Genomic DNA, 115,343 nt, shown 5'->3' on the forward strand with positions numbered 1-115,343 from the left:
GAATCTCGGTATTTTTAAGTTTCTTATCTATCAGTAAATTACTTAGTGCTCCTCCTGGAAGCTTTGTTCGCTCACCGTCAGCAAGGCTATGGGCTGCATCTAGTAAGACTCGAACATCGTAGGTTGAGTTATACACTTCGGGGATTCCTCGTTCTATCCCCAGGAGGGCATATACAGACTCCATAGCAGTTCGCACCGAATACTCGGTAGTGAAGATACAGTCTCGAGTAGCAGATTGCGCGAACTGACCGATAAAGGCGAAATTCTGGGAACCTTCCGGAACTACAGCTGGACGGTCTGTGTGCTTACGCGGCATAAAGAACGAAGTGACATACGGCATCATAACTGGGACGCACTTAGCTCCCGTAGCGGCCAGCTCCTCAATTTCATCAGTAGGAACACCGAGGTGATAGAGCCATTCCTGGACTATTTCCTCCCCGGTGCATTCCTGCAAAGATTTCTTAACATAGTCTCCGGGTACATCGCTAAATAGACCATAGACCCATACAACCACCTGATCCTTAGGCTGTTTTTTGAAATGTGGTTGACGGTTGACTGTCCAGGACATTAACCAGCTTGAATCTTGTGCAGTGACGATTCCACCCGTTACTACACGGCCACTCAGAGGGTTACGGTGAGAAATCTGCTCAATATAACGCGGGATACGCTCATCCAATGTGGTAACGGTAGCAGACTCCCATTTAGTTTCCTCAATATTGGAGCAAAAAACTTCTGGTTTACCGAAAGCCGGATCCTTCTTCGCAATTTTTTTCCACAAGTCCCAGGCTGGAGCAGGACCTTCATTGAGTTGTGCCGCAGTATGATGATCGCCCTCATCAGAATTATCCACGAGGGAACCGATAGTTATGAAGAGCAAATCATTGTCGGTAAGGGGAATATTTTCTTCTTTCCCCTCCCGAATTACATGGATAGCCGTGGCGCGCTTAATCCCTTGGGGTCGATTATCCTCAAAATCTATATCTGTAACTTCAGAATCATAGGAAAATTGAACGCCGTGATCTTGCAACCATTTGACGAGAGGTAGAGTCAGCGATTCATACTGGTTATACTTGGTAAACTTAAGGGCAGAGAAATCCGGTAAGCCATCAATGTGGTGAACAAATCGATGCAGATATAGCTTCATCTCAAGAGCAGAGTGCCATTCTTCAAAGGCGAACATCGTGCGCCAATACATCCAGAAATTGCTCTTTAGAAATTCATCAGAAAAAACTTCATTGATTCGTACATCTTGAAGCGAATCGGCGTCTCGGAAGAAAAGGCTCATCAATTCTTTCTGCGCCTTTTTGCTGAGGGTAAATTTGCCGTTAGTTGGCCATTCCTTACCCTGTTGGTAAGTAGCGCGGCACAAGGAGTAGTTAGGGTCGTCTTTATTGAGCCAGTAAAACTCATCAAGCACGCTAGCATCTTCGATTTCAAGCGAAGGTACGGATCGAAAGAGATCCCATAGAGTTTCAAAATGATTTTCCATTTCGCGACCGCCGCGTATTACGAACCCTTTGTCAGGTTCTTCAATTCCGTCTAGAGCACCGCCCGCAATCATGGACTTTTCGTAGATGGTGATTTTGGAGCCATCCATATGCCCATCTCTTATAAGGAACCCCGCAACAGCTAAACCTGCTAATCCGCCACCCACAATATGAGCGGTTTTATGGTCGATGTCCTTAGGCTTCCGCGACCTTGCGAAAGCTTCGTAGTTCCCTGCAGTATACTGCACGGTAATCATCTTCTTTCAATCTACTCTTATTTGATTATGAGCTTGATTACTTTAATGATAGTACCCCTTGGAAGCGCAAGAGACAGTAATAGTTGCATATTACGGTTTATGAAAATCGTAAGAAATCTCCACTCTTAGCAACTAAAGTTATTTGATGAAGTTAGTAATTCTCATGGTGCACAGACGCGCGCCGTCGTCATTGTGGGTAATAACTACTTCGTGGGTAGTGAGGGAACGCCCTAGGTGGATTGCCGAGGATGTCGCCGTCACACTTCCATCTTTCGAAGATTTATGATGCGTGGCGTTTACATCTACACCCACGGCAAGCTTCCCCATCGAAGAAGCATGGATGACCGCGCCCCAAGAACCTACCGCCTCCCCCAGCGCCAGCATTGCCCCACCATGAAGCAGCCCCAGCGACTGGCGGTTTCCTGCAACCGGCATGGTTGCCACTACACGTGTAGCAGATTCTTCCAGTACTTTTACGCCTAATTTTTCATCTAGCTCACCCAGTGTAATTTTCCAGAGTTCGCGCTGGGTAGATGATTCTTGTGCTTCGTTCATGAAAACCCTTCAGAGGAATAAGTGACGTGCGTTATAGTAAGAATAATAACTGAACGAACGGTCGGAAAGTTTGTTTTGTTCAATCTTCGGAAGGATACTCATGACTAGCCCCGCGCTCATTCCTAGCTTCATCAAAGGCAACTGGTGGACGCCGTCCAACCCGCAGAAGCTCTCAGAAATCCAAGATACCTCAACCGAAGAAGTCATCTTCACCGCCAGTACCGAGGGAATCGATACTGCGGGAGCAATCGAGTACGCGCGCACCGTCGGGCAGAAGAATCTGGGTGAGCTCACCATTCACGAGCGCGCTTTGAAGCTCAAAGAGTTGGCTATTTACCTCAACGAACATAAGCAAGAACTCTACGATATTTCGTTCGCCAGCGGTTCCACCCAGCGCGATCACTATATCGATATTGATGGTGGCATCGGCACCCTCTTCACCTTTTCCTCCAAAGGACGGCGCGAGCTCCCCAACTCGAACGTGATTATTGACGGCGCAACCGAGCCGCTTTCAAAGGACGGCAGCTTTGCCGGTGAGCACATTTACACCCGACTGCCCGGAGTCGCAGTAGAGATTAATGCCTTTAATTTTCCAGTTTGGGGCATGCTGGAAAAGTTTGCACCGGCGTTTATTGCGGGCATGCCTTCGATTGTGAAACCAGCAACGGCAACCGGTTACGTGACCGAGGCATGTGTACGCCTCATGCTAGAATCAGGCGTTTTACCCGAAGGCTCCATTCAGCTCATTTCCGGCTCTGCCCGCGACCTCCTGGATTACCTGGATTACCGAGACCATGTGGCGTTCACAGGCTCCGCTAGCACCGCACAAACCCTGCGCGCCCATCCCAATGTACAAACCAAAGGTGTACGTTTTACCGCAGAAACCGACTCTCTCAACGCAGCAATTCTTGGTCCCGATGCTGAAGTTGGCACACCTGAATTTAATGCTTTCGTCAAGTCTGTATTTGTGGAGATTACCGCCAAGGCAGGCCAAAAATGTACTGCAATTCGCCGCGTCATTGTGCCGGCGGGTCGCCGTGACGACGTCATCAAGGCGCTGACAGAAACAATCTCCAGCAAGGTGAAGATAGGGGACCCTCGGACAGAGGGAAGCACCACTGGTGCTTTGGCATCTTCGGAACAAAAGGGCGAAGTGTCCTCCTCAGTTGAAAAACTCACCGCTGCCGGAGGCACTATCGCTTTCCAGAGCGAAGCTCCCAGCGAAGGCGCCTTTTACCCCGTCACAATTTTGACCTTTGATGACCCCCGCAATGAGGCCGTCCATTCGATTGAAGCATTCGGGCCAGTAACCTCGGTCATTGAATACAGCGACTTTGGAGAGGCTATTGAACTGGCGAACCTCGGCGAAGGCTCACTAGTAGCTACCGTGTGCACTAACGACCGCGAAATTGCCCAGCAGGCAGTTTTAGGTATCGCTGCTCATCACGGTCGCGTTCTGGTCTTGAATAGGGAAGACGCAAAAACTTCCACCGGACACGGCTCCCCGGTTCCGCATCTAGTGCACGGTGGCCCCGGACGCGCAGGCGGCGGCGAAGAACTTGGCGGTGTGCGCGCTGTCAAGCACTATATGCAACGCACTGCCATTCAAGGTTCCCCCAATATGCTTACCGCCATTACCGGCGTGTGGCATCAAGGAGCTGATGCGCGCACCGTAACGCGCGAATCGGTAGATACCGGCGAAGACGTCCACCCCTTCCGGAAGTCACTGGCTGAGCTAAAGATTGGTGACCAGTTCGTCTCTCCCCTGCGTAAAGTAACCTTAGAGGACATCACCGCTTTCGCAGATTCCACAGGAGATCAGTTCTACGCCCATACCGATGAAGAGGCCGCCGCCGCCAACCCATTCTTCCCCCGTCGGGTTGCCCACGGTTACCTGCTGGTCTCTTGGGCTGCAGGTCTGTTTGTGGATGCCGCCCCTGGGCCAGTACTTGCAAACTATGGATTAGAGAATCTGCGATTCATCACTCCGGTAACCTACGACGATTCGATTCGAGTCACCCTCACCGCAAAGAAGATTACCCCGCGCGTAACCGATGAATACGGTGAAGTCGCTTGGGACGCCGTACTACATAACCAGAACGACGAAATTGTGGCGACGTACGACGTTCTGACTCTAGTAGAAAAGAAGTAAGCGGCTGCCTCACCCCAAGTTTGTATCAGATTTCGCGCTCTATGCCACGAGGCACCCAGTAAAGAACGCAAAGTTTGATACAAACTGGCCGGGGGGGTATTTCGTGACGATAGGCTACATTGAAAGTGCATTTTTCCAGGAGTTGCCATGGTTCACTATAACGAGTTTGACCAGCCTATTGGCGATGAGGTTTCCGGATGGACGCCGCGCCCACGCCCCGAACGAGTTACGCTCAACGGGCGTTTTTGCACTATTAAACCGCTCTCTACCGAAAAACACGGAGCTGATCTCATCGAAACGCTTTTGCAGCGTTCTGAGAACAGTATCTGGACATACATGGCCGCCGGCCCTTTTGAGACCATAGAAGACTTTATAGATTTTCTTTGCGTTCAAGAAAGTTCAGCAGATCCTCTGCATTTCACGATTATTGACCACGAACTAGGCAAAGCAGTCGGCACTTTCTCGCTCATGCATATGACTCCTGAGCATGGCACTATTGAAGTAGGTTGGGTCATATATTCACAGCTTCTCAAACGCACTGCAACCGCCACCGAAGCGCAGTATCTCCTCATGAAATACGCCCTGGAAGATTTGGGGTATCGCCGTTATGAATGGAAGTGCGATGCTCTCAATGAGCCTTCCCGACGTGCTGCACGTCGCCTGGGCTTCCGGTTTGAAGGAATTTTCCGCAACGCTCTCATCTACAAAAATCGCTCCCGTGATACCGCCTGGTTCGCTCTCACCGACGAGGATTGGCCGCATCAAAAGCAAGCTTTCGAGAAATGGCTGCGCCCAGAGAATTTTGATCAGCGGGGGCAGCAAAAAGAAGCTCTAGAGCGACCTAACGAGCTGTAGTTGAAGTAGCCGTCGAATCGGCCATACCATCAAAAGCCATTTGAACAACGGCATCGGCGAGCTTTTCAACGTTCTCCCCGCGTTCTGGGCGATACCAGGTTGCGAGTGAGTTAATCATGCCGAAAATCAGTCGAGCGATAGTTCTGTCTGAAATATCTTGACGGATTTCTTTTGCCTCCTGCGCCGTTTTGACCAGCGCGGATAACCTGTTGGTAAGCTCCCGACGTCGTTCTAACGCCTCGGTTTCTACCTGCGAGTTACCCCTGAGCCGCAAGAGGAGGGTTACATTATCAAACTGTTCTACCAGCGCATAGACAGTCTGGCGAGTCACGAATTCCACCGCTTCAGCAGGGTTAGAATCCTCTAGGGATTCAGCGGCATCAAAGACTTCTTCAAGGGACACCAGCGCCCGGTTAAGGGCATATTCCAGAATTTCCTCTTTGGACTTTACGTGATGATAGATTGCCGATTTAGTAATTCCGAGGGCATCTGCCAGCACCCCCATTGAAGTGGCTTCATACCCATATTCATTAAAAGCACGAACGCAGATACTGAGAAGTTCTTCTCTCTCGTAGCCCGGTCTGCCACGCTTAGTAGAGGCGGTATGTGATTGATTAGCCATGAGATCCTCAGAAAATGGTTCGCAATAAAATGAGCTGAGATACCCTGTCGTTGGGGCATCTCAGCTCATTTTATGCTGTCTGCGCATGCAGAAGCTGGTTTATCACAACGTGAGACTCAACGCGATGTCTTAACTCTCGGTATTCTTGGGGCGGTTATCGTAAATACGGCGAATCTTGCCCATAGAACGTGGCAGAACATCAGGGTCAAGTACCTCAATACGGCAGGAAGAGCCAATCTTAGTTTTAATGTCGTGTTGCAAACGCTTAGCTGCATCCTCAGCCTGTTCGAGAGTGACGTCCTCTCGACGTTCGATGCGAACGGTCATTTCATCCATACGATGGGGGCGGGTAATCTCCAGGGCAAAGTGCGGAGAGAGTTCGGGGTGACGAAGTGCAAGTTCTTCCACCTGGGTGGGGAAGAGATTGACGCCTCGCAAGATAATCATGTCATCGCTTCGACCGGTAATTTTACCCATGCGGCGGTGCCCTGGACGCGCGGTACCCGGTAGAAGACGGGTGAGGTCATGCGTGCGGTAGCGAATAATGGGTAGTGCCTCTTTGGTAAGCGCCGTGAAGACAAGTTCACCGGGGTGGCCTAAAGGCATAATCGAATCGTCAAAGGGGTCAATGATTTCGGGGCGGAAGTGGTCTTCCCAAATATGCGAGCCATCCTGCGATTCAAACGATTCGCCTGCCACACCGGGACCCATTACTTCGGACAGTCCGTAAATATCACAGGCTTTGAGGGTGCCAAACGTCTGTTCAATTTCGTGGCGCATTTCAGCCGTCCACGGTTCTGCACCCAGAATTGCGGTGCGCAGCGAGGTCTCTTTGGGATCCACGCCCAGCTTGCGGAACCCATCTGCAATGGTGAGCAGGTAAGTGGGAGTAGAGAGAATTGCCTGAGGTTCAAAATCTTTAATCATCTGAACCTGCTTTTCGGTTTGCCCGCCGGACATCGGAATGACGGCGCAACCGAGACGTTCAGCGCCGTAGTGCGCGCCCAGTCCGCCGGTAAAGAGACCGTAACCGTAGGCGTTGTGCACCTTATCACCGGGCTTAATGCCGGAGAAGCGGAAGCAACGAGCCACCAAGGTTGCCCAGGTCTGCAAATCGTTTTCTGTATAAGTCACCACGGTGGGTTGACCGGTGGTACCAGAAGAGGCGTGGATTCGGCGTATCTCGCTCATCGGTACTGCATCCGCTTTGAAAGGGTACGCCTTACGGAGAAATTCTTTATCGGTATAAGGGAAAACCTTCAGGTCGTCGAGCTCTTTGAAGTCACCAGGATGTACCCCCGCCTCATCGTAGAGCTCTTTATAGGCAGGTACATTTTCATAGGCGTAATGGAGGGTCCAGCGCAGTCGCTCGAACTGGAGCGATTCGATTTGATCACGGCTCATCAGCTCTTCTGGGTCCGGCTGGGAGCGGTCTGCGGCGACAGGAGCCACGCTGTAGGGATTTTTTACACTGCAAGAAGTACTACTCTGTACTGTCATTTTTCTTCCTTTGGTTAGTGCAAATGTTTATTTACTGGGCAGTTGGACGGGCGATGGTGCGGGAGCGACCGCGAAATTCTGCGATAGTGCGCCCGTCCTCGCCAGTGACTTTGATGTCGTAGAGACCGCTACGGCCATACTGTTCACGAACCTCTGCGGTGGCTGTTAGTTTTTCGCCTGCTTGCCCCGAGGAGACAAAGTTGATGTCTACACCCGATGCCACGGTGATGGTTTCAGGGTCACCTTCTGGCTTATTGCAGGCGAGCGCGAAGGCAGTATCGGCAAAGGCAAAAATCATGCCACCGTGGGCTATTCCGAAGCCGTTGAGCATTTCTTCACGCAGTCTCATGGTGATGATTGCGTACCCGTATTCCGCATGAAGAATTTTGATTCCCATCCATTCGGTGGCGGGGTCGTTTTTAAGAATGACGTGAGCTAATGTCATAATTCCCCTCACGATTTACTGACCGAATGTTCGGTCAAACTATGCAGTCACAGCCACTTTGCCACAAATTTTGTGAACTGCGCAACATCTTGACTGAAATTTAGGTACAATCTTATACTGAACGAACGGTCAGTAAATCATGCATCGGTTTCTCATCCCTACCGGCTTCACGCAAGGAAATTCTCATGAACGCACCTCAAGCAGACCATCTGAAAGCAGTATCAGATGCCGCGCTCGGCGAGGACGAGCAGGCAGCCCAAAACTACTTTGACCAGCTCATTAGCGAAGACTCCCGCGTGGAGCCTCGCGACTGGATGCCCGAAGGCTACCGCAAGACCCTCACCCGCCAGGTGTCTCAGCACGCTCACTCTGAAATTATCGGCATGCAACCCGAGGCCAACTGGATTACTCGTGCCCCTTCTCTCAAGCGCAAAGCAATCCTCATGGCAAAGGTTCAAGACGAAGCAGGTCACGGCCTCTACCTCTACTCCGCCGCCGAAACCCTCGGCACCCCCCGCGACGTCCTCAACCAGCAGTTGCTCGATGGCAAGGCAAAATACTCCTCCATCTTCAACTACCCAGCACGCACCTGGGCAGACATTGGTGCCATCGGCTGGCTGGTCGACGGCGCAGCTATCTGCAACCAGGTTCCGCTATGCCGCGCATCCTATGGTCCCTATGGTCGGGCTATGGTTCGTATTTGTAAAGAAGAATCATTCCACCAGCGCCAGGGTTGGGAAATTCTCTATGAGCTCTCCCACGGAACACCCGAGCAGAAGCAGATGGCACAAGACGCCGTCAACCGCTTCTACGGTCCCGCGCTACAGATGTTTGGTCCGCCCGATGAAGACTCCCCCAACTCCAAGCAGTCGATGGCGTGGAACATCAAACGGTTCTCCAACGACGAGTTGCGCCAGCGTTTCGTTGACATGATGGTTCCCCAGGCAGAAGCACTCGGGCTCACCCTGCCTGATCCTGATTTGAAGTGGAACGAAGAACGCGGCCACTACGACTACGGCAAACTCGACTGGAACGAATTCAAGTCCGTCATTTCCGGTCACGGCCCCTGCAACGTCCAGCGTATGCAACGCCGTCGCGCCGCCCACTCCGAAGGTGCCTGGGTTCGCGAAGCCGCCGCAGAATACGCCCGCAAGATGGAAGCCCACAACGCAGAACTCATTGGAGCATAAACATGTCTGACACCACCCAAAACACCCGCGAATGGCCCCTCTGGGAAGTTTTCGTACGCTCATCCCGCGGGCTCTCCCATGTACACGCTGGATCACTTCATGCGCCCGATGCCACCATGGCTCTGCGCAACGCACGCGACCTCTACACCCGCCGCAACGAAGGAACCAGCGTGTGGGTAGTGCCCTCCGATGCCATCCTCTCTTCTGACCCCGACCATAAAGGCGGGTTTTTCGAATCGGCGCAGGGCAAGAGCTTTCGCCACGCAACCTACTACACCAAGAGTGAAGGGGTGAAGCACCTATGAGTTTTGCATCCAACGACTCCGCCACCAAGCAGAGCGCCGGCATCGCCATTACCGCCGAAGAAATCGCCGAACAAGGCATCACAGCGAGCGAAGACGTAGCCCGCTACGCCCTCTACCTCGGCGACGATGCCCTCATGCTCGGCCAACGACTCTCCCACTGGATTTCCCGTGCGCCCGAGCTAGAAGAAGATATCGCGTTGGGCAACATCGCCCTCGATTTGGTCGGACACGCACGATTCTTCCTCACCTACGCAGGAACCGCCTGGGGCAAAACCGAGGACGACCTCGCCTACTTCCGCGACGAAGAAGAATTCCGCTCCTGCCGCCTCGTCGAACAGGAAAACGGTGACTTCGGGCAAACCATCGCCCGTCAACTCATCTTCTCCTACTACCAGCACGAACTCTACTCAAAGCTCGTGGAATCGCAGGACGAAACCCTGGCAGCCATCGCCGCCAAAGCGCTCAAAGAAGTCCAATACCACCAGGACCACGCCGCCCAGTGGCTACTGCGCTTAGGCATCGGCACCGAAGAATCCCACCGCCGCATCCAAGAAGGGCTCTACTACATGTGGCCCTACATCGACGACCTCTTTCACGACGACGACGTCACCGCCGCTCTACCCGGCATCGCCGTCCAACCCTCCAGCTTGCGCGAAAACTTCGACCGCCGCATCGCTGAGATTATCTCCGAAGCAACCCTCGAACTACCCCAGGTAGATCAAGCCTGGGGAGGGGACCGCTCCGGCGAATTCTCCGAAGCCCGCGGGCATATTCTCGCGGAAATGCAGGTTCTGGCGCGGCAGTTCCCCGGAGCCACCTGGTAAAAACACCTTTTCTCATAATCAGCCCTTACAGGCCAAGGAGGTGACCCATGAAATTCGGGTTCGATGACATGCAGCGCGAAATGCTCAAAGACATGCCTGAGCAGAAGTTTCAGCGTCTCAGCGCTGAAGAACTCGCCGAGCAGGCTCCGCCTGCCCCCAAGGGTTCTGATATTGCCATGTGGCAGGTCGCCTCCACGGTCTGTGATCCGGAAATTCCCGTATTGACCGTAGCTGACCTAGGGGTTCTTCGAACGGTAGAAAATGTGAACGGCACCCCCGTCGTCACGATTACACCCACCTATTCGGGATGCCCTGCAATGGAAACTATTACTGCTGACCTGCGCACAGCGTTTGTAGAGGCAGGCTACCCCGAGCCGCGCGTCGATCTGGTGCTCACCCCGGCGTGGAGCACCGACTGGATGAGCGAGATTGGCAAACAGAAACTGGACGAATACGGCATCGCCCCGCCCACCGGCAAAGCAGCCGCCGGCCCGGTAAGCGTGGGGTTAGCCGTCAAATGCCCTCACTGCCACTCTCTCAAGACTCAAGAGATGACCCGGTTCGGTTCCACCTCCTGTAAAGCTCTGTACCAGTGCAAAAACTGCAAAGAACCCTTTGACTACTTCAAAGTTCATTAGATTTTTAGACACAGACCCACGAGATTCAAGGTTTAATCATGACTGAAGCAACAACAAACCGCCGTCGCGCGACCTTCAACACCTTGAAGGTCAAACAGGTTCGCAAACTCACCGCCGATTCGGTAGAGGTAGTCTTTGAGGTCCCCACTGATCTCGTGGATGACTACAACTACGTGCCGGGACAGTACGTTGCCCTCCGCGCAACTATCGATGGGCAAGAAGTTCGCCGCTCTTACTCCATCTGTTCTGAACCTATCCCCGGTGAAGTTCATGTCGCTATCAAAAAAGACTTCGGCGGCCTGTTCTCTACCTGGGCGAATACAGAGCTTAAAGAGGGTGACGAAGTTGACGTCATGAACCCCCAGGGTGCTTTCGTTTCCAAAAAGAACATCACCTCCATGAACAACCCGGACGAGGTAGCAAAGGACGCTGTCGCTGAAGGCAACCTTAACCTGGTGGCCTTCGCCGCCGGCTCGGGCATTACCCCCATCATGTCGATTGCACGGTCAGTTTTGCGCCAGTCTACCGATTCCACTTTCGATTTGGTCTATGCCAACAAGTCGGCCATGGACGTCATGTTTGCCGAAGAAATTGGCGACCTCAAAGACAAGTACCCGCAGCGCTTTGCCGTCCACCATGTGCTCTCTCGTGAACAGCGTGTTTCCCCGCTCATGAGCGGTCGTATTGACGAAGAAAAACTCAACGAGCTCTTGGATCGCGTAATTCGAACCGAAGCCACCGATGAGTGGTTCCTGTGTGGCCCCTTCGAGCTGGTTCAGCTGTGCCGCGACACCCTCAAGGAACGCGGTGTCGCTGAAGACGACGTCCGCTTCGAACTCTTTACCACCGGTAAGCCTGAACGCCCTGCTGGTCAGCAAGGGCGCGCAATCGAGGTTGATCCCAGTGGGAACAATTTCGTTATCTCCTTCAACCTAGACGGCACCTCATCCCGGGTTGAGTCCCCCGCCTCTGCCTATGAGACGCTCCTCAACGCGGCTCTGCGTGTACGCTCAGATGTCCCCTTTGCCTGCGCCGGTGGAGTGTGCGGAACCTGCCGTGCCAAGGTGATTGAGGGCGATACCGAAATGGATGAAAACTATGCACTAGAGAAGGAAGAAGTCGACGCCGGCTACGTGCTGACCTGCCAGACCCGCCCGTGCTCTGAAAACGTCAAGATCGATTTTGACGCCTAGTCTGTTAGAGAGAACCTCATGATTGAACTATCTATTAATCAGGGCGTAGCTGAGATCGTTTTGAACGCCCCTCAGAAGATGAATGCTCTCAACGAAGAAGCTCTTGCTGAGTTATCGGCCGCTTACGATGAGGCGGCTCAGGCGGGAGTGCGCGCACTTATTATTCGTGGAGAGGGTCGTGGTTTCTGTGCCGGTCGAGATATCGCTGGTCTGACGCCTTCCACTGATGATGCTTACGCCTACCTTGCAGAAAAAGTTACCCCACTGTTGAAGAAGATGGCAGCTTTCCCTGCTCCTACTTTTGCAGCGGTGCAGGGGCCTTGCTTGGGCGTGGGGCTGGGCTTGGCCATTGCAACTGACGTAGTTTATGTTGCCGAAAATGCAAAGATTGGCTCGCCTTTTGCGAACCTTGGGGCAACCCTCGACTCGGGTGGTCACTCGCTGTTTGTAGAGCGGCTGGGCACGCATCGCACGCTCGATTTGATTTACACTGCCGACCTCATCAGCGGTGAAGAGGCGGTGCGGGCGGGGCTTTTCTCGCGGTCTGTGCCCGCCGACGAGTTGCTAGACTTCACGCGCGCGACGGCGTCCCGCGTGGCGTCCGGGGCAACGGGCGCGTTTAGGGCATCCAAGGAGCTCGTGCAGAGGATTCGCGACGAGCGTTTAGGCTTGTGGGAGTCCGTTGAGTTGGAGAATAAGGCACAGGGGGCGCTATGCTCTTCGGAGGATTACGCCGAAGGATTTGCCGCGTTCACGGAGAAGCGTAAGCCCGAGTTCAAGGGGCGGTAGCAGAAGTTACTCGTCCTCGAATTGTGGTCAAACTAAAACAACCCAGCGTAGTTGCTGGGTTGATTTAGTTTATTTAGATTCGCAAAGAATCATTAGCAGCGGTTGACGCCACCTGATGCTGAAGAATCACAAAGATATTTACTGGGCTGGTACATAGTCAGGGTCTTGCTGATCCCATTCACGGTATAAGTAATGTAAGCAGTTCGATCCACATAGATGGTGCGTTCTGTATTTGCTGACTGCAGAACGTTAGCGTAAGAAACATAGAACTGAGGTGTATTCAGAGTAGGCAAATCTAGGCAGCCGGTAGTTGCATTTTTAGTGAGCTGCGCGGTGGCAAGCTTAGGATCGCCGATGAACTGGAACTGCCAAGCTTTTGCAGTAACAGTTGATCCATTAAGTTTAGCGAAACTGTGATTTACCCAGTTAGAAGTAACGGCAGCTTTTGACGTGCCTGAGGTAAACGTTGAGCTAGCAGGACGAGCAGCAAGGCTGCTAAGCGGAGTAGTAGTACCTTTGTAAGAGCAACCCGTTATCGTGCTGTAGCTTGTAGTACAGGTTCCCGCAGTTTTAGTAGAAGCATGTGAATTACCAGGATCATAAACACCTGGTCCATGACTACCGGATGAACCATCGGGGTTAGTGATTCCATCATCACGACTCTGAATCCAGTACTCAAAGCGAATATCGGTGATTACAGCCCCTACCGGCAATTGGCTAGCTGATATTTGAGCGCTGATACTCAAGCTTTGAGTAGTGGTGGCGGTAGTTTTGGGGTTTGTGGGTACAACTCCCCAATCGTAGTTCATGTATCCGCCACCTGCGATAGTGGGGTTACATTGAGAAGCTGCGTAAGCAGGAATAGCTGAAGATGCGATAACAACGGGGGTAGCCCACGCAGCGCCTTTAACAAGGCGACGTCGTGAAATCTGTGACATGAAATTTTCCCTAATTTGCGAACGGGGGTGGTATTGGGTTATACCGTTTTCCACTCTAGGTAAGGGAATTACCTCTTACAATGTGCAAAAGAATCCATATATGTCGCTTTTGGGATAAGAAATATTTATCTGTCGTCTTTCAAATGTGAAATATCCAACTCTTGTTTAAAATTCTAGAGTTCAGTCGCGCTCATTTCTTTATTGAGCTTGCCCCCGAATCAGACGGCCTCGCGGTGCAACCGCTACAGGTACTCGCTCACACCTATACTGAACGCATGAAACCTGCACCCGCCCCCGTCCCGTCAACCTTTTCTTCCGCAACCCGCCTCGCCGTCGTTGGTGACAGCATCGCCTACGGTCGCTCCGACCCCTCAGGCGGTTGGGCTCAATATCTTGCCGCCGCGCACATTAGTCGCGACGAACTCAACAACCGCTTCTACAACCTCGCTATACCCGGCAAAACCTTGGCTGGTCTGCATAAATACACCCCGGCGGAGGTCGCCACGCGCAAAGTAGACACCGTCATCATCAGCGCGGGAATCAATGACCTCGCAGGCGTCGATGGCAGCACACCCGTCACTGCCAAAGAACTCCTAGAGCACCTCAAGAATCTCAGCAAGCTACTGGAAGCCGACGTACGCCGTGTCATCGTCCTTACTCCCCTCTGGCTCGACCACATCGCTGCCCGCCAACAGATGGGCTTCAACGTGGTCCCCGCCCAGGTGAAAAAGTACCGCAATCTCCTCGTGACCTGGGCAGACGAAACCCAGCACACAGTTATTGACCTCTATCCGGTTCTAGAAAACAGACCGGAGAGATTGGTCGATGGAGTCCACCCCGACCCTGAAGGTCACCGCCTTCTCTGGGAAAGTATGATTGCCGCCAACGACTAACTAGCCAGCTGATCCCTTAACCTGGAGGTAACCTAGAAGGAAAGAGATCATCAAGCGAAGGAGACGAGCATGCCGGCGAGTATTGCCATTGTGGGAGTTGGGCCGCGCGGAGTTTCGGTCATCGACCGAATCGGTGCGTTGGTATCTGAACAGTTCAGAGCCGAGCAACAGCTTAACCTTCACTTGATTGACGATTCTCAGCTAGGCGCTGGTCGTATCTGGAACACGTCCCAGACTAGAACCTTATGCATGAACACACTGGCAGGAGCTGTAACGCTCTTTACCGAACCGAATTCTACGGTGACGGCGCCGGTGCGGCCAGGCCCTACCATGTTTGAGTGGATTCAGCTCACCCTAGGCAATGAAATCGAAGAACAACCCACTCGTCGTGAAAAAACTGCCCTGTTCAAGAAGCATCCCCAAGAACCGCTCCCTGATTTTGAAGAAGAGATGCGCGCTACCGTGCTGCATTCGAACCCCTCACGCGCACTCTACGGCGAGTACATTAACTGGTGCTACCGTGTGGCGCTGGCGGAGCTTCCAGAGAACGTCGTGGTGACCGAGCATCGCGCAAAAGCGGTGGGGGTGACGGCGTCCTCCGACGATGCTTTCGACATCATCGAGCTCTCCGACGGCACCATCTGCCGTGCCGATTCAACCATTATTGCTAGTGGCTGGACTATTCCCGCGCTCAACCCCCAGGAGCAGGAGTTCGCAGCGGCGGAAGCAGTATGGGTTCGCCCCAATTCCCCTGCCGAACAGGATTTTTCGGTGCTCCCCGCAGGCGAGGACGTGCTGGTGCGCGGTTTGGGCATGAGCTTCTACGACCTCATGGCGCTGGTAACGATTGACCGCGGTGGCCGTTTCGTGGAGGATCCCACCACCCGTGCAGGTATGCGGTATGAGGCGTCGGGGCAAGAACCGCATCTTCTTGTATCATCAGGGCGCGGCTATCCCTTCCTACCCAAGTCAGATTACGGTTCACTACCACCGAAGCCAGTAAATCACCGGCTCATGGCAACCATCGAGAAGCTCAAAGATGCAGAACGTATCGATTTCGGCATCGAGGTTCGCCCCGCTATCATCAAGGACGCCTACGAGGCTTACTACTGCAAACTTGCCAAGCTTCAGCCCGAAGCCATTACCGCGTCCATCGAAGAAATCCTGGACATCATCAAAAAAGCTACCCCCGAATCCATTGCCGAAGACATGGCAGATGTTGTGCCCAACCCCGAAAACCGCTTCAATATTGAGCGATGGCGCCAGCCGCTAGCCGGGGTGGAAGGAAGCATCGAGGAAGTAACCGAGCATATCGCCCAGTATCTTGAACAGGATATTGAGGACGCCGCAGCAGGGCACGATAGCGCCTTCAAAGCGGGCATGTGGTCGGTGTCCTCTGCTCGTACGCCCGCTTCAATCTTGGGTTCGATGGGGCGTTACACCTGGGAGTCGCGGCAAACCGACTACAAGAATTTTGACGGATTAGGGCAGATGGTCGGTTCGGGGCCGCCGCTGTTCCGTTGTCGCCAGCTTTTGGCGGTGATTGATGCGGGCATTGTTCAGTTCATTGGCCAGCGCCCCAAGGTCCGGGTTGACGGAGATGAATTTGTTGCGATGTCGCCCTCCACTCAGCAGGAAATTCGCGCTAAGTATCTTGCCGATGCTTTTTTGCATTACCCCGACATTCGCCACGTGGCGGAGCCTATCTATGCTTCGCTCTCTCAGCGGGTGCGACCGTTCTGCGAGATAGATGAAGAGGGCCGCAAGATTGAAACTGCCTCCCCGGAGGTACACCCGGTAACTCGCGCCGTTATTAACCCGGACGGTTCGCAGGACCCTCGCGTGCACGTCATCGGCATACCGACCTTCGCGCAGATGGCTGATACGACTATTTCCCCTCTGCCTGGAACGGATGCGCTAATGCTCCAGGAAACTGATAAAGCGGCGGTTCACGCGGTCCAGGTGGCGTTTGGCTCCTAAGGTAAATCTTTAGGCTTTTGAGCCGGCGCCGTCGTAGTACGAAGCACCGAAGGTACGTACTGCCGTGTAGTAGGTCTGTGCTACCCCGCGGCAGGTGCTACGCATCAGCCCTGCCGAATATGCCCGCTCGCATTCGCGTAAAAGCGATGCCCAAAAGACGTTGTCGCAGTCTAAACGATTGGTGGTACTACCGACGGAATAGCAGATGTCATGGGTATCGCAGGTGGGCTTGAAATTCGCCTTGCCCCAGGAATCTGGCGACATAGTGCAACCGTTCGTTTCTACGGCAGCGGCGAACGTGAGCGGGCTTGCGGTGCGCAATGTGGGGCGGTCAAACGGATCCTTGCCGTTGAGAATTTTCACCATCTGGTCGACGTCCTGTTCAGAGGAAATCTGGTCCAGCATCTTGATTTCTTGGGGAGTAAATTTCTTTGAGAGGGTCTTATAGTCGGTGGAGCTAATTTTGGCTGAGTGAGCCGGGTGGGGTTTCGCCTGCGAAAAACTTTCTGCGCGAGTATGGAGATAATCCAACCCAGCAGACCGCCGATGATGAGCAACCCACCGCCGAATACCATCCATATCGGACCAAAGTTCACTCCGATGGGCTCGAAAAACGTCACGTCGAGCCATATCCACAGAAATCCACCGAGAATCAGCACGATTCCGCAGGCCACAGACCCCAATGATAATTTGTGTTTACGCAGGTGTTCCATGGCCTTCACCCTAACCGTTATCTATGCTTACCGTCGTTGCGCGAAAGTTCCAGGAGCTGCCGCAGAATAACGGCGCTAGCCGACGGGTCCTCCGTGTAGTCTCGTAAGGCATTGTCGCCGTGAACTGACTTGTGCAACCGTTCCATCCGCTGATCGAGCTGGTCTGCAACAACTGCCGCGTTGAACAGTTCTTCGGTCAGATGCTCGGGAACCTCGCGGTCGTACTTATAAAAGATTTTATGTTCCAACGCCGCCCAAAAATCCATGGCGATAGTACGAATCTGCAGTTCTACCGGGATTTTCTTAGCGCCGGTAGAGAGAAAAATGGGGATTCGCACAATCACGTGCAGGCTCTTATACCCATTCTTTTTGGGGTGTTTGATGTAGTCCTTGACTTCAACCACTTCAATGTCGTCCTGAGAAGTCAGCGCGCTCATCACACGGTAGCAGTCACCAATGAAACTGCAGGTAATGCGCACTCCAGCGACGTCATAGATATTGTTCGCCACCGATTCTGAACTCATTTTCACGCCCTTACGTACCAGCTTTTGTGCTAGTGATTCAGGGGTTTTTACGCGGGACGAAACGTGCTCAATCGGGTTGTAGCGGTAAAGGTGAGTGAATTCCTGGCGCAGAATTTCCACCTTGGTGAGCACCTCGTTAATAGCAAACTGGTACTCCATGAGCATACGAGAAAAGTCCTGCCCAAATTCACGCATGGTAGCGATGGCGGGCAGAATGGTTTTCTCGAAGTCCTCCGCTGAGTGGCTCTGCGGTTCCACGATTTATGCCTTGTACCAAGTGTCAAAAATTGTGACGGGCGTGGTGCGTTTGTGCCGACTGCGCAGAAATTTTCCTTCGAGATTTTCGGCGGCTTCGGCAGGGATTTCTTTCCCTTCGAGGTAGTCGTCAATCTGATCGTAGGTAAGACCCAGCTCGTCTTCGTCCGTGCGCAGAGGCTTACCGTCAAGTAGGTCGGCAGTGGGTACCTTCTTCCATAGGCGCTCCTCGGCACCTAGAACCTTCAGCAGTTCGCGATTTTGTCGTTTATTCAACCCGTAGAGGGGCAAAACGTCGGCGCCGCCATCGCCAAATTTGGTAAAGAATCCGGTGACCGATTCTGCGGCGTGGTCGGTTCCAATCACCAGTAAGTTCTTCTCCCCCGCCAGCGCGTATTGAGCAATCATGCGAGCGCGCGCCTTCACGTTGCCCTTGTTGAAGTCTGCGATGGGGCGCCCTACGGCGTCTTGGAATGCCGATTCGAAACCGTCTACGGCTGGTGCAACGTTATAGGTTACCGTCTGATCAGGTTGGATGAAGCGTAGCGCAGCTTGGGCGTCGTCCTCGTCTTTTTGCACCTGATAGGGCAGTCGGACGGCGATGAATTCAGCGGTGATGCCTTCGTCGGCAAGCTGTTCGACGGCGAGCTGGCACAGGCGGCCAGCGAGGGTGGAATCGAGTCCGCCAGAGATGCCCAGAACAAAGCCGTTAGTGTGCGTAATTTTGAGGTAGTCGCAGAGAAATTGCACGCGTTTGCGTACTTCTTCTGCGGGGTCAATGGTGGGGTGTACGCCCAGTTCGTCAATGATTTTTACCTGTAATTCACGCATGTGTTTATTCTACTCCGGCGTGGGCAAACCCCGATGAAGAAAATCGTGGGAGCTTGCTGGGAGCTAGAGGCGCGCCAGTAAATCTTTGACTAATCGGTCGATATCGTCGCGTAGCAGATCCATGCGTTCTTCGCCCTCAATACCGCGCGTGGAGGGCTCGTCGGGGTTCCAGCGTTCTACTTTGGCGGCGTTCTCTGGCGAGAGAGTACCCAGGTCTGCTCCACCGACGACGACGATGCGGTCGGCTTCTGCGAGTAGTTCGGGCGACATGGGTTTTGAGTAACCGCTACTCATATCGGCACCAATTTTTGCCAGCGATGCGGCGGCTTCAGCATTCACAGATTTGCCTTCTTCAGCTTTCACTCCAGCGGAGGTAGAGCGGATTGCCCCCGCAGAACGCAAGTCCATGAGCGCCGCAGCCATCTGGGACTTTCCGCGATTGCTGTTACATACAAAGAGAATGGTGGGCTGATTAGTCATCGTTCTATCTTTCAAAAGTAGGTGCGTTGTTAAAAAGTTTAGGTCCCAACCAGCGCAGAACATAGACCAAAGCAATCAGTACAGGAACCTCAATAAGTGGCCCAATAGTACCTGCCAATGCTTGCCCCGAATGCGCACCAAATGTACCGATGCATACCGCTATGGCAAGTTCAAAATTATTACCGGCGGCGGTAAACGCCACGGTGGTTGATTGGGCGTATCCCATATGGAGTGCTCGGCTCGTAAGAAGCCCCAGGAAGAACATCAACACGAAATAAGCTAGAAGTGGTAGTGCCACGCGTGCCACTGCCGAGGGTTGTTCCACTATTCGCGCTCCTTGAAGGGCAAAGAGCAACACAATGGTGTATAGCAAGCCGATAAGAGCGAGTGGGGAAATTTTTGGTAGGTATTTTTGCTCGTACCAGGTACGCGATTTGAAGTGTTCACCCAGCACCCGGGATAGGAAGCCTAGGAGCAAGGGTATGCCCAAGAAGACCAGTACGGAACTAACAATTGCCCAGAAAGAGAACTCAGCGGACGTCGTGGGTAAGCCCAGCCAGCTAGGAAGTATTTGCAAATAAAACCAGCCGAGTACTCCGAACATGATTACTTGAAACAAAGAATTAATGGCAACCAAGGTGGCGGCGGCATCGCGGTCCCCGCAGGCTAAATCGTTCCAAATCAGCACCATGGCGATACAGCGAGCAAGGCCCACAATGATTAAACCGGTACGAAATTCAGGAAGATCTGGGACAAAGATCCATGCCAGCGCGAACATGAGCGCCGGTCCCAAAATCCAATTCAGTACCACAGAAACAATCATGAGGCGTTGATCGGCAAGTAGCTGGGCGCTCTTGTCATAGCGAACTTTTGCCAGGGGCGGATACATCATCACGAGTAAACCGATGGCAATGGGTACAGATACTTGGCCGACTTTCCATGCTTCCAACGCGTTACTCAGACCGGGAACAAGGTTGCTCAGCAACAATCCTGCCGCCATCGCTAGAAGAATCCAGAGAGCCAGCCAGCGGTCCAAAAAACTCAGACGCGAAGACGGCGGGGTTGCAGGCGGGTTCTCAACGGGTGTACGTAGGGGGTTTGGCACAAGCTTCCTTAATATATCGAAGATTATCAATATATAAAGAGTATTTCGAATTTGAGGCATCTGTCAAGGTATCGTAGATGCATGGATTTGAATCTGCCTCTTGCCGAAGTTTCTGTCACTTCAGATTGTTGCTCCCTAGCCACCGAAGTGCTCTCTACTCACGATGCTCTGCGCTACGCCGAAATTTTTAAGCTCCTAGGCGACGCCGGCCGCCTCCGTATCCTCTCACTCATCGCCCGCGAAGGATGCGCACCTATCACCACTACCGATCTAGTGAGCGAACTTGACCTTTCGCAGCCCACTATCAGCCATCACCTTAAAAAGCTGACCGAAGCGGGACTGCTCACCCGCCAACAATCCGGTCGCAAAGCGTACTACACGATAGTTCCCAATCTTTTTGCCCAGCTACGCACCGTATTAGAGCTTGGATAGCCCTCCTCCGGCAGGGGGATATTTTATGTAATTTCAAAAGTTTTAATGAAGTCGCAGCGGCGTCCTCTATACAGTAGAAGAAACACTCACCCGCTGAATCAAGGACGGCAATGTCTCAATATCCCGATACCCCCAACAACGACTTCAACAACCAAAACCCCCAGCAGCCATCTGGCTACCCCCAACAGCAGCCGCACCAGCAGTACGGTCAGCAATACGGCAACCAGCAGGGTTTTCAACAAGGCTTCCAACAACCTCATGATTTTGATGCCTACGGCAACCCCATTGCCCCCGATGCCAAAACGATGTCATTGCTTTCCCACCTGTCATCGCTCATTCTGAACATCGTCACCGCCAGCACGCTGAGCTTTCTTGGACCCCTCGTCTTCTGGTTCATTTTCAAAGACAAACCCGGTCATAAGTTCACCGCAGCGAACTCAGCACGCGCATTCAACTTCAATTTCACTCTCTGGCTGGCGAACCTCGTCGGATGGGCAATCCTGATTTTCACGCTGACTCTAGGCGCTCCCATTTCCCTGTTGATTTGGGGCGCAACGACCGTCCTCATGTTTATTTTCCACATCATCGGCGCGGTGCGTGCCAATCGTGGCGAGGTTTACGACTACCCCATGCAGATTAGAATCCTCAAAGACTAAAACAAGTTCAAAAAGTTTGGTCAATTTTTAGGCGTTTTGGGCTTCAAAACGATTCAAAATTGACCAAAGTTCAGAACTCTCGCATGAAAAACCCGCGGCCCCGAAGATGATTCGGGGCCGCGGGTTTCTTGCCAGTGAAATATTTAGCTCAACTTAGTGCTGAACATTCTTGTCATAACGATAGATGAACGCAGCCATCGCATCGCGGTGAATAGGAGAAACCGGACGGAACGTGCCGTCCTCCCAACCGTTGGTCACACCGACCGACGCCAGCCAAGAAACTTCTTTATAGAACTGGCTGTTGACGGGGACGTCGGAGAATCGTGCCTTACTCGGAGCGGTGTACTCTGGTGAGCCAGCCATGCGGTAGAAGAACGCCGCCATAGCATCACGGTTCACGTCATCTTGCGGACGGAACGTGCCATCGGCAAAGCCGGTAGTGATTCCTTGTTCCTTCATCCACGCGATTTCTTTGTAGAACGGGTGGGTGGTAGGAACATCCTTGAAAGGAGAGACAGCCGGCGCGGTGTAAGCAGGTGAACCAGCTAGGCGGTAGAAGAACGCCGCCATGGCTCCACGCTGAACATTCTCCTGGGGGCGGAACGTACCATCGGGGTATCCGGTAGTAATTCCCTTGGTAGCCAACCAGGCGATTTCGTTGTAGAACGGGTAGTCCGCAGGTACATCGGTGAAGCGCGGGTTGGTAACCGGCTTGGTGGGCTGCGAAGGAGTAGCTGCCGCTAGTTCAGCAACCTGAGCCCTGCCGCCGTCTTCGCCCTTCTTGATTCCAGCAAGGTCGCCGGTGCCGTTGTGCATATGCAGGAACAGCGCAGCAGCGTCCTTGGAGGAGTCACGGTGAATCTTGAGCTTGGTTGCCGCTGAATCCTTATACAGGACGTCGGTGGCAGGCTCAGCGCCGTCAAACCAGACAGCGGGCTTGAGGGGGTTGTACTTAATCCAGTCGGTGGAGTCGGTTGCGCCGTCCACGTACCAAGAGTAAGTGTCTACCTTGTAGCTGACCTTATCCGCGTTATCAGCGGTGATACCCAAGTCAGCAAGCAACACCGGCAGCACCATGGTGTTGGAGTCCATGAGGTTGGTATCGATATCTCCCAGCGCACCATTGATGGGTTGCATAGATAGCACGGTAGGTTCACCGTTGACGAATCCACGCAGAACCGCCAAAGGCATATCGAAGCCCTTCACACGGTCTACGGTGAGGAAAAAGTCGGGGCGCTGGTTGGCGTCGACGTCAATAGAAACCTCGGTGGCATAAGCCCAGCTCAACACATCCCAGTTAGCCCAGGTGGAGATGCCGAAGCCGAGCATGGCATCAGAAGTATCTTTCCCTGCGGCAGCAAGTATCGGTGCGTCAGAGCTTGCACCAACATACTGCAAGTCAATTTGCTGCAGTGAAGGGATGGGTAGCGAGGTGCTCTTCATGCGATCACTCTTAGCACCCAGTTCAAAAGCACCGAGCATACCGGTATAACCGCCCTGGTTGAGTTCGGTTCCGCTGAGAGTTACCGGCGCGGTAGTACCGTTCTTTGCCAGTTCAGCGGCATCAACCTTGGCGCTCATATCGGAAACAGGCTTAGGCGCAATCTGCACAGGAACTCGCAGTTCGGTTTTAGCCTCAGTCAGCTTGATGCGTCCAGATTCCTGAGCGATAAACTGGCGCGCCTGATTCAGCTGTATAAGCTCCAGGGCGGGGTCTGCAGTCTTTTGAAGGGCCGAAGGGTCAACGGTGGCGGTAACGGTAAATTCAGTCTTCTTACCGACTCCCACAGAAACCGTGGGGTCAACGGTAATGCTCACACCGGGCATCATGACCGACGAATCGTAGGAAAGATTATAGGTGTGCGCCGCTGAATCGAAGTTATCCACGGTGAACTTGCGCTTGAGCACGAGCTGAGGATCGCCAGGCTTTGCTTCTACAACGCCGAAGGAGTCAGAAACCTCATTGGGGTTATCGGTGTTGTACACCAAAACATTGGTATTAACAGCAGCCTGTGCATCGATGCGGCCGGTGCCCACACGGTCCACAGCATAGGTTGCACCATCTGCAGTTTTAACGTCGTGGGTTGCGGTATTCATAATCGCTGCCTTGATATTGGCAGGTGAGTAGTTCTGATGCGCCTGCAAAACCAGAGCGGCAACGCCAGCTACGTGAGGGGTAGACATAGAGGTACCGGTCATTACGGTTCCTCCGTTGCCCTTGCCTACACCAGCGGACATGATGTTCGTGCCGGGGGCAGCGACGTCGGGCTTAACAAAGCCGTTGGAGCCGTGCTGACCGCGAGCGGATGACGAATTGAGGGTATCCAAAGCGTTAGTGGGCTTGGAGACTGATTCAATCCATTCGTTCTTCAAGGTAATGTCGAAAGTTCCACCGTTTTCGGTCGCTTTGCGAACCTTGGCGGAGTCTTCGGCGTTGAGGCGAGTACCGGGGATGGTCTCATTACCGGCAATGCCGCCGTCTTCCATCATCACGTTAGAGGTAAGGACGACGCCCTTGCCGCCCGCTGCTTCAATGTTGTCGAAACGCTTTTTGGAACCGCAGGGGAAGGATCCGGGGCCGTCATACCAGTCAATCAGAACCCATTTGCCGCCGAAATCAGTGCCAGTGGGGAATGCTTCACAGGCGTACTTGTTTTCTTCAGGAGCCGCCACCACAGTACCCGAAAGCTGTTTGTCTGATGCTGCCGCGTAGTTGAAGTCGCGGGAATAATCACCGGTGACCCTACCCTTGATGGATTCGGGAGCGGTAATCTCTGCCTGGTCAACAAAGTAGTTTGAGCCAATCGAGTTAGCCACGGTTAGAGCCGAGACAGTATTCGCCGGGTTACCCAGGTTGGAGTAAGTATCTCCCACACCGCCGTAGCCGTTGGCGTTACCTGCAGCGATAACCGAGAGAATGCCCTGACGGTTCAGCGCGTTGACAATGTCATTTTCAGGGTCATCAATCGGTCCGAAATCAGAACCCAGCGAAAGGTTCACGATGTTCGCGCGGTCTGAAAAATCGCCGTCGCCATTAGGATCCAGCGTGCGGTCTAGTGCTTCGCCGGTCACGTTGGTGGTGCCTTCGCAGCCGAAGACGCGCATGCTGATGAGCTCTGCTTGCGGTGCCGAACCGGGGCCGATCTTCATTTTCTTGACGTCTTCAGCAGAGAGCTTGGTGTAATCGCCACGGAATGTTTTTCCGTTTTCGTCCACACCAAAACCTGCAGCAGAACCAGCCACGTGCGTACCGTGACCACCTTCGCGACAATCAAGGGGGTTAGAGTCAGGCTGAGGAATCTCGCTTCCGAACTCGCCGCCTGCGTCATAATTATCGCCAGCGAAATCGTAGCCACCTACAAATTTAGCGGGGTCATAAAGGCCTGATTCCTTGGAAGGAATATCAGTAGAAGACTTGGCTTTCTCGTAACCTTCTTGAGTGCCGGGACCACCAAAATCAGCGTGCGTGTAATCCAAGCCAGAATCCACCACAGCGATGCGAACGCCCTTGCCAGTTTTACCCGCATTGGTCCAGCTGGCAAGAGCAGCGGTATCAACATCGGTAGCAGCGTTAAAGCGTTCTTTAGGTACGATCCGCGAAATTTTGACGACGTCCGAGCGCTTCGCCAGATTACGCAATGCCTCGGCGTCGGCAGTCAGTGCCACACCGCGCAATGCATTATGGGCAGTGTAAAGAACCCGCCCGTTGGTCTCCGAAGCAACTGAAGCAGCCTTACCCTCAACATCTGCCTGAACAGCTTTAACCGCAGCCACAGACTTAACCGGATCCTGCTGCCCAGTGCGCACGCCCGATGGCTGAGTCGCCTCAAAGGCACCGGGGCCCTTGAACTGGACGAACGCAGAAACAGTGCCTTCTGCATTGCGCATTGACGCTGTCAGCGTTTTATCGCGATGCGCCGACGAGCCCTGATACATATCAGGGTCAGTCGCAGCATACACAGGTGCGCCCAGCGAAAAAGCTAGCGCAATACCGAGCGAGCCAGCCAAAACAGCCTTGCCCGCCCGGTGCGAAAAATAATGAAATTTTGTCATAAAGGGTTCCTTGTACAGTGTGAAAACCGTGGAGTGTGTAACCACAGAACCTTCCACAAATGCGAGTGCTCTAACGATTTCTGGGGGAGAAATCAGAATAAGGATTTGCTTCCAAAGGAGGAGTTAGCTTTGTGTCGCCAGAACGCTCCAGCTCAAACATTGCTCGCTTCGCTTGGCAAAACTTGCAAGTCGTGTTCGACGGCACACGCTATACCCCAGCCCTGGGATAATCCCCAAGTTCGGCATTCACAACCCATCAAAAATGTATCTGACTAGTGTAAATACCGACTTTCATGCCACATACTACGTTTTACTGGGGCAATGCGTGAAACTATTACACCCCACAATCCCCAAAAATGTGTCTTGAGACACAACTAATTTCTAATATTTCCGCTTATTATCCTTGCCGACGCCGCGCCGGGCAGGAGCGCACAAAGGCAATCAGTCAAACGAGCCATTCGAGAACCAACAAGGTTTGGCGCCGTCCAGTATTTTGAATAGCACTGTGCCACACCTAACCAGACAAGGTATTCTTGAACTTGGTGTTTTTTGCCTAAATTAGCCAAAACCCACCGCACCTCCGTGAAATCCGGCGGGTGTACGCGCTCATAAGGAGTAAATTTTCATGCCAGCGATTGTGATTGTCGGAGCCCAGTGGGGCGACGAAGGAAAAGGAAAAGCAACTGACCTCCTCGGCGGTCGAGTTGACTACGTCGTCAAACCTAACGGTGGCAACAACGCCGGTCACACCGTCGTCGTCAACGGTCAGAAGTTCGAGCTCAAGCTACTTCCCGCTGGCATCCTCTCCCCTAACGCGGTGCCCGTTATTGGCAACGGCGTGGTAGTGAACCCCGAGGCCCTCTTTGAAGAAATTGACGGCTTGGAAGCGCGCGGGGCGGATACCTCAAAACTTAAAATTTCAGCAAATGCTCACCTGGTGGCCCCTTACCACCAGACCATGGATAAGGTCACCGAACGCTTTCTCGGCAAGCGCGCCATCGGCACTACCGGGCGCGGCATCGGCCCCACTTACCAGGACAAGGTAGCGCGTCTGGGTATTCGTGTTCAGGACATTCTGGATGAGTCCATCCTGCGCCAAAAAGTCGAAGGTTCATTGCGCCAAAAGAACGAACTTTTGGTGAAGGTCTACAACCGCCGCCACGTTGAAGTAGAAGAAATCGTTGAATACTTCATGGGCTTCGCCGAGCGTCTCAAGCCCATGATTGTTGAATCAACCCAGCTTCTCAACAACGCGCTGGACGAGGGTAAAACCTTGTTGATGGAGGGTGGTCAGGCGACCTTCCTCGACGTCGACCACGGCACTTACCCCTTCGTGACGTCGTCGAACCCGACGGCAGGTGGCGCATCCGTTGGTTCGGGTGTTGGTCCGACCCGTATTTCGCGTGTAATCGGTATTCAGAAGGCATACACCACCCGCGTGGGTGCTGGCCCCTTCCCTACTGAGCTCTTTGACGAGATGGGCGATTTTCTGCAGAAGACAGGTGGCGAGTTCGGTGTGAATACCGGGCGTCCGCGCCGTTGCGGTTGGTACGACGCCGTGCTGGCGCGCCAGGCTGTACGCATCAACGGTTTTACCGACTTGTTCATTACCAAGCTAGACGTTCTCACCGGACTGGAGAAGATTCCCGTGTGCGTTGCTTACGATGTGGACGGGGTACGTCAGGACGAAATGCCCATGACTCAGACCGAGTTCCACCACGCCAAGCCTATCTTTGAGTACTTTGACGGGTGGACCGAGGACATCACCGAGGCAAAGTCGCTGGATGATTTGCCTCAGAACGCGCGTCTCTACGTGGAGAAGCTCGAGGAGCTGTCCGGTTGCCGTATTTCAGCAATCGGTGTGGGCCCCGGTCGTGAGCAGACCATCGTGGTACGCGACCTGATCGAAGACTAGACGCGGCATCCCGGCGTCCCGGCGTCCCGGACAAAAATGTGCCTCAAAGGCAAAATTTATACACCCTAGGGTTCATAAATTTTGCTTTGAGGCACAAAACTTTTAAGGACAGAAAGATGACGGCGCCACCGGCGAATAGCTACTTGTTGGTGCGGAAGGTAACAAGCAGGCTCATCGCCGGACCGATAATCGGTACTAACAGTGAAATAATCAGCAGGAAGATTTTGTGTTCGGGAGCGAGCCATTTGTCGAACCCCACCCGAAAAATTACCGCAAGCAAAAGGACCACATGGATAATTCCGACCACAGTGATGAAGAGTTCCCAGCCCGTAGGTAGTAGAGGATTCATAGTTTCAGTCTAGCCAAAACTATGGGCTGGGTCCGCCCCCTTACCCCTTCCTTCGGATAGGTCAGGTAAAATCACCCGAAGAGCTCATCATGTCACTACTTTGGGGGGAATTTTCACTTGCCACGCATCCTCGTTCTCGCAGATTTAGGCAGAGAAAATTACCATGTAGGCGACGAAGCCATGGGCATCACCGCAGCCACCCAGCTCGTCGACCGCGGTTTTGAGGTCCATATAGGAACCACGAACCTAAAACACTCTGAACACAATATTGGGGTGGCTCACGGCTATATCCACACCCTAGAATTTCCCAGCTCCCCTGCCGAACGAGAACAATATCTAGAAGAAGTCCGCCAACACCTACTAGGACAACCAGCCCGCCCTGAAATAGAAGAATTCACCCAGGCGATGACTGAAATAGATGGCATTCTCATTGCTGGCGGCGGAAACATGAATTCAACCTACGGGTGGTTACTTTACGAGCGAGCCGCCTATGGGCTCATTGCTCAAACCTTCGAGATCCCCCTCGTTATCTCTGGGCAATCGCTTGGCCCTGTGCTCACAGATAAAGACTCCGAGATTCTTCAGGAGTTACTTTCGGCATCCCGCCTGGTAGGCGTAAGAGAAATTAGCTCCTACCAGTGGACTCAAGACCATAATGTTCCTGCTCATCACATGATTGATGACGCCACTTTCTACGTCTCCGAACACAGGCAGCTACCCGGAGAAACAGTCCCGGACCTCCCCGATCAATATATTTGCGCTACCTTCGTGGGGTTAGATAACGAGCAGATTCAACACTTGGCGAAGGCACTCGATGAAGCCTACAAGGTTCATCATCTTCATACGGTTTTTGTTCCCCACAAGGGCACCCCTGGCAGGAAAGATGAAGACTACCTCGTCCATGCGGCTATCGCCCGCCAGATGAATTCAAAACCAATCGTGCTCCCCATCCTCCATGCTGATGCGGCTGTTTCGATTCACCGCAACGCTTATGTTGCGATAGCTAACAGATACCACCCCGGCGTATTTTCTCTCTCATCAGGCGTCCCATTTATAGGGCTGATTCCAGATGCCTTTACCGATATGCGCCTGAGAGGAATGATGTCCCACTACGGGGCGGAAAACTACACAATCCCTCTCGATTCTGCTGATGCTACCGTCTATTCCTCTGCGCTGGCCGAAATAATTCGCTGGCACGACGACATTTCTTCGACCCTTTTTCAGCGAACCTCTCAGCTGCGTTCTTTCTCTGAAGCATGGTGGAACGCCGTAGAACAAGCCCTGACAGGTTCTGCCGACCTACAAAACAAGCTGCCAGTCCTCGCGCCAGCTGTTTCTCTGACGCCGCAGAGCTGGACCCCCGTTGCTGCGGAACAGCGGAATCGCATCTACCGCCGTTCTTTAGAAATTGCACAAGGCTACGCCGACCAAGACCGCGAGCAGTCATGGGAAAGGGACTATCAGAACCGCCGCGACAGGATGGAGCCCATCAGCGATGAAATCCGCCGGGCGGTCAAACAGAACCTCACCGATGCTCCCTTGGCGAGCGTCGTCATACCTACCCTCAACGCCGCCGACGTCATAGGGCACCAGCTAGAATGCCTGAGCCGTCAGGTAAATGCCCCCGCTTTTGAAGTCATCATCAGCGATAACGGAAGTACCGATGCGCTGGGTGCGGTAGTTGATGGATTCAGGGACCGGCTCAATGTGCGTATAGTAGATTCCTCAGAAATTCAGAATGTCTCCTACGCCCGCAACGTAGGTATCGAGGACGCGCAAACCGACTTTATTCTTATTTGCGATGCCGACGATTTCGTCTGTGAAGATTGGGTTCGCTCGCTCTACACCACACTCAAAAATCACCCGAATTCTTACGTGCTGGGTCAATACCTCAATGTTGCAGATACCGGGGACTTATCCCTAGAAAACCGGGAAATCTACCAGCTCTTTACCCAGCCCAAATGGCAAAATCTCTTTATCCAGGAACCCAATCCTCACGAAAAAATTGAGGTTCATTTCTTTGTGGGTGGAGCATCTTTCGGTGCCAGAAAACATGATCTTCTTGCGCTGGGAGGATTCGATTCATCCTATAAACGTGGCAGCGACGACTGGGACTTTTGGGCACGAGCCCGCAAAGCGGGTATGCAACAGGTTGAATCCTACGGTGCCGCCGTCCTTTATCGAATTTCGCAGTCTCCCCGCAAGCAATTCCGCAGACATTATTTCTACGCTCTCAACGATGTACTCGTGACAGTGCGCTACCCCGAACAGGTGCAAAGGGATATTTCCCTGCTCAAACAGGGGTTTGTGTTAGCGAAAACGCCTTATCGGCTCTTCAAATACAAGGACGCGCAGAGTCGCCTCAAGACTTTTTCTGAAGGAGGGTACGCACTAGGGGCGGTGGCTGGTTTCTTGAAATACAAGCTCCTCCGCCAAGTTCCTGCGCCCCTTCTGATGAAGCGCAGTTCTTAACCACGCTGTACCAGGGATAAAAACAATTACTGAAGAAGTAATTTTATTTTTCTCTGCGCTGTGCCAAGCGCTGTAGTTTGGTGCTGATGGTACGGGCGCGCCCCCGCACGCTTAGCGCCCGTTCAACTCGTTCTAAGCGCGCAGCTTGTTCGCGTTGGGTGGCTTCGATTCGTTCTAACCGGTTCAGCACGTCGTGGAGCAACTCGTGGCTGTGGTGAACCGCTTCCTGGACCTCATTCGCCAAGTGCGCGTTGTAAAGATAAGGGCCCAGATGCCCGCCTTGGGCGAAGTGCTCCCGAACCGCGTCGCTTCGTACTCGCGCGTCAAAGAATTTGTGTTCTTGCGCCGCCGCGTACACGCTATTGGAGTCGGTTCCAGTAGCGTTCAAACGCTTGGACCAGTGGGCAAGGTTCTCGTGAAGAAACAGAACCTTATGTTTGGAAGCAACGCGCACGTTGAACTCCCAGTCACCGACCACCGGTAGGGTTTCGTTGTAGTAGCCGATTTCATCGAGCAGACGGCGGCGGTAAAGAATGCCAATCGGTACTGCGCGGTTAATGCGGAAGAAATCAACCACGTTCATGCCCTGTAGGTTTTCCCAGAAGGGGCGTGATTCTACGAATTCGAAGCCCGATTCGGTAATTTTTTCGAAGTATTCGTCGGTGCGCACAACCACCATGACGTCGTCGTTCTCTTCCAGCGCCGCCACAGTTTTTTCGAGGAAGGTGGGTTCCCAGAGGTCGTCGTCGTCATGGATTGCGATGAATTCCGATGCGCAGGCGCGAATGCCAACATTGGAAGCGGCTTCCATTCCTCGACTGACCTCGTGGTGGATAACCTGAACGTTTGAAAGCGCAGAAGCATCAATCAGACGGTCGACGGTGGCAGCGTCGCCGCCGTCATTGACCACAACGGTCTTCACCTGCGGGTAGGTTTGCGCCGCAATATTCGCCAGTGCACGTTCGAGAAAGCGAGGACGATCCTTGGTGCGTACGATGATTGCTACGGAATTCTGCATTCTCTTCTTCCCGGGGGTCGGTTGAGATTTCTTTAAAACTCTATCGTTAAAGAGGGAGGGCTACCTGGGCGAGTGGCGGCGGAATTCGCGAGCATCGCGAGCGCCCATCACAGCAACAGAGACCGCCATTAGTCCCGCCCAGATCCACCATGCGCCGGGGAAACCACCGGCTTGCGCTAGCGCGCCTAACGCTAGCCCGCCCAAGCCAGTGCCCAAATCGAAGTTCGCGTTCCATGCCACAGAAGCGCGGGCGTTATGCGCCGGGCCGGCGTCGTTGAGCGCGCGGACCATCGTCACCGACTGCAAAAAGCCGTAGCCCGCACCGACCAATAGCGCGCCAAGCAGAAGCAGTATGGATCGTGCGTTACCCTCGGCGCCAGCGGCGGAAAACCCAATGAGGACGGCGCCCACCGCAGAAAGAGCCAGAACCGGGGTCATGAGCACTCGGGTACCGAAACGATCCGATAGCGAACCGCCCCAAAAGCGTGTGGGTGCGGCAGTAATCGTCAGAACAAGGAGGGCAATCGAAGCGACGAGCGCGGTGGGGGCAATATCTATAGCGAACGTCATGAACGCCCCGCCCGCTGCGGTAATCAGGGTCAGAGTGAGCAGAGCAGGCCAGATAATACGCAAAACTGAACCGGCACCTGCCCCCTGCTGGGATGCAGAGGCGGGGGCTTGCGCCGTCCGAGCGTTCACCAATTTACCCAGATACCAGGCGAAGGGCGCGCCCAAAACCGCAATCAAACCCAGGCACAACACCGGGCGAAACCCCAGTACCTCAATGAGCCAAGGAGCAAGAGGAGTAAGAATCATCTGCGGAACGGCAGCAGCTAGACCATAAAGCCCAACTGCCTGCCCGCGTCGTTCGGCAGGGATTAAAAGAGACAGTGCCATCGAGCCGCACACCGTCACGATACCGAAGCCCACGCCGCGCAAAGCCGAGCTGACTAGTGCTAACGGAAGGTCAGGGGAAATCGCTTGAAGCGGCGAACCCAACCCCATGAAAAGCGTGCCAGCCACCAGAGTCTTTTGCCAACCAAACCGAGCAAGAGCCGGGCGAACCGCGAAAAGTTGCGTAGCAACAGTTACCGCCATCAGCGCCGCCGTCACCGACCCCGCGCCCATCGCTCCGGCACCACCGGAAGCTACCCATGCAGGGGACGCCGGCAACAGCAACGAAAGGCTCGAAATAACCGCCGCGAAGGTAGCGATAATAGAGATCATGCCCGGCATCTGAATAACTTTTTGCTGCACACGCTCTCCTTACGAAACCTTCATAGACACCGGCGCGGCACCGCCCCCATAAATTCTGCGGAATGTGCGCACATCACCGCACCAGATTACCAGTCGCCCATAGCACGCGGGTTAATATTAACCTCATGCCGATTCTTGTAAACACGCTCAACTATCATGACGGTTCCTCCACTGAATCAAAAACTTTGGACGAAACGTATGCCGCTCTCAAAGAGCGCGACGACGTTAACGCATTTGTAGGTATTAGCGACCCTACAAATGACGATATGCACGCTCTCACTTCCCATTTCGGCATGAATGAGTTAGCAGTAGAAGATTCCACCGAAGGTCACCAGCGGGCTAAACTTGACCGCTACGGTCATACTTATTTCCTGGTGCTAAGACCTGCAGTGTATTTAGACAAAGAGGAAGAAATTCACTTTGGCGAGATTCACCTTTTCATGGGTGAAAATTTCATGGTGGCTATCGTGAAAGATTATCTGCGTAAAGAGTCAAATGTTAAAGCGTTATTGGAAGATATTGCCTCCAAGATAGAGAATCTTAAGACTCCGTGGGATATGGTTCACGCCGCTCTTGATTCGGTAGTAGACCGTTATTTCCCTGTAGTTGAAGGGCTGGAGAATGATAGTGACGAGATTGAGGACGCCCTTTTCTCTCCTATGCCCACCGATACCGCCGGCGTCTCCCAGCGTATTTACGCGCTACTCAACGAGATTGCCGATTTTAAGCGCGCTTGTAAACCGCTGCTTGGGATGCTCGATACTCTCATGGAGCGGATTCGCGCGACGGCTGATACTGATAACCCTGAAGATAAGCAAGAAGCTATTCATGATGTGCGTCAGTTCCGAGATGTTAAGGACCACGCGATTCAAATTAATGATCGTATTGATGACTTACGGAGCACTTTGCAGAACGCTCTTGAAGTGAACAGCATTCTGGTGGCCGAGCAGCAAAATGACGACATGAAACGCATTTCAGCGTGGGCTGCGATTTTGGTAGCACCGACGATTATCGGATCCATCTACGGCATGAATTTCGAAAATATGCCTGAACTACAATGGCCGTGGGGGTATCCCGCTTCGCTTTTGTTGATGGTGGCGGTGTCTACAATCCTCTACCTAGTATTTAAAAGAAAAAACTGGATGTAGCGAAGCGTGTGAGAGACGCGGCTTGCCGAAGATACGGCATCGACCGACTAACCTCTAGTACCCCAGCTTCGCGTTTTTCAGGACAGGCACTGCTTGCTCGGCCTTTTCGATGATATCGAGATCCAAACGAACCACTTTGAGGTCTTCGCCTTCGCCTAGTTCAATGAGGGGTTGCCCGAAAGGATCTGCCACCACGCTAAGGCCAACTCCGGTGGGTGCTTCCGTTTCGACGTCGGGGCCACCGACTACGGGGTTTGCTTGGTCGACGCCGACGACGAAGCAGTTGGAATCCAGTGCACGAGCGCGGGTGAGAACCTGCCACTGTTGTTTTTTGGTGGGTCCGGCTGCCCAGGAGGTGGGCACGACGATAACTTGTGCACCGGCGCGGGAGAGTTCTGCGAAGAGTTTGGGGAATCGGATGTCGTAGCAGATGGCAACGCCAACCGTTACGTTTCCTACTTTGAAGGTGCAGAGTTCTTCGTCGGCTTCGACGGTGTCTGATTCAGAGTAGCCAAAGGCATCGTAGAGGTGCATTTTGGCGTAGGAGTCGCGCGTGCCGTCGGGGCTGTAGATTCCAGCGACGTTGCGAACCCTCTCCCCCGCTGGTTCGAATTCGCCTACCACGATGGTGATGCCATGCTCTTGGGCGAGATTTGCCAGGCTTTTTTGCCAGTGGTCAGAGTGCTCGGACGCGGCGCTGAAGATGTCGGTGCCGAATGCGGACATGGTCGCCTCAGGAAATACCACCAGGTCAGTCTGCTTCTGAGCGCTCTCGCGCACGAAGTCGGTGACTTTCTGCAGGTTGGCGGCGACGTCTTCACCGCTACCGATTTGAGCGAGTGCGATTTTCATGGGGTCCTCCTCGGTTGCTTAGTTAGAAATCTACAGGATGCCGGCGGGGGATGTGCCTGAAGCGCTCAAATTTAGTACACAAAAAGCGTTGAATGCTCATCTTGTTCGGTGAGCATTCAACGGTTTGAGTGTACTTTTGGGTCAGCTTGCCGGGCAGCCACGCGGCGATATACTGTGCCGGACGTCCTTCTTCTCTAAAACAATCCGTTTGCACTAGATAGCGCACGAGGTACCAGAACATTTCCCAGTACGGTGCGCGCTATCTGGTACAAACCTGTCTAATCAGCGCAGAAGTACCGTCAGTTCCTATTCAACCCAAACTTTCGGGAGAGCAGTGCTTGTTTGTAGTGGCTTTCAGCCCGGTCAACTTCTACCTGCGGTGTCTGCGGGCCGAAGACTCTAAGCAAGCTGAACTGATAACGCTGTGCATATTCGGAATCAGACAATTTCAATTCGCGCATGGCAACGTTGCCCCCATGACCGTCACCAGCGTATGCGCGCCATCTCCCCAGAATCCGCTCGTTACCGTCCGCTTTGCCAACATATTGCTGACCGTTGATGGTATCGATAATAAGATATATGCCCTGGACTGCGCCTAGGGCAGCACGCCATTTCACATAGATAGGGTCTTCCGAAACTACTTTTTGGAGTTCTGAATAATTCAGCAATAAGTTGTCATAGCCTGGAAATTCTTTGACTCCTCGAGGAGCTATTTCTAACACCTTGAGCTTGTCGGCATACTTACCCATTTTGGACCAGTTAACAAAATCTTTAGTCCATTCAATGAGCAAACGTTGCCGTAAACCAGCAAACACACTGGACTGGTGAAGATCAAAATATCGATGGCTTTCAGTGCGTTCCTCAAGTATTTCACCATGATTCTCATAAACGGTATAAAGTCTGCACTGCCCACCGGTTTCAGCGAGAAACACGAACCAATAACGAGGCGGATTTTGCGGAAATTTCTTGGACGCAACAGCCTGGCTCCGCGTGTATTGGAAGAGCGTTTCTTCTGTGACATATTCAGGGGAAGGAAATTCAGGGGACCCAAAGGTGTGCCTAATAAAAATGATGTCATCTGGAGCTATATCGGTCAGATTGAGGAGAGATTTTAGGGTGAGTTGGGGGTCAAGCAATTTTTCCAGCATAGCTGTCAGTATAAAACCTCACGCCCCCTCCCAGGCACACAAAAAGCGTTGAATGCTCATCTTGTTCGGTGAGCATTCAACGGTTTGAGTGTACTTTTAGGTCAGCTTGCCGGGCAGCCACGCGGCGACATACTGTGCCGGACGCCCTTCTTCTCTAAAACAATCCGTTTGTACCATTGAGGCTTATTCATAAGGGGTCCGAAGCCGCAAAGAAAATCAGCGCCCGCACCAGAAGAAAACACCCGCAAATAAACACCGAGCGGCCGACGGAAGCCCGTATGTAAAACCCGCCAGGTCTTCACCTGCGCAATCGTCCATTCAACCACCGAACGTAACCGATTGATCCTCCGATTATTCTCCTTCACCCTAGCCCTCATCCTTGCACCCGCTTTTCGTTTAGTCAGTGTGAGCAACCCCAGCCCGATGTACCCCTTATCTGCCAAAGTGGACTCACCCAAGAACCTCCCTAGCTGGTGAAAGCGAAAAGCATAAACATCATGCCTAGCCCCCGGCACCGGGTCGGTAATGGCTAGCAATCTCCCGTCTAAGGTACAGATGACTTGGTGATTGAAACCGGTTCTTCTGTGCTTACCTGAAAACAGTATTTGCCCTTGTGAAGACCAGTTCCAGATGGGAATTAACGTGCCGTCTATTACGAGTGAGCCAGGGACATTCTTGAGTGATTCAAGCTCGGGAACCTTCAACTCAGTCAGCTTCAATAAGGCACTTTCGATGCGGTTGATGATTCTAGAAACGGTGGCTTGCGAGAGATCAAAGATATCAGCTAAGAGGTCTTCGGTGATGTTGTGGCGTAGATAGATGAGGGTAATTTTCAGGGCTTGTGTCAGGCTGGTTTTGCGAGGTCTGGTGCCTGGTTGATTCCAGATAAGGTTCTTGTTCAGGGCTGTGGCGAGTGTGGCGAATTGTGCGCTAGTGAGCCCGGTTGTACGCTTGTTGTGCAACGGTTCTTCCGGTTTGGCTTGAGGTTATTTGTGATGATTTAACGCTCATTTTTGCCTTCGGTGGGACCGTTGTCTAGTTGGTGGCGGGTTCCTGGTTTTTACCCCTTATGAATAAGCCTCAAAGGTGTCTCAAGTGGCGAACCTGAAAGATATTGCTCACCCAATCTCGCGATTTCTCGTTGACAGCTAGATATTGAATCCACTAACTTTTCTGACTCAGCAAAACTTGGCGCAGTAAATATGAACTCAAAGCTCTTAGACTTTTGTAGCTCACTACTCAGTGCATCAAAGGCAAATATTGAAAAAGTAGCTGCCGCAATACGCACTTTCGAATCGGTGGTTACAGAGTCTGAAAAAACATCAGCCAGTGATGCCGAAATATTGTCATATATAGCCATGATTCCAAGCCCTCATCCCAAATAAAATCTCAGACCAGACTAACATCAGGATGAGGTTCAATAGATCCACCTGACTGCTCTAGGCAAGGAAATGGATTATTTATTACACCAACCAAACTTCGGGTTTTGTGCAATAATTTGAGGTACTTTATTCTTCTCCCGAAGGTGGTTCGTCATGCCTACTTCGCTTCCCTATTCCGAGGGTGCGCACATCGTTCAGCCTAACCAAGCTGCGGAATACTTAGCCCTGATGGGTATCGATATTGCAGATATCCACGAAAGCCTGGCTGCTGGCGAGACTGCTTCTGCCAACACGCGCACAAGTGCGCCCGTCACTGCAGCAGGTTCACGTCGCTGGTTCGACACCACAGAAGTACTCCGAGACCATCTCCGCACCAAACACAACTGGAACCTTACAGACCCGCAAAATAGGCCTCTAGCCTCTCACCCTATTAAGAAGTACACCCTAGGAATTATCGGTGGTAATGAAGATACTGGAAACCCTGATGTTCTAGCGAAACCACGTGCTAACCGCGCAAAAGGAAAAGCCACAGAACAAGCGGTCAACAGCGGTGACCCTGTTCTCTTCGTTCTTAATGCTCCAGAAGACCAGAAAGCTACTTCTGTAACTAATACCCCGCCCGAAGGAGACTGGTTCCTGCTCTACTACCGTGCAGAAAATGAACTACGTTGCGAGGTTTCCCTTCCTTACCCAAACTTCAAAGATGGACAATTTGGCGACTGGCAAGTACGCGTCCTCCTTCAACCCATACCCTTTGACACCGCAATCGAAAACATTAGAGACATCGGCGGCGGAGAAATCGACTTCAAAATTGCCTAACCTACTCAACCCAGACCGCATCTCCCTCGCCCGCAAACGGCGAGGTCACACCCGCGCGTCCCTCTCACGTGAATTGGGCGTTTCAAGTCGTACCGCCGAAAAGTACGAAATAGACGGTGCCCCGCTCAGCTGCGCCCCGAAACTTGCTGCAATTCTAGACTTTCCGGCGCCCTTCTTCGGGCTTCCGGGCGCTCCAGAAATCGAAACTGACACCGTCAACTTTCGTGCAGGTAGAAATACCACCCGCAAAAATAGAGATGCAGCAGAAGCCGCAGGTGCGTTCGGCGTTGAAATCGCACACTGGGTTGGAGAGCGATTCATTCTGCCCCGACTCAACCTTCCTGCCTTCACCCATGAAACCCCGCACATGGCAGCTCAACTACTGCGCGACCACTGGGGTCTCGGCGTCAAACCCCTACCTAATCTCGTACAACTTAGCGAATCAAAAGGCATCCATGTCTTTGGTCTACCCTCATTGGCGATGTCGGTAGATGCCTTCTCTTTCTTCCATAAGGCTCAGCCCTTTATTTTCTTAGCGCGCCATAAAACACCTGAGCGTGCTCGCTTTGACCTCGCCCACGAACTAGGGCACCTCGTCATGCACAAACACTCCTGCGCCGAATCAGCCGCACAGCAAGAACAAGAGGCGAACCAATTCGCCTCTGCCTTCTTACTTCCTGATTCAATGCTCGCTGAGTACATGCCCCATAACGCTAAAGTTAACGACATTCTCTACGCCAAAGATGCCTTCAAAGTTTCAGCCATGGCGCTCACCTACACCCTCCATAAAAACGGCAGGATGACCGACTGGATATACCGCACCACTTGCGCAGAACTCGCCAAACGTGGCTTTCAAAAGGGTGAGCCGGGTGGAATGTCTACCTACGAAATGTCCAAAGTTTATCCGCAGGTATATGCCTCAGATAAGAGCGGACCGGTAACGGTAGAACGTGTCGCGCGAGAGCTCTCACTCCCAGAAGATGATGTAAACGTTCTAACCTTCGGCACTAAGCTCAGAGTTATTGAGGGCGGTTCTACCAACAGTCGAAATGAAGCGAAAACCGTCTCAATCAGAAAGCATCTTAGCGCAGTGAAATAAAAGTAACTCAAGTTACAGTCGGTCAAGAAAAAGAAGTAGCATCAAGGGAAACCACTCACCCCAGGAGCCACCTTGGAACTACTTCTACTCGCTCTCGTTGTCCTGCTTACCCTCACATTGGTCGGGCTCGTCTTCTTCTATATGCAATGGAAGAAGGCGAGCGCTAGCACACCCCAACAATTCGAATCATTAGCGCAGAACCTTGCGCTTCTTGAAGGCCGCTTGCATGGCTCAAACAGCGCGCTCTTGCAACAAGTCAAAAATACGCCCAGCATAGAGAAACTTCGCGAAGCAGAAAACCAGCTTGCTGAGCGCATCGCCGCCCACCAAGAACTTGAAGCGAAAGTTCTCGAGCAAACTCAGCAAATCAAAAAGCTAGAAAGCCTTGATGACCGGGCTGAAGTTCAACGGCTCACCAAGGAACTAGCCAGCTTCAACCGGCAACTCTCTACCGAGCAATACACTCGCAAGACCATCCTCGATTCCTGCAAAGAAGCAGGACTCCACGGCGTCCTCCTCACCAACCTCACCTTCACCACCAGCGACGGCGTACGCCGTCAAATCGATCACCTCATCATCACGCAAAACACCGTGCTCGTGATTGAAAACAAGTATTGGTCAGGCAATATCTGGCACCTCAAAGTCCCGCACAAAGGTTCATCACCGCAAGAAGCGCTCATCCACCACCGAGCCACACCAGAGGGCCCCAAGACCAACATCTATTTTGAAGAACACACCGATTCCTACGCCGTCTCCCCTGGTAAACAAGCACGCATACAGGCAGTGCATCTCAGAAACTACCTCAATACACAGTCCCCACTGCACAGCAAACTCTTTATAGAAACTTTGGTGCTGTTCTCGCACGCCAACTCTTACTATTGGCAGAGCAATCTACGCGCCCTATCCCAGCAGACCACTTACTTTAGTCTGCATAACTCCGCTCAGGGCAACAGTCTCAAGGATTTTCTTCTCTCCATGAACTCCGCGAAGAAGCACAAGGTAGTAAACATCGAAGAGCTTCACCGCGCACTTCAACCGATGGCTTTAGTAAACGACAGATTTTAGCTTTTCTCCGTTACTTTTCATAACCAATCGATCGCAACCAATCGCTAACAGATTCATCCATCAAATTGATAGTCCGAATGCTGGAGAGAAAAGCACGTGAAATAGGTGTCAGCGCAGAGGAAAGCTTAGGCATCTGAATCGCGATAGATTCAATCTCTGCGACCCCTTCGAGTTTTTGGAGAGTATCCCGAATTGAGGCAATATCGTGAATAAGAGAATCTGGAACATCTTCACCTGAAGCTTCACTCAGCAAATGAACACCGCGATTGAGTTTACTAATGAGTTCAGACCACTTTTTAGAAGCCTCCTGAGATTTTTCCTCTGTTTTCTTGGCTAATGGAGCAAGCTCTTTAGCCATCTCTTTCAATAGCTTCTGTGTCTGAAATGGGTTTGATAACGCTTGCTCATTGAGCTTTCCACCGCTCTCTTGAAAGCCCAATCCTAACTGAGTAAAGGCACTCATAAAACTTTCAAGGGATGACTCAACCTGTGGGTAGGTTTCCTCAATCTCTGCTAAATAATCGAAGGCGCCCTTAGCTACTTCCTCTTCTTCAGTTGAAGTCGATTCGCTAATTTCAATTCCCTGTTGCTCCCTCTCTTCAATCATCTCGTTGATATATCCAGCAAGCTCTTCAACCTTCTGGCGGTAGCCACTTGCGCTCCGGTCGAGTGTTCTTATCTCAGAAACATCTTGATACAACGTTTGCTTCACGCGTTCAACAATCAAGCTATTGCCGGTATTTCGCTTAAAAGCAGGAGGAGTAATCCACACCAGTGGAAGCATAAGTTGCTTCTCTGCGCCGGCGCGCTCAGCAGCGTCCAAAAACTTCTGAAACTCATCCACGCAAGCCTTACTATTCAAATAGCGAGGAGTAATAAAGGGCATGAAAAAGGTAGAACGTTGAATTTCAGCGTCTAGACGATTCCATAAATGTTCTCCCCAACGCGCCTTATCAGTGTCAAGGAACAAATCAACTGAACGCCCAAACAAGCTCTCAAGTGCCTCGGCAATATCTCTACCAAACTGGCGCATATCTCCGCCAACCACGGAATCAGCATCCTGATGGGTATAGCTCATAAAAATCTGAGTATCGGACATATCTTCCCCTAACATTTCGATCTCATCTTGAGCTTCTTCACCATCAGCTATCTGCGGAGGGATTTGAAGAGCGAAATCCCCCTCCCAGGAATCTCTTGACCCCAAATATTCAATAGGTATCGCCCAAATATCTTCGCTCACTCTCATAACTTCAGGATTATGCGACACCAAGAAACCCCTGTGAAAATCGTCAGGATATAGCTCCTTAAAAGCCCGGATTCCCTTCAAATGATCCGCCTTAAACCGGGTGGAAGATTTTACCTCAATAGCAACCAATCTGCCTTGACGATCTCTAAGTACTAAATCAACTTCAGCAGGCTTCTGTTTGATTGATTGACGCCAATGGAAAATATCCACCTCCAGTTCAGACCAACCGGCATGCGCCCTCATCTGTTGAACAACATGTGCTTCAGTGAGCCTGCCCCGAATATCAGAATCATCTAATCTTTTATCGCTCTGACTGGTAATGACATGAGTGGATAATGCTAAATCTGCTGGAAAAAATTTCGCTGAGCTCCGAAGAGTACGTTTGGAGGGGCGGTGAAAGTTTGGAACCTCGTACACCAAGAACCTTTTTTCTAACGCATTGATATAGCTGTCTACAGTTCTACGATCAATAGATAGATCTCTTCCAGCTTCAGACATATTTAACTCCGATGCTGGATGGCGCAGAATGTAAGCCAACAATTCATAAGCTCTTTGCTGGTCAAAAATTTCACCCGGTTTTACACGCTCTGTCAAAATACTCCGAATACCTTGCTCAATAGCAGAGCGTAAGAGCCCCGGGCTTTTTGTGGTCTCAGAAACTCTGTACTGTGGCATACCGCCGCGAGTAAAAATCTCGTTTTGACTAGGAAAAGCTAGAGATCTCTTAGTATCAGAAGGTTCTGCTCTGAACATCTCATCAATTATTGACCAAGGAGCAAGAAGTTGCTCGCCGGCAAATATTTCAGCCTCGGATAAAGGCTCCAGAGTAATTCTGAACGCCCGGCGTGCTAGCGGATCAGAGCCTCCAAAGTTTGTCTGGGTTTGCCCGATACTCGATGAACCTGTAAGAAGAACTCTGATTTGGTCACTGTTTTCATCCAAGATTGTTTTAAGAGCTAGCGGAAGGTCAGGGACGAGCTGAGCCTCATCTATGGCGCAAGGCCAGGTTCGACCGCGCAACCAAGCTACCGGGTCGTTTTCAACTGTTTTCCTTAGTTCTACATCCGTCATAGAGTAAACCGCTGTTAGCAATCCATCTCTGCGTAGTTTCTGCACGAGACTGGTTTTACCCACTGCCCTGGCACCCTCAACGATGAGCACAGGAGTAACAGCTAAATGTTCACGGATAGTGGGTTCTATAAAACGAGGATACAAGATCATATATAAAATTGTACATTGGATGAACAAACGAATGTACATCCAATGTACAAGTTTATATTTTTGGTCAGCCTCAGACCAGCAAGGTGCAAATATTCTACATACAGTGCGTAAAATTTCATGCACTGTACGTAGGATATTTGCACTTTTGCGCCAGACCATAGGCTTCACCTCATACACTGAAAGAGAAACTTCTGCACCTTCTCCCCAGGAGCCTCCCATGCCCCGCGCTCACCTCGAACGTCCTTTCCAGCAAGAAATCTGCGAGTACCTTGCAGCAAACGGATGGGAACACTCCCCCAACGATTCCGAATACGATGCCGAACGGGCACTTTTCCCGGCTGATCTCCTCAAATGGTTGCAGATAAGCGATCCGCAAAACTACGAGCGCATCGTCAAACCTGGCTTGAGCGCTGATGAAACAGCCAAAGCCAAAGAACGTATTCTCGATTCACTCGTGCGCACACTTGCTACTCCTGAACTGCAAGGAGGCGGCACTCTTAACGTACTGCGCAAGGGTTTCAGAGTGCTTGGTGCGCGTCGCCCCTTTAAAGTACTTCAGCTACCCCCACAAGATAACCGCAACCCTGAGCTCTCGGACCTCTTCGAAAAGAACATCCTACGGGTAGTTGAAGAAGTCCATGCCTATCCTACTCAGCCCCAAAAAGCTCGGGTTGATCTAGTCTTTTTCTGCAACGGCATACCGGTAACAACCACCGAGCTCAAAAGCGAATATGCCCAAACGTTGCAGCAAGCCATTAAACAGTACAAGCAAGACCGTGACCCCAAGCTATCCCCGCTCTTGCAGGAACACCGCGGTGCTCTCGTCCATTTCGCACTTGCCCAAGACGAAATTTTCATGACCACCCGCCTTGATGGGAAAGCCACCACCTTCCTCCCCTTCAATCGCGGCAAAGACAACGGTGCAGGTAATCCAATCAATCCTGAGGGCATCTCTACTTCTTACTTCTGGGAAGAAATTCTGCAACGTAATACCTGGATTACTATCCTCAGTAAATTCATCTACACCAACCACGAGAAGAAAGTAGATCCGTTCACCGGCAGGATTACTCATCACTCGCAAACACGATTTCCCAGATACCACCAGTGGCGAGCAGTCACCAAACTCGTTGACGCTGCTCGGATCGAGGGACCAGGACACAAATACCTTATCCAGCACTCCGCCGGATCAGGTAAAACAGATTCCATCGCTTGGACAGCCCACCGGCTCGCCAATCTGCATAATGAAGACGGTGAAAAAGTCTTTGACTCCGTCATTGTTATTGCAGACCGACAGGTTCTCGATAGGCAACTTCAGGACGCCGTAGACCAGCTCGTGACTGCAACCGGAACCTTTCAACCCATTACCCGCGGAGGCGAGGGATCTAAGGCAAAACAGCTCAAAGAAGCTCTCGAATCCGGTGTGCAAATCATCGGTGTTACGTTACAAACCTTCCCCTATGCGCTAGAAGAAATGCAGAAGAGCGGCAGCCAGCTAGCCGGAAAACATTTTGCAATCATCGCCGATGAAGCGCACTCCTCCCAGGCAGGTAAAGCCACCGACTCCGTAAAATCATTGCTCTACCAGGGCGCTGAAATAGACCTTGATCTCGAAGGCAACGAATCTGATGCCGACCAAGAAGCGCTCACCCGCATGGCAGAACGGTTAGATTCCGCTCACCGCATCTCCTTCTTCGCTTTTACCGCAACACCTAAAGAAAAAACCCTACAGATTTTCGGACGCCGACCCGCACCCGAACTGCCACCAGTGCCTTTCGACCTCTACCCCATGAAACAGGCAATCGAAGAGGGCTTCATCCTCGACGTCTTAAAGAACTACACCAGCTATGAAATGGCTGCTCGCATTGCTCAACGTGCAGAAGAAGACAACGCCAACGAAGAAATCGATATTCAAAAAGGCACTAAAACTCTCATCAATTTCGTAGAGCTCCACCCCACGAACCTCTCCTCTAAAGTAGCGATTATTCTTGACCACTACACCGGCACCGTCAAAAATGAGCTGGGTGGCAAAGCTAAAGCTATGGTGGTTACTAACTCGCGCGCAGCAGCCGTACGCTACCAACGTGCTTTTGAAAAAGCGATTCGTGAACGAGGATTGCCGCTACACACACTGGTTGCTTTTTCCGGTGAGCTCCCTGACCCAGATGTAGAAACTCTTCCCGGTGGCGAAACACCCACTGTTACTGAGAGCTCCATGAACCCGCAACTTCACGGACGAGACCTCGCAGAAGTTTTCGCCCAGGAAGACCAGCATATTCTGATTGTGGCAAACAAGTACCAAACTGGTTTTGATCAGCCACTGCTCGTGGCCATGTATGTTGATAAAAAGCTCTCTGGCATCACAGCGGTTCAAACTCTTTCTCGCCTCAATCGCCGCGCCGCTGGCAAAGACAACACCTACGTTTTAGACTTCGTCAATGATCCTCAGAAGATTCTGCAGAGCTTCAGCGAATACTATACCGAGGCAGAAATTCGCCAAGAATCTGACCTTGAGCTCATTTCCAAGCAAGTTTCAAAACTGGATACTGAAGGCATCTACACCGTCGAGGATGTAAAGCAATTCTGGGAAAAATGGTCAGCATCAAATGTACGCCAGGCGAATTTCGATTCCCTGCTCCGACAACCCGCAGAACGTTTCGCCATTCGATGGAGCAACGCTCGCGAAGACGGCAACAAAGCAGAATTAGATAACCTCACCGACTTCCGCTTCACACTCACGCAGTACGTAAAAACATATGCTTTTTTCGCCCAAATCTTTGATTTTAATGACCCATACTACGAGGAACTAGCCGCTTTCGCTGACCTTCTCAGCAGAAGATTACGCAAGTTCACACTCGATGAGCCGAACCCTGAACAAGTAGATGTGGACGACGTCGTCCTCACTCACTTCCGCCTAGAAAAGATTCGAGAAGAAGACCTCAGGCTCTCCGAGGGAGAAGCTAGCGGACTCACGGGAATTACCGAAGCTGGCATGGCACAGGTGCGAGAACGGGAGCGCAAAAAGAAATCTGTAGTCATCGAAAAGATTAACGAGTACTTTCAGGGGCTCGATTTAGGCGACGAATTTAAGGTGGGATTCGTGTCCACCATGGTTGCCGAAATCGCGAAGGACTCCCGGTTGCAGTCCACGGCCAGATCTAACACCAAGGTTGATTTCCAATACTCCCCCGGCGTGCGCACAGCTATTGAAGATAAGCTTTGGGAGTACGAAGAGGGCACCGATGAAGTAGTGAAATACGCCCGCAACTTACCTGTTCAAGATTTACTCAAGCTCTTCTTAGAGCTAGGACTCTATGAGCGGCTGATAGAAGGGGATACAAGCTCCGAAGATACGGCAAGCTTACGAATCGTCTAGCTGAATTCGGCGGCTGATAACTCTCTGCCCTTATGTACACAAAAAGCGTTGAATGCTCATCTTGTTCGGTGAGCATTCAACGGTTTGAGTGTACTTTTGGGTCAGCTTGCCGCCGTCCTACAGTGCAGGCTGCATTTCGGCAGGCTCTGCCGCCTTGCCCGCTGCTTGGAACCAGACCATGAACAGCATGGTCAAACCATTGAAGAGCACTGAAATCAGCATGGCGGTCATCATCTGATCGCCGCGATCCAGCAGAGCTTCGCCGCCGATGAGCAACAAAGCCTGGTCGCGGAAGACGAAGACCAGCACGCCGAAGACCAGCGAGATACCGGTAATCATCAGTGCTGCCGTGCGGATGGAATCACTGATTCGTTCCTGGTTACGAGCGCCCACCGAGTAGGCAAACAGCGACATGCCGCCGAGGGTAACACCCATCGAAATCATTTCGGGAAGCATCACAATGCAACGCATCTGGTGTACGGAATATCCACTGCTCCGGAACCTATGACACGCACCCTCTGTGGATTACTGCATCTAGTGCTACTTATCCACATATAGCGACTCTCTCCTGCCCACAGATGTAAGCAATAGACGAGAATAAAAAGGATGCGAACTATAGAAGACTTAGGAAAGCTCCTTCTCACAAAAGACTGCCTTATACGTCAAGGCTATACAGATTACGGACTCCGCACGGCCATCCGGCAAGGGCATATTACTCGTCTACGACAAGGAGTATATATAGGAACGCAAAATTTACAGCAGATCTCCGCCTGGGAACGTTATCCTCTCCAGATCCTTGCGCAATTCAAGAGTGCTCCGTCCACTGTTTTCTCGCATCAATCAGCAGCAGTTTTGCACGGCCTCGCCCTCATCAGAGTGAACCAGCAGAAAATACACCTTTACTGCAAGCCAAGTTCACGTGGGTATTCACCGGAGACTACTCGCCACGCTCTATTGCAAGAAAGCACTCCTTACGCAGTGACTCCCGTGGGCGCAATAACAACCGATATCCCCACGCTTCTCTTGGACTGCGCACGAACTTTACCCTTTGAGGAAGCAGTAGTTATAGCCGATTCGGCTCTTTATGCTCAAAAGATTTCTCTTGCTGAACTCTATATTTTGCTTCGTTCCTTTCAAGGCAGAGGAGCAGCCAAAGCATACAAGGTGGCAGAAAATCTCAGCTACTTATCTGAATCTCCCGGTGAGACTCTCACGCGTATGCGTCTTTCAGAATTGGGCATACGATTTCGCCAGCAAGAACCCGTGGTGCTAGGCAGCAAAACCTATCGAGGCGATTTCTACTTGATTGATTTTGATTGTTTTGTGGAATTTGATGGAAACATGAAATATAGCGATTTTGGCTCACCTGAAGTAGCTATAGCGAGCGAACACGCTCGAGAAAGACAGTTTCTCAATTCAGGAGCAAGGATTTTTCGTACCGATTGGAGCGAGGTCTTTTCTCATCCTGAACGGTTTGAGAACAGGTTGAAGGTCTTCCTCCGAAAGATTTCTGAGCCCAACGTACATAAAAAGCGGTGAATGCTCACCTTTTTCAATGAACATTCACCGCTTTGGCTGTACTTTTCCTTTAGTCAGCTAGCTCTTAAACCACAGGGTTGCCGAGCCAGGCACGTTCTCGCCGTCGAACTCGGCTGAGCCCAGCACGAACCGTGCGCCTCGCACAGCTTCGGGGAGGACGACGGCGTCCTGCCCAAAGTTGGTCACGCACACCCAGCCGTTGGGGCGGATAAAGGCCAGTAATGAATCCGAACCGGTCTCGAGCCATTCCAACTTCTCTTCGCTTTGAAGTTCACGCCGAGCCTTCAGTGCAGCGCGGTAAAGATTCAAAGTAGATGAAGAATCTGCTTCTTCTACCTCGACCGAGTAATCAGCAAACCACGTTGGCTGAGGCAAGTGCGCTCCTGCTGGACCAAACCCCAAAGATTCTCCGGTGCGTGTCCAGGGCAGGGGCACGCGGCAACCGTCGCGACCCACATTGACTCCCGGCGAACGGAAGAACGTGGGGTCTTGGCGGTCAGCATCAGGGATCTGACCAGCCTCGTGCAAGCCGAGTTCCTCACCCTGGTAGAGATACGCCGAACCGGGCAGCGCCAGCTCAAACAAGGTTGCCGCACGGGCGCGGCTCTCCCCCAGCTCACGATTAAGCTGGTCGTCGGGGGCACCGGCAAGAAGCCAAGCGCGGGCAATCTCTTCATTGGTCTTCTCGGTCGAAAGCGGCAAGCCATAACGAGTAGCATGGCGAACGACGTCGTGATTAGAAAGCACCCAGGTACTCGACGAACCTGACTTCGCCGAAAGTTCCAGATTCTGCGCAACAATCTTCTTGAACTCTCCGGCCTCAAAACGAGCGGTGAGCAAATCAAAGTTGAAGGCCTGCCCTAGACCATCGGGGCTGGCATAGGCGGGAACCCTCTCGCTTTCTACCCATGCTTCGGCGACGGCGGTGCGCGGCGGGTTGTATTCATTGAAGACCTCACGCCATTCGCGGTAAATCTTCTTGGTTTCATCGCGATCCCAAATAGGGTGATTGCCGTCTGATTTGGGAATAGTCTGGAGCTGAGCCTCAGTGGGGAGGTCTTCATTCTTCTCTGCTAAATCTTTGGTGAGCGCGTGTGCAACGTCGATACGGAACCCGTCCACCCCACGATCGGACCAGAAACGCAGAGTCTTCTTGAAGTCCTCGTGAACCTCGGGGTTCTTCCAGTTCAAATCAGGCTGCTCGGGTGCAAAGAGGTGCAGGTACCACTGACCATCTTCAACCTGCTCCCATGCCGGACCGCCGAAAATTGCCACCCAGTCAGAAGGGGGTAGCTCGCCGTTTTCGCCGCTACCTTCGCGGAAGATATAACGGTCTCGCTCTGCTGAACCGCGGCCAGCCTTCAGCGCCGCCTGGAACCATTCGTGCTGGTCAGAGGTATGATTGGGAACGATATCAACCACAATTTTAATGCCAGCTTCTTTCAGTGCCACCGCCATCTCATCAAAATCTGCCAGGGTGCCGATTTTGGGGTCAACATCGCGGTAGTTCGCGACGTCGTACCCGCCATCTGCTAGTTCCGAGGGATAGAACGGGGAAAGCCAGACGGCGTCAACCCCCAGCTCTTTCAGGTAAGGAACGCGGGAGGTGATGCCCTTCAAATCACCGATGGTGTTGCCGTCTTGATCGGCAAAAGAGCGGGGATAAATTTGGTAGACAACCGCCTGCCGCCACCAATCGGGGTCAATTCCCACAGGGCCCGCAAAATTTTCGCCGTTGAAATTCTCAGCCATGATTCTCCAATCAATAGGTTTTCTTTAACGCTATCGAAGTGGTGTGGGTAACTGAAGCTTTCTGAAATCGGTGAGTTTTCCAAAAATTGAAAATAAATTCCACCTATAATTTTTCTGTGGTGAATCTTTCTCCCTACGCGCAGAGGGCGCGCCGGTTCCTTCTCTCAGACACAGCGTTAAGAATCTCAGCATTCCTTGTGGGAATCATTATTTGTCTATCTGACTATGTGGATGGGTTATTCGATCATCAGGACACGCAAAGCATCTTTTTTCTGTCGCTTGCTTACGCACCTCTGGTTGCGGTTGCCCTTAATACTTATACAGGGGTGGGCGTCTGGTTTCTCGTGTGGTTTATCGTGGGAATGAATCCTACTGGTGAATCTATGAATCAGGTAAGTCTGGTGTTGCCAGCGACTCTCAGCAGCGGACTCATCGTCTACTTTTTACCGTGGCGTCAAGCCCTGTGGTACTCCATGATGACTTTACTCATGCTAGCTTTCACTCCCTTTTTGATTCCGCCGTTTGATTCGGCGGTTCATCTAGTAGCTACCATCGGGGTGTTGCTTGCTCTGATTAGCGGACTACTCATTAATTGGTTCAAACAGACCACCCTTCAAACCCGGTCGGAGCTTCTGCTAAGCCAGGCATATCAGGAGCAGGTTCGCCAAGAAGAACGCATCAAACTTGCCCACGAGCTGCACGATATCGTGGCACACGAAATCACGCTGATTGCTATGCAGGCGCAACGCGCCAGGTATCTTAAAACCCCCGAACAAACGGAGATGATTTTAGAGAGTATTGACAAGTCTGCTCAACAGACGCTGCAAGATTTACGCAGCGTCGTCTCTTTGTTAAAAAATCACGGCGCGGCAGTTGAAGAACCGCTTCTTCACTCCGAGGATCTTTTAGAGATCGGTGATCTTTCGGGTGAAACCACCGATGCTGAATCTTTAACGAACGATTTACACCGAATTGCTAAAGCACTGAGAGAACTCGGGTTTTCCGTGGACCTAGATATATCCGGGGACATCCGGGAGATCCCTCGCGCCATACGCCAAGCCTTACGCCGAACCGCCCGAGAGATGGCAACCAATGTGTTTAAACACGGCGACCCTCGGGTGCTGGTCAGAATATATCTGCGGATAAATAATCAAGGATTTAGTCTCAAAACAATCAACGGAATCAGTCACGAGAAATCGACCATAGGGTCTACTCAAACCGGTTTAGAGGCGATGAAAACAAGGTGCAATTCATTAGGCGGAAAATTAGAGATCGCAGAGGATAATAAGTTGTGGATTATCGAGGCAATTTATCCTTTGCACCGGTAAATTTTCAAGGTATGCCAGTTGCCTTGAATATAAAATGGCGAGCTCGAAAACGGTGCATTAAATCTAACAGGGGAAAGAACAATCAATGATAAAAGTCCTGATAGCAGATGATGAAGCCATCATGCGTGAAATTATTAACGATTATCTCGCCCATGAAAAGAATATTTCGGTAGTGGGAGAAGCCCGCGATGGGCAATCTGCTATCGTACAGGCGCGCGGTCTACGCCCCGATGTCGTCCTGATGGATATGCAGATGCCGGGAATTGACGGTGTGGAAGCTACTTCGATTATCCATCAGGAGTTACCCGACGTGCGCATCCTGGGGTTATCAACCTTCGCAACTGACCGGTATGTGGTGAACCTACTTCACGCGGGAGCATCCGGATATCTGGTAAAAAGTTCCTCCCCCGAAGAAATCGTTTCTGCCCTTCATACAGTGGTGGACGGCGGTTCGGTACTCTCTGCAGAAGTCACCCGCCATGTGGTTCACACACTCAAAGAAAATGGACCGGCATCCCCACAAAATGTTTCCCCCTACAAAGATCTTTTAACAGACAAAGAACTCGAGGTTATTAAATTACTCGCGCAAGGTCTCAACAATAAAGAAATGGCGGAGCAACTTTTTATTACGGAATCCACCGTAAAAGCGCGCTTTGTAAAGATTATGGAGAAAATGCAGGTGCGGGATCGTGTGCAAATTCTAATCAAAGCAATTGAGCACCATATCGTGGATGTAGGAAATTTCTAGGTTTTTCTCCCTGAAATTTATCCACCCAGAAATAGAAAAGAAGACCCGCACGCTTTGATTACCTCAGCTAGGGCTAGTATCAACGCCCATAGAGGTTTTATGCGTTGATAAGCTCACCAGGGAAAGCGGCTGAAATAATCGCCGATTAAGGGGCAGTGTGCAAGTATAGGGGTCCCTGCTTCACGGTGTCCTTGAATCGGTTGAAATTCTGGATGATATGCGGGTCTTCTTCGCTATTTATTTATCAGGTGAAGGGGAAACAGCCGTCATTTCATGAGAAGTTATCCCTGCTCGACCTCATGCATCATCGATCAGTGAATTATCATCTGGCTAGAATGAAATTCTGGCTTGAAAACTCTCCTTCATCTCTCACTCTAAAAGAGAGAAAGCGATTTCTTTTTATACTTTTGTATAGATTGTTGGGCTCTGTTTGACCAACCCAGCAGGAAAAATCGCGTAGACCAAGCAGGCAGTGGTGGTTCCTAACGTGAGCCCGGCAAGTACGTCGCTGCCCCAGTGCACTCCCACGTAAAGGCGTGAACAGGCAACCGCGAGCATTAATAGCCCAAGAAGTATGCCTAAGATCCAACGAGCACGCCGGTTCAATACCACATAGCATGCCAGAAAAATGGAGACGCACAGTGCGGCAATTCCGGTCGAGTGGCCGGAGGGGAAAGAGAACGTGGTTTCGTGAACGAGACGGTCTACCAGCGGTGGGCGTTGGCGGTCGAGAATATTTTTGACCAGAACCATAGCGCCCGAAGAGAGCAACATCGTCAGCCCGATAGTCACCAAGGGCAGCCAGGAGCGCCGCCACAAACCAATAATCACAATGGCAACGACTGCGTAGGCCCAGTCTGGCAAGGTGTTGAATCCGGAGGTGAAAATTTCTATCGGTTTATTCGCCCAGCTCTCTCGTTCGGTGACAAAGAGGTTCCAGATGAAGCTATCCACGGCGTTTTGGGGGTTGCGAACATTGACCAAAAGCAAGCCGAGAAACAGAAGGAGACCGCCTACGGTAGCGCCGAGTAACCGCACCCGATGGTACTGGGTGATCAACGCAAGACGTGCCTGTGCGTCGTCCATCGTCTGCACATATTCGCGGGTGGAGGTTCGCGCCTCATGAGTATCTTTTCGTGGGGAGAGTGAGCTCACCAAATGACCTTTCTACTAGACCATTTTTTTCGCCGCGAAAAACTGAAGAACCACAGGAACCAACGAGACTGCAATGATTCCAAGAACGATGAGGTCCACATGGTCACGGATAAAGCTGATTTCACCCAGGAAGTGGCCGGCGATAGGTAATAGCGTACCCCAGGCAAGAGCGCCTATAAGATTCCAGCGTATAAAGGTGGCGCGAGGCATCTCGTTGATGCCTGCAAGCACAGGCACCACGGTGCGAATCAGCGGCGTCGTCCTCAATCACTAAAACTTTCATGCCGACACCGCTAGAGGGTAAAGAACCCTTCAATCGCGCGCGTCATGAATGCCATATCGTGCACGTGGCACATTTCGCGTGCCGAATGCATGGAGAGCAACCCGATTCCGACGTCGACGGTACGCATTCCCAGTCGGGTTGCCGTAATGGGGCCGATAGTCGAACCGCAGGGAACATTATTGTTAGACACGAATTCCTGATAAGGCACATCCGCCTTCGAGCACGCCAGCGCAAAAATTCCCGCCCCTACCGAATCCGTGGCGTACCTCTGGTTAGCGTTGATTTTCAGGAGCGGACCATGCCCTGGCTGAGGGTGGTTTGCTGGGTCGTGGTGCCCCACATAGTTAGGGTGAACCAGATGCCCGGCGTCTGCTGAAAGGCATACAGAATTGCTAATAGAGCGGCGGTATTCCTCAGTGTTCTCACCACGCGCGGCAGAAATGCGCACCAGAATGTCTTCAAGAAACGGTCCTGCCGCACCCGACCGGGAGGCAGATCCGATTTCCTCGTGGTCAAACGCTGCGAGCATCACGGTCTCTTGGGCTCGGCGGTTATGTTCCCCGCCGGCGTAGCGTTCAAGCGCCGTCAAACCGGCATGAACCGATGACAGATTATCGAGACGTCCTGAAGCAAAAAATTCATTGGCTCCCCCAAAGACGCGCGGCGCCTGGGTATCTGCAAACAGCAGGTCATACCCCACGATGTGTGCGGAGTTAATTCGTTCTGCCTCTCCCCGCTCATTCTGGGCGTATTGGGCTACGAAACCCAGCACATCATTTTCAATATCTGCGGTGGACCAAACGGGGTAAAGATTGCCCTGTTTATCCAGTTTCAGCCCCTCGTTGGCGCTCCGATCGAGGTGAATTGCTAGCTGAGGCAACCGTGCGATGGGCCCGGTGGACACCAGAAAATCTTTGAGTTCAGACCCACGACGAACGGTGAGCCGACCTGCCAAGCACAGTTCGCGATCCAGCCAAGAGTTCAGCAGAGGGCCACCGTAAATTTCAATGCCCACTTGATTCCACCCGGCGGTGCTCACCGAAGAATGAGGTTTGACCTTCAACGACGGCGAATCAGTATGCGCCCCCAGGATGCGGTAACCAGAGGCTTTCTCCCCCGCACCGCCTGCCCAAGCGATGACCGCGCCATCGCGCACTACAAAATGCTGCCCCGCGGCGACGTCGCTCCCCCATGCCTCCCGCTCGTTGAGCTGGCTGAACCCAGCTTGCTCTAGACGACGAGCCACCTCCTGCGCAGCGTGAAAACTGGTGGGGGAAGCCGCCACAAAGGCACCGAGATCTTCAATATTTTTCTGAGCGTCAAAGGTCATAAACCCAGTGTATCTAACTCGCGAAAAGAGCAGGAAGAAGTGCACAAGCAGCTAGGTAACCTCCTCTGTGACGTAAAAGAAGCTCCCCATTCCTGCTGGGAAAAAATTAACCCCATAACTGTTATACCCAGCCATGAGCGGAAAATGCTCATTCTTACTCGTATACCCAGCCAAACAGGTGACACTCTATAGGCTGTTATTCCAGAGTTAGGCGCGGGCAATAACGCACGGTGCAATCGTTCCCATTTATAGACTTAACCCACCCCCCACATTCACCACTTAGTAAATATTTTGAGGAAAAATCACTCATGGCTCTCATCTTTAATATGCCACCGAACTGGCCCCAGAAACCACGCGGATGGAAGCCTGAGCCTGGCTGGCAGCCCGACCCTGAGTGGGGCCCCGCTCCCGAGAAATGGCAGTTTTGGCGGGAGGAAAGCAATCTTCCGGCAGAGAACTCTGAACCCGCAGCTACAGCAGATTCTCACCCTGAAACTGCGGCAGAGGTCCACGACGACGTAACCCCCGCTGCCGCTCAAGAAGAAAAAGTGGCACCGTTAGCAGACCGCGAAGAAGAAGTAGCTCCTGCTGCCGCCGCTTCTGCTGCGCCCGCTACCTCTGCGGCTGCGGCATCTGCAGAACCTACCGAACCCGCGAAAGCTTCAGTTGCCGCAGAGGGCGAAAAGCCCCGCCGTCGTACCGGATTGTTGCTAGGCACCGGCGCGGCTCTACTGGCACTTCTCGCTGGAGGAATCCTCCTCGGTCATCACGAAGAAGAAACCACCAATGCTTCCCAGGATTCGACGTCCGCTGCGGCGTCGTCGACCTTAGAAACCAGCAGCGCTACCGCGCTTCAGTCAACCGTGGCAGCTTCAAGCTCACCTTCTGCATCCGTAGTACCCGGCACTCCCAAAGAGCTCAAGGGCGAGTACAACGGCTACAGCGGTAAGGGTCTGGAAGTTTTCGACATGATCATCCCCGGCGGTGCAGGCGCCTACTACACTTACACGTTCAAGGGCAATGACGAAAACAGCAAATTCTCCCTCCAAGGGATGGATCTAATGGACAAGCCCAACGAATACTCCCGTACTTACCAGGGCAAGAACCTGAAGGGCGCTGGTCTCTTCGACGTCGTGCCTGGTGGCACCCGAACCTTCAAAATCAAGGCAGATGGCGACGGCGAGTGGAACATCAAGCTCTTCCCGCTATCGAGCACCCCCACCTATGAAAAGGGTGAAACCGCTAGCGGCGATTCCCCAGGCGCCTTCTTCTATGAGGGTGATTCCAGCAAACTTGACGTGCGTTTCGTGCCTGATGAGGGATCGAAAAAGAGCTCCTTCTCCTTGCAGAGCGGAGTAGATGATGACCCGCTCGTCAAGCCTGCGTTAGAGACTAAAAAACCCACCGTTGAGACCATCAAAGTGAAGGGTGGAAAGACCCTCTTCTTAGTCTCTGCCACCGATGGCAAATGGAGCGTGACCTTTAAGTAAGAGACTTCTCTGCGCAATCGATGCTGCCCACCGTACATAGATACGGTGGGCAACATTGTTTAACGAATCGCTTGAGCCTTTTCTTCAGCAGACATGTGCACCCACCGCTGAGGGGAAATCACTACAGGGAATGTGCCTCGCCGTGTGATACCTACCTTGCGGGCGGCGTACATAATCACTGCAACCAGAACCAGTTCAATGCTCGTTGCCCACAGAAAATCCATAAATGTTGATCCTTCTTGTGCATAAGGGTCAACGAGTCCCATCACACCCATAAACATCAGGTAAACGTTGTTCACCACGTGCATAGCAATCGAGGCTTCTAACCCGCCGGTGTACCAGACCATGAATCCAGCCGCCACACCCATGACCAGGATAGAAAGCTGACCCCACATATCGTAGGCATGGCCGAGCATGAACAACGGGGCGGGCAGAATGATTGCCCATGCGGGATGTTTGAGCCACCGCCCGAGCGTCTGCATCAGGTAACCGCGAAAGACCAGTTCCTCGGCATAACACTGTAGCGGAACCAGCAGGAAGACCAGAACCATCAGCCAGATCAACGTGGTAGCGGGAATCCTGGCTTCAACGGCAAATGATCCTCCGGTGATCAGTTCAAACACCACCGGCAACAGCACAAAGAGAACAATCGAAATCCCCATGCAGAGAAAGAGCCAGCTCCACCGCATTCGCCCGACAACCGAGTGAATAAGACCCCAGGGCTTGGGCCTGCAAATCAGTCGGGCAAGCCACAACGCAGGAAACATGAGAGCGACTGTGCCGAACATCAGGAAGAAGAAAGCAGGCGAAGAGAGGGACTTAGTCTGTAAGCCTTCCAACGTAAAATCAGCTTCCGTTGCCCCAGAATTCATAGCCCACACAGCAAAAATCAAACCAGCAACCACGTTAAAAATCGCATAAATAAAGCCGCCAGTTAGACCTTCTAGCAGCGGCGACCACCAGCGGGTTCGCGCATCCGCATGAGAGAGTCTGTGGTACTCAAGTTCTGTAAGTTCACGCGGTGGCTGAAATTCCCCGCCGAGAACAGGCGGCGCAGGCGGCATGATGCGCGGAGGTTCAGCAGGATGCTGCCCCTGGGTAAAGGAGGCGTTTTGCTGCTGCCAAGGAATGGGGGTGCGGTTCGGTTCGGTCATGTATTAAGCCTAGTGATTATGGGTGCCAAGTGCATCATTCCAGAGGACGAAAGGCTGGGCGCATCGTCCAGCTGTACGTGAAGGAGTGGTCGCCCCGGCGCTGGGTTTAAGAGAAAAATCCCGCCTCAGTGTGCGTGAAAATTAGCTCTTTCACGCACGCTGAAGCGGGATAATCTATAAAAATCCCAGACTTATTTGCCCAATGCCTCTGCAAGCTGGATGCCCTGAGCTACGCCGGCAAGGGTCGAAGCAATACGGATTGCCTCATTGACCTGTTCCTTTGAAAGACCTTCTTCGCGGACGGTGTGCTCGTGTGCGGCTACGCAGTGAGAGCAACCGTTCACAGCGGACACTGCCAGTGAGAAGAACTCGAAGTCTACCTTCTCGATTCCCCCCGACTTGCCGATGATCTGCATGCGTAGGTTTGCACGCTGATCGTCGTATGCGCCGTCGAGGAAACCACGGGTGCGGTAGAGAACGTTGTTCATTCCCATGATGGTCGCTGCTCCGAGCGCGGCGTTGTAAGCCTCGTCGGAGAGGTGCTGCTTAGCTTCTTCAGCAATTTCAACGACAACCGAGTCAACCTTGGTAGCTGCTGCGGATGCGAGAATCGCACCCCAGAGCTGCTGTTCGGACAGCGAGTTGACGCGGGTCAGCGAAGAAAGGTTCAGGTTCATGTCCTTCGCGTAGGAGGGCAACGCTGAACGGAGGTTTTCAATGCTCATTACTTGTCACCACCCATTTCCTTGAAAGCGTCGATGGTTGCTGCGCCCTTCTTCCAGTTGCATGCGCAGAGTTCATCTGACTGCAGTGCGTCGAGCTGGCGCAGAATTTCATCGGTGTTACGCCCTACGGAGTCAGCGGTGATGGATACCGACTGGATGACGTTATTGGGGTCAATGATGAAGGTTGCGCGGTCTGCTACGCCATCGGCATTCTTGATGCCGAGTGCGGTCACGAGTTCACGGTTGAGGTCTGATGCCATCACGATGGGCAAATCCTGCAGTTCTTCGTGTGAACGACGCCATGCGTAGTGGGTGTATTCGTTATCAACCGATGCACCGATAACCTGGCAGTCACGTGCTTCGAACTCGTCAGCAAGTTTGCCGAATGCTGCGATTTCGGTGGGGCATACGAAGGTGAAGTCCTTGGGCCAGAAGAAGACGACGCGCCACTGATCTTCATCGCGATCCTTAGAGGATACGGTGGTGAAGTAGTCTTCGGGCTGCTGTGCGTCCACCTTGGAGAGATCGCCGGGGATAACACCGGTCAGTTCGTACTCGGGGAATTCGTCGCCAATAGTCAAAACGGGCATGTTTATCACGCTTTCTGTGGTGCGGATTCCGCGGGGAGCGCGGAATGATCGTTGAGTGCTTTCCCGGTCTGGGTTAGCTTCGCTTATCAGCTTATTATGAATTTATCATAATAGCAACACTTCGTGGATAGTAAATTTTACTTCGCAGTACCCAGCCTCTTTTGTATTACCCCTGCCTAAGCAGGGGTTCAGTCAGTGCAAACTTGCTAGTTTTCTCTCGCCCTTCGCGGTTTACTAGTTCCATGAAACAACAGCACCTTGCCACCGCAGGAAATCCTCCGCGCGTCCCCGGCCCCTCTCCCGCAGAACGTAAAGCCGATTTATTGGCCTCCGTTTCCCACGAGGCACGTTCCACCTTCAACCTCCACAACCACGAACCTCACAACAACAGCGCCTACCAAGAAAAACTCAACCGCCTCCGAGCGGCAGTGCTGGGAGCCAACGACGGCATTGTGTCTGTAGCAGCTACCGTAGTCGGTGTGGCAGGTGCGACATCATCCACTACAGCTATTGGCGTAGCGGCAGCAGCCGCAGTCGTCGGTGGTGCTATCTCAATGGCGCTGGGAGAATATGTATCCGTCTCTTCACAAGTAGATAGCCAGGAAGCGCTCATCGAAAAGGAAAAGACGGAACTCGCCCAAGAACCCGAAGCGGAACTCGATGAGCTCACGGCAATTTTGATGCAACGCGGGCTCTCGGAACGCACCGCCCGCTCAGCAGCAATCGAGCTCACCCACGAAGATGCCCTCCATGCCCACCTAGATTTTGAGTTGGGAATCGACGCCGAAGATATCCCCTCACCGTGGACTGCTGCGCTTGCTTCTGCGGGAGCTTTCTTTATCGGCTCCATGCTCCCCACCCTGTTGATTCTGCTCTGCCCGGTGGCTTGGCGAGTACCTGCAACTTTCATCGGCGTACTTATTGCACTAGCGATTACCGGCACGTTGGGCGCCAAATGGGGCGGTTCGCCCAAGTACGGGCGCGCAGCGCTTCGCGTCGTCATCGGCGGGGCACTGGCACTGGCGACAACCTACGGAATCGGTCTATTGTTAGGGGTCTCGGTAGCCTAAACAGACTCGGTGCGTCACAAGGGTTTGCACACTATGACGCACCATTTCTGTTCAATAACACAGAGTCTCGACGGCGACGTCGTCGCCCGCCGCAGGAGTCGCAGCAATCTCCCGGCGGTGCTGCAGACCAACCACAATCCACAGCATCACCGTGATGAACATAGCGATAACCGGAATCGCTGAAATCACCAGGGGACCTTGCGCGATGTAGTCCAGATTGTCATTGGAACCGTGCAAGCGCGAACCAATCCACATGGGCCCGGCATACAAACCGATAACTCCAACCCACGCGCAGATCTGCGCGGCAATACGCATCCCGGTGGATGCGCGGGAGAAAAAGGCGGGGAAAGCGTCCAGCCACAGAGCTGCCACCAGCAGAGGCAGCCAGGTGTTGTGGTGGGACCAGCTGATAGGGCTCATGGAAACCATCAGGAAGGCGTTCAGTGCTACCTGTGAAAGCACCATCTTGTGCTTTTCGAGAATAGGAATAAGAAGCGCGATGCCCACCAGTAGCACGAGAATCAACCCGTAGTGCATCAGCTTCAGTCCCGCACCGGTAAGCCCTAAGTGCATGAGCCAGCCCTGAATTGAGATGTTATCGAGGTAGTTAATATTGCCGACGCGCGAGGGGTCAGAAACCGCCGACGTCCAAAATTCCACTGCCTCAGAAGGCAAAAAGAGGAAGCCGATGCCCACGGTTGCCAAGAATGAAAGACCGAGAGTGATAACGCCCTTGATATCCTTGCGCATCAACAAAATGAGACCAAACGCCAACGGGGTGAGCTTAATACCGCCGGCAATACCGATGAAGAAGCCGCGGGGAAGACGAGTTGCCGGGCGCAAAAAGTCCCAGAGCACCAGCAACATAATGAGCGGGTTAATCTGGACCAGGTTCAAGCCGCGGAGCCAGGGACCGGACCACAGAATCACTGCCATGAGCAACACGATGGTACCGGTTCGCCCCAAATAGCGCTGCAGCGGAAGCACGCGGCCGCGCTTGTTGGCGTAGTTAAGAATAATGACCGAGAGCCAGAATGCCACCGCGTAGGCAAGGAGCATCATCAGCACCACGCCCAGCCACTTAGGAATGAAGGCAATCGGCACAAAGAGTAACGCCGCAAACGGTGGGTAAGTAAAGGGAAGGGAGAAGTTCGGGCCCAAACGAAGCAGGTCGATAACGTAGAGATCTTTGTCAAAGCCCTCGTTATTGAACACGGTCATCGCGCCATAACGGTACACCGAGAAGTCCAGCGCGCCCACGGTCAACGCATAGTTCATCGTGTACCCGATAACAAAGGCAAGTACAGCGAAGGCGGCAACAATCGCCCATTTTTTAGGCTGCATTAATCCGGCGGATATCGAAGGGGTGGGCGAGGTGCTCATGTGTGCTCCGGAGGTGGTAGGGGTGGTTCTAGTTAGCGCGGTGGGACGACGTTGAATCCGACTCCCCCTGCGGCGTCTTGGCAGTTGCCACCAAGTTAGTACCGCGGTTTTTACGCTTCTGACGTGCGGAGACTTTACGTTCCTTCTTGGGCTTTTTGGGGAGCGAAGCGATGATGAGCGCCAGCTCTAGAACAAGCAGGAAGAAAGAGGCGTAATACACGTAAATGGAGGGGTAGAAATACCACAGTGAGCCCACTACACCGACGATGGTGACAATCAAGCTGATGGCCGCCAGCCCCAAAATCATAAAGTGCGGCCCCTGAAATCGCTCAGAAGTTGAGGGGTTGCGCCATGACAGATAAACGATCATGAGCAGGAAGAGGATGGGGAAGAAGACCTGACCAGAAATCACCAGGGCGTTCCCGGTGTATTGGAACATTCCGAGGGCCTGGGTAATCATCGAGGCAACGAGCAACAAGGATGCGGGCAAAGATTTCACGACAGTAAGTCTACCTTCTACCCGCAAGTCGTCCCGTGAGATTTGCTATGGGGTCTGGCATCCAGCGCCTGGGTTAGTTGGCTAGGCAGTCACAAAATAGGTGATGGCGGCTAGGGCAAACACGGTTCCGGCGGCGAGCGCGCATCCGAGTTCCACCACAATACCAATGCCCATCGATTTGAGTGCCTGCAAGGTGGCTGGCACTGCTTGGCTGAAGTTGCGGCGTCGGTTAGCTTCGCTGAGGTAGAGACCTGCGGCAAAGCCTATGAACAAACCCACCACGGGAATGACGAACATGCCCACTACCGCGCCCACTGCACCCCAGAGAGTGGACGAGTTGGGGATTCTTTCGCGTTTGAGGGTTCTGCCGGTGAGGAGTAGCTGCGCCGTCATGCCAAGAACAAGGAGGACGCCGCCGAGTCCCAACGCCCACCAGCCTTCGGGGGCGCGCACGGTAAAAGCCCACAGCACAATGCCGCCGAGCGCAAGAATGGATCCAGGCAGAATAGGGTAGATGATGCCTACGCATCCGATACCGATTGCTAGCGCCGAGATAATGGTAATGATTACGTCTAATGCCATGGGTTCACTTTATCCGAGGAAGCCCAGATTCACCGGGTTCGACGTCGAAAGCACACGATACTCCCACAAGCACAGCGAAGAAGCGTGTGTTGTGGGCAGTTGCTGTGTTTTCGGCACAAACTATAATTGCATTATCCATGCAAATTTTATGATGCCCAAAGGATCCCATGCCTTCCCAGAAGCTCCCCCTCAGCACATCTGCGAACTCGCCCTCACCGGAGCAAATTGCCCGCCGGGCGTCGGGGCGCGCAACCTGGCATCGGAAAGCATCCAAGCCAGTGAGCATATGGATGATTCTGCTGTTCATCCTTATCTTTGTGCACCGTTGGATACCTAATTCCACCTGGCTGATGGTCCACATGGTTACCCTGGGGCTCATCACAAATTCCATTTTGATATGGAGCCAGCACTTCACCGAAGCATTGCTCAAACTAAAGCTCCCCGACGAAGCGCGCAAGACGCAGGTGGGGCGTATTTACGGGCTCAACGCCTCCATGATTGTGCTAATGGTGGGTATCGTTGGCGGGATTTATCCGCTGACTCTGCTGGGGTCCACCGGCGTGGGGTTAATGGTCGCCTGGCATGGGCTGAACCTTCTGCTTCAGTTACGCGGTGCGCTGCCCGCGCGTTTTGATTCGACGGTTCGCTTCTATATCGCAGCCGCTTGGCTTTTGCCGGTGGGAGCTACTTTCGGCGCACTCCTTGCCCGCAACTCCATGACTACTGACCTTTACAACCGCCTGCTGCTGGGGCACGAGACAGTCAATGTTCTGGGCTTCGTAGGGCTTACTGTGGTGGGCACGCTCATGACGCTCTGGCCCACTATGCTCCGCACCAAAATGCACCCCGTAGCGGTTCAACTCTCCAAAATCGGTTTGTGGGGCATGGTCGCAGGAGTCACGGTCACGACGCTCGCTGCTCTCTTCAATCTGCGCTCCCTCGCAGGTGCGGGGCTGGTTATTTATGCTCTCGCCCTGCTGGTCATCGCGGTATTAATGGTCAAAACCTGCGCCGCCAAAAAACCGCTCGATTACCCCACGCTCTCGGTAGCAGCAGGGTTCGCCTGGCTCATCGTGGGCACGGTGTGGACCGCGGTCATGGTCTTCAGCACCGATTTCGCCCAGCTTCATCTGCGTACCGTCACCCCCGTCTTTGTCGCCGGTTTCCTGTTGCAAGTTCTCCTCGGCGCCATGAGCTATCTGCTGCCGGTACGCATGGGAGGTGGACCCGCCGCCGTCCGCGCGTCAAACAGGGAATTCAACCGGTTCTCCTTCGGGCGCGTAGCTATTATCAACATCTGCCTCACCTTCTTCGTTTTGCCCGCGGAACTCACCGGGTCGATGGTACGCGCGCTGGTTTCCATTGTGGGCGCCATGACTCTTGCCGCCTTCATACCGCTGATGCTCCGTGGCGTGAAAAAATCTGTAGCAGCCCGTAAGGAAATGATTGCCGCACGCGCCCGTGGAGAAGCCCCTGCGCCCAGAACTCCTGTTGAGGTTGCTCCCCAGCAACCCAATGCCCGCAGGGAACTACTCATCGGTGGCGGCGCAGCTCTTGCCGCGGTGGCGACTGGGGTAGCGATTGCGCCGTCATCGTCCAAGCTACTGCGCTGGGGTGGAACAAATACTTCCCGCGGCACCGGAGAAGTCACCCGCATCCAAGTTCAAGCAACCTCCGACATGCGATTTGTGCCCAACTCCGTTGAAGTACCGGTAGGCAACGAGTTGGTGATTGAGGTCAAGAATATGGACGGCACCAACATCCACGACCTTTATATAGACGCTAACGGTGGCGCAGAAACCGGACGCATTAACCCCGGTGAAACCCGCACTCTCCATGCCGGGGTAATTACCGGCGATGCCGAGGGCTGGTGCACGATTATCGGCCACCGCGCGATGGGAATGACGTTCTCTGTAGTGGCATCGGGAGCAACGGAAGACGCTACCGGGCATGAAGGCATGCCCGGCACGGGGGCAGATTCAACCGTGATGAAGTCTAGCGAAATCGACTTCTCTGCGCCCCTGAGCAAGGACTTTAAAGTGCGCGACGCTACCCTCGCCCCCGTCGAATCCGCAGAGATTCAGGACGGCGCACGGGTACACCGCATCACCTTCGACGTTTCCGAAACCGAACAAGAGATTGCCCCCGGAATCACCATCAATTCGTGGACCTTCACCGACTCCTATATGGGTCCGGTCTTACACGGTAAGCTCGGCGATATTTTTGAAATTACACTCAAAAACAACGCCACTATGGGTCACTCGGTGGACTTCCACGCAGGAATGGTCTCCCCTAACGAGAACATGCGCACCATCGCTCCCGGCGAAGAACTGGTGTACCGCTTTGAAGCTACAGGCTCGGGGATCTGGCTTTACCACTGCTCCACTATGCCCATGAGCACACACATTGCCGCAGGAATGTTTGGGGCGGTCATCATTGATCCCGTCTCATTGAGCACCGTGGACCGCGAGTTTGTGGTGGTTCAAAACGAAACTTACCTTACTGATACCGGCAAGAGCACCGCCGACGGAAACAAGATCGTGGACGTTGCCCCCGACGCCGTAGCCGACGGCGTCCCTACCCTCACTATGTGGAACGGCCATGCCACCCAGTATGTGGCAGAACCTCTCCAAGCTCGTGTGGGCGAGAAGGTGCGCATGTGGGTTCTTGCCGCTGGTCCTTCTCAGGGGTGCAGTTTCCATGTGGTGGGCAGCCAATTCCACACGGTCTACAAGGAAGGCGCCTACCTATTACGCGATGCACAGGACGCCTTCGGCAACGACGGCGGACACGCCCAATCCCTCGACCTCGCCTCTGCCCAGGGTGGGTTCGTGGAAATGGAGTTTCGCGAAGTCGGAACCTATAGCTTTGTGAACCACTCCTTTGCCGAGATGGAACGTGGCGCGCGGGGGCTCATCGAGGTGAGGTAACCTCCGGTGCCGTTGCGGCATCGTCGTCCATCAAAAACACACGTTTTACCCAAGAACACAGCGAACAACCATGTATTGTGAGCAAACCGTGTGTTCTCGGCGGGGCTAGCGTGTGTACGTTACTCTAGTAGACGATGACACAACGACACCCCGAACCCGAGTCTGACGCTTCGCAGAGCACTCAGACCTCCACATCTCAGGTAGCCTCAACCGTTGCACAAGGCTCCCGCCGCAACCCCGCCCTACGCATTGGGGCAGGTATTCTTGCCCACTGGCAGGTACTCGCCTCGGGGCTCTTGCTGGGCGCCGGCGTCATCGGACTGCACGAAACCTACGAGGACTACTGTGGGCGAACCGACCTCACCTACGCCCCCAACGAAGTACGCGACGCCATCGAGCTGGCCTCCGAAGAATCTGGCTTTAGAACCGGCATCATAGCCTCGCAGGTTGAAACCGAATCAGACTGGCGCACCGGGGCGTCCTCCCACGCAGGCGCGAAAGGTCTCGCCCAGTTCACCGACGAAACCTGGGCGATGTACGGTCAGGGTGATCCCACCGACCCCTCAGCTTCCATTGCCGCGCAGGGTCGCTACCTCGGTTATCTCAAGGAGCGCCTCGCTCCCTTTGCACATAACGACGACGAACTCTTACGGGTTGTCCTCGCAGGCTACAACGCCGGTCCCGCCGCAGTCGAAGAGTATAAGGGAATCCCACCCTTTGGGGAAACTCAGGCGTACGTCACCAAAATTACCGAACTGGCAGATACAAAATACAAGGTAACCTGCGATCCCGACCCGCAATTCTCCAAGGAAAAGCTCCACACCATCCGTTAGGGCAACTACTCCATCTCAACCGGGCCCGCTCCCAGGACTTCTTCTGATCCGTCATCTCCTGGCGCACCCGGTCAGTAATCTCTTCTGAAATCTCATTCTCAACGGCAATAGAGTCCAGATTCTTGGCGATATTGCGCATAGAATCAATCATTGCGCCGCGAATTTCTTTCTCTTGCAAGAGGGACTCCTCACCCCAGTTAACGTTGGGGTTAGCCTGCTGCCATCGCACGGCTAGAGGGAGCAAGGCACCCTGAACTACCAGGGAAAGAATCACGATTCCGCTAGTCACAAAGATCACGACGTCGCGGGAGGGGAAGGCTTCGCCGTCCGCCAGGAAAGCAGGGATGGAGAGCGCCACCGCCAGGGAGATACCTCCACGGAAACCGGCAAGGCTGGAGACCAGACGGTCGCGGAAAGTTGTTCGGTGGGCCCGTTGGGAGGGACGGCGATCCAGCATACGAATGCTATAAATACTCAGTTCCATGAAGATGCAACGCGCCAGGAGCATGACCAGATAGAGCACGACCGTTGCTTGCAGAGCATGGGTGAGGGTGTCGGAACTAAGGTTTTTGGCAATCTCTGGCAGAACGTAACCCATCAAGAAGAAGAGCAAGGAGTTGAGGATATAGGTGGCCACCCCCCAGAAGGGGCGTGCCACAAATCGTGAACCTGTGCTTTGAAATTTTGGTCCAACTTGCGTCATGTAGAGCCCGCAGACCACTACCGCCAGTACACCGGATGCCTCCACCATTTCTGCCAAGAAAAAGATCAGGAAAGGGGTGAGAAGGCGGAAGAGATTTCCAATCATGGGGTTTTCAATCGGCGCCCCGAGGCGGGCAATGAGCCAGCCACCTGCAAAGCCGATAGCTGCTCCCCCGCCGAATGAAATCAAGAAGGTCACTAGCGCGTGAGAAAGACTTCAATATAGGGAAAGGGTAAGCACCTTGGCGCAAAGCACTCCGAGGTATCTAAAAATTGAATGACCGCCAGAGTTGGTGTGTGACCGTTATCTGACGGTCACACACCAACTCTGGCGGTCATTTGCACTCAGAGATTTACTGAAAGACTGCTACTACCTGCGAGTACCCGACAACCGGATACACCGAATTCTTGGTAGTTTTTACTTCAATGCTCTCCGTAGCAGCAAGAAGTTCTTCTACCAGGATGCGCAATTCTAGACGCGCCAAGGGGGCACCGGGACACACATGAATACCAGCCCCGTAGACCAGATTGTTGTCCTGATTCCGGCCTGGGTGATATTCCGTGGCCTTCTCGAAAGCATCTTCGTCCCGGTTAGCTGAGGTCCAGTTAATGGTTACTCGAGAACCTGCCGGGATAGTACGCCCACCTACCTCAACGTCCTGGGTAGTGAGACGGCGGTTCGTCACCAGGGGGTCCTCTAAACGCATGATTTCTTCTACCGCTGCAGGAGTTTCTGAGGGGTTCTCACGTAAACGTTGTGCCTCCTGAGGGTTCTTGCCCAGGAAATTGACGATAATCCCAGCACAGGCTGAAACGGTAGAGAGCTCACCGACTGTCCAGTTCCTGATGAGAGAGACTAGTTCTTCATCGGTCATGGTGCGCTGATCTTCACCGGGGCTTATGGCGCTGAGGTCAATAAGGTCGTGGAGTAGTTCGGTGGTGATGTCCTTGGGTGCCTGCGCGCCAGCTTCTTTTCTCAGGCGGAGGAGGTCTTGGATGTAGCCATCGAATTCTAGGGCGACTTTTTCGATTTCTTGGCGGTCTCGCCTGAGGGTAGCAGCACGATTTTTCTCCATCCACTCGATGAGTGGCTGTTCTAGACATGCCGGCCAGCCCATGAAGGCATTCTGAATACGTACGGCATACAGTTTGGCGAATTCTGACATGATATCGATGTCTTCGCCACGGGGTAGAGCTTCTACCAGGCTTTTAACCTCTGTGCGGATTTTGGGTTCGAATTCTTGCATCCGCTCGGGTGTGAAGTAGCGGTCGTTGATGGCTCTGAAGGGTGTGTGTTCAGGTTGGTCCATGCCGTTGGGTACGGCGATGTGACGGGTAGAAACACGGTTGGAGAAAATCTCTGGGTGGGCAAGCGCGAATTTGACGTCTTCGTTTTTGAAGAGGGAATAGCCCATGAACTCGTCGTGGGCTACGGGGCATTTTGCTCGCATAGCGTCGTAGGAAGCAATTTGGTCTTTTTGGACGTCGTCGGCCCGGGATTCCCAGTCGTAGGGTTGGGTGTTTGCACTTGTCATGACCGTTCCTTCGCTAAATTCGCATTATAAATACTTATTTTACTTTTGACTTTATCATCCATGCGCTGACAAGCGGATATTTATCGCGTTCCCTTGGTTACACTCGGCTCTACACACAAAAAGACCGCCAGCGTTAGTGCCTGACCGTTATCTGACGGTCACACACGAACTCTGGCGGTCTTTGACGTTCAGGCTGTTATATTCAGGGCTCTCTACTTCTGAGGCTCTTTCTCCAAATCAACATACTCATGAGCGAAATCGGTGATAATCCCGTCCACACCCCAGTTCAACAACTCATTAGCACGACCCCGAGTATTCACGGTCCAGGCGTTAATCTCATAGCCTGCATCCTTAAGAGCTTTGACGTTCTCCCTCGTAAGAGCCGCATGATCTGGGTGAACAACCTCTGCCCCCATCAGCTCCAGGGTGGAACGCCAGTTAGTCGCCAGCATCTCAGGAGTCATCAGCGCAGCTACCCGATACTGGGGCGCATGACGCTTAAACTCAGCCAAGGCCAGATGATCGAAAGAGCTGATAATAACTTCTCGATCCTCATCTAGCTTGCCGAGCTCTGCAATGACGGCGTCGATAAGCTCCAACGTTTTCTCAGCGCCTTGCCCATTGAGCTTGAGCTCGATGTTCCCGTTGAGCTCCTTGCGGTTCATCAGCTCCACCAGCTGAGCCAGGGTAGGCAACTTCTGCCCGCGGTACTCACTCCCGAACCAGGCTCCCGCATCGATTCCCTCTAAGTCCTCTGCGGTGAGGTCATAGATGGAACCGGTTCTGTTGGTAGTGCGATCCAGGTGGGTGTCATGAATGACGACGGGCGTGCTATCGCCCAGAATATCCACGTCTGTTTCGAACCATTTCACCTTGTTTTCTGCACAAGCACCGATGGCAACCAGAGTGTTCTCTGGTGCGACGGAAGAAAGTCCTCGGTGGGCAAAGATGGTGCGAGGCATGGAATCTCCTTTGAAACTGAATACGTTTACACCGGCATAGACATAAAGCATGAGTGGTTCGAAAGAAATAACCCAAAAATCAGGGTGAATGACGCATGAACTTTGGGGCTTTCTCTGGGTATTGCCAGATGAATTGAGCCATCTTCTGAGCATTTAGCCTCTTTGACGTGGAAGAATAACTTTCACTATCAATTACTTGAAGGGGAAAGCAATGTCTGAAAAAGTTGCTCTTGTCACCGGCGCTTCGTCGGGAATCGGTGAAGTCACCGCCCACAAATTACAGGAACTGGGTTACACCGTCTACGGAGCGGCGCGTCGTGTGGACCGCATGAAAAAGCTCGAAGAAGCCAGAATGCGCACCCTAGCGTTGGACGTGACCGATGATGCTTCTGTTACCGCCGCGGTGGAGCAGATTATTGCAGAAACAGGTCGCATCGACGTCCTGGTAAACAACGCCGGCTACGGTTCTTACGGCTCTATCGAGGACACTCCCTTGGACGAGGCGCGCCGCCAGTTTGAAGTCAATATTTTCGGTGCGATGAGCCTGACTCAGAAAGTGCTCCCCCACATGCGAGCGCAACGCTCAGGAACTATCGTCAATATTTCGTCGATGGGTGGCAAGATGTACACCCCGCTGGGCGGCTGGTACCACGGTACAAAATTTGCGTTGGAGGCCCTCAGCGATTCGTTGCGTATAGAGGTTGAACCTTTCGGCATTGACGTGGTGATTATTGAACCCGGTGGAATCGCAACCGAATGGGGTGGCATCGCGGCAGATAACGTGGAGAAGGTTTCAGGATCCGGAGCTTACGCGGCACAGGCTAAGGCTGTGGCGAAGAGCCTTCGCGGCGGCGTCACTGCGCGGTGAGTTTGGTGTCGTGTGAGGGCGCCCGCCGAAAAAGTACACACTTCCCGCAAAAGTACATGCTTGAACATGTATTTTTGCGGGAAGTGTGTACTTTTTTCTTAGACCCGTTTGACCCTCACGCAACGTCAGTTTCTACAGTGGGCGGTGTTAGGAGGAGCTATGAAACCGTTTAACCATGATTCGCTCAGCGTGGGTGAAGTCGCCCAACTGATGGGAGTGAGCGTTCGCACACTTCATCATTTTGAAGATAAGGGGCTGATAGTCCCTGCACGCACCTCCACGGGATACCGTTTGTATTCGGCTAACGATATTGACCGCCTGCACCAGATTTTGGTGTACCGAAGCCTTGATTTTTCTCTCGCTGAGATTGGCAACATGATCGACGACGGCGCCACCGCACAGCACCTTGAACGGCAGAAAGAGCTCCTCGCCGCAAAAATCCGCAACCTGCAATCTGTTTTGCATGCGGTAGAAACTCTGATGGAGGTCAACATGAACAACCCATCTCCCGCCGACAAAGCTCGTGCGGCACACGCCCAATACGCTGAAGAAACCGAACGCCGATACGGCCACACCGATGCTTACCGGCAGTCTGCACAGCGAACGGCGAAATTCACCAGCGACGATTGGGCTCAGGCAACCGCCGAAGGTGAGGCACTGGAAGCCGACTGTGCTCAGGCTTTGCGCGATGGCGTCGCCCCCGGTTCAGATTTCGCAAATGCGCTAGCAGAGCGTCATTTGGAAAGCATCAACCGCTACTTTGACTGTTCATACTCTCAGCAAGTGCTCATTGCCAAGAGTTACCTTGCAGATCCGCGTTTTACTCAGCATTACGACGAACGTGAGACTGGTCTGGCTCAGTGGATTCACGACGCGATAGCCGCCAACGCTGCCGCCCACGGGGCAGATATAGAAAATCCTGAGTGGGGTTAGAAACGTAGCTGGCTCTGTCAGCGAATACTTTCTTTATCTTGACCTAACTCGTAAGAGTAAGAACCACCAAGATGAAGTTAAGGCAAATAATCAGGAAGACAGCGGACCAAGAAAAAATACGCAAGAATAGACTGTCTCGATAAGCCCCCATCAGGGTCTTATCGGATGTCAGCCTAACTAGCGGTATCAGGGCAAACGGAATGCCAAAGCTCAGTAGCATCTGGGAAATTACAAGCGCCTGAGTTGGGTTTATGCCCCAAGCCAGAACAACCAATGCTGGCAATAAAGTGATAAGTCTGCGGTAGAGAAGTGGGATTCTACGGCGAATGAGACCGTGCATGATTTCTGAGCCGGCGTAGGAACCAACCGAGGTTGATGCAAGACCAGATGCTAGTAGACCAAGAGCAAAAATCACACCAACAGTAGAACCGTAAGCAGACTCAATAGCTCCATGGGCGCCAGCGATATCGTCGGTGCCGTCCACACCGCGTAAGGCTGAAGCTGCAAGCAAGAGCAACCCAATATTTACGGTGCCAGCGACTGTGAGTGCTAAGACGACGTCGAGGCGAGTACCGCGAATAAGTCGGGGCAAGCTCGTGGTTCGTTCTGCCAGGGATCCATGCCGGTGGTTGACCAAAGATGAATGAAGATAGATCGCGTGCGGCATCACCGTAGCACCTAACATACTGGCAGCTACCAGTACCGATTCTGCTCCCTCAAACCGGGGAATAAGGCCGCTGGCAACCTGATTTATCGGTGGAGGATTGAGTATCAAGCCGGTCAAAAAACCCGCTGTGATAATAAGAAGCAACCCAATAATTACAAATTCAAAATGGGTTTGTGACCGCTTAGATTGGAACGATAGAAGCCCAACTGAAATAGCTCCTGTAATACATCCGCCCCATAGTAGGGGCAGATCAAAAAGAAGCTGTAATGCGATGGCTCCACCAATGATTTCTGCAAGATCAGTAGCCAGGGCCACCAGTTCCGCCTGCGCCCAGTAGAGTAGCCGGGCTGGACGAGATAGTCTGGCTCCCATGAGCTCGGGCAAAGACTTGCCAGTTACTAAACCAAGTTTTGCCGATTGGTACTGAATTGCTACCGCCATGAGATTAGCTACTACCAGAACCCATACGAGCAGGAATCCATAGCGTGCTCCCGCTGTAATATTGGCCGCCACATTACCCGGATCCACATAGGCAATAGCAGCGATGAAAGCAGGACCAAGGAGGGTAATGATTGACTTCGGGACTGTTCCAGAATTCCCTTCCGCTTTATGTTTTCTCATTGGCCCCCCTCTATTACGCCGTCATCGTCCTTTATAGGTCAATAAATACTCTATCTACCCCATCTGAAAACACACGGACTGCCCCGCATCCCAGCGAAGAAGCAAGGGATGCGGGGCAGGCAGTGTGTTTTTCTATACCACGGGCGAAAAGGATGCCTTATAGCACCTCAGCCAAACGCTTCACGCCCTCTTCAAGCACGGTAGGCTCCACCGACGAGAATGCAATCCGCAGCTGGTTCGCGCCGGGGTTTTTACCGTCCACAGTTTCGAAAAACGCCGACCCGGGCACGAACACCACACCGTTTTCGATGGCGGGCGCAAGAGCGTCAGCAGCATCGGCGTACTTGCCACCTTCAGGCAGCGTAAGCCAGGTGAAGAAACCGCCCGACGGCGTCGTCCAGGTGGTGCCTTCTGGCATGTACTTTTCGCAGGCGGCGAGCACGGCCTCGCACCGTTCTTTATAGAGCGCAGCGGTACGGCGGGTGTGAGGTTCCCACATTCCCTCTGCCATGAATCCCAGCACCAAACGCTGCGACAGTACCGAGGGGCAGATGGTCACAGCTTCGCCAGCAATCTGCAGGAACTTTCGCACTCGTTCGGGAGCTACCATCCAACCCACGCGCACGCCCGGGGAGAAAACCTTAGAGAAGCTCCCCAGGTAAAGCACATTTTCAGGGTCATAGGAGTGCAGGGAACGGTGGCGCAGGCCGTCGAATGAGAGCTGGCCGTAGGGGTTATCTTCCACAATCAGGACGTCCAGCTCGCGGCAGATGCGGGTCAGTTCCTCGCGGCGGTCGTCGGAAAGGGTCACACCGGTAGGGTTCTGGAAGTTGGGGATGGTGTAGAGGAACTTGACCTCTTTACCCTCAGATTGAATAGCTTTGATAGCTTCGCGGACGGCGGCGGGGTCGAGCCCATCGCCGTCTAATGCAACCTGGCGTACGTCGGCTTCATATCCCTCAAAAGTGCCTAGCGCACCGGTGTAGGTGGGGCCTTCGGCGAGAATGACGTCGCCGGGGTTCACAAACAATTTGGTGGCGAGATCCAGACCCATCTGGGAGCCAGCGGTCATTTGAATCTCTTCAAGGGCAGGTGAAGATCCTTCAGATTTCATGAATTCGCAGACCAGCTCGGCGAGTTCTTCCAGGCCAGCGCCGGAGCCGTACTGTAGAACTTCCAGCCCTTCCTTTTCAATAATGCGGGCGGACATCGCCCCCAGCTCGTCGAGGGGCAACAAGTCTAAATCGGGATTGCCGCCAGCAAGAGAAATGATACCCGGGCGCATTGCCACTTCAAAGACGTCACGGACGGCAGAGGGGCGAAAACCCCCTGCGCGGTTAGCGAAGTGCTTCATAATGCGCGCTTCTGCCGGGTTGGCGTCGTCCAAAAGTTCTTGAATTTTTACCACAGAGATTTCCTTCCGGTGGTTGATAAAGACTTATTTGCCGTAGGTGATGTCGGCTTCGCCGTACGCCGGTGAAGCGGTACCTGAATTGACGCCGGCGGCGTGCAGGGAGACGAGTTCGTAGACTACATGGGCGGCGGCAATGCCGGTGAGTTCTGCGTGATCGTAGGCGGGGGAAACTTCCACGAGTTCCGAGCCCACAAGGTTGAGACCGCGCAGTCCGCGCAGGATTTCCAGCAGTTCGCGGGAGGTGATACCACCAGCTTCGGGGGTGCCGGTGCCGGGAGCGTGAGCGGGGTCGAGCACGTCGATGTCGATAGAAATATAGAGCGGGCGGTCGCCAATACGTGCGCGAAGTAGCTCTACAACCTTCTTCACGCCCAGGTAGTAAACGTCGGCAGAAGATATGATGCCGAAGCCGAAGCGGCGATCGTCGTCGAGGTCCTCGGTGCCGTAGAGCGACGCGCGAGTACCCACATGGGAGAGCGCGCCGGTGTCCAGTAGGTCTTCTTCAAAGGCGCGGCGGAAGGGCGTTCCGTGGGTGTATTCGGCGCCGAAGTAGGTATCCCAGGTATCTAGGTGGGCGTCGAAGTGCAGCAGGGCAATCTTGCCGTGTTTCTTTGCCATATTGCGCAGGTTAGCTAGGGCGATAGTGTGGTCGCCGCCGATGGTCACCAGCTTGGCGCCATCCCTAGTGAGTTCGTGTGCACCGGCTTCCATCTCAGCGAGTCCAGCTTCAATATTGAAGGGATTACCGATGATATCGCCCGCATCTGCCACCTGCGCTTCCTTGAAGGGAGAGATATTAGCGGCAGGGTTGAAGGGGCGCAGCAAGCGGGATGCCTCACGCACGTGGTTGGCGCCAAAACGAGCACCGGGGCGGTAAGAAACGCCAGAGTCCCAGGGCATACCTGCAATCACAATGTCTGCTTTTTCTACCTCGTCCAAACGCGGCAGACGAGCGAAGGTGCCGTTACCTGCCCAGCGGGGAACCTCAGCGGCGTTGACGGGGCCAACTCGTTCGACGCCGTCGGCACCGGTTGCGATAACGCGGTTGGGGTAAGCGGAGAACGACGGTTTAGCGTTCTCTGCGGCAGACTTTTGGTGTGTGCTCATGGGGTCCTCCAGGAATCTGAGGTCAGTGCAGACGGCGATGCCTACATTGTGGAATGTGTCGTATCCCACTATGCAACAATTTCTGGGTATTTGGGAATTTTGTGTAGCAGTATTTTTTGCGCCAGGTACTAGAAAAGCGAACGAGGTACCGCACTAAGACGGTACCTCGTTCACTTTCCTGGTATCTCACCACCAGCCCTATATGTATTTTCGCGCCACTTTCAACGCCTGACGGGCGTAGTCCGCTCCAAAGAGCACGGCGTGGAGGAGCAAGAGGTGAAGTTGATGGAGTTCCACGCGGTCTTCCCATCCCTTATCAAGGGGGCTTACCTGCTGATAACCCTGAATAATGTCATCCAAATGAGGAGCGCCAAAGAGAGCGAGCGCCGCCAAATCGTCTTCAGGATGACCGCCATAGGGGGTTGGGTCAATGAGCACCGCTTCGCTCTCGGTCCACAAAACGTTCCCTGCCCACAGATCCCCGTGAACACGGGCGGGGGTTGCCCCCTCCCCGTAAGAGCCATCGAAGTTTCCCTCGCGCAGCAAAGCGCACAGTTCCCCAAATACCCCTCGCTCATGGGCACCATAATCTTCAACTTTGCGCACTAGAGGGGCGATGCGTTCTTGCGCCCACATTGAGCCCCAGTTGCTGTGGTGATTCAGAGGGAGCTCTAGCTGATTACCAGCAGGACCCTGTAAGCCAGAACCTTCCCACCCGGCAGGGCCTGCGCCGTATGCTTCGGCCCCTGCCTGATGGGTTCGGGCGAGGCGAGCGCCAAAGTCACAGGCAATACTGCGATCAGGAGAGCTTTCGGAAATACGTTCAATAACCAGCCGTTCACCCTCTGCAGAAACGACCTCAGCCACACGCGCCCCGCCGTCGTCCTGCGCTTGCCCTAACCAGCGAAGGCCAGCTGCTTCCCAATCGACAGCGCGTTCAGTTCCGTGTTTACTAAAAATTTCCACAACGAGCTCCTCATCTGGGATTACTGGTAGGTGACAACCCAGGGTTTCGGGTTCAGGTTATAGGTCTGCTCGGGGGAGAGAGTGGGGGTGTCTTCATCGTAGAAGTTCTTCCACGAGGGGTAGATTTCTGGAGATAGCCCCTGCAAGAGAGCGTTATAGGTATCTTTTTTCAGGTCGGGTGTGCCGTGTCCATCTGCGTGGATGGTCAGCGCGAGTTCAGGGTGGGAGGTATCAATCAGCTCGCGGTTAGTAATCATGGTTTGGGTGAACTGATGGAGAACCACTAATTTTTGCGGAAGTTTTTCTTGTTTCACCACGTCAGCTACTACTTCTAAGGCTTCGTTGACTTCGGCGGCGTCCACGCTACCGATTTGTTGCAGGTGCATTTGCCCCGGCGCTAGCCGCCATTCGGGGTCAAGCCCAATACCTACATTGGGGCGTTTGAGGAGCTCCTCATACTGTTTCACCTGGTGGGGAAAGGTATCGTGCCCCGGCTGTAAATCAAGAATGACGTACACCCCGTTTTTCTCTGCTTCCTCGATGAGAGGTAGGAGCTTCTTCACGGATAGTTCCCGGGAATAATCGCCATCCTCCCCAGCTTCGCTGCTGGCAACCGTAGCGATGATTTCAAACGCGGGTTGGACGGGTTCTTTGCTAAACGGTTGGTACTGCTCGGCAAGAGTTTTTGCTTGCTTTACTGCCTCTTGGGGTGAGTATTCGCCCAGCACACCCAGAGATGCATTTTCCGGTGACCCATAGAGCGCAACAAACCGTCGGTCAGGGAAGATTTCGGTTCCACCGCCGAAGAGTTCAGCGGGTTTTTGGTTGGTTTCGTCCGAGATGCTGGACGACGACGCCGCGGGTGATTCTTTTGAAGCTGAAGACTCGGTGGCTGCGGACGATGAGGCGTTCGAATCCTGAGTGTTCTCAGAGTTTGCCCCGCAGCCGGAGAAAATCATGGCAGTGGCAAGAGCCAGAGCGGTGAGGGGGAGGGCGCGGTGTGTTTGGGGAAAAGTCACAGGGGTTCCTTGGTGTTGAGGCGTGGGACTCTTCCAACTTATCAAATAATTAAGTACGGCTTGGTTTCGTTACTTTTAGGATCGAAGAATAATCATTTTGCACTTTCTGCAGTTAGTATGAACCCCCACCCTGCATCTTTATACGTGAGCTGGATAACATTTCAGAGAGAACAATCCTTAGATTACGCGGAACTTACTTATAAACTGTCATAGTCCCACCTGGGACAAACAGTTTCAGGGCGAACCACCCTGCCTGAGCTTCCCACCCCTCATGCGCATCCGCGCTATCAAGGAGACCCCTGTGGAAACTACTGAATCGCGCCGCAACGCAGGCTACGCCATTCTTGCAACCCTGAAAAACTACGGCATCGACACCATCTTCGGCATCCCAGGAACTCACAACCTAGAGTTCTACCGCCATCTGCCCGAGCTCAACATCAAACCGGTCACCACTCGCCACGAACAGGGCGCCTCCTACGGTGCCGACGGCTGGTCACAGGTGCGCGGGCTCCCCGGCGTCGTTATCACCACCTCCGGGCCCGGCCTTTTGAACTCTCTTTCGGGTGCTGCAACCGCCTACGCTGAATCGCGCCCGATGATTATCCTCTCCCCCGGCCGCCCCGTCGGCCAGGAATACCGCGACATCGGCGCCCTTCACGAAACCAAGAATCCCACCGGTGCGGTGAATTCAATCGTTGAATTTTCCCGCCGCGTGAACTCCGCCGAAGAAGCCGTTGATATCATCCACACCGCCTTCCGCTCCTTCGCGCACGCTCGCCCCCGCCCCATTCACATCGAGGTACCCCTCGACGTCCTCGAACGTGAAACCGACATCGACGACGCACTGTTGCAGGCTCGCCCCATCGGCAAGCCCCAACCCGCACCGCTAGAGGACGTCAAAGAAGCCGCAAAGCTACTGGCCGCGTCCAAGCACCCCGTTATCGTTGCTGGCGGCGGCTCGATTCCCGCCGCAGCAGACCTCCTCACGTTGGCAGAACTTCTCAAAGCGCCCGTCATTACCTCCATCAACGGCAAGGGCGCCATCCCCGAAAAGCACCGCCTCTCCCTCGGCGCGGACCTGCGCCTCTCCTCTGCCCACGAGTTCTGCCGCTCCTCAGACGCCATGCTCATTATCGGCTCAAAAATCGGTGAAGCCGAGCTGTGGGACGGCGACATCCGCCCCGCCGGGCCCGTCATCCGTATTGATATTGAGCGCTCGCAGATGCTCACCAACATCACCCCAGATATCGAACTTCCCGGCAATTCCAAGGCTGTTGTTCCTCAGCTTTTGAAGGCATTAGAAGAGGAGGGCGTGACCGAAGAAAGCCGCGAAGTTCGCGACCTTCAGAGTGTTTTTGACGCGCTCGATGACGAAGGCCGCGAGCTGGCTCTCGAGCTTGCCGCGCTCAACGAAAAAATTATGGACATCTTGCCGGAGAACACTATTATTTCCGGTGACTCCTCACAGGTTACCTACATGGGAACCACTACGTTCTACCGCGCGCCCCGCCCCAATTCCCTGCTGTACATGGCAACGTACGCAACTCTCGGTTACGGCCTTCCCGCGGCAGTGGGCGCTAAGATTGCCGCCCCCGATCGTCCTGTGGTCTGCCTTTTGGGCGACGGCGCGCTGATGTTCGCTATCCAAGAGCTCATGACCGCGGTGGAACAAAATCTTGACCTACCCATTATCTGTGTGGATAACGGCGGCTACGGCGAAATTCGCCAAAATGAGCGCGATCGCGGCATTGCGCCCATCGCCGTCAACCTCGTTCAGCCCAACTGGGTGCAACTGGCAGAAGGCTTCGGCGCTACAGGTATTGAAGCAACCATGGAGACACTGGCAGAGAGCGTGACTAAAGCTCTCGAAACGAGAGGACCTAGTGTTATTCATCTGAAGATTGGTGAAAAACTTAAATAGTCGCTACACGCTAGCAAGCTAGATTTCTCCCCAGAGCTCCCTGAGGAACACCAGGATTTCACAATCTCTTACGCTGATCTGGGGCTCAAAATGAAGAAGAAGACCCTCACCACGCAGTCACTGAGAGTCTCATTCCTCTAGAGCCTCCCCCGATAACGGGCTCTTTTGATAAAACCGTGCCGCACCATGGTGTTCATGATGCGGCACGGTTTTATCTTGCGTGAAAAAGCTTATACAGCTTTACGGCGCGAGGTCACTACTGCAGCGGTACCCAGACCAAGCAGGGTCATGCCGCCAGCGAAGATACCCATCGCACTAAAGCCTGTGTTCGCCAAGGTAGTCTCGGTCGAACCATAGTAAGCGTTAGCAGGGTCGCTGGACGCCAAGGAGTCCGCAGAACGGGAATCATCCGAGGGGTAGATACCGTTGGTGCTAGAGGTGTTCTCAGAACCGCCCTGGTTAACTACGGTCTGCTCAGAGCCATTCTGAGTGTTCTCGTAGTCAGGAGTGAGTTCGCATCCGACGCCGTCGCCGTCGCGATCCAGCTTGGGCTCGTAGCCAACTTCGTTTTGGTGGATTTCACGGCCCAGCTTGGCGTGAACATCGGCGCAGTTCTCATAGACAGAGGTGGACGCCGCAGCGGCGCGAGGGGCAACTGCCTGGCTTGCAGGAGCTTCAGCGGCCACAGCGGAAGTTGCTACTGCGTCAGTAGGTGCAGGAGCCTGTGCCGCTACCGGTGCAGGTGCTTCTGCAGTCTCAGCTGGGGCAGTAGGTGCATCTGCAGCCGCAGCAGAAGTTACTGTAACCTCTGCAGGAGCGGGAGTTGCCGTCTCTACAGGTGCAGCGGTCTCGGAGGCTACAGGAGCCGGGGTTTCCGATGCAACAGGTGCGGGAGCTTCCGGTGCGGTAGGAGCAGGGGCCGCCGTCTCTACCGGTGCGGGGGTCTCCGTTACAGCTGGTGTAGGTTCTTCTGCTGCAACCACGGTGATTTCCAAGGTCACAGAACGTGTACCTTCGGTAACGACTCCCTGGGAGACCTCTGCGGAAGTGAAGGTAACGGTCGCAGTGCCAGGAGCTTTCGCCTCAATAGCACCTTGCGGGGTCACGGTCAGAATCGAAGGATCCGAAACGGTCCAGGCACCCAGCACGCGAGCATTGGGGTATGCCTTGATAGCCGCTCCTACAGAATTTTCAGCAATTTTTACCGTATCTTTTGTGCCAACGGTTAGCTCAGTCTTGGCTGATTCCAGAATGATTTCTAGGTTCTGAATTTCGGCGGACTCCACCGTAGCAAGACCGGTTGAAGTACCGTCCGCGGCGATAGTGGGGTTTTCGGCAGTTTCAATCAAGACGCCGTCGGCAAGGTTAACCGCGCTGTTAGCAACTACCGCTGCGGTAGCGGAGACTACCTGCTGGTTAGCGTCATCCGCTGCAAGAGCAGGGGCAAGAGTGCCTGTTGCAAGGAGGGCGATAGTTGCCGATGCAACGGAGGCAACCTTAAGGCCAGAGCGATTGCCGATTTTTACCTGAGACATGGGGGTTCTCCTGAGGGTAATAAGAAGTGTAAGTGAGTACTACTAAGCACCTAAGGGCACTTGTCTAAAAATACTAGATGCTTCTGGCATTTGTGGGTTACTTTGGGGTAACTTTTATGTTTTTCCACAAATACTTCTTCAGGATTTGAAAAAAGCCTGGTTGATGTGCGATTTTACACCTTGCGAAGATTGCAACAAACCGACACACACGCTTTTATTAACCCATATATTTCCAAGCACGAATGTAATCAACTTCCATGGTGCCGTCCAGCTTGTTACCTGCAGTGACAGGACCCCAATACTGGGTGCCGCCTTCAAAGTTGAGGCGCATGTGCATCTTAGTTCCGGGCTTTTTAGCAGCCAGCAAGCGAGGATCATTAGCAGGCACGTGGCAAAGTACATGCTTATTATCAAAAGTCACCACGATACCCTGGTCCGGTGTTACTTCTACCGCCCAGGTGTGCCATTCATTCTGCAAGTCACGGGGTTCCCGAGGAAGCCAGCCCATGCCGTAGACCGAACGGTTATCAGCTTTATTGCCACCGGTCTGGTCGAAGTGCACAGAGGTTTCGGTGCGCTGAGTAATATCAAAATTATTAGCTTTGCCCTGGTAGTTGACGCCGTAATACTCGTTGAGATCAATTTCCAACGAGGGAAGGGTGGCGTTGGGGTTGTACTCACCGTTATCGTCCGGACGGAACCAGAGGCATGCGTGGTTGCCGTGAGCATTAGGGCCCGAAGGCATTTTCATGCGAGTTTCCACACGGAAGTATTCGGCGGAGAACTTGCCGCGGCTGTCCAAGTATCCGCCCTTGAAGTCGCGGCGCTTGCCGTCAACCATCACGGGCTTTTGGAGCTTTTCAAGGTGGAATACTGCGCGCCCGTCTTTTACATTGACGCATTTTGCGGAGTTGACGGTGGGGGTATTCCCGGGGGCATTACCCCAGGTGCCGGGTACACCTGCAAGGAAAGGTTCACTATCTCGGATATTCCATTTGGTGGTATCTACTGCGTTACCATCAAAATTTTCATCAAAGGCAAGCTTCCACCGATTAATGCGTGGGCCTACCGCCTCAACAGCAGCGGCAGGGGTGGCAGCTGCTAGACCTGCTCCTGCAAGAGCGGTAAGTGATGAAGTAAGAAAGTTTCGACGATTGAAAGCCATAGGGGGGTTGCTCCAAATTGGGTGATGTTTATACGGGGGAAATGTGGTTCTGATTCTGAGAAAAGTTGGGGGTATTTTTCTCGCTAAATGAGATTACGACAGTTTGGGGGACAAATGCCAAGTATAGACAACTCTTTTCTTGTCTAATTCCTCAATTAGTGAAGAAAAATGTTTATCTGACTAGGGAAAACACTTGTATATATGAGCCGGAGCACATGATTCTTTGAGGTTATTTTTTCCAGATTTAAACAACACATACCCTTCATTTGTGGCTTATTAGGCATTATTTCCACTTATTTATGCATATTTTGAAAGAAACGGTTGACTTAGAAATACAAAATACGCAAAACGATGAAAATAATTGCCTATACAACCACCCTGCAATACCTTGATTTCGCGGGGGTTTTCACTCAAAAGCAAGTAAAAAGTTGTATATACTTACATTCAATAAGTGTTCCAAATCTCGTTTTCAGCCTTCTGTGATGGGACGCCTCAAAACCCTCTTACGCCTGCAATTCCGACCTACTGTCGTCTTCCCATCCGCACCTTCCACCCCTCTTTTCCCACATAATCACTGCCTATCTACTTGATATATTTCAAGTTTTTATCTCTTTCGTTCGGAAGCACCCACCCCGGATATTTTTCATGTCGTATAACCAACGGCGCCCTCATTTACTACCAATACCCCAGGTCAACCCATTTTTAGAACGCACAGAACACCTCCTCAAACAGTCTTTTAAGGCAATAAAAAGCTCCCGGAACGAATCATTTTCGTCCCGGGAGCTCCCTTACAGCACAAGAAATAACTAAAACACGTTACTTATCGACCTTAAAAATTGCGCCCGTCATCACGCCATCCTCTACCTGTTCCAATGACTTACCGCGCGTCTCCGGCAGCATTTTCCACATAAAGAACACCGCAGCAGCATTCACGAGGGCAAACGCGAAGAAGGTGAAGCTCAGTCCCCACACTTCCATCACCGAGGGGAAGAACAAGCTCAATACCGCGTTACACAGCCATTTCACAAAGACCGAAGCGCCCATACCGAAAGCACGCATCCCCACGGGGAAAATCTCCGAGAGCAGCACCCAAGTAGCAATATTCAAGAAAGTCTGAATAGAACCAACCAGCAAAACAATGAGTACGAGCAAAACATAAGGACGCGCGGCATTACCCTCAGGAAACAGCACAGACGCCCCAGAAATCAGCAAGTGAAACAGCATAGTGAGCGAATAACCGGTAATTACCACGGTGCGGCGATTAATACGCTCCATAAAGCGCAATGCAACTAACGCCCCTACGACGCCGATAACTCCGGGAGCGATATTCGCAATCAGCGCCGCCTGCTCACCGAATCCGGCGTCGGTCAGGATGCTGTGCCCGTAATACATCACCGAATCGATACCGGTAAGCTGCTGGAACAAGCCCAGTCCCACGCCCACCATTAAGATGCGCAGGAGCCAGCGGTTTGCAAAAATGTCGCGAGCAGACATTTGCCTTCGCTCGGAGTGCTGCTCCAAGCTAATCTGGATATCCTCAAATTCTGCCTGCGCACGCTCATTGGAACGGATACTACGCAGTACCTCGTGGGCTTTTTCGTATTTCCCCTTGGACGCTAGCCAGCGAGGGGATTCAGGAACCCGCAACATGCCAATAAGAAGGAAGAACGCAGGAATCGCTGCCACGCCCAGCATGACCCGCCAGATGCCGGGAACATGACCCCAAACGTTACCGATAATGGCGTTCACGATGAATGCCGCCAGCTGACCGACCACAATCATTACTTCGTTGCGCCCAGAATATGTACCGCGGATTTCAAAAGGTGACATTTCCGCCAGGTAAACCGGTACCACAGTGGATGCACCGCCCACGGCGAAGCCCAGAACAAACCGGCCGATGAGTAAGATGGCGAGACCCGGTGCAAAACTGCATAACGCTACGCCCAGGATGAAGAGGAAAGACAGAATAAACACTGCCTTACGGCGTCCGACGGAGTCAGATACCTTTCCCATGACAATCGCACCAATTGCCGCGCCCACTAGCAGAGAAGAAGTAACCATGCCCTCCCCCAGAGCATCCAACCCAAGTTCCTGACTCAGGGGGGAAAGCGCGCCGTTAATTACGCCCGTGTCATACCCAAAGAGCAAACCGCCCAAAGTTACAACCGTGGCAACAAACCCTAGATGACGGCGGTGGGGACCATCCGTTAGCGCAGGTAATTTATGCTCGTTGGGAGTCGAAGCCGAAGTAGTCACTTCACCCTCACTTTCATACCCACAATAAAAACCGACCCTATACCGCCGCGGGCGGTCTAGGTCGGCGTATATATTGTGAAGATTTAATAATTAAGTAGTCTTAACTGCACATTAGCATGAGCCCCGGTTTTCGGGATTCGACTTGCAACATTCCTTGTGGGTTCGCGGCAAACTATTGTCTATCGCCGGTTTGTCCTTCATTCATTTATTGAAGTTACAACTAAAGAACAACATTCTTACCAGCACAAGGACCCCCATGAATCACGCTGAGCTCACTTCCCGTATCTCACCTTCTATTTCTCGCCGTCAAGCAGTAAGGAAAAGTAAAGGTACTCGTTCAGCATTCGGTGGGTTACTCGGGCGGTAACCTTTCTTCGAAGACGTCCTCGTTCACCCCCGAGCACCCTGCCGATACTCCTCGGGCGCAGTATGACTTCACGCGTCTAATGCACTTTGATAATCAGAGCCAGCGGGTGCTATCCCGTAGCTACTCCCCTTATTTGAAGAAGCACACGACTGATCACTCGGCTTTTCCTAAGCCCTACCAGGAGTTCGTGCTTTCTTACGCGGAGCTGGGGCTGAAGATGAAAAAGAAGACGCTGAAGACCACACATTTCTCGGCGCGGTTTGCCTAAGGCCTGTAGGCAGATGACCAGCGCAGCAACGGTGAACTAACCTTACTGCTGCGCTGGTCACCTGCTTATACAGCTTCAGTTGAACCTCTTAGAACAGCGCGATCTTCTCGGGGGCGGGGAAGATTTCGTCAAGCCGAGCCATATCAGCTTCACTCAGTTGCAACGATGCCGCTTGGGCGTTAGCGCGCACCTGATCAATGGTAGTTGCCCCAGCAATGACCGAAACTACGGGGTTTTGTTGCGCTAGCCAGCTAAAGGCAACCTGTACTTCGGTGAATCCGCGATCTGCACAGAAGTCTGAAAATTCTTTCAGCTGGGTCCAATTGGTGCTTTCGAGCAATCCCGGTTTGGAATGGGAGAGGCGGGAGCCGGCGGGAGCTTTGCCCTCTGCGTACTTGCCGGTAAGTAGTCCGTTAGCCAGTGGGAAATAGGGAAGGACGCCGAGACCAAATTGGCGGGCGGCAGGCATCACTTCGAGTTCCGCACGTCGATCCAGCAGATTGTAATGGTTTTCTGCCGCGATAAAACGGTGAGTTCCCAGTTCCCGAGCTACGTATTCTGCTTGGGCAATTTGCCAGCCGGCATGGTTGGAGTTACCGATGTAGCGAATTTTTCCCTGCTCTATCAGAGTATTCAACGCAGAGAGAGTCTCTTCAACAGGGGTTTTGTGGTCTGGGGTGTGATAAAAGTACAGGTCAATGTGGTCGGTACCTAGACGTCGCAGTGAGGCTTCCACCGCGCGCATAATGTAGCGGCGGGATCCGCGCACCCCGTAATCCGCGCCGTTGGCCCCGTGCATGTCCATGCCAAATTTAGACACAATCACCACGTTGTCGCGAGCAGAAGAGCCCAGGGTCTTCAGCGCTTTGCCGAACATGGCTTCAGACAGGCCGGGTTCTTTGCCGTAGATATCGGCGACGTCGAACAGCGTAATTCCTGCGTCAACCGCAGCGGCGACGACGGCGTCGGTGCCCTGTTGCTCTTCGGTGATGGTTCCCGCACGCCCTAGGTTGTTGCAACCCAGTCCCACCGTGGAGACGGTCAATCCCGAATTACCTACTTGACGATATTCCATTGATTCACTCATATCTTCAGCCTAGTGGGAACTCAGTCTTGAGGCGAGAGCGGGCTTAAAGGTGGTGAGTGAGGCAGTCCCCCCAGTCCCCCTCCCCACAGAATAAAACTCAAGCATCTACAGGCGTCCCCCAACCAGCCGAAAATACATCACATGTGCAAAATTATGTAAGCGCATGTACCTACAAAAAAGTTTTGAGAATCACCCAATTGCGAGAGTAAATTATGGGGAGTCGGTTACCCGTAACTGCTCTTTATCGTTTTTTGAGAACCACTATTGCATTCCCTAGATAACAACAAATCCCTGCGGGAAATATTGTTTCCCTATAGCAATTTCCCATATTCCATATCTGGCCTGCTGAAATACTTCTCTCTTTAGAACCCTAGCTAAAGAGAGTTGCAGAAAATCAGCAGTGCATCCTGGCTCCCTCAAACGATGAAGCGTATTTTCAAATAGCCCAGCTAGATGGAAATTTTACCCAGAGTCCTGACTGCTGGAAAAAGTAAAAGGTAACCGACACCTATCACCGTCAGAGATGATTTATGTATTTTTATTCCTCAATGCATATTTCACACCCCAAGAATGGACTCACACCATGAAAATCAATAAAGGTTTGGCAAGCACGGTTTCCGCTGTAGCGCTATTGAGCGCAGGTATGGGCGGCGCAAATGCGACCGAGGCTTCCCCCTATATTATTGGCGGCAACGAGGCAACCAGCCCCTGGATTGTTCAGCTCTCCTTCAATTCTTACGATCAGCCAGGTACCTTCGGCTGCACCGGCGAACAGCTCAACGATCAATGGATTCTAACCGCCCGCCACTGCGTTGACGGTTCCTACAACATGCGCGTATACCAGAGCAACGACCAGGTAAACCCCGGTGAGCCCATTGAAGCAGACCGCCTTTACAGCGCGCCTGAAGGGGACATCGCGCTAGTCCATCTCTCTGAAAAAGCACCCCTTTCCTCCTACGGCAAGATTGATTTCAACTACGAACCCGCAGTAGGCCAGCAGGGTGATATCTACGGTTACGGCCAGGGTGCAAACAGCTCTTACACTGACACTCTGCGCTCAGCACGCGTTTCGGTTATCGGTGATTCCTATGACGCATACAACGGCGCGGCAGTTCACCTGCGCGGCGTAAACGGCGCATCCAACCACGGCGACTCGGGTGGACCCTTCATCCGCAACGGCAAGATTGTAGCTGTTTGCTCAACTGGTGACCGAGCTAACCCCGGTGCAGATATCAACGCCCAGTCCAACTACGCGTTGCTTTCCCAGTCGGCAAGCTGGATTGAGTCCACCACCGGCATCGACTTCGGTCCCTCAGCACCTACCGCTCCCGTTGTAGATACTCCGGAAGAGCCTGAGCCCACCACTCCTGCTACTCCTGAGCCCACTACCCCGGCCAATCCCGCAAAACCCGTGGCTCCTGTAGCTCCTGTGGCTCCTACAACTCCCGAACCCACCACTCCTGTAACTCCGGTTATCGATGATTACGTTCCCGGTGATGATTACATCCCCGCAGACGATTACACCCCCGGCGTTGACTCCTACGACCCCTGGTCATGGTCCGACTCCTGGTCTGATTCTTGGTCAACCTCGACCTCATCAACCACCGGTGCTCGCTGGAACATCTCTGCGACTAAGACTGCAGACGGTGGAACTCACTGGGTATCTAACTACCACTGGACTCGCTAAGTTCTAACCTCTTGAGCCCCTTATAACGACGCCGCCCCTCCCGAATGGAGGGGCGGCGTCGTCATATTAAAGAGAAAGCTAGATGCACAGCGCGGACTGTACCCGCCACGTGCCTTCAAAACTAATGTTTGGCGGTGGCTCGTCGCGGAATCAGTACAGCAATCACAATCGCGCTGAGAGCAATACACGCTGCCACGGTGAACGCCAGACGTACGCCAGCCGCCTGAGCCTCGACGCCGGAACCACCGTGCGTGGCAATACCGATACCCATCAGAGCCACGAAAATCGCCGTAGCGGCAGCGGCAGAAACCTGCTGAACAGTAGTCATGGCTGAAGAGCCGTAGGAGTACAAATGCTTAGGTAAAGAGCCAAGACCCAACCCCATCATGGGCGTATTCATGAACGGGATAACCGCGCTGAGAATCAGATAGACCAGCACCACGAACAGGGGTGAAGTGTTCTCATCAAAGAGCGTCAACAGCCAAATTGAACCGGCAAAGAGCGTGGCGCCGGGAATCACCAGCACACGGGGTGAGAACTTGTCTGAAAGATTACCCACGATAGGGCTCATGAGTGCCGAAAGAATACCACCGGGCAGAAGCATCAAACCCGTTGCCAGCGAGTCAAGACCGAGCACGTTCACCGTGTACATCGGCAGCAGAACCGAGCTGCCCAGCAGAACACCCATGGCTACCGAGCTCATCAGAACGGTCAGCACGAAGGGAAAAGACTTAAATACGCGAAGATCCATAAAGGGACTGCTGGTCTTCTGAAGCTGTAACTGACGCATCACAAAGACCACCAGGATTGCCGCAGAAATAGCAATCAAAATCCAGGGGTTCAAGGAGATACCGCCGCCGTGAGCAGAGGAACCGCCCAAGGAGCTCAGTCCCAGAACCAACCCGCCAAAACCAAGCGTAGAAAGAATCATCGAAAGAACATCAAGGCGCTGGTTTTCCCCGCCCTCAGGCAGAGTGTTGGGAGCTAGCTTCAAGCCCACAAAGAGCGCAATCAAACCGATAGGGAGCACCGACAAGAATAGCCAGTGCCAGGTTCCAATCCCCAGAATCAGACCGGACACCGTGGGCCCCAGCGCAGGAGCAGCCGAGATGACCATGCCGATCAGACCCATCGCGCGTCCAATTCGAGACGGCGGAACTAAGCGCATCATGGTAGTCATCAGCAAAGGCATGATGATGCCGGTGCCCATCGCCTGCAAAATACGACCCAGCAACAGGAAACCGAAAGTGGGTGCAAGCCCCGCCGCGAGCGAGCCAATGGAGAATACAGCCATCGCGCCCACGAAGACGTTGCGGATGCTAAAACGGGAGATGATAAAACCCGATGCCGGAGTGACCACGGCCATCGTCAGCATAAAGCCGGTGGAGGACCACTGGGTGGTTGACGCCGCCACATGCAAATCTTCCATGAGCACCGGCAGAGCCACACCCAGCAAGGTCTCGTTCAGAATGAGAATGAAGGCAGCAATGACCATCACCATGAGAAGCAGAAAATCTGCTCGCTCTAACTTATCTGCGCGGGGGGCAGATACAGAGTTTTTAAGATTATTTTCCACCGGACTCACGATAGGAACCGGGGCTGTGACTGCGGGGAGCGGATGCTCAACCTCGGGAAGATTACTTGAAGAAGCTGAATGAGTTTCGTGCACCCCAAAACCCTACCGGCGCACGACCCCGCGGGGCTAGAGTTCTTTGGCTAGGGAATGCTCACATGCGCAGAAGGGTGTTGATGAGATACAGAGAGCCGCTGGCTCACAGAGCAGGTTCTCCCTGCGTCATGCGAGTTCCAGCGGCCCTCAAAGTAATTTTTCGGCGTCTAATTTTTCGGCCTCAGCCAGCATTAGCTGAATTCTAGGCGCGAGCCGCCTTCACCGCGAAAAAGAGTTCCTCTTTATTCATGGTAGATCGGCCAGCGATTCCACGCTCGACTGCCTCAGCGTACAGCTCACGCTTAGTGGTGCTCTCTAGCGTGAACGACGCCGTAGAACCGGGAACTTCAAACGCTTGAGTCTGGGCCTCTTCAAGGTTCTGATGTTCTTCTTGCTCAGAAAGCTCCTCGATAAGTTGCTCCGCTTCTTCACTGAGTTCTTCCTCTGAATACGCAGAATCCTGCAGATCCTCCACCTCACGCAACGTGTCTATCGCAGGTTCAGGTTCAGTATCGGCATCTGCCGACGCATAGAGGTTTTCATCGGGAAGGTCCTCTTCGATAAAATCATCGATTTCAGACTTCTTGCTGGAACCACCGTTAAGCTCAGGATCACCCAAGAGGTAATCCTCAACGGGCATCGAAGAATCCTCGTCCTTCACTGTCTGAGATTTTTCGTTCTTGCCCTTTTTAGGAGCCTTAGAGGATTCCTTAGACTTCTTCTTCTTTGAGTCTGCTTTCTTCTCAGACTTCTTGTCAGACTTCTTAGAATCTGACTTCTTATCTTTTTTCTTGTCGGATTTTTTGGAATCTGATTTCTTATCGGATTTCTTGTCAGCTTTCTTATCCGACTTTTTAGAGTCTGACTTCTTATCGGCCTTTTTATCAGATTTCTTCGAATCTGACTTCTTGCTTTCTTTCGTGGAAGGGGCGTCGTCGTCCTTCTTACGCTTCCACTTGCCGTCCGCCTTTTCATACTTCTTCTCTAGTGAAGCGTAAGCGGTGCGGTAGGCACGCTCTTCGTCGCCGTTGTATTCCTTGATAGCGGCGTCGTAGGTCTTGGTAAAAGTGCGTTGCGCTTTAGCGCTAGAACGCTTGAGGGTCTTGGGAAGTTCAGACTGTTTTGCTTCGCCTGATTTTTTGGTCTTAGCCATAAGTTCAGCTCCTTGAATAGAAGGAAAAATTGCTGTGCCGTACACCACCACTTTAGCGTGTCCACCCCTAGAGTTCTGCCCCGAAGTACCAGTTATATACACCGAGTACTCGTTTGACGCGGTACTTCGTCCACCCATCTGGTATCTCATACGAGCTACTCCTTCAAACGAGTACCTTGCCGCTGTCGGGTTCCACCAGAACCCGGGTTGCACCGCGCAGAGCGAAATCTGGCATTTTAATAGCCCTACAGAAGCACTCCACCTAAACTGGGTGTCATGAGTAACAAGCCTTCTGGAATTAACACTGAATTTATGGATACGTCCGTTGCTCCTGGCGACGACTTCTTCCGATACAACAACGGCATCTGGCTCGATACCCATGAGATTCCTGCCGATCGCCCTAAAGACGGCGGCATGTATACGTTGCGGGACGAGGCAGAGAAGAACGTCCGTGAGATCATCGAAAAGATTGCCACTGATAAGCCCGGTAGTCGCATCGGCGCGCTTTTCAACTCCTTCATGGATACCGAAAAGATTAATAAGGACGGCGTAGAGCCCCTCCTTGCTGAGGTTCGCCCCATCATAGAGGCAACCGGCAAGACTGAGCTGCTCGACGTCATAGCTGAAGCTGACCGTGCGGGCATCGGTTCCCCCTTCGGTTGGTACACCAGCATTGATGCCAAGAATCCCGAAAAGTACGTGGTGTATCTGGCGCAAGCTGGACTGGGACTGCCCGATGAAAGCTACTATCGCGAAGAAAAGTACGCCGAAATTCGAAGCGCCTACGTTGATTTCATTCAGCGCATGTTTGAGCTGACCGGACTGGCTGAGCCCTTCGGAATGACCGCTGAAACCGCCGCTCACACCATCATGAAGTTTGAGACCGATTTAGCACAGCATCACTGGGATAAGGTCACTTTGCGCGATGCCAACAAGCGCTACAATCCCGTTGCCGCCGCTGATCTTAATACCGAGTTCCCCGGCTTTGACTACACTCGCTGGATTGAAAGTCTGGGTTCGTCGGTGCAGAAATTTGGCACCGTCATCGTCGGTCAGCCTTCCTACTTTGAAGCTGTTTCTAAGATTTGGGAGACCGAGCCTATCGAGGCGTGGAAGCTCTACCTGGTCTGGAAAAACATCAGTGCGCGCGCAGCTTACCTCAACGACGAAATCGTGAACGCTAACTTCGATTTCTACGGCAAAACCCTCTCCGGCACCGAAGAGTTGCGGGATCGCTGGAAGCGCGGAGTCGGCGTCATCGAAGGTAACTTGGGCGAAGAACTCGGCAAGGAATACGTAGCAGTTCATTTCCCGCCCGAGCACAAAGCGAAAATGCTGAAGCTAGTAGACAATCTGCTTGAAGCATACCGTCAGTCGATTTCCACTCTCGACTGGATGACCGATGAAACCCGCGAGCGCGCTCTAGAGAAATTAGAGAAGTTCGTGACCAAGATTGGTTACCCCGATGAGTGGCGCGACTACTCGGCTCTGGAGCTAGTGGAGGGGGACTTGCTGGAGAACCTGCGCCGCTCCTCCCTCTTTGAGCACAACTTCCAGCTTGACCGTATTGGTCAGCCGGTAGATAAGCACGAGTGGCTGATGAGTCCGCAGACCGTCAATGCTTACTACATGCCGCCGGCGAATGAGATTGTGTTCCCTGCAGCGATTTTGCAGCCTCCGTACTTTGATCCCGACGCCGACGACGCGACAAATTACGGCGGTATTGGCGCGGTCATTGGTCACGAAATTGGTCACGGTTTTGATGACCAGGGTTCGAAATATGACGGCACAGGCGCGCTCAACAACTGGTGGACTGATAAGGACCGCGAGGAATTTTCCAAGCGAACTTCTGCGCTAGTGGATCAGTACAACCAGTACACCCCTACCGGTCTTGACCCTGAGAATTTCAAGGTGAACGGTGAGCTCACCCTGGGTGAGAATATTGGCGATTTGGGTGGTCTTTCGATTGCCTTGCGTGCGTATGAGATTGCTCTGTCACAGCAGGGGATTGACTCACTGGCAGATGCCCCGATCGTGGACGGTTTCACCGGCATCCAGCGTCTATTCATTGCCTGGGCCCAGGGGTGGCGCACCAAGTCCCGCCCGCAGAATGCCCAGATGATGCTCTCGGTGGATCCGCACTCCCCCGATGAATTCCGTGTCAATGGGGTAGTACGCAACATTGATGAGTTCTACGATGCATTTGGGGTCACTGAAGACAATCAGCTCTATCTTTCCCCGGAAGAACGGGTAAAAATCTGGCTGTAACACTCAATAACTAAGTGAGTTAGATGGGGGCAGGAGGAAACTCTTGCCCCCATTCCCGTTGGGCAATATCCCCATATCAGAGGGGCGTTTTTGCAACAAAAGAATGATTTTTCTGAGCCTCTAGTGGACTACTCTCAATGAGTCACACGCACTTTTCCTTAGAGGTTTCCCTTCTAAAGAAAGATTACTCATGCAAAAGTTTTCGTTTGGTCAGAAAGTAGCCACCCTCAGCGCTCTCTCCTTAGCAACCATTGCAGGTTTCACTCCTGCCCAGGCGTACCCCGCCAACTGGTGGTCGTACAGCCCGTCGTCGAGCTCGTCGTCCTACCAGCCTGCAGCTTCTAGCTTCACGCCTGCTGCTTCAAATTCCCGTGCAGCAGATCCGTCTTCTTCCACTGCTGATTCTGATGGCGACGGCATTCCCAACAGTTGGGAGACTAACGGCTACGATTACGACGGCGACGGCCAGGTAGATTTGGATTTCCCCGCATGGGGCGCGAATCCCAATAAAAAAGACCTCTTTGTTGAGATGGATTACATGCCCGACCTGCTCGCTTCTCAGTCGGAACTAGATACCATTGTGCGCACTTTTGCCAACTACCCTGTGAATAGCCCTGATGGTAGCCGCGGCATTAACCTTCACCTCGACGCCGGTGACGCTTACGCCAAGTACGACCTCGGCGGCGGCAACGAGATTGATTATCAGGCTCTCCGCAATGAGCAGACCGTCGGCCAGCTACGCCAGGAGAATTCCGATCCGGCTCGTAACGGTATTTTCCACTACATGGTGTTTGGTGACTACTACACCGATGCTCCTGGCTCATCGGGCATCGCTCAGATTGATGGCCTCAACTTCGCAGTTACCTTGGGTCCTCAGTACTGGGGTAATAACGTTTCCAGCAATACCTACGTGGGTACCTTCATCCACGAGCTGGGTCACAACCTGGGCTTGTACCACGGTGGCGATGACGACGTGAACTTCAAGCCCAACTACTTCAGCATCATGAACTACCGCTATCAGATTCAGGGCGTTCCCCGCACCGATGGTTCTAAGTACTTCGGTTACTCCACCCAGCAGTACGACACTCTCAATGAGCATGCGATTCATGAGGAGAACGGCTTGGGCTCAAACAGCCACGGCTTCCTCTACGACTATGATTCTCGTGCGGTTGCCGATGCGCCCATCGACTTCAATGACAACGGAACGATTGACAACGGCGCTGTACAAACCGACGTCAACAACGACGGCGAACTTGGCCGTTTGACCGCGCAGAACGACCTGGCAGCGATTCGCTTCCAGGCTCGCGCTCACCAGGGTTACCGCTACTCTGTGGAGCGCCCCGAGGTAACCAAGAACGAGCTCACTGCCGATATGGCTCGTGAGCACGGTTTGCTGGACTAGCACCCGGCGTGGAGGCTTACTCCGTAAGGTAAGAGCGAGGTAAGCACAGCATCTATGATTCTCTACCCGGTTCAGGCTGGAACCTCTTACCACACATAACGGTTACCGCTGTCTGGCAGAAACGGGTATAAGAACCGACTGACCGGTTGAGCTCGTTTTGACCACGTATACCTGGTCAAAACGAGCTACGCCGGTCATTCAGTTTCCGCTTTGCGTACCATGAAGTAGGTCAGCGCGGAGGCAACGGTCATAATCCCCACTGAAATCGCAGCTGTCCACACCACGCCCGCATCAAAAGCGTGCTGGGCAGAGAGCAGGAGCTGGGAGCCGACGTCGCCGCCGACTTCCTGCGCCGTATGCACCGCGCCGCCCAGCGTTTCGTGGGCGGAGTTCGCCTGTGCTTCAGTGAGCTGGGAGGGAACCTGAACGTTCATACGGTAGACCGCCGTGAGGATACCGCCCAATACGGCGGTGCCCAGGACCGCACCAACTTCATAGGATGTTTCAGAAATTGCCGATGCCGCTCCCGCCTTCTCCGGGGGAACGGAGGCAAGAATCAAGTCGTTGGAGATGGTCTCTCCCGCGCCCACGCCGATACCAAGCAGAATAAAGGCAATCATCAGCCCAGCGTTCGTCGATGCGTTGTCGGTGAGCGCAACCACCAGATATCCCAGAGCATTGACCAAGAGAGAACCTGCAACAATGACTGCCGGGTGAATACGGGGCACAAAGCGCACCACTCCCAAACCAGCAACGATAGTCAGAAGAAGCCCGGGCAAAAGGAAGATTCCGGCGTCCATGGGGCTGAGACCGCTGACCATTTGCAAGTGCTGGGACACGAAAAAGATGAAACCCGTCATCGAAAGAACACTCAGCAGGTTCGCAAGAATCGCGCCGGTAAAGACCTTGTTGGTAAAGAGGCGAACGTCCAGCATGGGAACGGTGCGGCGAATCTGCCGGCGTACAAAGAGCCAGCCGCATACAACGCCGAGAATCAGCATGAGCGGGCCGACGGCGTCCACACCTGCTGCGGCAAAATGTTTAATCGCAAAAACCACGGGAATCATGGCGGCCATGACCAACACGATGGAGATGCCATCTACCGGGCCGGGGTGAGGGTCTTTAGATTCAGGCAGGACCAGGGGTGCGCAAATCAGAAAGGGAATGAGTACGGGGATAGCCATCAAAAAGACCGAACCCCACTCAAAATGCTCCAGCAGAAACCCGCCGACAATCGGACCTAACGCAGCTCCCGCTGAGAACATAGATGCCCAGATGGCAATAGCGGTACGGCGCTCATTGGGGTTTTCAAAGATGTTGCGGATGAGCGACAGAGTTGAGGGCATGAGCATCGCCCCAAAGAAACCCAGAGTGGCACGGGCGGCAATCAGCCAGCCAGCCGACGGCGAGAAAGCCGCAAATCCCGAGACGAGCGCGAAACCCGTGCAACCAATAATGAGCAGTTTCTTACGCCCTATTCGATCGCCCATGCTACCCATAGGAACGAGCAAACCTGCCAGTACCAGTGAGTAACTGTCAATAATCCACAGTTGCTGGGTTCCGGTAGGCTCCAGTGCCCGCGCTATCGAGGGGATAGCAAAGGAAAGCACGGTGTTATCTACCGAGACTAAAAGCACCGGAAGCATCAGCACCACCAGCGCAGCCCAGCGCTGGCGTGGTGAGGTCTGAGGCTGGTTTTCTGCCGGGTTAATGATCTGGATAGGAGCTGTTTTCACGGATTATGCTTTGACTTTCATTTTTACAGAGGAATGTCCCGCAAAAGATGAAAGCGGGATGCCATTCCACTGTATCAACGACATCTTTTTCAGCATATCTTGAGATGAGGAATATAATTCATCAAATCTTCCGGTTACTTGGTAAGGTCTGCCCTTATTTGGCGTTGAAGTTTCTCTCGATTTCTTCAGGGGTCTGAATCGGCACCATATCGGTGAGTGGTAGCTGGTTTCGCTGCAACTTCTTTTTAGTGATTTGCCAAAGAACTGCTAGCACTACAAACCAGAGCGGGGTAAGCAGAAGGGCGATTCGGGTGTTTTCTCCTGCAGCGAGGGCGTAGACGATGAAAGCGAAGAATGCCAACACGATCCACGGCGTCACGCGCGGGAAAGGCAGTTTGAACTGTGAAACTTTATGCTTTTCGGGTGATTTCTTGAAGTAGATGATGTAGCTGACCACGATGCTTCCCCAGGTGAACAAGATACAGGTGGAGCAAATCGAGGAAATCACGGTGAAGGCTGTGAGCAGGGTGTCGCCAGCGAGGAGCAGGGGTATAGAGAGGAACGTAAAGACGGCGGTGAAGAAGACCGCATTACGAGGTACTAGGCGAGGACTTCTATGGGTGAGCCAGCGGGGTGCGTGTCGGTCGAGACCCAGGGAATAGACCATACGGCTCGCTGAATACAGGCCTGAGTTGGCGCTGGATGCAGCGGAGAGGAGCACCACGAGGTTTACGACGAACGCGGCGCCAGTAAACCCTGCCATACCGAACATGGAGGTGAAAGGGCTGGTTTCGGGGTCGATATCTACCCAGGGGGTCACCATCATGATCACGCTGAGCGCACCCACATAGAAAACCAGGATACGCAGAATAATCGAGTTGATAGCCGAGGGCAGGTTCTTATGGGGGTTCTCGGTTTCAGCGGCGGTGGTACCGACCAATTCGATACCGATGAAGGCAAAAATACCCATCTGGAAGCCCAGGATGAAGCCGCTCAGTCCGGTGGGGAAGAATCCGCCGTAGTTCCAGAGATTGGAGACTTGAGCGTGGTTACCGCTGGGTGACTCATAACCGGTAAAAATCAGAATAAGTCCGACCACAATCAGCGCGAGAATAGCCACGATTTTGATGATTGCAAACCAGAATTCGGTCTCGCCGAAGGCTTTGACGGGCTGCAGGTTCAAAATAAGTAGGGCGAGCGCAGTGATGGCCGAGGGTAGCCAGATGGGGACGTCGGGGTTGAAGTACTGCACGTAAGCGGTGATTGCCACGAGGTCTGCAATACAGGCGATAACCCAGGAGAACCAGTAGTTCCAGGAGACAAAGAAGCCTGCCCAGGGACCGATATTGTCTTTGGCAATATCACCAAAGGTCTTGTAGTTGAGGTTGGAGAGGAGCAGCTCCCCCAGTGCGCGCATGACAAAGAACAGTACGAAGCCGATAATCATGTAGACGAAGATGACGGAGGGGCCCACCAGATTGATAAGTTTTCCCGAGCCGAAAAAGAGCCCGGTTCCGATAGCTCCGCCGATGGCAATCAGCTGAAGATGTCGATTGGACAGACCGCGTTCTAGAGCGGGGCCATCCGGCGTGTGGGGTGAGTCAGGGGCGTTCACAGAGGTCTCCGGCAATCTTCAAAAATGGATATATATAACTAAGTATAAATAACTATACACATTCCATCAGCCTTCTTCCTATTTCAGCACCCCACCTGAGCAGTCCCTAGGTGCCGCAGAAGCTGGTGAAGAATCGTGAATTATCAGGTGCGGTCTCTAAATCCTCTAGTCCATCCCGCCGCGTCATGGGCTGTCGTAGCGCATCTAACAACCTCTCCACGGGCTCACTATTCCCCTTCTCCACCTCCCGCAGAGCCGCATCAACCCTCATATTCCGCGGAATATAAAGGGGATTAGCACCTTCCATCAGACTCCGAGAAACTGCCTCAGCAGTACCCGTGACCCCGCGAAATTCCATTAACTCGCTCAGCCAATCCATCAGTTCCTCTGCTGAGTCCTCCCCACTCAACAAGGAAATCTGCTCAGGCGTATGCGTAAGGGTGTAGAAAAATTCAGTGAAATCTAAAGAATGCTTTTCCAGCAGCGTGAGCGTTTGACCGATAAAAGTTTTCAACTGCTCCCGATGGGCAGTAGAAATATTCTCAACCGAAACACCCAGTTTTGCCGCAAAAATTTGCACCCAACGCTCCTGAAAGCGTTCGTCGAAAGCGGCCAGCACGGCAGTGGCGTCATCGACGGCGTCGTTGGGGTTCTCTGCCATTAAATCGAGAAGACTCTCGGCAAAGCGCGCCAGGTTCCACTGTGTAATGCCCGGCTGATTGCCGAACGCGTAGCGGCCCTGCCGGTCAATCGAGCTAAAGACGGCATTCATACGGAATTCGTCAACGAAAGCGCAAGGACCGAAGTCGATGGACTCGCCAGAAACCAAGACGTTATCGGTATTGAGCACACCATGAATGAAACCCAATCCCATCCACTGCGCCACCAAATCTGCCTGCTTTTCAGCGACCGCCTGAAGGAGCGTCAGAGCAGAGGAGCTTTCTTCCAAAGCATGTTCCTGCGTTTTCAGGTGCGGAAAATGACGCTCCAGCGCATAGTCAACCAGCCGTTTGCGCTGGTCAATGGGCATATTCATCTGTGCGTACTGAAAAGTCCCTACCCTAATATGGCTCGATGCCACCCGCACCACAATTGCCGCTGGCTCAGGTAGCGGACTACGCCGGCGGACCGTCTCACCTGTTTCAATGACCGCCAGTGCTCGCGAAGTAGGCACGTTCATTGCGGCAAAAAATTCCCCAATGATAACCTCGCGCCAGACCGCTGACAGCGGTGCTTTACCATCTGAACCGGGGCGGGAGAAAGGAGTTCGCCCGCTTCCCTTCAGGTGCAAATCGACCCGGTGAGAAAGAATATCGGGCGTATGCGCATCCGCCACCGGCAACTCGCCAATCAGGTGGGCGCGCCCGTCGCCCAATACCGGCGAAAGGTGGCCAAACTGGAAACCCGAGTAGGCAAGCGCATAAGAAGAACCAGCATCCTCGCCAGGTTCCGCTTCTTTTTGCCCAGTAAGCCATTTCAGGCCCTCGGCGCTTGCCAGCCATTCGGCGTCAAGTCCGAGGTCTTGAGCCAGTGGTTCGTTCACCCAGCTCACGCGCGATTGTGCAGGAATATCAGGGTGGGCTTGGACGGCGAGGTCGGGAAAGGTTCCGGCGTAGGTCTGTTCTAGTTGCATGCGAAAATACGGTGCAAGTTTGCTAGGGAGAGCGCAATGTTTTTGCGGTTGGCACGGAAGCTACCGAGCAGGTGGTAAATCTTGTACACGGGAATCCCTGCTATCACAGAACCGCGAGCGTCGAAGGTTTCGCGAACGGTTACGGTGCCATCATGGTTATCAGTAATATCCCAAGACCAGGTGTGCTTGCCGGGGTGCACCCAAGTCACACCGGAGTTTTTCTCGGCGCGGGTAACTTTCATGGGCAAGGTGTAGGGGATTCCCAGAACCATGTTTTGGCTGAAGGTATCGCCCTCAGCAAATTCGCCGTCGCTGCCTTTGTTGAGCCCGCGAATGGTAGTGCCACCGTCCAGCTCGGCATGGCGGGCAGGGTTGGCAACGAGCGCGTAAACATCAGAGGCCGAGGCGCGAAGGGTTGTTTCTGCGGCGATGACGTTCGGGTCAAGGTCAATAAATTTGATAAGAGGCTGATTCATATATTCGAGTCTATACGGGTTGTGTTGACCTGCGCTGAGATTCGTGCCCACAATAGAGGAACGATATAAGGTCAAAAGATAAGGATAATCCCGTGATTTTTATTGTTGTTAAATACCAGGTTAAGCCTAGTGAAACCGAGAATTTCTTGGATGCCACGCGGGCGTTCACCGAAGCTACTCGCGCAGAGCCTGGCAATAAGTGGTTTGAGTGGTCACGCTCGGTTGAGGATCCCAACGAGTTTGTTTTGGTAGAGGCTTTTGCCGACGACGCTGGTGAGGCGCACGTCAATTCTGAGCACTTCGCCAAGGGGCTGGAGGCGATGCGTCCCTTGCTGGCTGAGACTCCCAAGATTATTTCGCGTCAGATTGATGGCGATGACTGGGATGAGATGGGCGAGTTGAAGATTAATTAGGCGCGAAGCGTCTCAATATTCTTCAACTCGCCCGCAGGGATGAGGGAACAGATTCCGAGCGTGCGAGGAAATAAATCTGTTTCCGAATCGGCGAAGCCGGGGTTAAAGATCAATTAGGCGCGAAGCGCAATCCTTAAAACACAGTCAAAGTGGCGTTCTGAGGTACATTTTTACACCCCAGAACGCCACTTTGCCTGTGCCTTACCCAGCAGCCCGACGACGCCGTCCGGCATCGCATCAAAAAAACTGGCTAGTTTTGCCCCGCATTTACGCCCCGTGCTCCCCCGCATTGCCCACACAGTGAAATTCACCTTTATTCATTACAATGGTTCCTGTAATCATCTGTTCGGCTTTATCGGAGAGTAAATTTTATGACTGGTCCTGACAATCTTTCTCAGAGCCCCACGGTTAACCGCGATGAACACGATGATTCTGAGAACGGTTCGGTAACTCTAGCTGTTTCTACTGTAATTTTGGCGCTCCGCAAAAAGGAGGGCGAATCACAGAGTTCTTTGTGGCTACCGCTGGTGCGCCGTCTGCGTGAGCCCTATAAGGGGCAGTGGGCTCTACCTGGTGGTCCTCTTCCGAGCGATCTTTCGCTGGAGCAGGCTGCAGGTTCTACCCTGAAACGCGCCACCGGTCTGGTTCCCGGATATTTAGAGCAGCTTTATGCGTTTGGTGACGTCCTGCGTACCCCCGACCATCATGTGAAGCGCGACGGCGGTCCACTCACTGTGCCCGCTGCAGATGAGGCTCCTGCGAACCGCACGGTTTCGGTGGTGTATTGGGCATCGATTCCTGCAACCGAAGTAAGCCGTACTCGCGTTCACGAAAATATCCGCTGGTTCCCGCTCGACGAGTTGCCCGTGCTGGCTTTCGACCACAACGAAATCATTGAATACGCTAAATACCGCCTGCAGAACAAGGTGGAGTATTCACGTATCGCCCACTCTTTCTTAGGTGAAGAATTTACGTTGGCGCAATTGCGCGAGGTGTATGAGGCTATCCTTGAACGCCCTCTTGACCCAGCGAATTTCCGCCGTCAAATTGCTGCATCTAAGTCAATTATTGATACGGGTAGGCGTGTTGAAGGCACCCGCCACCGCCCGCCGCGTCTTTACCGCTACGATCATTCTCAAGCGTTCTCTGATCAGGGTCCGCTGGGTATGTATCGGGCAGCTGAACATGCCAAGGCTGAGGGTTCTAAAACCCAATAGTATTTCCCTTTCACTTCCCCCGAAGGATTCTTCATGAAGGTTTCCCCTCTTCTCGTTGCGCTAGGTGTTTCGGCCGTTGCGCTGACCGGTTGTTCGTCTGGGCAGGAGTCGTCGGCCCCTGTTTCCTCTCAGGCAAAGAGCCACTATCAGGACGGACAGAAAGCAACCGTAAAGTCGGTTGATACCGGTAATACAGTTACCGTTGAGATTGACGGCAAGTCCGAGCAGGTGCGTCTCTTGAACGTAGTCGCGCCGTCGGAGAATAATAACGTTCTTTCGGGGTCTTGCATGGTGCAAGAATCTAAGGATTTTTTGGCGTCTAAGCTTCCTGTCGGACAGGAAGTTACGCTGAATTTTGACGACGCTCAGGTGGGTACCTCTGGCTTCCTCGATGCCGCGGTACTGGTAGGCGAAGATCTCGTCAATGCTGAGGTAACTGGCGCTGGTATGGCAGCGACTACTTTCGCTACGCAGAAGGATGAGTTCTATCCGAAGGTGTCTGAGGCGCAGCAGCAAGCGGCGAAAGATGGCAAGGGGATTTACTCCACTGATACGGAGTGCACCGTTCCTCATGCGTTGAAGGATGCCATCGATCAGGTGAAATCCGCTGGAGATAAGTCTAATGAGGACGAGCGCAAGGTGGTCTACCAAAAAGCCTCTGCCCTGTATAATTCGCTCGATGAATCAGAGTCCGCTCCTGCCAGTTATCTCGGCTCGATTGTGACTCTAGATGCTGTACAGAAGCAGATGGAAGATTTGCGTACCGCTCTAGGTGACAATTACTACGATGAGACAGGGCTTTCTCAGGCGGAGAAGCAATCCGCATCAGCTAGCGCAACGGCGCGCCCTGGCAGCAAGTAGTCTGCCGATAGGTACATAACAAGACGGCACGAGTTACAACCCCACGCTGTATATAATCGCGTGGTATTGTATATCTATTCTTGTTATTCCGCCCAAGGAGTTTGCGTTGGCAACTATCGCGCAACGGCTACTGAGCCGTAAATCCATCAGTGAAGATATTGGCATCGACGATGCTCACGGCAAACCCGGCTTAGTACGTAATATCGGCTTGCCCCAGCTAGTCTCCTTGGGCGTAGGCGCAACTATCGGTACCGGTATTTTCTTTATTCTTTCCGAGACCGTTCCCATGGCAGGGCCTGCCACCATTGTCTCGTTCATTATTGCCGGGGTTGTGGCTGGTTTGACTGCTCTATGTTACGCAGAAATGGCAGGAGCGGTGCCGGTTGCGGGATCATCCTATTCCTATGCGTATGCAACCATGGGCGAAGGTGTAGCTGTTCTGATTGGTGCCTGCCTCCTACTGGAGTACGGTGTTTCCGCCGCGGCAGTTGCCGTTGGCTGGTCCCAGTACATCAATGAACTGTGCAGTAATCTCTTCGGATTTGTTCTGCCCGAGGCGCTCTCGTATGCGCCTGAAGAAGGCGGCATTATCAACTTACCCGCCGTCGTCTTGGTGCTGGGTTGTGGGCTTTTGCTCTCTCGCGGTGCGCGCGAATCGACCACCGCAAACGCCATTATGGTAGGTATCAAGCTTGTAGTGTTGCTTCTGTTTATTGCGATTGGTATTCAGGGCTGGAACTCTGACCATTTTGCTGGTTTCTGGGACGCCGGTGCACAGGGAATTCTGGGTGCGGCAGGCGTTGTGTTCTTTACCTTTGTCGGTTTGGATGCCGTCTCCACCGCAGGTGCTGAAGCTAAGAATCCACGCCGCAACATGCCGCTGGCGATTATTCTCTCGCTGATTATTGTGACTACTTTCTACGTGGCAGTAGCTATTGTGGCTATCGCCGCGCAACCCACTGAGGCGTTTGAGGGTCAAGAAGCTGGTTTAGCACAGATCATGACCGATATTACCGGTTCAACGATTTTCTCGACGGTACTCTCAGCAGGCGCTGTTATCTCCATTATTTCGGTTACTTTGGTAGTAATTTACGGTCAGACCCGAATCCTCTACTCCATGTCTAATGACGGTCTGATTCCACCCGTCTTCCAGAAAGTCAATCCTCAATCAAACACGCCGGTCATCAATACGTGGATTGTATCCGTGGTGGTAGCTGTTCTTGCGGGTGTTATTCCCATCAACTTCCTGGCTGAGATGACTTCCATCGGCACCCTGCTCGCCTTCTTGGTTGTTTCTATTGGCGTGATGATTCTGCGCCGCACTCACCCGAACCTGCCTCGCTCTTTCAAGGTGCCCCTCTACCCCGTCATTCCAATCCTTTCAGTTTTGGGCTGTGTAGTGATTATTAGCCGTCTGCAGATAGTGACTCTGGTTGTCTGCGCCATCTGGATTGCCGTCGCCTTTGTCTACTACGCCTTCTACGGCTTCAAGCACTCTAAGCTCGGTCAATTGATTGACCAGGGTGTGGATACTACCTCGAATACAGTCGTCTAAGTTTTCAAGGATTCATCATGCAGATAGCTCCCTTTGGGGTTGAGTTGTGGCTCAACGAATTTGAAGATTCCGCTCGGTTGAATCTCGCTGAAACTTCTATTTCGGCGCTGTCACTGCGGGAGTTTTTTGAACTCACCGGTTTGGGAGATTCTGCTTTGGACGAGCTTCTAGACGCGCGGTTGAGTTACGGGGCGATTCCCGGTAGCGAGCGCATCCGCACGGCAATTTCGGGGCTGTACGAAAATGTAACCCCCGACCTGGTGACGTTAGCACATGGCACTATTGGCGCTAATCATCTGGCACATTTAGTGCTGACCGACGCCGGGGATCACGTGATTTCATTCAGCCCTTCGTACGATCAGCATGCAGCGATTGCCGAGTCCATTGGCGCTGAGGTAACGGTTCTACCGCTGCTTCCAGAGAACGGTTACTTGCCGAATCTGCAGGAGTTGCGGGAGGCCGTCCGCCCCTCCACCAAGCTCATCTGCCTCACTAGCCCCAACAACCCCACCGGCACACTGATGGACGCCGCCATGATGGCGGAGGTCGTAGGTATTGCCCGCTCGGTAGACGCTTACATTCTCTGCGATGAGGTCTATCGCGGGGTAGAAGCCCCCGGTGTGGAGCCTGTCCCCTCTGTGGCAGATTTGTATGAAAAGGGCATCGCTACCAGCGGACTTTCTAAAGCCTTTTCGCTACCCGGCCTGCGCGTAGGTTGGGCTGTGATCCCCAAAAATTTGAAAGCACAGTTTGCCGATCAACGCGACTACTCAATTATTTCGGTAGGCGTTTTGGATGATTTACTGGGCGCGCTAGCTATCGAACATCACGAAGTGCTCTTAGAACGCTCTCGCAGCATCCTCAACCGCAACCGCGCCGTCGTCGAGCAGTGGTTAGAGAACGAACCGCGAGCAAGCTGGGTGAAACCCGACGCCGGGTCAGCGGCTTTGTTGAAGATTGAGGCGCCGGTGGACGACCGTACGTTTGCTATCGGACTGTTGGAACAAACCGGGGTGCTGTTAACTCCCGGTTCTGCCTTTGGAGTACCCGAACACTACCGCCTGGGGTACACCTGCTCGGAAGAAACTCTACGCGAGGGGCTGGCGGAAATTAGTGGTTACCTGGATCAGCTCGGCTAACGAACCAGTACCCGCTGACCGGCGTAGTGTGTTTTGACCAGATACTCGTGGTCAAAACACGCTACGCCGGTCAGAACTCATAAGACTCAACAAAAAATCCCCGCCCCTCTTAATCAATGAGAGGGGCGGGGATTCTTGCTATGCGCTCAGGCTTATGCCTCAGAAATAATCAGACCCTTGGTCTGTGAGGTTGCGCGTGCAAAGCGTTCCTGAACATCTGCCCAGTTGACGATGTTCCAGAATGCCTTGACGTAATCGCCCTTAACGTTCTGGTAGTCCAGGTAGAAAGCGTGCTCCCACATATCCAGCTGCAGAACGGGAATCAGACCAACAGAGATGTTGCCCTGCTGATCGTAAAGCTGCTCGATAACGAGGCGCTTACCCACGGTGTCCCATGCGAGGATTGCCCAGCCGGAACCCTGGATGGTGGTTGCTACGTTGGTGAAGTGCTCACGGAAGCCATCGAATGAACCGAAGAATTCGTCGATTGCTGCTGCGAGTTCACCGGTAGGCTTGTCGCCGCCCTCAGGTGAAAGGTTGGTCCAGAAAACCGAGTGGTTGGTGTGGCCACCGAGGTTAAATGCAAGGTCCTTGGAGAGCTTGCCGATGTTTGCGAAGTCGCCCTTTTCACGAGCTTCTTCCATCTTCTCGATAGCGGTGTTAGCGCCTGCAACGTAGGTTGCGTGGTGCTTGTCGTGGTGCAGTTCCATGATGCGAGCCGAAATGTGGGGCTCTAGAGCTGCGTAATCGTAAGGAAGATCAGGAAGTACGTACTTCTCAGCCATGAGGAGTTACCTTTCTATAGCGGAAAACTTTCATTACTAAGTTTACGCATCATCGTGAGAGTTGTCGCCTTTTCGTAACAAACTTTCACGCACCGCTAAGATGCGGGCAACCTCCTCATAAACTTCTCCCAGTTCTCTCCGACGTCTACCCTGCCTCTTCTGATGTGAGGTAGTTTCTTAGTTTTTCTCGACGCCGGTTGGCAAGAATTTGCGCGAGGGCGGGGAGGATTAGAACCAGTAGGGCGGTTTCCACCACCAGAGTTCCAGAAAATACAAAGATTTGGGCGCCGGGGTCTAAGACCTGATGGAAGAGGTGCATCGTGCCTTTGGAAAAGAGGTGAAGCGGAATAACGAAGAAGGAGATGAAAGTGCCTAAGAACCAGCTGGGCACAAACACAAGAATTGCCCAGCGCAGTTGCATGAACCAACGTTTGAGGTTTTCCCAGCGTCAGCGCGCCGTGCGGAGCCGGTAGGGCGAGATACCATCTTCCACCAAGGGTTTTTCTACCCCTTAAGTGGATTAAGTGCAGAAAGTTATCCACAGGCGGTGGATAACTCTGTGGGAAAATCGAACACTTTGAATTTAAGGCAAACAAGACGTCTCAAAAGAGCGACTTTTCCGGGATTTTTTCTTCAAAGTATTAGTTGGGACACCAAATATATGTTCGATAATGACACATGTGTAAGTTTTCCACGCTGTGCATAACTTCTGTGGATAAGCCTGAAAATATCCTCAGAACCGCTTATTCTCGCGGTTTTTCAATTGGCTTCCCCACAGATAGTTTTCGTTTTCCCCACTTTAAGTGGATATTGTTCACAGAGTTATCCACAGGTGTGGATAATAAACACCGTACGCGCTTCGGCACCCCTGCGCACGTTTTCCGATTCCCCTCATCGGGGTGAAAAATTTCCCTAGAAACCGGGATTTTAGGTTTTTCCACCGTACCCTGTCCTTAAAAACCTTAACCCTGCTTCCGAGATAATCACACCTGTGTAAGTTTTCCACGCTGTGTATAACTTCTGTGGATAACAAAAATCGCCCGCATCCTGAGGATACGGGCGATTGAAAAAGGGGATTTATGCGCGTACAGCTTTTCTGCGACCAAATAGTGCGTCTACCGCGTATGCGCCAGACCCAGTCAGAGCTAACGCAAGAGCACAAGCACCGAGCAACAATACGAATTCAAAGCCGCCATTCGCCGCAAAAAACCAGCAGATCCATGTACGAGAGCAATCGCACCCACCATATTCAGCGCAAAGAGGATGCCGACGATGCAGGTAGCAACCCCAATAATCAGCAGGACGCCGCCAATAAGTTCGAGCCACATGATGGCCGGTGCCATGAGCTCGGGAGCGGGCACGCCCATCTGAGTGAATGTCTCAGTGGTTCCCGCAAGAGTTCACTCATTGAGTTTTTGCCAGCCGTGCATGAAAAAAGTTACGCCTAGAACAACGCGCAAGATAAGAAGTCCGAGGGATATTGAGGAGTTATTTCATTGAGTCATATCTTCATCTCATCAACAAACTAATTTACGTGTCAACTAATTTTAAGGTGCACTATACCACCTCACGCAAAACGCCCTTGGTGAAAGAATCTCCACCAAGGGCGCTCTGACCAGTAAAAACGGGTTAGTCGATGATAGTTGAGTTACTCAGATTGATGACCTCAGAAGGCTTTGCACCCAGCACCGATTCGCCAATTCGTGCAAGCTGTTTAATCTGACGCAAACCCAGGTGAGAGAAAATCTGCTTGCGCACTTCCTGCACATGCCCAGGCGCAGCTTCTGCCACCTTTTTCAGCCCCTCTTCTTTGAGGTGGCAGATAGATACCCGGCGATCCTTGGAATACACAGAACGTTCCACGAAGCCGTCCTTTTCCAAACGGCTCACCACCCGCGAAAGGCGGGGAAGAAGAGTGCTGGTCTGGCGAGCCAGCTCGGTCATGGTCAATGCGTGTTTAGGAGATTCAGAAAGCATGGCGAGAACCATATATTCAACAAAACTTAAGTCAGAATCGCGCTGAAGCTGATTTTCTAACTGACCAGGCAAGCTGAAGAACACGCTCGTCAGAAAGAGCCAACCCTCACGCTCTTCCTCACTCAACCAGGGAAAATCTTCATGTTCCTGTGTTGGGTTCTCTGCGCTCATGGTCGCTCCGTTTCAATTTTTGTTGATACGTAAATAGTTTTTGCCCCTTTAATCTTAGAACTATCACGGTGGGATAAGGAACTTTTGTGAGCAAAATATAAGCGATGATAGGCGATTTTTAGGAATATGGTAGTCTGTTTCACTGGTGTGCAGGGAAGTCTGGTCTGCCTACTCCGTTTTCTACAGTGCGGCTTCAAAACTATGATTCCACTAGTCAGAGCTGAGTAGCCGTTCTTTCTTCAACCCTGGAGCGCTATGTCAAACGCTATTTTGTCCCGTGGTTCGCACCGTGAGACCACCCGCATCACCGAAATTCTCCGCAAAGAGTCCGTTGGTGGATTCATTTTATTAGGGGCAACAGTTGTCGCCCTTATCCTGGCGAACTCGCCGTTGCAGAGCTTCTACTTCGGACTTCGCGATACCTACCTAGGGCAAGACATCGGCGATTTTCACCTCAAACTCTCGCTTGGTCATTGGGCAGCCGACGGTCTATTGGCAGTCTTCTTCTTTCTCGCCGGTTTAGAACTGAAAAAAGAGTTTGTGGTGGGAGACCTTCGCAACCCCGGTAAAGCTCTGGTACCCGTTCTGGCGGCAGCAGGTGGAGTGGCAGTTCCAGCCGTGTTATATGCACTCATCAACCTGAATTCCAGTAGCGAAGCCCTGGGTGGCTGGGCGATTCCTGCAGCCACCGACATCGCGTTTGCCGTTGCAGTTTTGGCAGTCATCGGCACGCATCTCCCCGCCGCCCTGCGCACCTTCCTGCTCACCCTGGCAGTGGTCGATGATCTCATAGCCATCGTGATTATTGCCCTCTTTTATTCTTCTGACCTCAAGATTCATTACCTACTCTGGGCACTCATTCCCCTGGTGGTCTACGCCCTGATCGCCCGCCTAGGTGAGCGCCATTTCCACCTCAACCCCGCGTCGTCCTGGTTTATTCTGCTCCCCCTGGGCGGTGTGGTTTGGGCGCTGTTCCTCAACTCGGGAATTCACGCCACCATCGCCGGAGTGGTACTGGCATTTCTGATTCCGGTGCGTCCTAACCGCCATACAGAACAGGCGGGCGCTCATGCAGGTTTAGCGGAGGTGATGGAACATCGGGTTCGCCCCATTTCTGCAGGGTTCTGTGTTCCAGTTTTCGCGTTCTTCTCTGCGGGAGTGGCTATAGGTGGTTGGAACGGCTTCACCGAAGCACTCAGCCAGCCCATTGCCGTTGGAATCATGGTAGCGCTAGTCTGCGGCAAGGTCATCGGAATTACAGGCGCAACCTGGCTCATTACCCGCCTGGGCAAAGTAAACCTTGACCCCGACCTCAAATGGATTGACGTGCTCGGTCTTGCCTCTCTGGGAGGAATCGGATTCACCGTGTCACTCCTCATCGCAGAGCTATCTTTCGGCATCGGCTCCAGCTATAACGATTACGCCAAAATCGCGATTCTCACTGCCTCCGTACTCGCGGCAATCCTCGGCTCGCTTATTCTCAGCTCCCGCAATCGCCACTTCAAAAAGATTGAAGAGAAAGAAAAAATCGATCAGAACGATGACGGCGTACCCGACGTCTTTACAGACGACGGCGCAAAATCTCACTAACGCAATACCTCCCGAGGTGCGGGGAAAGATGTCCACCATCCGATATTCTCCCGCACCTCAAATCCTTCCCCTTGCTGAATTCAGTACAGTAGACGTTAGATAAACCTGAAATACCCGGCAGCGATTTTCCAATCGAACCAACTCAGCAGAAGGGTGTACGCACGCATATGTCTAGCTCCCCAGCTTCTCCTCAGCCCACAAACAGCACGCTATCGCGCGGAAGTTACGCTGAATCAACCCGTATCTCAGAGATATTGCGTAAAGAGTCGCTGGGCGGTTTTGTTCTGCTGGGCGCGACTATTCTGGCAATCGTCTTCTCCAATACTCCTGCCCGAGACCTATATTTTGGAGTGCGCGATTTTGAGCTAGGTTTCAACGTACCCTTCTTCCACCACCTCATGATGACCGTGAGTCAGTGGGCGGCAGATGGTTTGCTCGTAGTTTTCTTCTTCCTCACCGGTCTGGAACTAAAAAAAGAATTCGTGATTGGCGACCTCAGGGACCCCGGGCGCGCCATCGTTCCTATCGCCGCAGCGTTTGGCGGCGCGGCTCTTCCTGCAATCATCTACTTTGCAATCAATGCTTCCCAACCTGAGGCTGTTCACGGGTGGGCAATTCCTGCAGCTACCGATATTGCCTTCGCCGTAGCTGTTATTACTGCCGTCGGATCCTATATCCCCGCCGCTCTACGGACGTTCTTGCTGACCTTGGCAGTGGTAGATGACCTTATCGCGATTTTCATCATCGCAATTTTCTACACCAACAGCTTCAAGCCCTGGTACCTGATTGCGGCCATCATTCCAATTTTGCTTTACATCTGGTTCGCCTATAAAAAGGAAAAGCTCTTCCACGAAAAGCCCTGGACGGCGTGGGCGATTCTCCTCCCCCTCGGCCTCATCACCTGGGCGCTCTTCCTCGAATCCGGTATTCACGCGACCATCTCGGGCGTCGTCCTAGGCTTCTGTGTTCCGGTGAAATACACCGAGCAAGCACGCAAGGCAGACGCCTGGGCGGGGCTGGCGGAAGTTCTTGAGCACCGTCTGCGCCCGCTTTCCACGCTCATTTGTGTACCAATTTTTGCGTTCTTCTCAGCCGGTGTTTACATCGGTGGATGGAACGGGCTCAGCACCGCGCTGACCGACTCTGTTGCATTAGGCATTATGTTTGGCCTGGTATTCGGCAAAACTATTGGTATTACGCTTACCACGTGGCTAGTTACCCGCTTGCGCAACGCAAACTTGGACCCCGACATCAAGTGGGTCGACGTCATCAGTATGGCAGTGACCGCCGGTATCGGATTTACCGTTTCGCTGCTGGTTGCCGAACTGTCCTTTGAAACCGGTTCCCACCATACGGAGAACGCCAAGGTCGGCATTCTCGTGGGATCCGTGACGGCGGCAGTAGTGGGTGGCTTCCTGCTTTCCCTGCGCAATAAGCATTACAAGAATGTGGAGTTGCGCGAGAGCTTAGATGAGAATGCCGACGGCGTTCCCGACGTCTTCTCCGACGATTCAGGACGTCGGTAAACCCATAAATCCCGACCAAGTGACCGTCTGAGCTCGTTTTGACCACATGTACATGGTCAAAACACGCTCAGGCGGTCATTCGTTTCTCCCTAGACATGCAAGAACGGGAGAAGAGCAAAGCGAGTAGCGGGAAACAGAATCACGTCCAGAAGGAACGCCCCTCCCAACGCCACGCACAGCACCGGCAACACATACCGTAGCGCCGCCCCGAACCGCTCGCGCACGAAAGCCAGCGCCTTAGAGAAGAGCGCTTCTTTCCCTGCAATCAGTGCAATCACAAAGAATGTGAGCGGGAACTGGGAAAGAAGAGACCACAGCACAAGCCCCACGCATTGAGCCCATAAAGGCTGTGACGCCGACGCCGCCACGAAAGCGGCAAACGGTACGTCGGTGGTCACCACCAGAATGAAAATTAGCGCGAAAACAACCAGTCCTGAGGCGCTACGGTTTTTAGCAGGTTTCTCAGTTTCGCTGTTCGTTCCACGGCGCAATTGATACAGACGAAAGAGTCCGTAGCCCAGCAACCCCAGTCCGATAATTAACTTGCCCAGTAGCGTCCACACGCCGGCGTTAAGAATGGCGTGAAAAATCTGGTGCCAGGGCAATCGGGCAATAAAATCCCCAAAAACTAGACTCAGAAAAAGTCCCCACGTGGTAACGCCCAGCAGAATAAGCAAACTGAAACCAAGCACCGTGCGTCGTCCCGAACGATTCCCGTTTTTAGCGAGAAAGTAAAGCGCCACGAACAGTGGAGCGGGGTCAAAGCCCGCTAACCCTAGGGGAAAAACGAGCGAGAAGTAGCGCGCTAAATCCATGCTTAGCGCACCGCAGGTTTAACGAACGGGAAGCTCAGCACGCCGCGAATCTGGGTTCCGGTCATCAGCATGACCAGACGATCCACACCGATTCCCAAACCACCTGTGGGAGGTAATCCGGTTTCTAGTGCGTAGAGGAAGTCCTCATCAATTTCCATTGCCTCGGGGTCGCCCGCTGCGGCCTTGAGGGATTGTTCGGTGAGGCGACGTCGCTGTTCCAACGCATCCGCCATTTCTGAGTAAGCGGTACCCAGCTCCATACCGTTAATGACTAAGTCCCACCGCTCAGCGAGTCCCTCCTCCGACCGATGCGGGCCAGCGAGCGGGGAGGTTTCCACGGGGAAATCCTTGTAGAAAGTGGGGAAGATGGTATTCGCTTCTACCAGTTCGCCGTAGAGTTCTTCGATGATGGCGCCAGCTCCCATGTCGTCCCGAACATAGATTTCGTTTTCGCGTGCTAGCTTCAACAGCACCTCAAAATCGGTATCGAGGGAGATTTCCCTTCCAACCGCCTCGCTGAGAGCACCGCACACGGTTTTCACCGGCCACGAACCCGAGACGTCGGTAAGAACGCGCTCATCAGCGCCCTTCTCCCCCAGTGGCAACGATTCGGTGCCGAAGACCGAGCGGGCAGCGTTTTTGATGAGCGATTCGGTAATTTCGCGCATCCCGTTGTAATCGGAGAACGGTTTATACGCCTCCAACACGGTGAATTCGGGGTTGTGGGTGGCGTCGGCGCCCTCGTTGCGGAAGTCTCGCCCCAACTCGTAGACCGCGCCCATGTCGCCTACAACCAGGCGCTTGAGATATAGCTCGGGGGCTATACGTAGGTAAAGTTCGGCACCGTAGGCATTGATGAAGGTCTTGAAGGGGCGTGCGGAAGCCCCACCGTGGATTGAGTTCAAGATAGGGGTTTCAACCTCGGTAAAGGCTTCTCCGTCCAGAGTCGCACGAATCGAGGTAATGATTGACGTGCGCATCTTCAAGAACTCCCGTTGTTGCGGGTTCACAATGAGGTCTGTGGAACGACGGCGCAAGCGCGCTTCAGGGTCTTTGAAGTTTTCGAAGGGGATGGCGTGCAAGGACTTCGCGCCCATAAACCAGCTAGATGCCAAGAGGGAGGCGGTTCCGTTTTTAGAACGTCCCAACGCCCCTTCGAAGACCAGGATGTCGCCCGTATCCGCGTTGTGGCGTAGCAAGTCAAGATCGGCACCGGAGGCTTCAAATCGTTCTCTCTCACACACCACCTGCACGGTGGTAGCGCCGTCGATGAGCTCCACAAAAACGACCGAACCGAAGGAGCGGATAGCGCGAGCGCGTCCAGCCACCGATAGCCGTTCTCTTGTAGATGCACCACTTACTGCAGCGTTCTCAAACGTGGCTATCTTTTCTGCCAACTGCGCGGGGGTGAGCTGAGTAGAAATGCCTAGTGGGTAGGGGTTCATCCCCGCCTCGCGGAGCTGTTTCATGTGGCGGATGCGGTGCTTGCTTTGATCGGTGAAGCGGTGTTCTACCGGTGCCGGCGCCACCGTATGCCGTTCGACTTCGAGCGCTTGTTTGAGCTGTTCGTCGGTGAGGCTACCGCCGGTGGATGTTTTGCGGCTGAGCCATTCGGGCAGGAATCCTTCTGCAATTCCCGAAGCAATCGCTACCGAAGGCAGGGTCACAATCGACTCGGCAGCGAGGTATCGAGGTTGCCAGAAGGGATCAAATTTCTGGTTGAAGCGGTAAAGGCGTTCAAGTTGGAGGTAGCGGTCGAGAAATCCAAGGGTGGAGGACGCCGCGCGCGTCCAGGGGCTTGCACCAAAGTGGTCGGCCTCTACGAAAGTTTTGCGGAACATGGCGAAGTTGAGAGAGACTTCTTTGATTCCTACTTCGCTAGCTTGTTCCATGAGCTGTGCGACCATGAATTCGACGACTCCGTTGGGGGCTTGCGGCGAACGTCGCATGATATCCAGCGAGATGCCGCGGCGTCCCCAGGGCACAAAGGAGAGGATACCGACGATCGTCCCCTGAGGGTCATGAGCTGTCACCAGGGTGCTTCTGCCATCGGCAGGGTCGCCCAAACGGTTCAGCGCCATCGAGAATCCGCGTTCGGTTTCACCGTGGCGCCAGGAGTCAATGTCTGCGATAATTTCTTGCATTTTTTCCGCAGAGAGGTTGCGGTGCTGCTGGATTCGCACGCTGTAGCCTTCTGCTTCGAGACGGCGAGCTGCCTGGCGGACGTCGGTCAGCGAGGTGTTGTTGAGGGAGAAACGATCGGGGTAAAGGATTGCTTCATCGCCCATATAGGTAATGGATAGCCCTGCGGCAGCATAGGCTTTGGCGCCTTCTTCGCTCACACTCATGGCGCCCAGGTTCCAGCCGTAGGTGCGGGCATACTGGGTGAAGTTGGCGATAGCTGATGCCCAGGACGACGGCGCACCCACCGGGTCACCCGATGCAAGGCACACCGAGCGGATGAGTCGGTAGGTTACCGCTGCTTTGCGGTCATCGGAGAAAACGATGAGCTTGTCGCGGCGGGTTGCGAAGTAAGAAAGCGAGTCATTAGCGCCGTAGGCGTGTACCAGCTCGCGCAGTTCCAGCTCGGTTTCGGGCGTCCATACGTTTTTCTCCGGCGGATTGCGCAGAACCATCAAAATAAAGAGAAGAACGCACGCGGCGTAGCTGAGTTCCATCATCTCTTGAAAAATTTTGCTGAGAAAGTACTGTTCCGGGTGGTGACCCGGGAGGTGTAGCCCTATCCCGGAAAGCAAATAGTCAAGAGCGTTTTGCCAAGCGTCTCCGGATCCGTGGCTTGCCTGAATGTTCCCAAAGACTCCAGCGAGAAGTATGGTAACACCCAAGCCAATGAGCGTTACTACGATAGCGCCTGACCAGTTTCTTCGCCCTAGCCGAGCAGGGAAGGCGTGGCGGGCGTGGAACAGGAAGAAGATGGAGACAACACCCACCACGATAGAGAGAATATCGAGGATGGGGTTGTAAGAATGAAGTAACGTTTTGAGTGTATTTTCGGAGGAAAACACCTTGGCTACTAAAGGTATACTCGCCAAGACTCCTAAGATTTCGAAAGTTACTACGGCGTTCAGTGCAGCTCTGCGACGTTTCACCAGGTTTACGGTAATAAGAGCCATTACAATCACCGAGACCAAAGACCGGCTGACCGGCACGTTGAGGTAGGTAAACGTGAGCTCCCACCAGGTAGACGAACGTCCTCGGTGAAGCGGGGAGAGAATCCAAGACATCAGAGTCAGAGCAGTTCCAAAAGAATAAATGCCGATGACCCAGCGGGCTATTATTTCGTCACTCTCTTTGAAGCGACTCCATCGTGATGAAGCATATGATGTGGAGCGTTTAGCGTGCATAGTTTCTCTCTATAATTTCCCAGTGAGTTCAGCAATACTTCCCGACGATGAGAGTGTCTGCTGATACTTTGGTTGCGCTTTGGGGGCAAGCTAGTACCTGTATAAATAAAATACCCTTATTTGCTAAATAAAACACTTGGTGAAAGTGAGCCGCACGTGCAACCTACAGATTCTCTGTTCATCTGGCTGGTGGTTGCTGTCACCGCCCTGGTTCTCATTGGCACCATTGTGGGCGTTCCGCGGTTGTGGAAGAGGGGCTGGACTAAGTACGTGGTGCAGGGTGTCTCGGTTATCTTGACGGCCCTGCTGTTGTTGCTTACCGCCGTCGTCATCCTTAACAAAGAGAACAGCTGGTATCCCTCCTGGGGTTCCCTAACCGGCAATCCGGCGGATGAGACGGTTGTCCAGAAAGAATTTGGTGCCAGCCCCGAGAGCAAGGCAACCGCGCATACTCATTCCGCAGTGTTGCATCAGCCCAGCGAACTTCAGGCAGATATTCACAACAATCCTGTGCTTGGCGCGCACATCCCCGCCGATACTTCGCAGGGGGCTTACATCCCTTTCACCCTCGATGGGCAGGTTAGCGGCGAAACCTACAACGTGTTGGTGTGGCTTCCGGCATCCTATTTCCAGGATAAGAACCGTTTTTTCCCGGTCATTATGGCATTCCCCGGCTACCCGGGTAGCCCGCAAACCTACGTGAGCGATCTGCAGATGGGCCAGCGAATCAACGACGCCGTTGCGGCAGGAGATATGCAGGACGCCGTGGTGGTTATTCCCGACGTCATGCCCGGCACTACGGATACCGAGTGCGTTGACGGCACTCAGGGCGGCAAAAATTCCCCTGCCCACCGCACAGAAACCTTTATTGCTCAGGATTTAGTGGGGTGGATTCAGCAGAATCTGCGCACTATTGATGAGCCAGGGGCTTGGGCAACCAGCGGGTATTCGGCAGGTGGGTGGTGCTCTTCTATGATTGCGGTGCGCCACCCTGATATTTTTGGTGCTTCGCTTAACCAGTCGGGCTATTTCGCCCCGATTTACTCCAATGGTCAGCAGCGGAATGACCAAAACGATTCCCGCTATTTATTAGCGGAACGGGTCAAAGAGGATAAGCCGAATGTGAATATCTACTTCTTCGCCAGCGACGACGACCCGCTAGCAATGGAGGATTTGCCGGGATTCGTCGCGGCAGTTACCCCGCCGACTTCGGTGGTAGTGGAAACTATTAGGACCGGCGGACATCGTGCTGATGTGTGGAAGATTGGAATTGATTTAGGTTTGAAACATTTGGGTCAAGATCTCAAATATTTCGCTCCCCTGACATAAAGGATTATTTTCTTCCAAAACTATTCACCCATAAGTAGAACGGTTTTATAGCCTGCTGATTAGTCTATATTTTTTAGACTCTAAAGAATCACTCTCTTTTTCGGCGCCATCCGACCACTAACCGGTTTTCTTCACTTTGTT

Annotated in this window: 96 protein-coding genes and 1 pseudogene (1 of these 97 cut by a window edge); 41 read left to right on the forward strand and 56 right to left on the reverse strand. The window is 53.1% G+C overall.

Going from position 1 to position 115,343, the window contains the following annotated elements; translation table 11 throughout:
* Nucleotides 1-1,735, reverse strand: the 5' portion of a protein-coding gene (locus IDM48_RS10235) for an oleate hydratase (protein WP_190617275.1). 32 nt of this gene lie to the left of the window's left edge; 1,735 of the gene's 1,767 nt are visible here — the first part of the coding sequence; it begins with the start codon at nt 1,733-1,735; the stop codon falls past the left edge of the window.
* A gap of 147 nt (nt 1,736-1,882) precedes the next feature.
* The gene (locus IDM48_RS10240) at nt 1,883-2,299 is read right to left on the reverse strand and encodes a PaaI family thioesterase (protein ID WP_190617276.1); all 417 of its coding nucleotides are present in this window, start codon (nt 2,297-2,299) and stop codon (nt 1,883-1,885) included.
* A gap of 100 nt (nt 2,300-2,399) precedes the next feature.
* Between IDM48_RS10240 and paaZ the strand changes: the two genes are divergently transcribed.
* Entirely contained in the window at nt 2,400-4,451 is a 2,052-nt protein-coding gene (gene paaZ / locus IDM48_RS10245) for a phenylacetic acid degradation bifunctional protein PaaZ (protein ID WP_190617277.1), read from the forward strand.
* 147 nt (nt 4,452-4,598) lie between these two features.
* The gene (locus tag IDM48_RS10250; protein WP_190617278.1) at nt 4,599-5,306 is read left to right on the forward strand and encodes a GNAT family N-acetyltransferase; all 708 of its coding nucleotides are present in this window, start codon (nt 4,599-4,601) and stop codon (nt 5,304-5,306) included.
* Here the strand turns inward: IDM48_RS10250 and IDM48_RS10255 are convergent.
* From IDM48_RS10255 to paaI, 3 genes are all read right to left on the reverse strand, one after another.
* Nucleotides 5,293-5,928, reverse strand: coding sequence for a TetR/AcrR family transcriptional regulator (locus tag IDM48_RS10255; RefSeq protein WP_190617279.1), 636 nt, complete (start codon nt 5,926-5,928; stop codon nt 5,293-5,295). The two genes, IDM48_RS10250 and IDM48_RS10255, sit on opposite strands and share 14 nt — an antisense overlap.
* A gap of 129 nt (nt 5,929-6,057) precedes the next feature.
* On the reverse strand, nt 6,058-7,428 hold the full coding sequence (locus IDM48_RS10260) for a phenylacetate--CoA ligase family protein (protein WP_190617281.1): 1,371 nt from the start codon (nt 7,426-7,428) through the stop codon (nt 6,058-6,060).
* Nucleotides 7,429-7,459: 31 nt separating this feature from the next.
* Entirely contained in the window at nt 7,460-7,873 is a 414-nt protein-coding gene (gene paaI, locus IDM48_RS10265) for a hydroxyphenylacetyl-CoA thioesterase PaaI (RefSeq protein ID WP_190617283.1), read from the reverse strand.
* 185 nt (nt 7,874-8,058) lie between these two features.
* Between paaI and paaA the strand changes: the two genes are divergently transcribed.
* The 6 genes from paaA (at nt 8,059) to IDM48_RS10295 (ending at nt 12,812) form a co-directional block, all read left to right on the forward strand.
* Nucleotides 8,059-9,063: a 1,2-phenylacetyl-CoA epoxidase subunit PaaA gene (gene paaA, locus IDM48_RS10270; protein ID WP_190617285.1), complete on the forward strand. Its 1,005-nt coding sequence runs from the start codon at nt 8,059-8,061 to the stop codon at nt 9,061-9,063.
* 2 nt (nt 9,064-9,065) lie between these two features.
* Nucleotides 9,066-9,368 carry a 1,2-phenylacetyl-CoA epoxidase subunit PaaB gene (gene paaB / locus IDM48_RS10275; protein WP_068170870.1) on the forward strand — a complete coding sequence of 101 codons (303 nt, stop codon included), beginning with the start codon at nt 9,066-9,068 and terminating at the stop codon, nt 9,366-9,368.
* On the forward strand, nt 9,365-10,192 hold the full coding sequence (gene paaC / locus IDM48_RS10280; protein WP_190617286.1) for a 1,2-phenylacetyl-CoA epoxidase subunit PaaC: 828 nt from the start codon (nt 9,365-9,367) through the stop codon (nt 10,190-10,192). The genes paaB and paaC overlap by 4 nt, the downstream gene beginning before the upstream one ends.
* A 176-nt stretch (nt 10,193-10,368) precedes the next feature.
* Entirely contained in the window at nt 10,369-10,830 is a 462-nt protein-coding gene (gene paaD, locus IDM48_RS10285) for a 1,2-phenylacetyl-CoA epoxidase subunit PaaD (protein WP_238398084.1), read from the forward strand.
* Nucleotides 10,831-10,868: 38 nt separating this feature from the next.
* Nucleotides 10,869-12,023 carry a 1,2-phenylacetyl-CoA epoxidase subunit PaaE gene (gene paaE, locus IDM48_RS10290; RefSeq protein WP_190617288.1) on the forward strand — a complete coding sequence of 385 codons (1,155 nt, stop codon included), beginning with the start codon at nt 10,869-10,871 and terminating at the stop codon, nt 12,021-12,023.
* An 18-nt stretch (nt 12,024-12,041) separates the two neighbouring features.
* Entirely contained in the window at nt 12,042-12,812 is a 771-nt protein-coding gene (locus tag IDM48_RS10295) for an enoyl-CoA hydratase/isomerase family protein (protein ID WP_068170876.1), read from the forward strand.
* Nucleotides 12,813-12,904: 92 nt separating this feature from the next.
* Here IDM48_RS10295 and IDM48_RS10300 read toward each other — a convergent pair whose 3' ends face one another.
* Nucleotides 12,905-13,750: a hypothetical protein gene (locus IDM48_RS10300; RefSeq protein ID WP_068170879.1), complete on the reverse strand. Its 846-nt coding sequence runs from the start codon at nt 13,748-13,750 to the stop codon at nt 12,905-12,907.
* A gap of 161 nt (nt 13,751-13,911) precedes the next feature.
* On the opposite strand from IDM48_RS10300, the gene IDM48_RS10305 reads away from it, so the two are divergent.
* Together IDM48_RS10305 and IDM48_RS10310 are read left to right on the forward strand one after the other, a co-directional pair.
* Nucleotides 13,912-14,643 carry an SGNH/GDSL hydrolase family protein gene (locus tag IDM48_RS10305; RefSeq protein WP_190617290.1) on the forward strand — a complete coding sequence of 244 codons (732 nt, stop codon included), beginning with the start codon at nt 13,912-13,914 and terminating at the stop codon, nt 14,641-14,643.
* Between the two features lie 69 nt (nt 14,644-14,712).
* Nucleotides 14,713-16,623 carry an FAD/NAD(P)-binding protein gene (locus IDM48_RS10310; RefSeq protein WP_190617291.1) on the forward strand — a complete coding sequence of 637 codons (1,911 nt, stop codon included), beginning with the start codon at nt 14,713-14,715 and terminating at the stop codon, nt 16,621-16,623.
* 9 nt (nt 16,624-16,632) lie between these two features.
* On the opposite strand, the gene IDM48_RS10315 is transcribed toward IDM48_RS10310, so the two are convergent.
* The 5 genes from IDM48_RS10315 to arsB form a co-directional block, all read right to left on the reverse strand.
* The gene (locus IDM48_RS10315) at nt 16,633-17,253 is read right to left on the reverse strand and encodes a phospholipase A2 (protein ID WP_190617293.1); all 621 of its coding nucleotides are present in this window, start codon (nt 17,251-17,253) and stop codon (nt 16,633-16,635) included.
* A gap of 100 nt (nt 17,254-17,353) precedes the next feature.
* Nucleotides 17,354-18,118: a GTP pyrophosphokinase gene (locus tag IDM48_RS11750; protein ID WP_068170892.1), complete on the reverse strand. Its 765-nt coding sequence runs from the start codon at nt 18,116-18,118 to the stop codon at nt 17,354-17,356.
* Nucleotides 18,119-18,121: 3 nt separating this feature from the next.
* The gene (gene nadE / locus IDM48_RS10325; protein WP_190617299.1) at nt 18,122-18,946 is read right to left on the reverse strand and encodes an ammonia-dependent NAD(+) synthetase; all 825 of its coding nucleotides are present in this window, start codon (nt 18,944-18,946) and stop codon (nt 18,122-18,124) included.
* 63 nt (nt 18,947-19,009) lie between these two features.
* On the reverse strand, nt 19,010-19,426 hold the full coding sequence (locus IDM48_RS10330; protein ID WP_190617300.1) for an arsenate-mycothiol transferase ArsC: 417 nt from the start codon (nt 19,424-19,426) through the stop codon (nt 19,010-19,012).
* Between the two features lie 4 nt (nt 19,427-19,430).
* On the reverse strand, nt 19,431-20,531 hold the full coding sequence (arsB, locus tag IDM48_RS10335; protein ID WP_068170901.1) for an ACR3 family arsenite efflux transporter: 1,101 nt from the start codon (nt 20,529-20,531) through the stop codon (nt 19,431-19,433).
* Nucleotides 20,532-20,612: 81 nt separating this feature from the next.
* Between arsB and IDM48_RS10340 the strand changes: the two genes are divergently transcribed.
* A complete protein-coding gene (locus IDM48_RS10340) occupies nt 20,613-20,963 on the forward strand; it encodes an ArsR/SmtB family transcription factor (protein ID WP_068170904.1) in 351 nt (116 codons plus the stop codon).
* Between the two features lie 110 nt (nt 20,964-21,073).
* Complete coding sequence (locus IDM48_RS10345) at nt 21,074-21,619, forward strand: DUF4870 domain-containing protein (protein WP_190617304.1); 546 nt, start codon at nt 21,074-21,076, stop codon at nt 21,617-21,619.
* A gap of 153 nt (nt 21,620-21,772) precedes the next feature.
* Here the strand turns inward: IDM48_RS10345 and IDM48_RS10350 are convergent, their stop codons facing one another.
* Complete coding sequence (locus tag IDM48_RS10350) at nt 21,773-25,672, reverse strand: S8 family serine peptidase (RefSeq protein WP_190617305.1); 3,900 nt, start codon at nt 25,670-25,672, stop codon at nt 21,773-21,775.
* Between the two features lie 625 nt (nt 25,673-26,297).
* On the opposite strand from IDM48_RS10350, the gene IDM48_RS10355 reads away from it, so the two are divergent.
* Entirely contained in the window at nt 26,298-27,587 is a 1,290-nt protein-coding gene (locus IDM48_RS10355; protein WP_068170926.1) for an adenylosuccinate synthase, read from the forward strand.
* Nucleotides 27,588-27,726: 139 nt separating this feature from the next.
* Here the strand turns inward: IDM48_RS10355 and IDM48_RS10360 are convergent, their stop codons facing one another.
* The gene (locus IDM48_RS10360; RefSeq protein ID WP_068170929.1) at nt 27,727-27,936 is read right to left on the reverse strand and encodes a hypothetical protein; all 210 of its coding nucleotides are present in this window, start codon (nt 27,934-27,936) and stop codon (nt 27,727-27,729) included.
* A gap of 117 nt (nt 27,937-28,053) precedes the next feature.
* On the opposite strand from IDM48_RS10360, the gene IDM48_RS10365 reads away from it, so the two are divergent.
* On the forward strand, nt 28,054-30,408 hold the full coding sequence (locus IDM48_RS10365; protein ID WP_190617307.1) for a polysaccharide pyruvyl transferase family protein: 2,355 nt from the start codon (nt 28,054-28,056) through the stop codon (nt 30,406-30,408).
* Between the two features lie 43 nt (nt 30,409-30,451).
* Here the strand turns inward: IDM48_RS10365 and IDM48_RS10370 are convergent, their stop codons facing one another.
* Nucleotides 30,452-31,426 (reverse strand): glycosyltransferase family 2 protein, encoded by a 975-nt coding sequence (locus IDM48_RS10370; RefSeq protein WP_190617309.1) that lies wholly within the window; start codon nt 31,424-31,426, stop codon nt 30,452-30,454.
* A 60-nt stretch (nt 31,427-31,486) separates the two neighbouring features.
* A complete protein-coding gene (locus tag IDM48_RS10375; protein WP_190617310.1) occupies nt 31,487-32,683 on the reverse strand; it encodes an MFS transporter in 1,197 nt (398 codons plus the stop codon).
* Nucleotides 32,684-32,808: 125 nt separating this feature from the next.
* On the opposite strand from IDM48_RS10375, the gene IDM48_RS10380 reads away from it, so the two are divergent.
* Nucleotides 32,809-33,831: a magnesium and cobalt transport protein CorA gene (locus tag IDM48_RS10380; RefSeq protein WP_190617312.1), complete on the forward strand. Its 1,023-nt coding sequence runs from the start codon at nt 32,809-32,811 to the stop codon at nt 33,829-33,831.
* Nucleotides 33,832-33,885: 54 nt separating this feature from the next.
* Here the strand turns inward: IDM48_RS10380 and IDM48_RS10385 are convergent, their stop codons facing one another.
* From IDM48_RS10385 to IDM48_RS10400, 4 genes are all read right to left on the reverse strand, one after another.
* Entirely contained in the window at nt 33,886-34,683 is a 798-nt protein-coding gene (locus IDM48_RS10385; RefSeq protein WP_190617313.1) for a carbon-nitrogen hydrolase family protein, read from the reverse strand.
* A 299-nt stretch (nt 34,684-34,982) separates the two neighbouring features.
* Nucleotides 34,983-35,831 carry a GIY-YIG nuclease family protein gene (locus tag IDM48_RS10390; protein ID WP_202939877.1) on the reverse strand — a complete coding sequence of 283 codons (849 nt, stop codon included), beginning with the start codon at nt 35,829-35,831 and terminating at the stop codon, nt 34,983-34,985.
* 101 nt (nt 35,832-35,932) lie between these two features.
* The gene (locus tag IDM48_RS10395; protein ID WP_190617315.1) at nt 35,933-36,793 is read right to left on the reverse strand and encodes a transposase family protein; all 861 of its coding nucleotides are present in this window, start codon (nt 36,791-36,793) and stop codon (nt 35,933-35,935) included.
* Between the two features lie 98 nt (nt 36,794-36,891).
* The gene (locus tag IDM48_RS10400; protein ID WP_190617316.1) at nt 36,892-37,191 is read right to left on the reverse strand and encodes a phospholipase D-like domain-containing protein; all 300 of its coding nucleotides are present in this window, start codon (nt 37,189-37,191) and stop codon (nt 36,892-36,894) included.
* 175 nt (nt 37,192-37,366) lie between these two features.
* On the opposite strand from IDM48_RS10400, the gene IDM48_RS10405 reads away from it, so the two are divergent.
* The 3 genes from IDM48_RS10405 to IDM48_RS10415 all read left to right on the forward strand — a co-directional run bounded on the left by IDM48_RS10405 (nt 37,367) and on the right by IDM48_RS10415 (nt 40,196).
* On the forward strand, nt 37,367-38,032 hold the full coding sequence (locus IDM48_RS10405; RefSeq protein ID WP_145176586.1) for a hypothetical protein: 666 nt from the start codon (nt 37,367-37,369) through the stop codon (nt 38,030-38,032).
* A complete protein-coding gene (locus IDM48_RS10410) occupies nt 38,025-39,131 on the forward strand; it encodes an XRE family transcriptional regulator (RefSeq protein ID WP_190617318.1) in 1,107 nt (368 codons plus the stop codon). The genes IDM48_RS10405 and IDM48_RS10410 overlap by 8 nt, the downstream gene beginning before the upstream one ends.
* Nucleotides 39,132-39,203: 72 nt before the next feature.
* A complete protein-coding gene (locus IDM48_RS10415) occupies nt 39,204-40,196 on the forward strand; it encodes a nuclease-related domain-containing protein (RefSeq protein WP_068172771.1) in 993 nt (330 codons plus the stop codon).
* 10 nt (nt 40,197-40,206) lie between these two features.
* On the opposite strand, the gene IDM48_RS10420 is transcribed toward IDM48_RS10415, so the two are convergent.
* Nucleotides 40,207-42,882, reverse strand: coding sequence for a DUF4143 domain-containing protein (locus IDM48_RS10420; RefSeq protein WP_068172770.1), 2,676 nt, complete (start codon nt 42,880-42,882; stop codon nt 40,207-40,209).
* Between IDM48_RS10420 and IDM48_RS10425 the strand changes: the two genes are divergently transcribed.
* Nucleotides 42,881-46,036, forward strand: a complete 3,156-nt coding sequence (locus IDM48_RS10425) for a type I restriction endonuclease subunit R (RefSeq protein ID WP_190617320.1) — start codon at nt 42,881-42,883, stop codon at nt 46,034-46,036. The two genes, IDM48_RS10420 and IDM48_RS10425, sit on opposite strands and share 2 nt — an antisense overlap.
* 117 nt (nt 46,037-46,153) lie before the next feature.
* On the opposite strand, the gene IDM48_RS10430 is transcribed toward IDM48_RS10425, so the two are convergent.
* Nucleotides 46,154-46,507, reverse strand: coding sequence for an MATE family efflux transporter (locus IDM48_RS10430; protein WP_190617321.1), 354 nt, complete (start codon nt 46,505-46,507; stop codon nt 46,154-46,156).
* A 516-nt stretch (nt 46,508-47,023) separates the two neighbouring features.
* On the opposite strand from IDM48_RS10430, the gene IDM48_RS10435 reads away from it, so the two are divergent.
* Nucleotides 47,024-47,575, forward strand: coding sequence for a hypothetical protein (locus tag IDM48_RS10435; RefSeq protein WP_202939878.1), 552 nt, complete (start codon nt 47,024-47,026; stop codon nt 47,573-47,575).
* Between the two features lie 57 nt (nt 47,576-47,632).
* Here the strand turns inward: IDM48_RS10435 and IDM48_RS10440 are convergent, their stop codons facing one another.
* Complete coding sequence (locus tag IDM48_RS10440; protein ID WP_190617325.1) at nt 47,633-49,327, reverse strand: glycoside hydrolase family 13 protein; 1,695 nt, start codon at nt 49,325-49,327, stop codon at nt 47,633-47,635.
* A gap of 383 nt (nt 49,328-49,710) precedes the next feature.
* Here IDM48_RS10440 and IDM48_RS10445 point away from each other — a divergent pair, with 383 nt between their 5' ends.
* Nucleotides 49,711-50,655, forward strand: a complete 945-nt coding sequence (locus tag IDM48_RS10445; RefSeq protein WP_202939879.1) for a sensor histidine kinase — start codon at nt 49,711-49,713, stop codon at nt 50,653-50,655.
* 85 nt (nt 50,656-50,740) lie between these two features.
* Nucleotides 50,741-51,403: a response regulator gene (locus tag IDM48_RS10450; RefSeq protein WP_190617328.1), complete on the forward strand. Its 663-nt coding sequence runs from the start codon at nt 50,741-50,743 to the stop codon at nt 51,401-51,403.
* A gap of 399 nt (nt 51,404-51,802) precedes the next feature.
* Here IDM48_RS10450 and IDM48_RS10455 read toward each other — a convergent pair whose 3' ends face one another.
* The 3 genes from IDM48_RS10455 to IDM48_RS10465 are packed head-to-tail and all read right to left on the reverse strand — an operon-like array spanning nt 51,803 to nt 54,171.
* On the reverse strand, nt 51,803-52,558 hold the full coding sequence (locus tag IDM48_RS10455) for a phosphatase PAP2 family protein (protein ID WP_190617330.1): 756 nt from the start codon (nt 52,556-52,558) through the stop codon (nt 51,803-51,805).
* Nucleotides 52,559-52,573: 15 nt separating this feature from the next.
* Nucleotides 52,574-52,825, reverse strand: a complete 252-nt coding sequence (locus tag IDM48_RS10460) for a DedA family protein (protein ID WP_190617332.1) — start codon at nt 52,823-52,825, stop codon at nt 52,574-52,576.
* 26 nt (nt 52,826-52,851) lie between these two features.
* Nucleotides 52,852-54,171, reverse strand: a complete 1,320-nt coding sequence (locus IDM48_RS10465) for a M18 family aminopeptidase (RefSeq protein WP_190617334.1) — start codon at nt 54,169-54,171, stop codon at nt 52,852-52,854.
* Between the two features lie 308 nt (nt 54,172-54,479).
* Between IDM48_RS10465 and IDM48_RS10470 the strand changes: the two genes are divergently transcribed.
* Nucleotides 54,480-55,661 carry a hypothetical protein gene (locus IDM48_RS10470; RefSeq protein WP_190617336.1) on the forward strand — a complete coding sequence of 394 codons (1,182 nt, stop codon included), beginning with the start codon at nt 54,480-54,482 and terminating at the stop codon, nt 55,659-55,661.
* 59 nt (nt 55,662-55,720) lie between these two features.
* On the opposite strand, the gene IDM48_RS10475 is transcribed toward IDM48_RS10470, so the two are convergent.
* From IDM48_RS10475 to IDM48_RS10485, 3 genes are all read right to left on the reverse strand, one after another.
* Entirely contained in the window at nt 55,721-56,815 is a 1,095-nt protein-coding gene (locus IDM48_RS10475; protein ID WP_190617338.1) for a CPBP family intramembrane glutamic endopeptidase, read from the reverse strand.
* Nucleotides 56,816-57,006: 191 nt separating this feature from the next.
* Entirely contained in the window at nt 57,007-57,540 is a 534-nt protein-coding gene (gene ahpD / locus IDM48_RS10480) for an alkylhydroperoxidase, AhpD family (RefSeq protein ID WP_145176540.1), read from the reverse strand.
* On the reverse strand, nt 57,540-58,130 hold the full coding sequence (locus IDM48_RS10485; protein ID WP_068172797.1) for a peroxiredoxin: 591 nt from the start codon (nt 58,128-58,130) through the stop codon (nt 57,540-57,542). Before IDM48_RS10485 ends, ahpD begins: the two co-directional genes overlap by 1 nt.
* 242 nt (nt 58,131-58,372) lie before the next feature.
* On the opposite strand from IDM48_RS10485, the gene IDM48_RS10490 reads away from it, so the two are divergent.
* Nucleotides 58,373-59,200, forward strand: coding sequence for a VIT1/CCC1 transporter family protein (locus IDM48_RS10490; RefSeq protein ID WP_190617340.1), 828 nt, complete (start codon nt 58,373-58,375; stop codon nt 59,198-59,200).
* A gap of 51 nt (nt 59,201-59,251) precedes the next feature.
* Here IDM48_RS10490 and IDM48_RS10495 read toward each other — a convergent pair whose 3' ends face one another.
* From IDM48_RS10495 to IDM48_RS10505, 3 genes are all read right to left on the reverse strand, one after another.
* The gene (locus IDM48_RS10495; RefSeq protein WP_190617342.1) at nt 59,252-60,583 is read right to left on the reverse strand and encodes a glycosyltransferase 87 family protein; all 1,332 of its coding nucleotides are present in this window, start codon (nt 60,581-60,583) and stop codon (nt 59,252-59,254) included.
* A 28-nt stretch (nt 60,584-60,611) separates the two neighbouring features.
* The gene (locus tag IDM48_RS10500) at nt 60,612-61,082 is read right to left on the reverse strand and encodes a hypothetical protein (protein ID WP_068171863.1); all 471 of its coding nucleotides are present in this window, start codon (nt 61,080-61,082) and stop codon (nt 60,612-60,614) included.
* A gap of 81 nt (nt 61,083-61,163) precedes the next feature.
* Complete coding sequence (locus tag IDM48_RS10505) at nt 61,164-61,664, reverse strand: DUF456 domain-containing protein (RefSeq protein WP_190617344.1); 501 nt, start codon at nt 61,662-61,664, stop codon at nt 61,164-61,166.
* Between the two features lie 167 nt (nt 61,665-61,831).
* On the opposite strand from IDM48_RS10505, the gene IDM48_RS10510 reads away from it, so the two are divergent.
* A complete protein-coding gene (locus IDM48_RS10510) occupies nt 61,832-64,594 on the forward strand; it encodes a multicopper oxidase domain-containing protein (RefSeq protein ID WP_238397976.1) in 2,763 nt (920 codons plus the stop codon).
* A gap of 134 nt (nt 64,595-64,728) precedes the next feature.
* Nucleotides 64,729-65,427, forward strand: coding sequence for a lytic transglycosylase domain-containing protein (locus IDM48_RS10515; protein ID WP_190617346.1), 699 nt, complete (start codon nt 64,729-64,731; stop codon nt 65,425-65,427).
* Here the strand turns inward: IDM48_RS10515 and IDM48_RS10520 are convergent.
* The 3 genes from IDM48_RS10520 to IDM48_RS10530 all read right to left on the reverse strand — a co-directional run bounded on the left by IDM48_RS10520 (nt 65,342) and on the right by IDM48_RS10530 (nt 68,626).
* Nucleotides 65,342-66,328: a cation:proton antiporter domain-containing protein gene (locus IDM48_RS10520; RefSeq protein ID WP_190617348.1), complete on the reverse strand. Its 987-nt coding sequence runs from the start codon at nt 66,326-66,328 to the stop codon at nt 65,342-65,344. The genes IDM48_RS10515 and IDM48_RS10520 overlap by 86 nt on opposite strands.
* A gap of 154 nt (nt 66,329-66,482) precedes the next feature.
* Nucleotides 66,483-67,664: a cytochrome P450 gene (locus IDM48_RS10525; RefSeq protein WP_202939880.1), complete on the reverse strand. Its 1,182-nt coding sequence runs from the start codon at nt 67,662-67,664 to the stop codon at nt 66,483-66,485.
* A 212-nt stretch (nt 67,665-67,876) separates the two neighbouring features.
* Complete coding sequence (locus tag IDM48_RS10530; RefSeq protein WP_190617350.1) at nt 67,877-68,626, reverse strand: glycerophosphodiester phosphodiesterase family protein; 750 nt, start codon at nt 68,624-68,626, stop codon at nt 67,877-67,879.
* 211 nt (nt 68,627-68,837) lie between these two features.
* Here IDM48_RS10530 and IDM48_RS10535 point away from each other — a divergent pair, with 211 nt between their 5' ends.
* The gene (locus IDM48_RS10535; protein ID WP_190617352.1) at nt 68,838-69,494 is read left to right on the forward strand and encodes an oxidoreductase; all 657 of its coding nucleotides are present in this window, start codon (nt 68,838-68,840) and stop codon (nt 69,492-69,494) included.
* A 159-nt stretch (nt 69,495-69,653) separates the two neighbouring features.
* The gene (locus IDM48_RS10540) at nt 69,654-70,427 is read left to right on the forward strand and encodes a MerR family transcriptional regulator (protein ID WP_190617353.1); all 774 of its coding nucleotides are present in this window, start codon (nt 69,654-69,656) and stop codon (nt 70,425-70,427) included.
* 43 nt (nt 70,428-70,470) lie between these two features.
* On the opposite strand, the gene IDM48_RS10545 is transcribed toward IDM48_RS10540, so the two are convergent.
* The 5 genes from IDM48_RS10545 to IDM48_RS10565 all read right to left on the reverse strand — a co-directional run bounded on the left by IDM48_RS10545 (nt 70,471) and on the right by IDM48_RS10565 (nt 76,221).
* Entirely contained in the window at nt 70,471-71,715 is a 1,245-nt protein-coding gene (locus IDM48_RS10545) for an Nramp family divalent metal transporter (RefSeq protein WP_145176519.1), read from the reverse strand.
* 157 nt (nt 71,716-71,872) lie between these two features.
* Nucleotides 71,873-73,123 (reverse strand): aminotransferase-like domain-containing protein, encoded by a 1,251-nt coding sequence (locus IDM48_RS10550; RefSeq protein ID WP_238397977.1) that lies wholly within the window; start codon nt 73,121-73,123, stop codon nt 71,873-71,875.
* A gap of 30 nt (nt 73,124-73,153) precedes the next feature.
* Complete coding sequence (speB, locus tag IDM48_RS10555) at nt 73,154-74,236, reverse strand: agmatinase (RefSeq protein WP_190617355.1); 1,083 nt, start codon at nt 74,234-74,236, stop codon at nt 73,154-73,156.
* A gap of 198 nt (nt 74,237-74,434) precedes the next feature.
* A complete protein-coding gene (locus tag IDM48_RS10560) occupies nt 74,435-75,202 on the reverse strand; it encodes a fructosamine kinase family protein (RefSeq protein WP_145176514.1) in 768 nt (255 codons plus the stop codon).
* A gap of 20 nt (nt 75,203-75,222) precedes the next feature.
* The gene (locus tag IDM48_RS10565; protein WP_238397978.1) at nt 75,223-76,221 is read right to left on the reverse strand and encodes a sugar phosphate isomerase/epimerase; all 999 of its coding nucleotides are present in this window, start codon (nt 76,219-76,221) and stop codon (nt 75,223-75,225) included.
* A 301-nt stretch (nt 76,222-76,522) separates the two neighbouring features.
* Between IDM48_RS10565 and IDM48_RS10570 the strand changes: the two genes are divergently transcribed.
* On the forward strand, nt 76,523-78,142 hold the full coding sequence (locus IDM48_RS10570) for a thiamine pyrophosphate-binding protein (RefSeq protein ID WP_238397979.1): 1,620 nt from the start codon (nt 76,523-76,525) through the stop codon (nt 78,140-78,142).
* A 230-nt stretch (nt 78,143-78,372) separates the two neighbouring features.
* Here the strand turns inward: IDM48_RS10570 and IDM48_RS10575 are convergent, their stop codons facing one another.
* The 3 genes from IDM48_RS10575 to IDM48_RS10585 all read right to left on the reverse strand — a co-directional run bounded on the left by IDM48_RS10575 (nt 78,373) and on the right by IDM48_RS10585 (nt 83,098).
* Nucleotides 78,373-79,677 carry an excalibur calcium-binding domain-containing protein gene (locus tag IDM48_RS10575; protein ID WP_190617359.1) on the reverse strand — a complete coding sequence of 435 codons (1,305 nt, stop codon included), beginning with the start codon at nt 79,675-79,677 and terminating at the stop codon, nt 78,373-78,375.
* Nucleotides 79,678-79,894: 217 nt separating this feature from the next.
* Nucleotides 79,895-80,842 carry a glycoside hydrolase family 16 protein gene (locus IDM48_RS10580; protein WP_068171885.1) on the reverse strand — a complete coding sequence of 316 codons (948 nt, stop codon included), beginning with the start codon at nt 80,840-80,842 and terminating at the stop codon, nt 79,895-79,897.
* Between the two features lie 816 nt (nt 80,843-81,658).
* Nucleotides 81,659-83,098 (reverse strand): sugar porter family MFS transporter, encoded by a 1,440-nt coding sequence (locus IDM48_RS10585; protein WP_068171889.1) that lies wholly within the window; start codon nt 83,096-83,098, stop codon nt 81,659-81,661.
* Nucleotides 83,099-83,445: 347 nt separating this feature from the next.
* Between IDM48_RS10585 and IDM48_RS10590 the strand changes: the two genes are divergently transcribed.
* The gene (locus IDM48_RS10590; protein ID WP_190617361.1) at nt 83,446-83,733 is read left to right on the forward strand and encodes a hypothetical protein; all 288 of its coding nucleotides are present in this window, start codon (nt 83,446-83,448) and stop codon (nt 83,731-83,733) included.
* An 88-nt stretch (nt 83,734-83,821) separates the two neighbouring features.
* On the opposite strand, the gene IDM48_RS10595 is transcribed toward IDM48_RS10590, so the two are convergent.
* A complete protein-coding gene (locus IDM48_RS10595) occupies nt 83,822-84,820 on the reverse strand; it encodes an aldo/keto reductase (protein ID WP_145177279.1) in 999 nt (332 codons plus the stop codon).
* 583 nt (nt 84,821-85,403) lie between these two features.
* Here IDM48_RS10595 and IDM48_RS11685 point away from each other — a divergent pair.
* Nucleotides 85,404-86,507, forward strand: a complete 1,104-nt coding sequence (locus IDM48_RS11685; RefSeq protein WP_238397980.1) for a S1 family peptidase — start codon at nt 85,404-85,406, stop codon at nt 86,505-86,507.
* Nucleotides 86,508-86,628: 121 nt separating this feature from the next.
* Here the strand turns inward: IDM48_RS11685 and IDM48_RS10605 are convergent, their stop codons facing one another.
* Together IDM48_RS10605 and IDM48_RS10610 are read right to left on the reverse strand one after the other, a co-directional pair.
* The gene (locus tag IDM48_RS10605) at nt 86,629-88,176 is read right to left on the reverse strand and encodes an MDR family MFS transporter (protein ID WP_190617362.1); all 1,548 of its coding nucleotides are present in this window, start codon (nt 88,174-88,176) and stop codon (nt 86,629-86,631) included.
* 202 nt (nt 88,177-88,378) lie between these two features.
* Nucleotides 88,379-89,329 (reverse strand): ChaB family protein, encoded by a 951-nt coding sequence (locus tag IDM48_RS10610; RefSeq protein WP_190617364.1) that lies wholly within the window; start codon nt 89,327-89,329, stop codon nt 88,379-88,381.
* A gap of 276 nt (nt 89,330-89,605) precedes the next feature.
* On the opposite strand from IDM48_RS10610, the gene IDM48_RS10615 reads away from it, so the two are divergent.
* Nucleotides 89,606-91,597: a M13 family metallopeptidase gene (locus IDM48_RS10615; protein WP_190617365.1), complete on the forward strand. Its 1,992-nt coding sequence runs from the start codon at nt 89,606-89,608 to the stop codon at nt 91,595-91,597.
* Nucleotides 91,598-91,787: 190 nt separating this feature from the next.
* Nucleotides 91,788-92,999, forward strand: coding sequence for a zinc-dependent metalloprotease family protein (locus IDM48_RS10620; RefSeq protein ID WP_190617367.1), 1,212 nt, complete (start codon nt 91,788-91,790; stop codon nt 92,997-92,999).
* Nucleotides 93,000-93,193: 194 nt separating this feature from the next.
* On the opposite strand, the gene IDM48_RS10625 is transcribed toward IDM48_RS10620, so the two are convergent.
* The 4 genes from IDM48_RS10625 to IDM48_RS10640 all read right to left on the reverse strand — a co-directional run bounded on the left by IDM48_RS10625 (nt 93,194) and on the right by IDM48_RS10640 (nt 98,459).
* Nucleotides 93,194-94,645 carry an MFS transporter gene (locus IDM48_RS10625; protein ID WP_190618784.1) on the reverse strand — a complete coding sequence of 484 codons (1,452 nt, stop codon included), beginning with the start codon at nt 94,643-94,645 and terminating at the stop codon, nt 93,194-93,196.
* A 244-nt stretch (nt 94,646-94,889) separates the two neighbouring features.
* The gene (locus IDM48_RS10630) at nt 94,890-96,350 is read right to left on the reverse strand and encodes an amino acid permease (protein ID WP_190617369.1); all 1,461 of its coding nucleotides are present in this window, start codon (nt 96,348-96,350) and stop codon (nt 94,890-94,892) included.
* A 106-nt stretch (nt 96,351-96,456) separates the two neighbouring features.
* Nucleotides 96,457-97,983 carry a protein adenylyltransferase SelO gene (locus IDM48_RS10635; RefSeq protein WP_190617370.1) on the reverse strand — a complete coding sequence of 509 codons (1,527 nt, stop codon included), beginning with the start codon at nt 97,981-97,983 and terminating at the stop codon, nt 96,457-96,459.
* A complete protein-coding gene (locus IDM48_RS10640) occupies nt 97,974-98,459 on the reverse strand; it encodes an SRPBCC family protein (protein ID WP_068171915.1) in 486 nt (161 codons plus the stop codon). The genes IDM48_RS10635 and IDM48_RS10640 overlap by 10 nt, the downstream gene beginning before the upstream one ends.
* Before the next feature lie 92 nt (nt 98,460-98,551).
* On the opposite strand from IDM48_RS10640, the gene IDM48_RS10645 reads away from it, so the two are divergent.
* Nucleotides 98,552-98,872, forward strand: coding sequence for a putative quinol monooxygenase (locus IDM48_RS10645; RefSeq protein ID WP_068171918.1), 321 nt, complete (start codon nt 98,552-98,554; stop codon nt 98,870-98,872).
* A 170-nt stretch (nt 98,873-99,042) separates the two neighbouring features.
* Here the strand turns inward: IDM48_RS10645 and IDM48_RS10650 are convergent, their stop codons facing one another.
* A complete protein-coding gene (locus tag IDM48_RS10650; protein ID WP_190617372.1) occupies nt 99,043-99,183 on the reverse strand; it encodes a hypothetical protein in 141 nt (46 codons plus the stop codon).
* A 60-nt stretch (nt 99,184-99,243) separates the two neighbouring features.
* On the opposite strand from IDM48_RS10650, the gene IDM48_RS10655 reads away from it, so the two are divergent.
* From IDM48_RS10655 to IDM48_RS10670, 4 genes are all read left to right on the forward strand, one after another.
* Nucleotides 99,244-100,089: an NUDIX hydrolase gene (locus IDM48_RS10655; RefSeq protein WP_190617373.1), complete on the forward strand. Its 846-nt coding sequence runs from the start codon at nt 99,244-99,246 to the stop codon at nt 100,087-100,089.
* Between the two features lie 33 nt (nt 100,090-100,122).
* Nucleotides 100,123-100,950 (forward strand): thermonuclease family protein, encoded by an 828-nt coding sequence (locus tag IDM48_RS10660; RefSeq protein WP_190617374.1) that lies wholly within the window; start codon nt 100,123-100,125, stop codon nt 100,948-100,950.
* Nucleotides 100,951-101,056: 106 nt separating this feature from the next.
* A complete protein-coding gene (locus tag IDM48_RS10665; protein ID WP_190617375.1) occupies nt 101,057-102,505 on the forward strand; it encodes an APC family permease in 1,449 nt (482 codons plus the stop codon).
* A gap of 17 nt (nt 102,506-102,522) precedes the next feature.
* A complete protein-coding gene (locus IDM48_RS10670) occupies nt 102,523-103,644 on the forward strand; it encodes an aminotransferase class I/II-fold pyridoxal phosphate-dependent enzyme (protein ID WP_190617376.1) in 1,122 nt (373 codons plus the stop codon).
* Between the two features lie 152 nt (nt 103,645-103,796).
* Here IDM48_RS10670 and IDM48_RS10675 read toward each other — a convergent pair whose 3' ends face one another.
* The 4 genes and pseudogenes from IDM48_RS10675 to IDM48_RS10690 form a co-directional block, all read right to left on the reverse strand.
* Entirely contained in the window at nt 103,797-104,429 is a 633-nt protein-coding gene (locus IDM48_RS10675) for a superoxide dismutase (RefSeq protein WP_145177241.1), read from the reverse strand.
* 145 nt (nt 104,430-104,574) lie between these two features.
* On the reverse strand, nt 104,575-104,850 hold the full coding sequence (locus IDM48_RS10680; RefSeq protein WP_068171933.1) for a hypothetical protein: 276 nt from the start codon (nt 104,848-104,850) through the stop codon (nt 104,575-104,577).
* Nucleotides 104,851-105,506: 656 nt separating this feature from the next.
* A pseudogene (locus IDM48_RS10685) lies at nt 105,507-105,910 on the reverse strand (DoxX family protein).
* Between the two features lie 148 nt (nt 105,911-106,058).
* On the reverse strand, nt 106,059-106,577 hold the full coding sequence (locus tag IDM48_RS10690) for a MarR family winged helix-turn-helix transcriptional regulator (protein ID WP_068171937.1): 519 nt from the start codon (nt 106,575-106,577) through the stop codon (nt 106,059-106,061).
* A 255-nt stretch (nt 106,578-106,832) separates the two neighbouring features.
* Here IDM48_RS10690 and nhaA (IDM48_RS10695) point away from each other — a divergent pair, with 255 nt between their 5' ends.
* Both nhaA (IDM48_RS10695) and nhaA (IDM48_RS10700) read left to right on the forward strand, forming a co-directional pair.
* Nucleotides 106,833-108,167, forward strand: coding sequence for a Na+/H+ antiporter NhaA (gene nhaA, locus IDM48_RS10695; RefSeq protein WP_068171941.1), 1,335 nt, complete (start codon nt 106,833-106,835; stop codon nt 108,165-108,167).
* Between the two features lie 167 nt (nt 108,168-108,334).
* A complete protein-coding gene (gene nhaA / locus IDM48_RS10700; RefSeq protein ID WP_068171944.1) occupies nt 108,335-109,693 on the forward strand; it encodes a Na+/H+ antiporter NhaA in 1,359 nt (452 codons plus the stop codon).
* An 89-nt stretch (nt 109,694-109,782) separates the two neighbouring features.
* Here the strand turns inward: nhaA (IDM48_RS10700) and IDM48_RS10705 are convergent, their stop codons facing one another.
* Nucleotides 109,783-110,508 (reverse strand): hypothetical protein, encoded by a 726-nt coding sequence (locus IDM48_RS10705; protein ID WP_068171957.1) that lies wholly within the window; start codon nt 110,506-110,508, stop codon nt 109,783-109,785.
* 2 nt (nt 110,509-110,510) lie between these two features.
* Nucleotides 110,511-113,873 (reverse strand): bifunctional lysylphosphatidylglycerol synthetase/lysine--tRNA ligase LysX, encoded by a 3,363-nt coding sequence (gene lysX / locus IDM48_RS10710; protein ID WP_190617377.1) that lies wholly within the window; start codon nt 113,871-113,873, stop codon nt 110,511-110,513.
* Between the two features lie 156 nt (nt 113,874-114,029).
* On the opposite strand from lysX, the gene IDM48_RS10715 reads away from it, so the two are divergent.
* Complete coding sequence (locus IDM48_RS10715; protein ID WP_190617379.1) at nt 114,030-115,202, forward strand: alpha/beta hydrolase; 1,173 nt, start codon at nt 114,030-114,032, stop codon at nt 115,200-115,202.
* Nucleotides 115,203-115,343 lie beyond the last annotated feature (141 nt).

It is taken from the genome of Rothia amarae, from assembly GCF_014705945.2.
Classification (GTDB): domain Bacteria; phylum Actinomycetota; class Actinomycetes; order Actinomycetales; family Micrococcaceae; genus Rothia; species Rothia amarae.

Excerpts from the sequence above, each read along its gene's own strand:
- IDM48_RS10430 (WP_190617321.1), bottom strand. The coding sequence starts at position 46,507 with ATGCGTTGCATTGTGATGCTTCCCGAAATGATTTCGATGGGTGTTACC.
- IDM48_RS10475 (WP_190617338.1), bottom strand. The coding sequence starts at position 56,815 with ATGACCGAACCGAACCGCACCCCCATTCCTTGGCAGCAGCAAAACGCC.
- paaZ (WP_190617277.1), top strand. The coding sequence starts at position 2,400 with ATGACTAGCCCCGCGCTCATTCCTAGCTTCATCAAAGGCAACTGGTGG.
- IDM48_RS11685 (WP_238397980.1), top strand. The coding sequence starts at position 85,404 with ATGAAAATCAATAAAGGTTTGGCAAGCACGGTTTCCGCTGTAGCGCTA.
- IDM48_RS10420 (WP_068172770.1), bottom strand. The coding sequence starts at position 42,882 with ATGGGAGGCTCCTGGGGAGAAGGTGCAGAAGTTTCTCTTTCAGTGTAT.
- IDM48_RS10490 (WP_190617340.1), top strand. The coding sequence starts at position 58,373 with ATGAAACAACAGCACCTTGCCACCGCAGGAAATCCTCCGCGCGTCCCC.
- IDM48_RS10380 (WP_190617312.1), top strand. The coding sequence starts at position 32,809 with ATGCCGATTCTTGTAAACACGCTCAACTATCATGACGGTTCCTCCACT.
- IDM48_RS10705 (WP_068171957.1), bottom strand. The coding sequence starts at position 110,508 with ATGGATTTAGCGCGCTACTTCTCGCTCGTTTTTCCCCTAGGGTTAGCG.
- IDM48_RS10510 (WP_238397976.1), top strand. The coding sequence starts at position 61,832 with ATGCCTTCCCAGAAGCTCCCCCTCAGCACATCTGCGAACTCGCCCTCA.
- speB (WP_190617355.1), bottom strand. The coding sequence starts at position 74,236 with ATGAGCACACACCAAAAGTCTGCCGCAGAGAACGCTAAACCGTCGTTC.
- IDM48_RS10580 (WP_068171885.1), bottom strand. The coding sequence starts at position 80,842 with ATGGCTTTCAATCGTCGAAACTTTCTTACTTCATCACTTACCGCTCTT.
- paaA (WP_190617285.1), top strand. The coding sequence starts at position 8,059 with ATGAACGCACCTCAAGCAGACCATCTGAAAGCAGTATCAGATGCCGCG.
- IDM48_RS10545 (WP_145176519.1), bottom strand. The coding sequence starts at position 71,715 with ATGAGAAAACATAAAGCGGAAGGGAATTCTGGAACAGTCCCGAAGTCA.
- IDM48_RS10530 (WP_190617350.1), bottom strand. The coding sequence starts at position 68,626 with ATGCCTCGCACCATCTTTGCCCACCGAGGACTTTCTTCCGTCGCACCA.
- IDM48_RS10505 (WP_190617344.1), bottom strand. The coding sequence starts at position 61,664 with ATGGCATTAGACGTAATCATTACCATTATCTCGGCGCTAGCAATCGGT.
- IDM48_RS10345 (WP_190617304.1), top strand. The coding sequence starts at position 21,074 with ATGTCTCAATATCCCGATACCCCCAACAACGACTTCAACAACCAAAAC.
- IDM48_RS10660 (WP_190617374.1), top strand. The coding sequence starts at position 100,123 with ATGAAGGTTTCCCCTCTTCTCGTTGCGCTAGGTGTTTCGGCCGTTGCG.
- IDM48_RS10355 (WP_068170926.1), top strand. The coding sequence starts at position 26,298 with ATGCCAGCGATTGTGATTGTCGGAGCCCAGTGGGGCGACGAAGGAAAA.
- IDM48_RS10470 (WP_190617336.1), top strand. The coding sequence starts at position 54,480 with ATGGCTCTCATCTTTAATATGCCACCGAACTGGCCCCAGAAACCACGC.
- IDM48_RS10595 (WP_145177279.1), bottom strand. The coding sequence starts at position 84,820 with ATGAGTGAATCAATGGAATATCGTCAAGTAGGTAATTCGGGATTGACC.
- IDM48_RS10295 (WP_068170876.1), top strand. The coding sequence starts at position 12,042 with ATGATTGAACTATCTATTAATCAGGGCGTAGCTGAGATCGTTTTGAAC.
- IDM48_RS10615 (WP_190617365.1), top strand. The coding sequence starts at position 89,606 with ATGAGTAACAAGCCTTCTGGAATTAACACTGAATTTATGGATACGTCC.
- IDM48_RS10495 (WP_190617342.1), bottom strand. The coding sequence starts at position 60,583 with ATGAGCACCTCGCCCACCCCTTCGATATCCGCCGGATTAATGCAGCCT.
- IDM48_RS10575 (WP_190617359.1), bottom strand. The coding sequence starts at position 79,677 with ATGTCTCAGGTAAAAATCGGCAATCGCTCTGGCCTTAAGGTTGCCTCC.
- IDM48_RS10535 (WP_190617352.1), top strand. The coding sequence starts at position 68,838 with ATGTCTGAAAAAGTTGCTCTTGTCACCGGCGCTTCGTCGGGAATCGGT.
- IDM48_RS10250 (WP_190617278.1), top strand. The coding sequence starts at position 4,599 with ATGGTTCACTATAACGAGTTTGACCAGCCTATTGGCGATGAGGTTTCC.
- IDM48_RS10400 (WP_190617316.1), bottom strand. The coding sequence starts at position 37,191 with ATGGCTATATATGACAATATTTCGGCATCACTGGCTGATGTTTTTTCA.
- IDM48_RS10525 (WP_202939880.1), bottom strand. The coding sequence starts at position 67,664 with ATGACAAGTGCAAACACCCAACCCTACGACTGGGAATCCCGGGCCGAC.
- IDM48_RS10540 (WP_190617353.1), top strand. The coding sequence starts at position 69,654 with ATGAAACCGTTTAACCATGATTCGCTCAGCGTGGGTGAAGTCGCCCAA.
- IDM48_RS10445 (WP_202939879.1), top strand. The coding sequence starts at position 49,711 with ATGAATCAGGTAAGTCTGGTGTTGCCAGCGACTCTCAGCAGCGGACTC.
- IDM48_RS10655 (WP_190617373.1), top strand. The coding sequence starts at position 99,244 with ATGACTGGTCCTGACAATCTTTCTCAGAGCCCCACGGTTAACCGCGAT.
- IDM48_RS10315 (WP_190617293.1), bottom strand. The coding sequence starts at position 17,253 with ATGGCTCGACGTGACGTTTTTCGAGCCCATCGGAGTGAACTTTGGTCC.
- IDM48_RS10240 (WP_190617276.1), bottom strand. The coding sequence starts at position 2,299 with ATGAACGAAGCACAAGAATCATCTACCCAGCGCGAACTCTGGAAAATT.
- IDM48_RS10300 (WP_068170879.1), bottom strand. The coding sequence starts at position 13,750 with ATGTCACAGATTTCACGACGTCGCCTTGTTAAAGGCGCTGCGTGGGCT.
- ahpD (WP_145176540.1), bottom strand. The coding sequence starts at position 57,540 with ATGAGCATTGAAAACCTCCGTTCAGCGTTGCCCTCCTACGCGAAGGAC.
- paaB (WP_068170870.1), top strand. The coding sequence starts at position 9,066 with ATGTCTGACACCACCCAAAACACCCGCGAATGGCCCCTCTGGGAAGTT.
- paaE (WP_190617288.1), top strand. The coding sequence starts at position 10,869 with ATGACTGAAGCAACAACAAACCGCCGTCGCGCGACCTTCAACACCTTG.
- IDM48_RS10340 (WP_068170904.1), top strand. The coding sequence starts at position 20,613 with ATGGATTTGAATCTGCCTCTTGCCGAAGTTTCTGTCACTTCAGATTGT.
- IDM48_RS10390 (WP_202939877.1), bottom strand. The coding sequence starts at position 35,831 with ATGCTGGAAAAATTGCTTGACCCCCAACTCACCCTAAAATCTCTCCTC.
- IDM48_RS10370 (WP_190617309.1), bottom strand. The coding sequence starts at position 31,426 with ATGCAGAATTCCGTAGCAATCATCGTACGCACCAAGGATCGTCCTCGC.
- IDM48_RS10515 (WP_190617346.1), top strand. The coding sequence starts at position 64,729 with ATGACACAACGACACCCCGAACCCGAGTCTGACGCTTCGCAGAGCACT.
- paaD (WP_238398084.1), top strand. The coding sequence starts at position 10,369 with ATGTGGCAGGTCGCCTCCACGGTCTGTGATCCGGAAATTCCCGTATTG.
- IDM48_RS10635 (WP_190617370.1), bottom strand. The coding sequence starts at position 97,983 with ATGCAACTAGAACAGACCTACGCCGGAACCTTTCCCGACCTCGCCGTC.
- nhaA (WP_068171941.1), top strand. The coding sequence starts at position 106,833 with ATGTCAAACGCTATTTTGTCCCGTGGTTCGCACCGTGAGACCACCCGC.
- IDM48_RS10690 (WP_068171937.1), bottom strand. The coding sequence starts at position 106,577 with ATGAGCGCAGAGAACCCAACACAGGAACATGAAGATTTTCCCTGGTTG.
- IDM48_RS10450 (WP_190617328.1), top strand. The coding sequence starts at position 50,741 with ATGATAAAAGTCCTGATAGCAGATGATGAAGCCATCATGCGTGAAATT.
- lysX (WP_190617377.1), bottom strand. The coding sequence starts at position 113,873 with ATGCACGCTAAACGCTCCACATCATATGCTTCATCACGATGGAGTCGC.
- IDM48_RS10675 (WP_145177241.1), bottom strand. The coding sequence starts at position 104,429 with ATGGCTGAGAAGTACGTACTTCCTGATCTTCCTTACGATTACGCAGCT.
- IDM48_RS10670 (WP_190617376.1), top strand. The coding sequence starts at position 102,523 with ATGCAGATAGCTCCCTTTGGGGTTGAGTTGTGGCTCAACGAATTTGAA.
- IDM48_RS10620 (WP_190617367.1), top strand. The coding sequence starts at position 91,788 with ATGCAAAAGTTTTCGTTTGGTCAGAAAGTAGCCACCCTCAGCGCTCTC.
- paaC (WP_190617286.1), top strand. The coding sequence starts at position 9,365 with ATGAGTTTTGCATCCAACGACTCCGCCACCAAGCAGAGCGCCGGCATC.
- IDM48_RS10385 (WP_190617313.1), bottom strand. The coding sequence starts at position 34,683 with ATGAAAATCGCACTCGCTCAAATCGGTAGCGGTGAAGACGTCGCCGCC.
- IDM48_RS10310 (WP_190617291.1), top strand. The coding sequence starts at position 14,713 with ATGCCGGCGAGTATTGCCATTGTGGGAGTTGGGCCGCGCGGAGTTTCG.
- IDM48_RS10405 (WP_145176586.1), top strand. The coding sequence starts at position 37,367 with ATGCCTACTTCGCTTCCCTATTCCGAGGGTGCGCACATCGTTCAGCCT.
- IDM48_RS10625 (WP_190618784.1), bottom strand. The coding sequence starts at position 94,645 with ATGCTTCCGGTGCTTTTAGTCTCGGTAGATAACACCGTGCTTTCCTTT.
- nadE (WP_190617299.1), bottom strand. The coding sequence starts at position 18,946 with ATGCGTGAATTACAGGTAAAAATCATTGACGAACTGGGCGTACACCCC.
- nhaA (WP_068171944.1), top strand. The coding sequence starts at position 108,335 with ATGTCTAGCTCCCCAGCTTCTCCTCAGCCCACAAACAGCACGCTATCG.
- IDM48_RS10465 (WP_190617334.1), bottom strand. The coding sequence starts at position 54,171 with ATGACCTTTGACGCTCAGAAAAATATTGAAGATCTCGGTGCCTTTGTG.
- IDM48_RS10350 (WP_190617305.1), bottom strand. The coding sequence starts at position 25,672 with ATGACAAAATTTCATTATTTTTCGCACCGGGCGGGCAAGGCTGTTTTG.
- IDM48_RS10440 (WP_190617325.1), bottom strand. The coding sequence starts at position 49,327 with ATGGCTGAGAATTTCAACGGCGAAAATTTTGCGGGCCCTGTGGGAATT.
- IDM48_RS10485 (WP_068172797.1), bottom strand. The coding sequence starts at position 58,130 with ATGCCCGTTTTGACTATTGGCGACGAATTCCCCGAGTACGAACTGACC.
- IDM48_RS10255 (WP_190617279.1), bottom strand. The coding sequence starts at position 5,928 with ATGGCTAATCAATCACATACCGCCTCTACTAAGCGTGGCAGACCGGGC.
- IDM48_RS10425 (WP_190617320.1), top strand. The coding sequence starts at position 42,881 with ATGCCCCGCGCTCACCTCGAACGTCCTTTCCAGCAAGAAATCTGCGAG.
- IDM48_RS10330 (WP_190617300.1), bottom strand. The coding sequence starts at position 19,426 with ATGACTAATCAGCCCACCATTCTCTTTGTATGTAACAGCAATCGCGGA.
- IDM48_RS10360 (WP_068170929.1), bottom strand. The coding sequence starts at position 27,936 with ATGAATCCTCTACTACCTACGGGCTGGGAACTCTTCATCACTGTGGTC.
- IDM48_RS10680 (WP_068171933.1), bottom strand. The coding sequence starts at position 104,850 with ATGCAACTGCGCTGGGCAATTCTTGTGTTTGTGCCCAGCTGGTTCTTA.
- IDM48_RS10640 (WP_068171915.1), bottom strand. The coding sequence starts at position 98,459 with ATGAATCAGCCTCTTATCAAATTTATTGACCTTGACCCGAACGTCATC.
- IDM48_RS10610 (WP_190617364.1), bottom strand. The coding sequence starts at position 89,329 with ATGGCTAAGACCAAAAAATCAGGCGAAGCAAAACAGTCTGAACTTCCC.
- paaI (WP_190617283.1), bottom strand. The coding sequence starts at position 7,873 with ATGACATTAGCTCACGTCATTCTTAAAAACGACCCCGCCACCGAATGG.
- IDM48_RS10260 (WP_190617281.1), bottom strand. The coding sequence starts at position 7,428 with ATGACAGTACAGAGTAGTACTTCTTGCAGTGTAAAAAATCCCTACAGC.